The following is a 113,501-nucleotide window of genomic DNA, read 5'->3' on the forward strand; positions in this document are numbered from 1 at the left end:
CATCGACCGGCACAAGAGCACCGGTCATGAAAGCGGCGGCATCGCTGACCAGAAACGCCAAGGCCTCGGCCACTTCCTCTGGCGTGCCATAACGCGCCATGGGGATACCCTGTGCCAGTTGCGGCCGGGCCGCCTCTGGGTTGTCGGGCGAAAGGCGGCGCTCGAGTTGAAACATCATTTCGGTTGCCGTCGGACTGGGGCAGATCGCCAGCACACGCACCCCGTGCGGCGCCAGCGCAATGGCCGCGGACTTGGTCATTCCGTTCACCGCATGCTTGCTGGCAGTGTACCCAAAGATGTTGCCGCTGCCGCCAAAGCTCGACACCGAGGATGTGTTGACGATCACACCGTGGCGATTGGTAAGCATGTGATGGCCGACATACTTTAGCCCCAGGAAGACCCCTTTGACGTTCACCGCCATAATCCGGTCAAATTCTTCTTCTGGATAGTCGAGCGCATTGGCTATCGCACCCGATATCCCTGCGTTGTTGAACAGGATATCAACCCGCTCACCCAGCGTGAGTCCAACGTCGATCGCCCGTTGCCAATCGGCAGCATTCACGACATCACCGGCCAGACTGGCAACGCGACCAGCGGACAAGGCAGTGCTAAAATCGGCCTCTGGCCGATCAAACGCGACCACGCTCGCACCGCCGGCGCACAGGCGATGCACGGCCGCAAGGCCAATTCCACGGGCAGCCCCGGTGACGATGGCAACGCGGCCTGCAAGGGTTTGTTCTGTCATGCGGTAACTTCCTTTGAGATCGGCCGGATTGGGTGTTGAGCGAGGAATTTAGTGATCAATGCTGCGCAACGTTCAGGGGCATCGCGGTGCGGGACATGTCCAGCGGCTGGCAGTCGCGTGAGGATAGCCTCCGGGCAGGCATGGACGATGGCGTCCGCCATGGCGGGCACAAAAACGGTATCCTGATCGCCCCAGATAATCTGGACGGGGCACTCGATGTGGAATTCATTCAGACAGTCGTTGCCAAATTCTGCATCGATATCCGGCACATCAAAAGGCGCTGCACGATACCAAGCCAACATCGCTTGCCACACACCTTTTCGGGTCCAGGCATGCCGATAGGCCGCAATGTCAGCATCATTCAGCAATCCATGGCGATAAGGTTGCGCCAAGAAACGCGCGATCAAAGCATCGACATTGGCTTCGTTGAACAGTGCATCTGCCTCGGCGGAACGCAGCATGGTTATATATTGGGACGCAAGGCGCTGGCTGGGGTCACTCCAGATCATGCTTTGCAGCACTGCAGGCGGCGGCGCGTTAAAGACGGTAAGGCTGGCTGCTTTATGCGGATGTTTTTCCGCAAAGGCGAACGCCAGAACGCCACCCCAATCATGTCCACATAGATGCACCATCGGCAAATCAATCGCATCAATCACGGCCGCGACATCGTCGATCAAATGCTCCAGCCGGTAGCTTTCAATCTCCGGCGGGCGCGAGGTCAAACCATAGCCACGCAGATCCGGCGCAATCAGCCTGAATTCCGGTGCGAGACGTTCTGCAAGGGGGCGCCATGCGGCCGCGTGGTCGGGGAAGCCGTGCAAGAAGAGAATTGGCTCGCCGTGCCCCTGCTCCAAATAATGAAAATCCAGTCCATTGGCTTCGACATAGCGGCTCATCGGGGAAGCGGAGGCGGCAGCAGAGCCCGAGGTGAAGGACATCGAGGTTAGGCCTCTGTAACCGTCGCGGCCAATCCATCGCGATATGCGGTTCGCGCAGCATCGACCTTATGACCATTGGCTTCTTGCAACATTGCAGCGACGGTCAGTTGTTTGTCGGTGCCGGGTTGCAGCACTTCAAAAACATTACCATCAGGATCGCGTCCGAAGAAAAGCCAGGCATTTCCAAACGCATGGGGCGGCCCGTGCAACTCGACGCCATGCGCCATCAGCCGAGCATAGTCGGCTTCGATATTGTCGCTTTCAAAACATATATGGTTCCAACCTGGCGCTGCCAGATTGCGCCTGTCTCGTGGCAAGGTTGGCGGATGCGCATAGCACCAGAACTCGAGCTCGGCATTGGCGAGCCGCGACCAAGCGCCCGTGAAACATATATCCGAAAGTCCGGCCACATGATCGAATTTAGGACTGGGGCCGAAACTGCCTTGGCGATGAATTTCGATTCCGGTCAGCAGCGCATAAAAATCAGTCAGCTTGCGGATATCTGGAGTGACCAGCGCAACGTGCGCAAACCAGGGGCGGTTTACATCCGCCGGTGCCCAAGGTGTTCCCTCAAGTTCCAGAAGATTGCCTTCGGGATCACGGATATAGACATAGCTGTTGCCCGTTCCCAACCCCGCGGGTCGTGCATGCGAAGCTGCGCCTGCGGCAACCAGTCCATCATACAACCGGTCAGAAATCTCGCTTTGCAGGCAAATATGACGGATTCCGGCCGAATAGACCGCCTTATCTTCTGGAATTATTTCAGTTCTGCAGGCATATTCGAACAGTTCCAGGCATCCCAAACTACCCTGCAGAAATGCGCCTCGAGCAGAGGCATTATCGAGTTGCAGAATTGCGCGATTGCTAGCGCTGTCTTCTACGCCAAATCGGTAGGAGAGATTATAGGCGTGTTGGCTGGTATAGAAGTCGATTGCCGCATCCAGATTGAGCACAGAAAGTCCGATATGATGCAGCCCTGTGATCACGCTATTCTCTCTCCAGAAGATGCGTCCGCCATTCGTGCATCGATTTCGGCGCGGATGTCGCGATGGCGGGCCTCTGTCAAAGTATAATGCCAAGCCATGTACGCGGCAATCAGCACCAAGACCGCTGGAATAACGCTATAGCTGATCGTTAAGGCTAGCAGCGGCTCGGCTCTACTCTCACCGGCAGACACATAACCGACACTGCCAAGTAACAACAAAGGCAGACCGGAGCCAGCAGCATATCCCATCTTCTGGACCATAGCCGTCACTGCATAAAACAGCCCCTGTTGGCGATCCAAAGTGTCCGCGGTATCGATATCTGTAGTATCCGCGATCATCGCGTGCGGCAGCATCAGCACGGCACCATAACATGCACCTTTCAGGATGAAGAGGGCGGTAAAGACATACACCCCACCCTTTGGCACAAAGAACATCAACGCATTGGTTGCCGCGACGATGACGAGCGCCAAGGCAAGGGCGCGGTGTTTTTCGATCCGCTTGGCGAGCCACACCCAACCGGGCACAACGAGGAGCGCTGCGAGGAAATAGAGGAAGTATATGACGCCGATATTGGGAACGCCGACAACGTCGCGCGCAAAAAACACGGTGATCGTCTGACGGAAAACTTCGCCCACCGTTGCCACCAGCACCAACAAAGTTACCTGCAAGAAAGCGCGGTTGGAACCAAGCATTTTCATCGCCTTGGTTATGCTGAACGGGGCCTTGCGGATTGGAGCTTCAGGCTCTGGAACAAAAAAGAAGGCAAGCGCGGCGCATAGCGGCAGCAAAGTTATGATAACGACGCTTAATGCCGACATCACATCTGCGCTGGTCATTCCAGGCTGCATTTGTACATAGGCAGGGATGAGTGTCGATGTGATCAGGCCGGCGATGCTGAATGCCTGTGAAACCGAACTTATTCGGGTTCGAACATGATAATCTTCTGAAAGTTCCGCCGCCCATGCATGATAGGGTAGCAATAGCATCGTGTAGCCCAGATAAACCAGCGCCACCGCGGCAAGGAAATAGGTGATATCAATACCCGGCGAGGGCCTGAATAGCAGATAGACCCCTGCCATCATCGTCACTGATCCAAAAATCAGCCAAACCCGTCTGCGCCCGATTTTGGGGCGCCAGCGATCGGAAATGATTCCGATAATCGGATCGGTTATGAAATCGGATAGTCGTGCCAGGATTAATGAAATCCCGATGAGCTGCAGAGCCAATTGCATCTGCCCAGAATAGAGCGGAGCCAGATAGATTGCGATCGGTAGCCCGATCATCCCAAGGGGCAATTGCACAGACCCGAAGGCAAGAATTCGCCACAAGCCTATCTGTTGCTCTTCACGGCCCGATGCTGATGCCACTTATGCCCTCTCCCAAATTCGACTGTGCAAACCGTTTCTTGAACGATTTGCGCGATCATCTCCCTTGAAATCCGATGGTGTACCGGGTCCAATCATAAAGGAAAAATCGAATGGCCGCCGTCAAGCACCAGCGCTTGACCGGTCATGAAATTGCTTTGCTTGGATGCAAGGTAAACCGCGATACCTTCCATGTCCGACAATTGTCCAATATTGCCGGACGCTGCCCGGCGGCGACACCCGTCTTGAAAGGCTTTGGGCGTGTTCAGCGACATTTCGGTCTCGATGAACCCGGGCAGGATTGCGTTAACCTGGATATTGCTGCGTCCCAGTTCGATTGCAAGTGATCGGACCAGTCCTGTCACGGCCGATTTGGTCAGGCAGTAACCAGCGGAATTGGGTAGCCCAAGTAGCGCCGCCACCGAAGATGTGACTATCAACTTACCCCCCGCTTTGCGCTCTTGCCAGTGACGCGTTGCAAGCTGAAACGTGTCGATCACGCTAAGGATATTGAGCTCGTTCGTGTCGAGCCAGGCTTGCCGATCCATATCGACGAACGCACCTCTGGCGCCCGCGCCACCTGCGTTGGCAAAACAGCTGTCGATTTTTCCGAAAGCATTAATAGTGCGATCAAATGCCGCAGCGGTAGACGCCGGGTCAGTCACGTCAGCTTCGAAGCTCTGGGCGCGGCCACCCATCGCAACCAGTTCAGAAACCGCCTTAGCATTCTTGGCCTCGTTCCGTCCCCACACCGCGATTTGCGCCCCCGCCTTGACTAGACCTTGTGCCATGGCAAGGCCAAGTCCGCCATTGCCGCCTGTTACCAGGGCGACGTGGCCGTTAAGATCGAAAAAATTGTGTATGTTATTCATTTACCTGCCGATTTGTGATGAAGTTCTAACCCACGCGCCCAACGACGCTGAAATCCGCGCCAGTAACCTGGCTGGTCATCGCCTGCCGTGATGCCGCCCCATGTCTGACCAAATCTGCTGGACCACTGACCTTGGTTGGCGAATGGTGTTGGCACTTCGAGATACATACGTTTCTTTTCTTCGGCCTTCAACTCAAGGTCAAGGAATGCACCGATGAAATGCGCGTTTATCATTTCGATCCGTTCCTTGCGCCACACAGGATCGGTAAGGAACTCGATCGTTGGAAAGTCAGCATCTGATGGGATTGTCACAGGATTTCCTGCAATGTTATGCGCGGCCTCGCGATAGACGAGAAGGTAACGGTCTGTGCCTTGCGCGGCATGGAAAAGCCGTTTTACCCCGCGCTCGTAATCGACAACATCGTCTTGATCGCCCGCCACAAGGAGCAGCGGCATACGCAGGCTGGCAAGCGCAGTATCCTGCCAGACCGCTGCGCCGGGTTGGCCACCCCAAGGGGCAAGCGCGACCACAGCCTTAATTTTCGATGCTAGGGCCGGATCCGGAATAGGAAGCTGGGCGCGCATAGCTGGCGATAACTGGGCAAAGGCAGGGGCTGCTGGATCAAGTGCCGCGCCGGCTGTGGTCAAGCTGCCATAGCCGCCCATGGAGAAACCGAGGAGGCCGATGGCATTCGGATTAACCTGTTCAGCGACCTGTGGCGCCAATTTGGCGCCGAGAATAGCATTCAGAACCGCTCGTTGGTCCCGTGTCCTGTTGATGAGAACCCCACCGAAAGAAGCTGCAAATGAACCCATATCCGTGAAAGGTTGGTCACGGTGATCGATTGAGGCAACCACATAGCCCCGCGATGCAAGCGTCTCTCCAAGGCGGCTCATATGTTCTGCCCAGCCGCCATAGCCATGAGACATGACGACAAGCGGGAAGGTTTGCCCAGCGATCGGCTTGGCGTCGGAGACGGCTATGCCAGTTTCCGCAATATTCAGCGGTTGCTGGCCGGGCAATGCACGACGGTGCTTGTAAAGCGCTCTGGTGGAAGAGTCATTAGTAACGGCAGGATACCAGAAGCGAACGCTTATGGTACGATCGCCGACAGCCAGATCATGCATGCGCGTACCGATGCCAAAAGCACCGACTATTGCCAGTTCAGGCATTTCGGCTGAGTGAACTGCGGTCGGCTTTGTAGACTGGACTTGTCCTTGCGCCGTTCCAGCAGACATCGCTGCGATTAAGGTTACAAGGGCTATGATCGGTCGCGGCATGATTGAGATGGTCCCGTTACTGCTTCGTCGGAGCGGCAGGCGAAGGGGTTAGCTTCGCCTGCCCTGGCAGGAGGGGCTGCCAGTAGATCAATTTGGTCTGCTTACTGAAAGCCAACGCGAAGGCTTAGGCCGAAGGTCCGCGGATCCAATAGGAAAGCACTACGGAAACTGCCTACCAATTCGGAGTTCACTTCCAGCCAAGTGATGCTGTCCTCATTTGCCAGATTCTTGACAAAAGCAGTTACGCTCCAATCCTTCTTGCTGTTAGCAATCTGGACCGAAGCATCGAGTTGGCTCCAACTACCCACGCGGTCTGCCGGTACGTTGAATTCGCGTGAGTGAAAGCCGGACTGCGAATAGAAATCGACGCGCGGGCGAACGGCCCAGTCGTTTCCTGCCTCAATCGTGTATTCCGCAGCCAACTTTAGCGTACGGCGCGGCGCATTCGGAAGCTGATTACCCTGGAGCTGGAACAGTGCCTTGCCACGAGACGGGTCAGATGAACGGAAATCGCTGCGGACCGTTGCGTTCAGTAGACCAAGATTGGCCTCAAGGCGTAGGGGCTCTATCGGCGTAAAGACCAACTCAGCTTCTAAACCCCTCACCCGCGACTTTGGAATGTTGGTGTTCGCCACAGCGGTTCCGACAAGGTTGCCAACGATCAGGTTGGAGTATTCGTAATTGAACAAGGCCAGGTTCAATCGGCCCTTTCCGTCCATGAACGTATTCTTGGCGCCAAGTTCGTAGGCATCGATGACCTCGGATTCGAAAACCGGAATAGTGTTGTTGCCTGGGTTGAATCCACCGGATTTAAACCCGCGCGAGAACGACAAATATATATTGGTATCCTGCGTAAATGAAACCGCCGGCTTCCAGTTTAGGATCGCGCGTCCAGTGACCTTGTCAAAGTCCGCATCCCCTATGAAATAGGGGCTTAATGCAAAAAGGCCGGAAGCGGTTTCGATATGCTTTTTATCATGAGTGTAGCGCAGTCCACCGGTAAGCTTGAGATTCTCTGCAAGATCGGCATAGGCTTCACCGAAAACGGCATAAGATTCAACCTGCCCTAAACGCGTGCTGAACTTTGATACAGCGCCGGACAATCGGTTGGCCGGCATCCAGGTGTCGACGTAACCGGAGCCACGCGAGTTCAGATAAAAGCCACCCAAGATAAAATTAAAGCGCCCATCCAAGCGTGAAGCAAGGCGTAGCTCCTGGCTGAACTGCTTTTGCGTGCCGCCGCCAGTCTGCGACGTGCGGTATTCCGTTGTGGTTACCGGACGACCTGACAGCAAGTAGGTCATCACGCCGTTGCCATTACCGGCATCAGGGATCACGTGGCTCCCGAAAGTACCGGGAATAAAGGCATTGGGCCGATATCCCTGATCGAAATCACGCTCGCTTGAGTTGTTGCCGTCACGCAGACCGCTCACTGCAGTGAGCGTAAGATTCCCTAGCTCTTGATTAATCTCCAGAGTCGCCAGGAAGTCCTCGGCTTTCTGGAACGGTTTTACGTCGATCACAACTTCGCGCAGATTGGTCGGATTTGTCGCAAAGCTATTAGGTCGAACACGCCCCGCGAGAAAGATGTTGTCGATGGTGAAGTTGGTTGTCGGGAACGCTGCTGAAACTGAATTTGGAGAACAGCCAAAGGCCGGATCGGGCGTGCAGAGCGACTTGGCAGCGTTCTGCCGATCTGAATCCTCCTTGAAATATGTCAACGTAAGGTCGACCGTTGTGGAACTCGAGGGTTCAAAGCGCGTACTAGAGCGCAAGGTGAACTGGTTGCGACCATCAACCATGGAACCATCGAGCAGGTTCTTTGTATAGCCATCCCGATTGATGTAATTGGCCGCGAAGCGTTGAGAGAGGCCGTTAGCCAGAGGGATGTTGATAGCCGCATTGGTTCGAATGCCGCGCGGGCTTTCGCCTTGGAGTTCTAAATAACCTTCGAAGCTGTCCGTCGGTCGGCGCGTAACGAAGTTGATGGCGCCGCCAGTTGTATTCCGACCGAACAAGGTGCCCTGCGGGCCACGCAGAACTTCTATCCGCTCCATGTCGAAGAATTCGCCGAAACTGCTACCGGACTGCAAGAACACGCCATTCACGAGAACGCCGATATTGGTGTCGCCCGTTCCGCCGTATGAGGCGGACCCGACGCCGCGGATGGTAATGTTACGGTTGGCCGAAAGCGTGACATTAGGTGCGTTGAACTGAAGATCTTTGCTGTCCTCTACGCGCGCCGCTTCGAGTGCCGCGGCATTCAGCGCCGTTATCGCGATCGGAACATCCTGGACATTTTCGGCTTTCTTCTGTGCCGTTACTACGATCATATCACGATCGTCGGCGGAGTCATTATTTTCGGCCTGCGCGAATGCAGGTGCCGCGAAGGCAACCCACGCGATGGCCAAGGCAGATGCGCCGATTGACGGAAACTGGATTTTTGACATTTTTTCCTCCCTTTGCTGTTGGCCATAGGTTTAATATAACTGGAAGGTTAGTCAATAGAGATGATTTAATCGCATATTTCTAAGCCAAACAAACGAATTTTTCACATATTATGGTCATTTATTGACTGATATAACAATAATCGCATGCCGGTCTGAAATCTGCTGATGGACTGGGCTATACCAAGTCTCATTGATTAGGTCCTAGAACTTATGGGCCCATTGACGCAGACCAATGGACATGATTTTCTGGGGTTCCGGTGACAGGTGCGTCATCCCCAAAATAGATCTGGCTTGCAATGTAGGATTTGGTTTGAGATTCTGTACGCTACGCCCGCAATTGTTGGGCGACCGGCTCTTTGAACGTGTTGATCCTCACCCCGGCTTTCGGACTCGGTAAGCCAACCTCGCAAAGTCGAGGTAAGTTTACAGAAATACCGCGTTTTGCATATATGTTTGTAAACTTAGAATGCCGACCGATGATGTGGTACGCGCGATTGCGGCGTCTGCTGAACCGGGGCTGACGGGCAATGCGGGCGGACGTTTTTTGCATGGGTGAAAGGCGGCGCGCAAAACAGCGCTTGGCGATAATTTTGCACCGTGGCCCAAGCCTATGGACTTTCGGCAAATTTGTGCGAATAATCCGCCATGAGCTTTACTGAACATCCGCTGCGCCGCTGGGCCGTTGACGAAATGCGGTTGCGTCGTTTCGCCCCCGTTACCGCCCATAGCGAAGTGTATCAGGTTGTCCGCCTCATCGAAGCTGATGAACGCAATGCGGAGGACCGTTGGCTGATAAACGCGCGGCCCGATTTTGATGACTGGGCCCTCGCGCCGCGACATGGTTCGGGGCATACGCTCGGCGGCATTCATTTCCTGTGGGAACGCCACACCGAAGCCAGCACGTTAACGCTGATTTTCCCGCCAGAAACGCCTGAACCCGTTCGTCATAATTATATTCAATGGTTGGAAAATTGGCCGGGGGGCGTGGTGCGCGCGACGCAAATACGCATCGTGCCCAGCGCAGAAAATATTGCGGCTGAATTGTCCGCAATCGGCATTTCGACCGAAGAAATGGTCTGTTGCGATATCAATGCCGGCATTCGGCTTTGGTCCGATTTCAGCATTCATGGCGACGGCTATGGCCGATTGCTTATCACCGCAGGTGATGTGGGAGAGGGCGAGCGGGGCCGGATCATTCAGCGGGTTCAGGAACTGGGCAATTACCGGAATCTTGCCTTGCTTGGCTTCCCGGTGGTGCAGCAATATGGCCCCCAGCTTGACCAGTTGGAGCATCGCTTGTCGGACCATGCCCGGCGCGTTGCCTCTGCGGATGAAGATGATGAAATCTTGCTCAATGATCTCGCTGCCATTTCGTCCGAACTTGAACTCATTCGTTCGGCAACGGGTTTCCGGCTCAGTGCGACGGCAGCTTATGCCGAAGTCGCGGCGGATAGGCTTTCCGCGCTGGATGTCCAGCCGATATTGAATTTCCAAAGCCTGACCGATTTTACGGAACGACGGCTGGTCCCGGCATCGCGGACCTGTTCGGTATTCCGGAAACGCCTTAGCGATATTGCCGAGCGCATCTCTGGCGTCATGCACACGCTCGATGTGCGCATTGACAGCCGGATAAAAGCACAGAATCTTGTTCTGATGCGGTCGATGGAGCGCTCAACGCAGCTTCAGTTTCGCCTGCAAACCTTGGTGGAGGGGTTGTCGGTTATTGCGGCGGCTTATTATCTCGTTGGGCTCATTGCTTATATGACAAAGGGCGTGGCCGCGACCAAAGGCGGGTCAAACAGCGAGATGTTTGTCGGCGCTGTGACCTTACCCATAGTGTTGCTGATTTACCTCTTCGTAAACCGCCTCCGGCACAAGGTGCTGATGGAAAGCGGCGCGGAAAATGCACATATAGAAAAGCACTGATATGACTGCATCATCGCCTTTCCATGGGGATCGTTGTTGACTATATTTACCACGAAATTGCGTATGTAAGAAATTGGCTATGTTGCCAATAAAGACGCGACAGGAGAATCTATGGTCAACACAAAAGCACTAGCTTGCCTCGCTTTATCTGCAATGCTTGCCGCATGCTCGGGTGGTTCGGAAGGCGAAACGGATACATCAACGCAGGCAGATGCATCGGTCCCGGCCGCACCTGCGGGTCCCCCTGCTGCAACCGACATGAACACGCTTGATGGCACCAGTTTTGCCAACGTCACCGGCAATGCCGCCAACGGCAAGCTGGTATTCGCACAATGCCGCACCTGCCATGTGACCGACGCTGGCGTGAACAAAATTGGCCCATCCTTGCATAATATTATCGGACGCACGGCTGGAACAGTTCCAGGATATACTTATTCTGCGGCAAATGCGGGCGCTGGCTTTGTTTGGACCAAGGAAAAATTGTTCCAATATTTGGAAAAGCCACAGCGCGTCATTCCGAAGACGAAGATGATCTACGCGGGTCTACCAGATGCGCAAAAGCGGGCAGACCTGATCGCGTATCTTGAAACGCCAAGCTAGGGTCAGGACTACTTAAATCCACTTTCGCGGTTTGAGGCCATTTTGTTCGGTGCAGTCTGCAATTTTTGGTGCCGCGCCGGTTGAACCAAGCAGCGCTTCGGGCGTTACCTTTGTCCGGTGCCACGTTGCACTGAGCAAAATGGCCGCAAACCGCGAAAGTGGATTTAAGTGGCCCTGACCCTAGGAGTAATATGGTGATGAATATGCAAAATGGCGTCGATCCCGATCCAAAGCCTTACAGCCCGCCGAACGAAGTACCCGGCACCACACCAGACGAAGTTTCGCCGGGCGATTTGGGCGATACCGATTATCCCGGGAGCATTCCCAGTGAGACCCCGGTGGAATCACCCCAGCCGGAATCAACATTGCTGAATTAGGTCCTGACCCCAAGCCGCGCAGGTTCTTTTTGTGTATTTACGGCCTAAAAAAGGGCTGTCGGCAGTGAAGCGGACAGCCCTTTTTTGCGTCAGATTTTAACGACGGTGCCACCATCGGGGCGCAACATCGCGCTGACCTTCGTTCATGACGCGGTCGCTGGCGTGAAAGACGGCGGATCGCTTGCGGGGAAGGACGCATCGGACATATCATCAACCTCGTTCCAATCATTGCCCGAGGGGTCGCGCATCGAATCCTTGCCGGCGTGGCGGGTTTGGTCGAAATTCTCATGATCGGTTTCATCATCGGCAAAGGCGGCCGAAAAATCATCTTTCCATTTGTCGGCCTTTGGCATCCATTGATCGCGTGTCGCGTATAGTCCTGCGCCTATGGCAACGCCGACGCCAATGACAGAGGCCAATGCGCCGAGCCATGATGGCACGGCATATGCAGATGGGCGGCTGCGTTGTGCTTTGCGCGCTTGAGTAGGCTTTGGGCCGGGCTTTCCGGCGGGCTTTGCATTGGCGCGTGCAGACCCGTTTGAATTCTTTAGGCTGCCATTAGCCATATTTTTTTTGGGGCTTACTGACTGCGTCATGTCATTCTCACTTTCGTCATTTTTCGAAGTTTAACTCTGCATAGGTAACGACAAAAGGTACGGGCTGGTTCCTCTGCACAGCCGCCAAATTGACCGGTTGAACGCGGATTAGGCCGTGAACGCATAAATACCACCCTCACGGCCTAGGCAAAATCGGAACCAAATGGCCTGAGCGATGTTTTCCTTCGCACTCTGAAAGGGAGAAATGACATGAATATTATCATCATTCTGATCGTCGGCGGCATTTTGGGCTGGCTGGCCAGCATCGTCATGCGCACCGATGGCCAACAAGGCATTTTCTTGAACGTCGTTATTGGCATTGTGGGTGCTTTTTTGGCTGGCTTTGTCATCACCCCCCTGATTGGTGGCGCACCAATCACCAGCGGCAATTTCGATATCCGCTCGTTGGTCGCGTCATTTTTGGGTGCAGTCGTTCTGTTGGCGATCGTCAATCTGTTCCGCCGCGGCAGTGTCCGCTAATCAAAAAAAGGGAAAAATTTATGAAAAAGTCCATTATGATTCTCGCCGCTTCTGTGTCTTTGGCGACGCTTGGGGCCTGCGATTCGGGTGCGGAAAATGCACAAGAGCAACGGGCTGATACCGTCCGCGACGATGCCGAAGTGCAAGCTGACGTCATGGAAGTTCAGGCCGAAGCCCTGGATAGCAAGACAGATGGCATGGATACGGCGGCTGAAAACGCCATGGAAGATAAAGCCGAAGCTGTCCGTGAAAAAGGCGATGCTAAGGCCGATGCCATAGAAGATAATGCAGACGCACAGGACAAAAAATAGTCCTATCTTCGTTTAGTAATCAGGGCTCGTCGGGCAACCGGCGGGCCCTTTTTCATGCTGGGCTTACCAGCTCAAGTGTCGAAGCTGCGGGCGTATTTGGCAGCGGGAATCTCAAGGCGACTTTTGTCCCGCTCCCCTCGCTGCTTGATGTCGACAGCTTGCCGTCTACTTGGGTGGCAAATCCGCGCATCAATTCCGTGCCCATTTGTGCGGCTTCGTCGCTGACAACATACCCTTGTCCATTGTCCGAAATGTCCAAAATGGCATTCTCGCCATCCAGATCGAAGCGAAGGATGATTGCTCCACGCATGCCCTTGGGGAATGCATGACGAAAGGCATTGGTGACCGCTTCAACCACGAACAGAGTCAATGGTACGGCATATTCGATGGGGACCGGGACATTGCTTGCGTGACAGATCAACTGGACTTGAGTCATGGACCGGCTCGCACCGCGCAACTGCGCGCATAGCTCAGCCATGAGGTTATTGATCGGCACTTCGCCGCGTTCATAGCCATTATCTCGTTCGTACAAAAGCCGGTGGATTAGCGCCAAAGCATTTATCCGCGCACGGGTTTGTGCCAACACCTCCTTCGCGGGGCCTTCACGCACACGGCCCGACTGCAATGTTAACAGGCTGTTGATGATCTGCAGGTTGTTTTTGACCCGATGGTGCACTTCACGCGTTAGCAGCGTTTTGGCCTCCAACGCGTGCGTCAGATCGCTATTACGGCGGTCGATGACGTCGGCCATGCTGTGCAAATCTGCGCTAAATGCGGCTATTTCTTGGGGCGCACTATCAAATTTGCGGCGGTCACCTGTGAAATCACCTTGGGCGAAGCGCCTCGAAACAATCCGCAATTCGCGCAACCATATCAAGGCCAAACGATTGGTTCCGACCCAGATGGCAATCGATGCAAGCAATATGGAAATCAAAGGTAACAAGATACTGGCGCGCACTTGCGACACCGCCGCTGCCATTAATGTATCTCGCGGTTCTGCATAGACGACAAACAGGTCAGAACTGTAGAGCTTATGCAGCGTGTAAATCCACAATCTACCCTTGCTATCGCGGATCTCGACGGGTTGGTTCTGGCGCGCTGTGACGTCGGGCGAAAAGGGCAGCAGCCGGTCGCCACTGGCCACATGCGTGCCGTCGCGGGTCACAATCGCTAACGCCCCCGCGCCGCCGCGCTCGGCCTGGCGCAACCCGTCGCGCAGATATTTTACGTCAATGGCCGCAGTGATTGCGCCGTTCGATTGACCATCGGCGGTGCGCAACGGCAGGATAAGGAACAAGACATTCCTTTGGGCTATGGGCGAGAAAATGGGTGCCTTTGTAATGGTCATACCATTTGCACTGACCCCGCGTTGCCACCAACCTTCGTTCGCAATATTAACTGGCTTGGAAAGAGGAATGGCAGAGCAGCGCACCGCGCCATCTGCTGCTGTTCGGGCTATATTGGTAACGGGCGGATAATTGCTTAAAGATATGCGCAACGCAGCATCGCAATCGGCGGTCATACGGATGACATCACTGTTGGTTGTGTGCGCGAGCAACAGATGCTGTGCAATTACAAACGGGTCGCGTTGCCGTTCGGCAACCGCACTTGCCGTTCCTTTCAACCGATCAAAGGCCAATTTTCGCGTATTTTCCAAAGTCGACATGCCTTGGATAAAGCTTGCAACAGCCACAGGCAGCAATGCGGCGAACACGACCAGAATAAGCCCGCGTCGCATGGTCATTGGTCGCAAAAATGCCATTTTGGTGCCTCGAAGGTGGTATTCTTGTGTCTACGGCCTAATCCCGGGCGGATGGTAACTTCACCGTCAAATGCTCGGCATGGGGTCAGGGTGCTTGGGCAATGTGCTCCGAACCGGCTTTGATCTGACGGGCTTCTTCAAGACGGCTTCATCGGGACCGTTAATCAACGCCGCTAAGGCCACGCGGCCGCGCGCTAGCCTGCTCTTGACCGTACCGATGGCGCAGCCCGTTATAACCGCTGCCTCTTCGTAGCTGGCACCACCCGCGCCTACCAGCATCAGTATCTCGCGTTGTTCAGCGGGCAGCTTTTGTAACGCTTTTTCAACATCGCTCATGTGGATGTGGTGTTGCTGCGGCGGTGCCTCCACCAGCAGCCGTTCGGCGGCCTCGGGGTCCCAACTCGTCATCCGCGAATTTTTCCGCATCGTTGTATAAAACTGGTTGCGCAATATCATGAACATCCACGCCCGGAAATTGGTTCCCGGGGTAAAGCTTGCATGCGCGGCCCATGCCCGCATCATAGCCTCTTGCGCAAGATCGTCCGCAAGTTCCCGATTGCCGCATAGTCCGCGTGCAAAAGCACGCAAAGACGGGATGAGCGCCACCATCTGCGCTCGAAAATCATCGGATGCATCGCGCTTTTCAGATATAGGACGCGATTCCACCGGCAAGGCGCTCACGAAAATTTCTTGGAGGCCGATATTTTGGCATCGATTTGGTCCAGAAGGTCAAGAAAGTCGTCAGGGACAGGTTCATTGGCAATGCTGTCATGCATCTGGCGTAACGCCGCAGTGAGTGAATCAAATTCCGGGTCCATTGCCTCCCCCGCTTGCCGCTTGCCTTTATTGATAGCCAATTGACCCCCTCCGTCATTCCAAGCGCCCGGCAACGTGTCGGACCCAGGCTGACCATATTCTGTAGTTATACCCATGGTTCAATACCACAATCCGGGCAGGCGAAGATTTTTATCATAGGCAATTAAGCAATTAAAGATGATATTGTTCCATCAAGCGGGAACAAAAGTGCAGTTCGAACGTATTAGTTTGGCTAGCAAAGGGAGCAATTATGTCATTCAGACAGCAACTGGCATCACAATTGCCGTATCTTAGGCGTTATGCACGGGCATTGACCGGGTCACAATCACTGGGTGACGCGGCCGTACGCGAAACATTGGAAGCGTTATTGGAAGCTCCTGAAGAATGGGATGAAGCCGCTCCGGCCAAAACCGAGCTGTTCAAAACATTTCATCGGATCTGGAACAGCGAAATGATTGCGCCACTCGAATCGCGCGGGCGCAGCGGTGTGATCGCGCAATTCCCGGTAAAGCGCCGACAAAGCTTGCTGCTGGCCACGGTTGAAGGTTTTACTTTCGCCGATGTGGGCGTGATTTTGGGCATGAGCCAAGACGATGTGCGCCAACATGTTCAGGCGGCACGCAGCGCGATCGAAGACGCGCTGTCTGCGCGCGTGCTCATCATTGAAGATGAATCGATCATCGCGCTACACATTAAGCAGATTGTAGAAAGCCTCGGCCATGAAACAATCGCCATTGTGCGCACCCGGGCAGAAGCTGTGGCCAAGGCGCGTGACGAACGACCAGAGCTTATACTGGCCGACATCAGCCTTGCCGATGGTTCAAGTGGCATTGATGCCGTTAAAGACATATTGGCTGAACAGACGGTGCCTGTGATCTTCATTACAGCCTTTCCGGAACGCCTGCTTACCGGCGAGCGTCCCGAGCCGACCTATCTGATCACCAAGCCTTTTGAACCGGAAACTGTCATCGCCACCATTGGTCAGGCGTTGCTGATGCACCGGGATATCGACATGAATTCAAAAGCTGCATAATTTTTTGGGAACAATGTCGCGGGACAGTAGTTTGCTTTTCGAAACAATGTTTCCAAGTCAACAAATGGGTAAAAGCAAATGTTGACCAGCTGGCCGCCCCCCCTTCTAGGCCAGCGACCTAACACCCCGGCCTAAACGCCGGGGTGTTTCCTTTTATTTCCCGATCCATCGATCAAGCCGCGTCAATTGGATGGCAACAATAGCTTCGGATCAATCCGGGCGCTATTCCATTTCATGCCCCAGTGTACATGCGGCCCGCTGGCTCTGCCCGTGGCACCTACGCGGCCAATGACCTGGCCTTGCCGCACAAGGTCGCCTTCTTTGACCAGCAATTCAGATGCGTGCAAAAATGCACTGTTCAAACCCATGCCATGGTCGATCATCAGCAAATGACCCTCCAAAGTGAAGACATCATTGGCGGCAAGGGTTATTACGCCGTCGGCTGGCGCGACGAAATCCTGGCCTTGGGGGGCGGCGATGTCCATGCCATTATGATAGCTGCCCGGCGTGCCGTTATAGATGCGCTGCGCGCCAAATAAGCCCGATATGCGACCCGATACGGGGCGGATGAATGTTTGCCGCCAGCCTGCACTATCGCTGCGGACGGCGCGCGCTGCCGCAATCCGTGCGAGCTCTGCGCTGCGCCGAGCCTGAAATTCGGCGGAACTTTTCGCGCCGCCGGTGATGTTCGCGGCAACATGTTCGATGCGCCAATTGCCCGGAGCGACGGCGATATGGCGCTCCATTTTGCTGCCATCGGCCAGCATCGCGACCAGCCTTGCCTCCGTCGGTGCGTCACGGTCAAAACCGATCAGGAAGAACCCGTCCGGACTAAGCTCTAACGCCGCGTCGTCTAAAAATACGCTGCGTGTCCCCGTGGGCGCGCGGCCGATGACAAGGCCGCCTTGCACAGCAGCGCCGGACATCCAGAACTCGGCCGGGTTTGTTTGGGAAGGAACCTGCGGCTGCGCGGAAACCGGTGCCGCTGCAAAGGCTAGACCGATCAAAGCCGCGATGGTTGCGCGCAAAACCCGGCTTATGCCCGCCAACCGTTCAGCCTTTGGCCAATGCCGCACGGGTGGATGCCTCTGCGCTCACATACGGCTCCTGCTTAACGACGCTCCAGTAACGCAGCTCTTCAAGCGCAATGGCCTGCCCGGTCACCGCGCACACGACATGGTCGCCTGCGGTCAGTAGACGGAAGCTATTGGCCATATAATGCAGGCGGGCGACTTTGTTTTTGGAAGACATCAGCATGGGCACAGTATGGCGCATCGACGCGCAATGGGCAATGCGTCGCTTCAGCCGTCGAACAGATTGCCCTGATTAACCGTCGGTATGTTGGGTTTGGGCGTCGAGGATCGCGGCGGAGCAGAGCCGTTGACGACGCTGCGGACTTCGCCATCGACGAACCGCAGGGTCACGTCGCCCGCCTTCACCGCTGCGGCCCGCGACATAATGGTTTTGCCGTCTGCATCCGTCACGCGGGCAAAACCGCGCTTCAGCGGGGCTTCGGGATGCAGGCTACCGGCAAGCCGGGTCAGCGCATCCAGCCGTTGCTGCCCTTGTTCGACACGGCGGGTCAAAAGGCGCGGATGCAGCATCATCGCTGGCCCGGAATAGGCGATCTCCGCCTTGCCGACGCGCGTGCGCAGCGAGCGGCGCAGGCGTTCGGCAAGATCATCGGTGCGTAACTGGTGCGGCGCGGCAAGGTCGGACAAACGCGGCATCAGTCGGCGCTGCGCCTCAAGCCGTTCCGCCGCTAGGTCCACCCGCTTGCGCACTATGTTCGCGATGCGCAGGCCCAATTGGCCGACGCGTTGCAACAGATCACTGCGCACCGGAACCGCAATTTCGGCGGCAGCCGTCGGCGTTGGCGCACGCAGATCAGCCGCGAAGTCGCACAAGGTGGTATCGGTTTCATGCCCTACCGCCGAGATAATCGGAATCGTACAATTGGCGACTGCGCGGACCACGGCTTCATCGTTGAACGCCCATAGGTCCTCAATCGACCCGCCACCGCGCGCGACAATCAAAAGGTCGGGGCGCGTGGCCGGGCCATCTTGCGGCATCGCGGAAAATCCGTTCACTGCCCGCGCTATTTGTGCCGCCGATCCTTCGCCTTGCACCAATACGGGCCAGATGATGACATGTGTTGGGAAGCGGTCGGCCAGCCGGTGTAAGATGTCGCGGATGACTGCGCCCGTGGGCGATGTAACCACGCCGATAACGCGGGGCAGTGCCGGTAGTTTCTTCTTACGTTCGGGCGCGAACAGCCCTTCTGCTGCGAGGCGCGCTTTCAGCTTTTCAAACAAAAGCATCATCGCGCCTTCGCCCGCCACCTCTAGGCTATCGACGACGATCTGATAATTGGAGCGGCCCGCATAAGTGGTGAGCTTGCCTGTGGCGACAACCTCAAGCCCATCCTCCGGCGCGAAGGGCAGCCGCGCCGCGCCGCCTTTCCACATCACGGCGTCGAGCCGTGCGTTATCATCTTTCAGGCAAAAATAGATATGCCCCGACGCCGCGCGCTTGAACCCCGAAATCTCCCCGCGCACGCGGACATGGCCGAATCGGTCCTCAACGGTGCGTTTCAGGGCAAGCGACAGTTCCGACACGCTCATCGCCTGGGCATTGTCGCCGGGCCGCTCCTCGGCTAACAGGCGGGCGACCTGTGGGTCGGCAGTTTCAAAGGGGTCATTTGCGGACATGAATATCTTGCTCATCGGTTCGGGCGGTCGCGAACATGCGCTGGCGTGGAAGCTCGCGCAATCGCCAAAATGCGATACACTCTTTGCCGCGCCGGGCAATCCCGGGATCGCGCAAGAGGCAGAACTGGTGGATCTCCTTATCGCTGATCACGCCGCGGTCATCGCCTTTTGCGCGGGCCATGATATCGGCCTAGTGGTGGTCGGACCCGAAGCACCATTGGTCAGCGGCTTGGGCGACAGCTTGCGCGATGCAGGCATTCCGGTCTTTGGCCCCAATCAAAAAGCCGCGCAATTGGAAGGGTCAAAGGGCTTTACCAAGGATATGTGCGCCGCCGCCGGCATTCCGACCGCTGGCTATGCCCGATATGACAATAAGGCGTCGGCAATGGCTGGCCTCGATGTGTTCGACGCGCCTTATGTGATCAAAGCGGACGGCCTGGCGGCGGGAAAAGGCGTCATCATTGCCGAAACACGCGCCGAGGCGGAGGCCGCGATCGACGATATGTTCGGCGGCGGTTTTGGGGATGCTGGCGCATCTGTCGTGATCGAAGAATTTATGACGGGCGAAGAAGCGAGCTTTTTCGCGCTGACCGATGGCCGTGATGTTGTCGCCTTTGGCTCCGCGCAAGACCATAAGCGCGTGGGCGATGGCGATACGGGCCCCAATACCGGCGGGATGGGCGCGTATTCGCCCGCCTTTGTGCTGACCGATGCACTGCAAGCGCACGTCATGGACCGTATCATTCGGCCGACGGTCGCCTATATGGCGGCGAACGACATGCCCTATTCGGGTGTCCTGTTTGCAGGGCTGATGCTCACCGACGAGGGGCCAAAGCTTATTGAATATAATGCCCGTTTTGGGGACCCTGAATGCCAGGTGTTGATGACCCGTTTTGAAGGCGATCTGGCCGCTTTGATGCTGGCGGTTGCGACAGGGACGCTTGCGCAAGCTGAGGCTCCGGCATTTTCGCGCCAAACGGCGTTAACAATTGTCATGGCCACAAATGGCTATCCGTCTTTGCCGGAAAAAGGCGGTGTCATTCACCTTGCGGATGTGAAGGATGCAAAGATATTCCATGCGGGCACGGCTGAAGTCGGCGGCCAATTGGTCGCCAGCGGTGGTCGCGTGCTCAACGTTACCGCAACTGGCGATACTGTAACGCACGCGCAAGCCGTCGCCTATGCCGCAGTGGACAGCATCGATTTTCCAGGCGGTTTCTGCCGCAGAGACATTGGCTGGCGCGAAGTGGCACGCGAAGCAGCATCCGGCGCGGATTAACGGTTTCACACGTCCATATTTTGGCGTAATTGAACGTCCTGTTTTTGGGATTCTAGGGAGGAAAGCATTGTCCAACAATCTAATCATTATCATCGGTGCGGTTTTGATCGCTGCTATCTTATTGTGGTGGCTGCTTTCGCTGGGCGGCGTGAAGAAGAAAACGGACAGCGCGCCTAAAGACATATTGCCTTCTCCTGCGGCTGTTCTTGCACCGCCAGTCGCGCCGGTTGTTCAGGCCGCTGTGCCAGCGGCGAAGACTGCCAAAGCTAAGGCTCCGGTGAAGACCGCTGCAACGAGAAAAGCAGCCGCGCCCAAAACCGCTGCGCCAAAAGCCGCGGCCAAGCCTGTTGCTGAAAAGGCAAAAGCGGAAAAAGCACCAAAAGCGAAAGCAGAGAAGGTAGAAAAAGCAAAGGCGGAGAAAGCGCCAAAGGCAAGGGCGGCAAAGCCTGCTCCAACATCGTCAATCCCTGACAATCTTGAACTGATCAAGGGCTTGGGCCCCAAGGTCAACAATCTGCTCAAGGGCCTTGGCGTAACCAGCTTTGCGCAGGTCGCCAACTGGACCGCTGCTGACGTGGCGGACATAGATGCCAAGCTTGGCGCCTTTGCTGGCCGGATCACACGGGACAATTGGATCGACCAAGCCCAATTGCTTGCGGCAGGGAACATTGCCGGTTTTGAACAAAAATATGGCGCGCTGGGAAGTGGTGCCAAGGGTTGAATGTATAAACCGACGGACCGGCGGCGCTGGGTAACCGGCACCGCTTGCGCGTTATCCCTATCTGCCGACGCGCTGCAACCCGGTCCCATGCATTTTGAGCCATTGGTCCGCGGCCTTGCGGTTTCCTTCGTACAGCGTGTCGAGCCACGCATAAAAATCGGCGCTATGGTTCATATGGCGGATGTGCGCAACTTCATGCGCGATGACGGAGCGGCGCACATAGGCAGGGGCCATGATCAACCGCCAGCTAAGAGAAATAGTGCCATGGCTTGAGCAACTGCCCCAACGGCTCCGTGGATCACCAAGCGACAGGCGCGGGACTGGCGCATTTGCCTTGGCGCAATAAAATGCGATTTCCTTAGTAAATATGGCGCGCGCTTCGGCTTTCAACCAACGCAGGATGCGCGCTTCAACCGACGATGCCGGGCCACCAAGACGCAGTCGGCCCTCATCACACTGGACGCTGCGCGGCCATTCCTCCCGCCATTCGATGACATGGCCCTCACCTTCGACCGCAATGTCGCTGCCTGGGGCGATGGGGGTGGCCTCCGCCACGCTGTTCAACCGCGTGGCAATCCACTCCCGCTTCTTATCGACAAAATCGAGCGCGATATTGGTGGGCGTGTAATGCGGCATCGTAATCCGGATTTCGCGTTTGATGGCATCGGCACGCATGGAAATGCGCTTTGCGCGGCTGTTCCGATGGATGCGCACGGGTAGGCGCTCGCCTTCGATTACCACAGTGGGATCAGAGAGGCTTTTCGACAATATGGTTTTCAAGCGGTCCAGCATGCAGTTCCGATATAGCCCTATTTTTCACCGACATGCCAGCATCATGTATCGTCTGGCGATCTCCGCTGACCAAATAATGCCATTTGGGTAAAGGCTTGTCTGCCGCACGGAGCACATAAGCGCATGTTGACGGCAGCCAGACATAATCATCGATTTTGTTGGGCGTGAGCCGGAGACATTCTGGCACGATGGCCCTGCGCCCGCGATAATCCGAACATTGACAGGTTTGCAGGTCAAGCAATTTGCAAGCGACATTAGTGGGATAGATGCGGCCGGTATCTTCGTCCTCCACCTTGTTGAGGCAACATTTGCCGCACCCGTCGCACAAGGCCTCCCACTGCGCGCGATCCAGGCTATCTAACGGCGCCTCCCAAAAGGGAACTTTGGTCACATTAACGGACCCATTTGGCCAGTTCCGCCTCTACGAGGGCCGGCGCGCCTTCATTGGCGGCGGTGTTGGGGACATCGGCTGGCATGATCGCTAATGGTTCACCCTTTGGCCCCATCAAATAGGGCGTCTGGCTGTGGCTTATCAGGTAATTTTCCGGCGAACTTCCGTCGACCTTGCTGAAGTAGATGGCGAATTTCTTGGCGGCTTCGGCAATTTCTGAATCTGTGCCGGTCAGACCGATAGCGCGCGGATGAAAGGCGCTGACAAATTGTTTCAGCACCGCACTCGTATCGCGGGCGGGATCAATGGTAATGAAAATCGGTTGGATCTTGGCCGCCAAATCAGGGTATTTTTTCTCAAAAGATTTCAGGCCAGCCATGAGGTTCTGCATATCGGGCGTGCAGATGTCGGGGCAATAGGTATAGCCGAAATAGACGATGCGATAGGAACCATCGAATTCCTTAAAACTGCGCTTTTGGCCATCCTGATCCGTCAGCAGAAAATCGCCCCCGATCGTGGCCCCCGCCAGCGGCGCTTGGCTCAGCGGCGGTTGCGCGGGGCCAGAGTCACATGCGGATAAGAGCAGAAGGGCGGATGCGGCAAAAAGTGATGTTTTGTTCATAGCGAGGCCAGACATGGTCTGCTAAGGCGGAGTATACAAGGATAATGGATATAAATATGGGACAGATTCTGTTGAAAAAGACATTTTTTCTCGTTGCCGCGGCTGGTCTCATCTTGCCAGTCACCAGCGGTGTCGTTGCGCCTGCCGCCATGGCGCAGTTTTCGGACAGCTATAATTTCCTGAAAGCGGTTAAAGACCGCAAAGGTGAGGATGCCGAAAAGTTTCTGGCAGAACCTGGCTCGGTCATCGTCAATACGCGCGATATTACCTCTGGTGAAACCGCTTTGCATATCGTGATCCAGCGCCGCGACTCGACGTGGCTCGGCTATTTGCTGCAAAAGGGTGCCAATCCGAACTTGGCCGACAAAAAAGGTACGACCCCTTTAATGCTCGCCACGCAACTGGGCTATGTGGAGGGTATAGACGTGCTTACCCGCAGAAAAGCGCAGGTCGACCAAAGCAATCGAGCGGGTGAAACGGCGCTCATTCTGGCCGTCCAACTTCGTAATATAGACGCCGTGCGGGCCTTGTTAAAGGCAGGGGCCAACCCGGATAAATCCGACAGCCGTGCCGGATATTCGGCGCGCGATTATGCCAAGCAGGATGGCCGTGCGTCGGAAATTGCTGCCCTCATCGAAAATCATGGCAAAGCAGATGCCGCATCAAAGCCTGCGGAACTGGACTTTTCGGGCATTGAAGGGCCCAAATGAACCGCATCGCCCGCCCGCCCGACCGGATCAGCCGGGCACAAACGTCATGGCGGCACCGTTCATGCAATAGCGTTTGCCGGTGGGCTTAGGCCCGTCATCAAAGACATGCCCAAGATGCCCGCCACATTGCGCGCAGTGCACTTCTGTCCGTGGCAAACCAATTTTATAGTCGGTTTTTGTACCAATTCCGCCTGCCAATGGCGTGTAAAAGCTTGGCCAGCCCGTGCCGCTTTCGAACTTTGTGGCTGACGAAAACAGACGCTTATTGCAGCCAGCACAGACATAAATGCCCTTGCGCTTTTCGTTGTTCAGCGCGCTGCTATAGGGCCGCTCGGTATCCTCTTGGCGCAATATGCGATACGCCGCTGGCGACAGCCGTTTCTTCCACTCGGCATCGCTGTAGGTAATGGCAAAGCGCGCCTTGGCGGTCGCATCCCGGCCACAGCCAAAGACGAACGTAGCCGCGCCTGCACTCAAAAAGGACAGAATTTGGCGTTTGTTCAGTTGCATGACATTTTCCTTTAAAAGCCCTTGCAGTACATATGCTGCGGTCGCCCAAAAAGTTTCCTATCAATAACGCGACAGCTCCACATCCATCTTGCGATAACCATGCACAAAGCAACCGGCGACGCGTTCTGGTTCTGCAACGACGTTAGGCCGTAGGCGACGCACGGCCATTTCCTCGAGTAGGATGCGGATTTGCAGTTCGGCAAGCCGCGCACCGACGCAACGGTGGATGCCATAACCGAACGCCAAATGCCGCCGGGCATTTTCGCGGTCAACGATCAACTTGTCCGGATTTTCAAACACGCTTTCGTCGCGATTGGCAGACAGATACCACATGCCGATCTTGTCGCCCGCCTTGATGGGCGCTCCGAACAGGTCATGGTCCTGCGTCGCGGTCCGCCGCATATGCGCCAGCGGCGTCTGCCAGCGGATGATTTCGCTGACGGCGTTGGTGATAAAGGCAGGGTTCTTTTCCAGCCTCTCTCGTTCATCTTGGAAGCTATGTAGGCCATAAACATAGCCCGACATGGAATTGCGCGTGGTGTCGTTACCGCCGACGATCAGCAAGATGAGGTTACCCATATATTCCAACGGGGCCATGTCCTTCATCGGCGAATGGATCATCCGGCTGATTAAGTCAGGAGCCTCACCCTTGTTTTTGCGCTCGTTCCAGAGATTCTGGAAATAGGCGCCCATTTCGAACATTTTAGCGAGCCGCGCTTTGCGGGTTTCTTCGGTGCGGAACAATTCGACGTCACCAGCCCAATCGGACCATTCGGTCAGTTTGCGGCGGTCTTCCCAAGGGAAATCGAACAGCAAGGCAAGCATTTGCGTCGTCAGTTCGATCGAAACCAGATCAACCCAGTCGAATGTTTGGCCAACGGGTAACGAATCCAGTAACTCCGCCGTGCGGCGGCGGATGTCGCCGGACATGCGGTCCATTTCGCCCGGCGTAAATGCTGGCGCGATGACGCGGCGTTCCTCGGTATGCTTGGGCCGGTCCATCGCGATGAACATGGGCATGACGACTTTTTCGTCTTCCGGAATGGGTTCGGCCAGCGCGTTGTCGTCGATCAGCGTGATGCCGCCATGTTCGAATGAAGACGAGTAAATATCTGGCAATGCCTCGACATGCTGGATCGCTTTCAGCGTGGTGACATTCCAATAGCTGCCGAAATCGGAGTCTTCGATTTTGTTAATCGGGGCCTTTTCCCGCATTTCCTTGAATATAGGATGCCAACGATCCTCAAGGTAAATATCGGCTTTGGTTACATCCCAGCGGTGCGGTGCCTGATTGATCTCATAGGGTAGCGAATCGCTTTCAAATATCGGGGCAGTGGCCATTTTTCTCGACTCCTCTCACCAAGGAAAGTGCCACTACTTACAAAAATGTCAATCCAGTTTCGAACCGCAACTTAATTGTTATGTAGGGTGCTATCGGGAAATTTTCATCAGCCCCCAAAGCTTGCGCTTGCCGCCATCCTCGACGCGGCCAGCGTTTCCGGACTTCATGACGTTTTTCTTGAATAGATATACGCCAAGGCGCAGCAGCAGCACCGCGAACAACAGTTGGCCGATAATCGCTACACCATGATGCCATAATGTCGGCTCAAGCGCAGCGCGCCCAATCATCGCGAAGGGCGAACTGAACGGAAAGACGGCCGCAAATATTTCTATGGGTTCGCCAGTCTTGGTCAGCGCGTAGGCGGCGAAGAAAAAATTCACCATTTGCGCCATGGTGACTGGCGTCGAAATCGTCTGTACCTCGCGCACCGTTGACGCCATTGCGCCAATACCAAGGAATAAGGCACCAAACATCATATAAGCCATGATGAAATAGGTGAAGCATAGCGCCGCAAATGTCGGCCATCCGACCGCTGGCGTTGGAATGCTAGGCACATTAGGATCAATGGCCACAAAGCCGATCAAGCCAATAATGGACCACATGGTGATGCCAACCAATGCCATGGCGAGCATCGCAACCAGCTTGCCCAGAAACACTGATTCCATCGGGATCGACGCAGCCAAGATTTCGATAATCTTGTTCGATTTTTCCTCGACCAGATTGGACAGCACCATGCCCGCCAGCAATAACGTAAGGAAAAATATCAGCGCCTGACCAATTTGCGCGGTGATGGTTCGGAGTTGCTTGTCATTATTGGCGCTTTCGGCAACGACATCAGGCGTGGCTGTGGGCAGTCGTACACTGCCGCCGCTAGACGCGTAACCGGCAAGAAGCTCAATGTCGGCGCGGTGCCGTTCGATGCTGCTTGCGGTTCCTGTTATGATGGGGTTCGCCAGCGTCCCTGTGACCACCACGCTAAAATTATCCGCTTTTTTGCGCAGATACTCTTGGGGCCGTATCTGCTCTGCGGCTCCGTCGCCGACGATTTTCATATCGGCAAAATAGCCATCGCCAAATGTTTTGGACAACGCAGCGCGCGCGGCCAAAAGCTTGTCAGAATCAGCTGTAGTAAGCGCGACAGCGACAGAGGGCCGCGACACGTCCCGCGCCATCTGCTCACCCAAATTGCTTCCCGCAAAGCCAAGCAACACTGGCAATAGGGGACCCAGCAGAAAGAAGATGAACGCCTTGGAATAGACAATCGCGATAAAATCACGGCGGGCAATGACGAAGGCGGCGCGGAAAGTCTCGCTCATTTTGCGTCTCCCATGGCGGCGCCATCCATTTCGGCGGCCACATCTTCGCCTGCAATCGCGACGAAGGCATCGTGCAGGCCGGGCCGTTCAATGGATAGCGACCGAATGCCCGCTTTGCCCTCGACCAAGGCAGTCAGCAGGGGCTCCACGCCTGTTTCGGGCAAGGTGAAGTGCCAATGATGCCCTTCGGCCTTTGTCTGCGCAGGCAGAGCCGAGCGCCATGGGCCATCAAGTGTTTCGGTTTCCAAATGCACTTGCGGACGCAAACGGTCACGCGCCTCCGACACCAGCCCGTCAAAGCTGATCTTGCCCTTTGCAATAATCGCGATGCGTTCGCATAAGCGTTCGGCATGGGCGATGACATGGGTGGAGAAAATAACGGTAACGCCTTTGTCAGCCTGCGCACGGATCATTTTTTCGAGCTTCGCTTGATTTAGGGCATCAAGCCCGGAAAAAGGTTCATCGAGAACAATCAGCTTCGGGTCATGGACGATGGTGCCCATCAACTGTACCGTCTGCGCCATACCTTTGGACAGCTGCCGGATTTGCCGGTCTGCGGCGTAACCAAGGCCAGCCTCTTCGAGCAAGGCACGGCCTTTTCTCGTGCCTTCCTTGAGCGAAAGGCCGCGCAGCGCCCCCATGAAAGCAATAGTGTCAACGGCGCGCATCGATTGGTAAAGCCCGCGTTCTTCGGGCAAATAGCCCACGTTACGTGACTGTAAGATGGGGCGGTCGGCGCCAAGCAAGGTCCGCGTCCCAGCGTCGGGATCAATGATGCCAAGCAAGGTCCGCAGCATGGTTGTTTTGCCCGCGCCATTTGGCCCCAAAATACCAAAAATGCTACCTTCGGGAATTTTCAAGTCCACACCATCAACCGCGCGAAAGCCGTCGAATTGCTTTACCAGGCCTTTTGCCTCTATTGCATACATTTTGATGTGCCCTGGAGTGTGGGAGGGTGTTGCATAAGGTCGGCGCGTGGAGAGAGAAGATAGAAATTTAGATAACGCCTTGCAAGATAGAGATTTAGTTTACGCCTTGCAAGATCGTGCCAAAAACGAAGGCTTTGTCGCCTTTGGCATCGCGCCTGGCCGTCTTGCGCCGGCGGCAGGCGTGCGACTTCGACAATGGCTGCGCGAAGGCTTGCATGGCGACATGCTTTGGATGGAAAGCCGCGCCGATGAACGCGCCAATCCGGACATCTTATGGCCCGAGGTCAAATCCGTCGTCATGCTGGGGATGAGCTACGCCCCGCCGCAGGACCCCATGGTCCTTGCCGACCAAGACACGCGCGCACGCATTTCGGTCTACGCACAAGGGCGCGATTATCATGATGTTGTGAAGGGCGCGCTCAAGCGGCTGGCGGGCTGGCTGGCCCATGAAGCAGGTGCAGGCGTTAAGGTTTTTGTGGATACCGCGCCCGTGATGGAGAAAGCCTTGGCGCAATCCGCAGGGCTTGGCTGGCAGGGTAAGCATAGCAATGTCGTGAGTAGGGAACATGGCAGTTGGCTGTTTTTGGGCGCGATTTATACCACCGCTGAGCTTGCGCCTGCCTTACCTGCCGAAGACAGTTGTGGATCATGCCGTTTGTGCCAAGACATTTGCCCGACCAATGCCTTTCCCGCGCCCTATCGCCTCGATGCCCGCCGCTGCATCTCTTATTTGACGATCGAGCATAAGGGGCCAATCGATTTGGAACTTCGGCCATTAATGGGTAATCATATCTATGGCTGCGATGACTGTCTTGCCGTTTGTCCGTGGAACAAATTTGCCGAAACGGCCGCCGCGCATAAGGCTTTCTTGCCGCGCGCGGAACTGGTTGCGCCGCAGATTGCGGATTTATTAACATTGGATGATGCCGCATTTCGCCAACTTTTTTCCGGATCGCCCATCAAACGGATCGGACGTGACCGGTTTGTACGCAATGTCCTGATCGCGGCTGGCAATGGCACGGATGCCGGGCTTATTGCGCAGATTGAGGTGTTACTGGCTGATCCTGAGCCAGTGGTGCGCGGTGCGGCGATTTGGGCGTTGGGGCGGCTGTCGCCTGAGGTGTTTGCGCAAAGGCGGCAGGACTTGTTTGCCGCGGAGCAAGATGCGTCGGTTCTTGCCGAATGGGGGGCGTAGGATATGAAAGGTTCAGTTAGGGTCAGGACCACTTAGGGTCAGGACCTATTAAATCCACCTTCGCGGCGTCAAAATGGCAAAGATATCGAAGTGAAATGGCCGCCGCAGGCAGTAATTCTGCCTGCAAGGGCATTTTGTTTCGAGATCGAAGCCATTTTGACGTCCTTCGGATTTGACCCATTTTGTCCATTGCTACGTTGGCAAAGCTAGACTTAGAACCACTAAGCCTGCGCCTTGCCGCCTTGCACTGAACAAAATGGCCTCAAACCGCGAAGGTTGATTTAATAGGTCCTGACCCTAAATCCACCTTAGCGGCGTTGCAGGGCCTCAATGCAGGCGGCGCGGTCTACGGCCGCTCCGTCGCTTCTGCGTGCATCGACATAAGTGGCGACTTCGCGCGCGCCTTTGCGTTCGGGATAGAGAAACACATCAAGGATGCAGGGCTTACCGACGAACTGCAGCTTGCGACCATTTACTTCGACAACGTCCAACCGTGGTTCGCCGAATAAGCGTTTTATAGCATTGGCGTCTTTACCAATCACACCTTCTAGTCCGCGCGCTAAAATAACAGGGCGGGGCGGGAAAGACGCCGCCGTGCGTTCGGCCGGTGCGGGCTGACGCGCTGGCGCACGTGCTTCAGGCGCCGAGACACAGCCCGCCAGCAACAGCGCGATTGCGGTGAGGGGGAGTGCATGCTTCATAAATTCGAATTTCCTGAATGGACCCAATGGACTGCCGTGGCTGTTGCCAAAATGGGCACCAAAAGGTTGACAAGCGGCACCAGCATTCCGGCAGTTCCCATTAGTCCCAGCATCAGACGGGGTAGCTTGTTCATCGCGCCCTTTGCGCCATGACGCGCGATGAGCATGTCCTCCAAGTCCCGGCCCAAAAGCAACGCGTTGATCAACAGGAACGCGATGGCGGTGCCAACGCCGGTAAACAGCAGAAGCACATAAAGCGGTAAAGCGAGGAGATTATAGGCCAGCACGCGCATTATCGACCGCATGGCCAACTGCACACCAGCGCCAAGGCTTGGCCGTTTGCCGAATGCGGCTTGCCGTGGATAATGCCGATCCTCGACGGCATCGATGATGTCATCGGCAAAAACCCATGTTATCGCAACGGCGACAACGCGGAACAGCAAGACGCCGGACAGGACGGTAATGGCACCTGAGAGCAGGCCCGACCAAAGGCTGTCATCATTCACATTGAGCCATCCGAACAACCCTTGCAGGGCGAACCAGAGGCCAATGCCCAGAATGAGGATGCTGACGATGGTGAGAAGGATTACCTTGACCAAGATAGCAAAGATACGCCTGTCGGACAGACTTTGGAACGAAAGCATCAACGCCTGGATCATGCGACCGTTCTAAAGCGCTTGCCGGAAATGTCCAATCCAACTAGGGCCAGGAGCACTTAAATCCACCTTCGCGGCGTCAAAATGGCAAAGATATCGAAGGAAAATGTCCGCCGCAGGCAGTCATTCTGCCTGCAAGGGCATTTTGCTTTGAGATCTAAGCCATTTTGACGTCCTTCGGATTTGACCCATACTGTCCATTGCTGCGTTGGCAAAGCTTGACTTAGAACCACTAAGCCTGAGCTTTGCCGCCTTGCACTGAACAAAATGGCCTCAAACCGCGAAGGTGGATTTAAGTGGTCCTGACCCTAGGACGCGCTTGGCTTAAATAGGAACCTTTATGACCGATACCCGCTTCGACGTCCTCGCAATTGGCAATGCCATTGTTGATATCATCGCCGATACCGATGATGCTTTCATCGCAAGCGAAGGCCTCAATAAGGGCAGCATGCAGCTTATCGACGAGGAACGCGCACAGGCGCTTTACGGGCATATGGGACCTGCCCGGGAAATTAGCGGTGGTTCGGCGGCGAACACCTTGGCTGGCCTGGCACGGCTTGGACACAAGACGGCGTTTATCGGGCAAGTTGCAACCGATCAGCTTGGTGAAGTTTTCGCGCATGACATTCGCGCGGGCGGCATTCATTTCGACATTCCCGCCCGTGACGGTGCGCCATCGACAGCGCGTTGCTACATATTGGTCACGCCCGATGCGCAGCGCACGATGAACACCTTTTTGGGTGCGTCCCAATATCTGCCTGCATCGGTAATCGACAAATCGCTGATCGAAAGCGCGGCGATCTTGTATCTTGAAGGGTATTTGTGGGACCCTGAAGAACCACGTGCTGCCATGCGAACCGCCATTGATGTTGCGCGGGCGGCTGGTCGCAAGGTGGCTTTAACCTTATCAGACGCATTTGTGATTTCGCGTCATGGTCCTGATTTCCTGGCCGAAATGGACGCTGGCCGTATTGACATTTTATTCTCTAACGAAGTTGAAATCTGCGCGCTGAACAACAGCGATGATTTCGAAGCTTCGGTTGCCGCTATCGCCGCCAAGGTTCCATTGCTCGTCTGCACGCGCGGCGCACATGGCGCGATTGCCGTCGAAAATGGTGTACGGACGGAAGTTGGTGCTGAACCAGTGGCGCAGTTGGTCGATACCACAGGCGCAGGCGACCTGTTTGCGTCCGGTGTGTTTGCCGGCCTTGCGCAGGGGCGCCCAATGGCGGAATGCCTGACCATGGGTGCGGTGTGCGCAGCGGAAATCATCTCGCATTATGGCGCGCGGCCGGAAGCAGACATTGCGGATTTGGTTGCCAAGCGTTTACGTTAATCGCGTTTCTTGCGGAATAGGACCCGGTCTTCGGGGCCAAAGCCCCAGCGCCAGACGATCCAGCCATAAAGACCAAGAATTGCGGGAATACCGATTGTGAGTTCGACCCATTCAAATCGGGCGGGCACGCTGACGATAATGAATCCAAGCAGCGCAGCAGCGGCAACGGCAATAAGCAGCGGCCAGCGCCAGACACGGATATTCTGCCCAAGCAAATGCGACAGAAACCGGGATTTGATAAGCGACCCGATCCCAAGCGAGATCGTCAGGCCGCACGCCACCGCTGCCGCCTGATATAGGCCGACATGTTCAGGCTTAATGGGTAAATCGTCGACGAGTATGATCAGGCCAACACTCACCAATGCCTGTACCATGAGCATGCCGAGTGAGATCAAAAGATTTCGGTGGCGTGCCATATACACCAGGGCGGATTCGCTCACGACGGCGGTGGCGGCGGTAACCTCTGCGGCGAGCAAAAAGGCAAGCGCCATAGCGCCGCCAACAAATTGAGGGCCCACCAGCCCCATCACGGCCTCGCCCGGGATACCAAGCGCCAATGCAATCCCCGCCTGCGCCGCTATGATCCAAAAGCCGACTTGGCCCACTTGCCTGGCGATTTCCGCATAGTTTTGCGTCTGCAAATTGCGGGTAATGACTGGCCCCAAAATTGGGTCGAAACTGGTTTTCAACTTCTGCGGCAGGCTCGCGACTTGTTGCGCGACATAATAAATCCCGACGACGGCTGGCGCGGCGAACAAGCCCAATATGGCAAGGTCAAGTCGCCGGCTGCCCCATTCGGCTGCATCAGCAGCAGCGAGCGGCAGGTTGCGCCGCGCAATGCCAAACGAGCGCGTCGGGCTTGGGCGCCAGCCGCGCGGAAGGCCATAGCTGCGCCATAAGGGCCACAGCGCAAAGACCAATGCTGCCGCCAAAGAGGCGATATAAGCCAGGATCAGGCCATCGCGGGCGGAATAGAAATAAAATACACCCGCAGCGATGCTGATCGTCCAAGGCTCGACAACTGCACGTGCGCGTACGGTGGATAGGATGTCAAATTTATAGGCAAGCGCAGACAGCGCAATATCCGTCGCCACAATCGCAAAAATCGCCAGCGGCAAGAACCGATCAAACCCGTTGATGCCGCTATTGGGAAACATGAATTGCGGCAACGCGATCAAAAATGCAGCGCCCAGCGCCGAGGCGACCATCGCGGCGAGTAAGCAATCCGCGATGATATGGGCATGCGGCCGATCATCCCTGGACAGCAGCTCCGCAAGACCCCGGCGCAGGCCAAGCGACCCAAGCTGGGCTGCAAATTCAACGATCAAAATAGCATAAGCAAAGCGGCCAAGTGCCTCGGGACCATACAGCCGTCCTGCGATGAACAAGAATGGGATGCGCGCCGCCAGCCGCAGCACGAATCCAAAGACATTTGTACGACCGCCCTTGGCGAGCGCCTGAATGTCTTCTTCATCGGTTCTGGCTGTGGTCAAATGTAGTCCTTTGTGCGTGAACTAGCGGATTCAGGCCGAAGTTACCAGCTTTCGGACTTGAGTGGACGGGCCAATAACTCGGTCACTACGGCCTCCACGGTGGCTGTGCCAGCGAGTAACGCGCAAACGGCTGAAACGATTGGCATTTCGACAGACAGAGATGTGGCCGACTTCAAAAGCACTGGTGCCGTAAACGCGCCCTCGGCCACGGTCTTACGGTCGGCGAGCAGGTTTTGCGCAGTTCGTCCTTGTCCAAGACCCCGGCCCAAAGAGAAGTTTCGCGAGTTTTCCGAACTGCACGTCAGCACCAGATCGCCCAGCCCCGACAGCCCCGCAAGCGTTTCGGCTTTTGCACCGCGCGCAAGGCCATAACGCTGCATTTCGGCAAAGCCGCGCGCGATTAACGCAGCGCGCGCATTCAGGCCAAGGCCAGCGCCGTCGACTACGCCACAGGCAATGGCGAGCACATTTTTGACGGAGCCGCCAATTTCCGCGCCAACGACGTCATCGGACCAATAGGGACGGAAAGAAGGGGTGGCGATACTGCGCATCAGTGCCGAACCAAGCGCTGGGCTTGCGGTCGCAAGCGTCACGGCGGTTGGCTTTCCAGCCGCGACCTCATGCGCAAATGTAGGGCCGGAAAGCACAGCCAAAGGATTTTGCGGCCGCATATGCGCTGCGACGTCGGACACCAGCATTTGTGTGTCGGCCTCAATACCCTTGGCACATAGGATCATCGGCGCTTGCGTGTCGGGAAGTGCGGATAAAGTCGCGCGCACATGCTGCGCCGGCGTGACGATCAGCAACGCATCGCAATTGGCCATATGGGTAAGATCGGGTGTAGCTGCAATCTTTGGCGACAACGGCATTCCGGGCAGGAACAGGGTGTTTTCATGTTGGACGTTCACGCTGCGCACGACATCTTCTTCGCGGGCCCACAGCAAGACACCATCATGGATTTGTGCCATGACTGCCGCAAGCGCAGTGCCCCATGCGCCGCCACCGATGATGCCGACGGGATATCTGCCCACGCTCATGCTTTGACGCCTGCGCCGCGAGCGGGTGCGGCATGGGGGTCAAGCGGCCAGCGCGGCCGCGCGACAAAGTCCAGCCCGTCCGTTAGGCCCATACCAAACCGCTCTGCACCGGCCCAAGCGATCATAACGCCATTGTCGGTACACAACCACAAGGGCGGGGCGACAAAGCGCATCCCACGTTGCATAGCGAGCTTTTCCAGCATCTCACGGATTGGCACATTGGCCGCAACACCGCCAGCCACCACCAAGGCAGCAGGCGCATCAATGCGATCCAGCGTGTAGGTTATGCGGTCATAGAGGCAGTCGATGACCGCCAATTGGAACGACGCGGCGATATCCTGTATCCTATACCGGCCCGATTCATGCGCGCGAAGGACTGCGCTTTTCAAACCGGCAAAGGAGAAATGCGGTTCATCCGCGCCTTTTAGCGGCCTTGGCAGGGGCACGTTGTTGGCGTTGCCGATGGCGGCGGCGCGTTCGACCGCGGGCCCGCCAGGAAAGCCGAGACCCAAGATTTTCGCGGTCTTGTCAAACGCCTCGCCCACTGCATCATCGATGGTGGTCGCAAGACGGTTATAATCGCCAACGCCGTTGACGCGCAGCAACTGGCAATGGCCGCCCGACACAAGCAACAGCACATAGGGAAATTCCAGATCCGCATCGATAAGGCGGGGCGACAAGGCGTGGCCTTCAAGATGGTTGACGGCAATCAGCGGCTTACCCGATGCCATGGCGAGCGCCTTTGCCGTGACTAAACCTACCATCACGCCGCCAATAAGGCCCGGGCCAGCGGTCGCGGCAATGGCATCAACGTCGTTGAGGGCAAGTCCGGCATCGGCTAATGCCGTTTCGACCAAAGGCGTCATCAACTCGGCATGCGCGCGCGCCGCGATTTCGGGAACAACGCCGCCAAATGCGCGGTGATGATCCTCTTGCCCGGCCAAGGCATGGCTTAGGATTGTGCGATCGGACCGCACGATTGCCGCTGCGGTTTCGTCACAGCTTGATTCAAGACCCAGAATGATTGCCATATTGCTTTCCCATAGTTGGACGCGCCGCTATGAACAAGCCGCATGACATGTCCAATATTCACAGCCGAGCGGCCTTTACGCATCGGAACCCGTCGTTCTCCGCTGGCTTTGGCCCAGGCCGAGATGACCAAGGCGGCTATGAAAGCGGCGCATAATCTGCCCGATGACGCGGTGACGCTTGTTCCAATGCTGGCGACAGGCGACAAGATTCAGGACAGGCCGCTTGCCGATATTGGCGGGAAAGCGCTTTGGACCAAGGAGTTGGAACGCGCGCTGATCGATGATCAGATTGATATCGCCGTCCATTCGATGAAAGACGTCGAAACATGGCGCGCAGACATTTTTGTCATTTCTGCGATGCTGCCGCGCGCTGACGTTCATGACCGGCTGATTGGGGCTGCGTCGCTTGGTGATTTGAAGCAAGGCGCGCGTGTCGGAACGTCGAGCCCCAGGCGCGCGGCGCAGCTGCAACGGGTGCGGCCGGATTTACAGATTGTGCCATTGCGGGGCAATGTCGCGACCCGGCTTGCGCATATTGACGCAGGGGATGCCGATGCCACCCTGCTCGCCGCCGCAGGACTTGACCGTTTGGGTATGGCCGAGGTGGGCGCTGAACTATCGCTCGACGCGTTTTTGCCGGCCGCGTCGCAAGGCGCCGTCGGTATTGATCGATTGGCAAGCCGTGAAGACCTTTTCTTCATCACACAGGCAATTAACGACGCCGATACATTTGTTGCCGTTAATGCCGAGCGCGCGTTTCTCGCCGCTGTCGGGGGCAATTGCCATTCCCCGGTTGCCGCGCTGGCGCGGGTTGAAGGGACGCAGATCCGGCTGCGTGCCGAGATTTTCACGGCAAATGGGAGCGAACTGCAATCGGGCGAATGTCTGTATGCGATTGGTAGCGATGGCCCCGCGCAGCTTGCGCAGCAATTATTGGGCAAAGCGAGCGCGGAGCTGAGAGGCATTTTCGCATCGTGAAGCTATTGATTATCCGGCCGCAACCTGGGGCGGATGCGACTGCGCATCGCCTGCGCGTCGCGGGGCACGAGCCCATTCTCATGCCGTTGTTTTCCATCGAGCATCTGCCCGTGCAGCGCATCTCGGCAGATCGTTATGACGCGATATTGCTGACCAGCGGAAACGCCGTGCGCGCCGCATTAGAATTTCTGACCCATGACCATGCCAAGCCGGTTTATGCCGTGGGCAGCGCCACCGCCAGCGCACTGCACAGTTTGTCCGTGCCAGTTGCTAAAACCGGGTCTGAAGGCGTTGACACGCTGGTGTGGGGTGCCGTCGCCGACGGCCATCAACGCCTGTTATGGCTGGCAGGCGAAGATCATAGCCCCATTCCGCATATCCATGGTGTCAGTATCGACATTGAAATCGTTTACAGAAGTGCCACCGTCAGCACGCCAGATGACTTTGTGCGTCACGTAACCGATAGCGATGCCGTGATCCTACATTCGTCGCGCGCTGCCCGGCATTTTGCAGATCTGTGTGCTATCATGGGCTTGCCGCGCGCCGACGTCACGCTCGCGACATTTTCGAACGCTATTGCAAAGGCGTCCGGGGAGAATTGGGGGGCGATGATCATAGCCGACGCGCCCAATGATGCTGCATTGTTGAAAGCGATCCAAGGACAGTTTAAAGCCACGCATTGCAAAGACGAACGCGGCGCGGCTATTAAGGACTGATATGAGCGATTATCCAACGGCACCGCCCGCTTCGGCTGGCGGGATGAAATTCAAGCATTTCATGTTGCTGCTTCTTGTCGCCTTTACCGGCGGCGGGGCGGCGACATGGTGGCTGGCGGATAGCTTTGGTATTCTCGCGCCGTCGGCACATGAAACGGCGGAAGCAGAAAACATCGCTGATCCTTTGCCTTCGGGCAAAGTCACGCCCGCAATGCTGCCTGCCGACGGCATAACGGCGCAGGTCCAGGGCCAAACGGTTCCGGTTTATGTAACGGACCCCGCGATATCGGGTGACGCGGTGCGTGGTGAAGCGCTGCTGCTGACATTTGCCGTGCGCCGGACGCTCGATAATGGTGCATCCTTGGGATATCTGGCGGAACAGCTTCGGCTTCGCTTTGGCGCAACGCAGCCGCAGGCGGTTGCAACTATTATATCTGCAGCGCAGGCGCCGGTTACCATCGACAAACTGCAGACAGAGCTTAGCGGACTAGCGCCTTTATTGGTCTCTGGTAATCGCGATAATAACGTCTGGGAAACCGTAAAAGGCGAGCTGTCGCAGCTTTTTGTGCTGCGCCGGGATGACGGGTCGACGCGCACCCCCGAACAGCGCCTGATCCGCGCACAAGCGTTTGTTGAGGCGGGCAATCTGTCAGCGGCCATGTTGGAAGTCGCCGCGATGCCGGGTGCCTCTGCGGCTCAGTCGTGGATGATCCGCGCGAAACGCTATGCCGATGCCCGTAAGGCGCTTGATCGTTTGGAACAAATGGCCTTGATCCGCCCTGTGGTCTTGCCAGTAACCGTGCCAGCACCCGCGCCGTCGCCCGCCGTCGGGGCTTCGGCAGTGCCGTGACGCGCATCCGTTCCCTTTGCGCCTTCCTCCAGTACCGAAACATCGCCGGGTTTGATTGCTGACCCGCATATTATCGGGCGCATCGCACAGAATATTTGGGATTAGAGCAATTGGCACGATGATTGCTGCCTTCGGACTATCAAATCCGAGGGAATGTTTATGCTTAGCCTATTGTTGATAATGTCCGCTGCCGCGCCAGTCCAGTTTGAAGACCTAGCGCTTCTCGACAAGAATATTCAGATGCATGCCAATGCAGAGCCAGTGGACAAAAGGCTGAAGCTCGCAAAATGTTCCGATGCACCGATCATCATGCCAGCGGTTGACGGGGTTGTTGTGGTGCGGTGTCCGGCCATTGGCTGGCGGTTGCGTGTGCCCGTGCGCGCGACCAATGCGATGGATGAAGGCGCTGCCATCGTTATCCGCAAAGGCGATGTAATTGAATGTATTACAACTGGGCCGGGCTTTGCCGTATCTGCACAAATGATCGCGTTGGATGATGCCAGAATTGGCCAATCCTTGCGTGTCAAATCGCTGACATCGCCCACGCCGATGACCGCCACGGCCAAAGCGCGCGGGCTGGCCATATTTTAATATTAAAGAGAATGAACAATCTGCCGTTTTTACTCCCGTTGCTGCTGTCAGATTTCCGACAGCAAAGCGGAAAGGGATAAACATGGTTGATTCGGTCACGTCAAAACCGCCCATATTGGCTGGTGTTGGGCAAAAGATGGCTTCGGACATTCCAAAGTTACGCCCAGAGAAAATACAAAATATTCAACCCATCGCGCAAAATATAAGTCTTGCGAGCGCGCTTGCCCAAAAAGGTCCCCCATTTGATGCCGCACGGATCGCGTCGTTGAAAGAAGCGATCGCCAGCGGCAACTACCGTATTGATCTGGGCGCTATTGCAGATGGCGTCATCCGTTTCGGATCGAAAAGCCCGGGCTGATTTCATGATCGACCGCATCATTGCTCGCCAGGCCGATCTTATCGCGGCGCTGGATGCGTTTGATGCCGACGCTGTTCTTGTCGCGTCGCGCGCGTTGGCTGAGGTGCTGGCGGTGTTGCCTCAGGACGAGGAGGCTGTCGATCCCGGAAAATTGGCATATGGCATGAAACAGGCAGAGGCAGCGCGTATCCGGGTCAAATATCTGACGGCATGGAACCGCCAGAAAATTGACCGATTGGCGGAATTACGGGGCCAATCATCGCCGCATACCTACACAGACCGACCGCGATAGCGCGTAAATACATCGTTTTTTTCATTTGGCATGAGCGTTGCTGTAGTCAGGGCATGAACACAAAGACGCCCTCATGACTGGCCCCATTACCGCAACCGCGACGCAGCAGCGCGTGACGTCGGCGATCGCCAATGCTTCGGCGCGTACGGGCGTTGGCTTTGAGTATCTGATGGATCAGGCGCAACTTGAGAGCCGCATGCGGCCAGATGCCCGTGCCCAGACATCCAGCGCCACTGGACTGTATCAGTTTACCAACCAGACCTGGCTTGCCACGCTGAAACAGCATGGCCCTGCGCATGGGCTTGATTGGGCATCGGGCGCAATCACGCAAAACCGCAACGGCGCCTTTACGGTAGCTGACCCCGATATGCGTGCCCAGATCCTGGGCCTGCGCACGCACCCTGAAACGGCGGCGGTCATGGCCGCTGAACTGGCGTCGGATAACAATGATTATCTACAATCGCGTATGCAGGGCGACCCGGAAGCGGTTGACCTTTATCTTGCCCATTTTCTGGGGGCAAAAGGTGCAGGCGACTTTCTGGCGGCGATGCAGACCGACCCAAATCAGGCCGCTGCGCCCCTGTTTCCATCCGCCGCAGCGGCGAACAGGTCGATATTCTATCGTCCGGACGGTGCGCAACGCAGTCTGATCGAAATCCGCGACGGTTTTTCTGCGAAAATGGCCGCAGCCCGGTCAGGTGGCCAAATGCCGCCAAGCATACAGCAGCATTTTGCAACACAGGCGGTTCGCCGCGCGCCCTTGGCCATGGCCGAGATGGAAAAAATGCCCAAGGGCCTTGATCTTGATTTTGCCCGCAGGACGTATCAGCGTCTGTCTGGGGTCACGGCATGATGCGCAACCCTGTGTTCGCCGTGCCGATGGCGGTGCTGAAGGGCAACGCCTTGCCCGTGGCCATATTGTTGCTGGTCATGTTGATGATCGTTCCGGTCCCTGCGGTGTTGCTGGATGTTGGCTTCATCGTGAATATCATGATCAGCCTGTCCGTTCTGATGGTCGCGATGAACGTGGCAAAGCCGCTGGATTTTTCGTCTTTTCCAACCGTGTTGCTGCTGGCGACTATTTTTCGCCTCGCGTTGAACGTCGCCTCCACGCGCGTGGTGCTCGTCGATGGCCATAATGGTCCGGCGGCGGCAGGGCATGTGATTGAGGCGTTTGGTGCCTTCCTGATTGGCGGCGATTATATCGTCGGCCTGTTCGTGTTCGCGGTGCTGATGATTATCAATCTGGTCGTCATCACGAAAGGTGCCGGCCGTGTTTCCGAGGTTTCGGCACGCTTCACGCTCGATGCCTTGCCCGGCAAGCAGATGGCGATTGATGCGGACTTGAATGCAGGCCTGCTCACCCCAGACGAAGCGAAGGCCCGCCGTCAAGAGGTTGCAACCGAGGCCGATTTTTACGGGTCGATGGACGGCGCGTCCAAATTCGTAAAAGGCGACGCTGTTGCTGGGCTGCTCATTTTATTCGTCAACATTTTCGGCGGTCTCATCTTGGGCATGGTCAGCCATGGCCTGAGCTTTAGCGAGGCTGCGCAAACGTACATCATGCTTGCCGTTGGTGATGCGTTGGTGGCGCAGGTGCCTGCGTTATTGTTATCCATTGCAGCAGCAGCCATTGTCACACGGGTATCGTCGCCGCTTGATCTTGCAGGCCAGATATCAAGCCAATTTGGCTTCTCACGCGCTTGGGGGCCTGTTGCAGGCATCTTGATGTTGCTGGGCATGGTTCCGGCCATGCCGCAGCTCGTCGTGCTTCCTGCGGCTGCGGTGGCGGGGGCAATCTATTGGACATTACGCAAGGCGGAAAAGGCACCATTGCGTGTGGTCGAACCGATCACGGATGCGGCACCAAGTCACCTGATCGAATGGCATGAAGTCGCGGACGTCGCTCCCATCACGCTTGACCTTGGCTATGGACTTGTAAGCTTGGTCGACGAACGCAAGGGCGCAGCTTTGATGGGTCGCGTGACTGCTATCCGTCGCCAATTGTCGCGTGAATTCGGCTTTGTCATGCCCATGGTCAAGGTCGCCGATGACTTGTCCTTGCCCGGCAACGCGTATCAAATTCGCATATCGGGCGTGTTGGTAGGCGAAGATCAGGCTTGGGCGAATGAATTATTGGCTCTCGATTCCGGCGACTGTCTCGAGGGCATAACTGGGCGCGCGGTCAAGGACCCGAGCTTTGGCCTGGATGCCCTTTGGATCGCAGAGCGCGACCGCACCGATGCCGTCGCGGCGGGCTACACCGTTGTGGACCCGGCCACCGTCATTGCCACGCATTTGAACCAATTGGTCAGCACGTCGGCGGCGGAGCTGTTCGGCATGGATGATGCGCAAGCGTTGATTAACAATCTCAAGGAAAGCTACCCGCAACTCGCCGCTGGTCTCACGCCTATGCCTTATACGCTGGCGGCGGTTACGACCTTGTGCCGGGCGCTGCTGGCCGAGCGGGTGCCGTTGCGCGATTTCCGACGCATTGCCGAAGCCATGGTCGACCTCGCCCCGCGCAATCTGGAGATGAACGAGTTGGTCGAGGCGGTCCGGCAAAGGCTTGGCGGATTGATTGTCCAAACCATTGTGCCTGTCAAAATGCCGCTGCCCGCGATTACCTTTGACAGCGCGTTGGAATCGCTTCTGGTCCAGTCGGTCCAATCGGCCCCGCAGGCAAGCTGGCCGTTTGAACCAGAGCTCGCACGCCGGATCATTTCGGTGATTGATGAGGCGGTGCAACCCATGCTCGTCGCCGCGCGCAGCTTTGCCATCATCACCTCACCATTGTGCCGCGCGGCCGTCGGACGATTGTTGCGCGCACAATATAGCGACGTTGCGGTTCTGTCCTTCCTCGAAATCCCTGAAACCAAAAAAGTCGAAGTCATCGCCGTGGTTGGCGGCATCGGGCAACTGCCCGAACCTGATGCACCGCAAGAAATTGGAGAACCTTATGCTGATTGAAGCTCGAAATGCTTATGCCACCCCGCAAACGGTGCATCCGGCGCAACTGGTTGAGGCGCATAGCGCGTTGGTGCGCCGGATCGCGTGGCATGTGCACAGCCGCATGTCGTCGGCAATTGAGGTGGAAGATCTGATCCAGATCGGCCTCGTCGCGCTGGTTGAGGCGGCGCAGAATTTTGAAGACCGGGGCATTGCATTTGCGCCTTATGCGGCAACGCGCATTCGCGGCAATATGGTCGATGCGTTGCGCCGTGATGCGCGCATGGGCCGGGCAGGCATGGCCAACCGCCGGTACCTGGCGGGTATCCGTGCGCGGTTTGAACAAGAAAATATGCGCGCCCCAAATGATGCCGAAATGGCGGCGGCGGCGGGGCTTGATCCTGCGGCCTATCACAACATGGTCGCGTCAACGCAGCCGGTGGGGCAGGAATCGATTGAAGACAGCTATTCGGACCATGACATGTGGTTTGCCGATATGTCAGAAGCGGCGGACACAATGCTGGAAAAGGCGCAATTGCGTGCGGCGTTGGTGGAAAACCTCTCCAAACTGTCCGAGCGTGAGGCGCTTATTCTCCAACTATATTTTGTCGAGGAATTGAACCTTGATGAAATCGGTGAGACCTTGGGCGTCGGTGCGGCGCGGGTGTGCCAGATTAAGAAAGCTGCACTCGACAAGATGAAGATGATGATGATGGATTAAGAGGCCTTGCGCCGGATTGGCACCGGAATGTTACAAATATCCGCGCCGCCCGCTGGCACATTAAAAAACGGGTCGCGCCGGTTGGCGCGTGCGTCGGCATAAGCCGCAAAACTTGCGCTATCGGTGTTGAGATATTCGAACGCAGGCACGTCCTTCACGTCATTACCCAGCCGGACTGACAGGATCGGCACGCGCTCCCCTTCCGTCTCGTAAAAACCAAGCGCGCCGGTGCCGCGCGGCAGGCTCGACATATGTTCAATGCCTTTGATCACGCGGCCAACAAGCGCGATATTGCGATCCAAGTGCCGCGGGGCGTGGCCGATGACAGTGTAAAGTTCAGCGCCTGTTCCGGTATCGGGTGATAAGTTGCGGCCAACGCCGACCATGCCGTAGCAGTGGGTTGGCCAAGTCCCACCCAGTTCGTCGCCAGCGATCTGCCAACCCCTTAGGTGTGTTGCCCAATCGGCATAATTGTCTTTCGGACCCTTAACCTTAAGCACAACGGATTGGCCGTCATGATATGGCTGGACCCGATAAGAACGCTGGTCAACTAACGCCAAACCTTCCGGCAAAGTTTTCTTCTCGGTCGCGTCGCCCCATTGCACGACATAATTGTCCTGCACGCGGTTGATGCTCGTGCCGTCCCAAAATTTGGCCGCCGCCAGCTTGCGGATATTGCCGACCCAGCCTTGGCCGAAGGGTTCAGGGATTAACTGGATGACCACGCGGCGCGGTCTGCCTTTCGAATCGGGCGCGAGGTCTATGATCATCAGGTCCGACGATTCAATGGCCACCCATTCGTCCGCCTTGGCCGCAGCGACAATTTCCGACGGCGCAGGGAAGGTTTTGGCCTCCTGCGCCAAAAGCGGGAGTGACGCGCATAAAGCGGCGATGGCGACCAAAGGCAGATATCTTTTCATCAGATGCAGTATGGCAAATCACTGTGCCTTGCGAAAGCGCAAAGGAGCGGCTAGGGGCGTGCGTCCCCAAGGGGAATGCGGAGACGTGGCCGAGTGGTCGAAGGCGCACGCCTGGAAAGTGTGTATAGGGGTGACTCTATCGTGGGTTCGAATCCCACCGTCTCCGCCAGTTTTTCAATACTGACGCATTTGTCACTGAAATTCCCTAAATCACCCCTCCCCTTTAGGGGAGGGGAGCGCAGCAGCTCTGTCCCCCGGACAGAGCCAAAAGCCGCGCTGGGTGGGGCCTGTCGGCGTTGCGCAAACCTATATGCCCCACCCCAACCCCTCCCCTGAAGGGGAGGGGCTTAAATTCGCAATATGCACCGCAGCAAGATTATTTCGGCGATGACGCACCTGCCACCGGAATTCTAAGTTTACAAACATATACGGAAAACGCGGTATTTCTGTAAACTTACCTCGACTTTGCGAGGTTGGCTTACCGGCTACGAAAGCCGGGCTGGGGTTGAACCGTTTCAAAGAGCCGGTCGCCCAACAATTGCGGACGTGGAGCACGGAATCTCAAAACAAATCCTACATTGCAAGCGAAACCTATTTCGGGGTTATCGCAATTGTCACCGGAATTGAAGGCGAAATAACTCCTCCCCGGCACGGGGGAGCCGAAGGCGTTGCGGAGCAACAGCGGGACCATGCGAAGCATGGGGGAGGGGCACCCGCCGGGTGTCGCAATCTCGCGGTCATGCCCGGTCGAAACGCTGCGCCAATATAATCCCACGCAGAGGCGCAGAGGCGCAAAGAAGGTGTGGCCCGATCCGTCATAATGCAAACCTATTTCAGGGATCACGCACCTGTCACCGGAATACCGCTTTATCGATAGACGACATCGGCCCCGGCCTGCGCCGGGGCGACGGGGGGTGTTGCGCGAAACGGCGCGGCTTACCCCGTCGTAAACTTCAGGCCAATCCACAAGATGCGCGGTGTTCCAAGGTCGATGGAACTGTCGACCTTGCGGGTTACGACAGCTTCGTTGAAGATATTCTCGACACGGGCCGTCAAGGCGATCTGACGCGTTATCGGCACTTGTGCAAAGCCGTCAAATGTCAATGCGGAGGGCAAGATGTTGCTTTCCAGATCATCCTCAAACTGCGCGCCGATATAGCGGGCGGTTGCAGAGAATATTGCGCCTGCATTTGGCGTCCAACGCACATTTGCGTTGGCGGCATGACGCGGGCTTTGCGCCGGGGACAGGCCGTTGAGTGCGGACGCGCTGCCAGAGGCGCGCACTTTGCTATCGCTATATGCGTAGGAGCCGGAAAGCGCGACGTCGCCAAAAACGGCTTCACCCGACAGCTCAAGTCCCTTGGCCACGACCGCATCAACATTGCCGCGCTGACGCAGATTGGGACCGATGGTGATATTGGCGATGGCATCGTTCAGGCGGTTGTAGAACAATGTCGCGCCAAAGGAGATGCCATTGGCCGGACGCAGGTCAAAGCCCGCCTCAACACCGCGCAGTTTTTCAACGTCTAATGCAGCATTGGCGCGGGTGGCGACGGGGAACACAGTAAAAGGGCGGTAAAGCTCATTCAGCGTGGGCAAGCGAAAGCCGGTATAGGCCGCCGCGCGCACGGCAAAGTCATCGCGCGCCGCGAAAAGCGCGCCGACACGCGCGCTTGTTTTCCAATTTGCACGGTCGGCAAAATTGTCATCGCGAATGACATTGCCATTTGCGCTGCGCTCGGCAAAAAAGCCGTTGTTTATTGTCCAACGGTCGGCGCGCAGGCCAGCGGTCAACGTCAATGCGCCCAGTTTCCAGTCATTTTCCGCAAACACGCCAAAGGTCGCATTATGGCCGCCCGCGTTACGGCGTGCGGTCACTAGCCCGGTGACTTGGCTATAGGCATCTTCAAACAATTCGCCTTCGGCCAAGCGGATATCCGCGCCGATGCGCAATGGATGGTCGCTGCCAACGGGCGGACGGACTTCGATTTTGCCGCCAAGGCCCGTGGAGGGCGTATTGCGTTGGTCCAGCGTCTTGCGCAAGGACGTGGCGCTGATCACGACGTTGGTGAAATTGCGCCCCTGCACATAAGCCAATGCGTCGATTTGCCAGCGGCCTTGCGACACGATGCGGATGCTGGCGTCTTGCCCTTCGGAGCTGCTGTCCGCGCCGGCAAAGCGCAAGGTCCGATTGTCTTGGAAGAGCAATCCGCGAAATTGCATCTCCACAGCATCGGCCAAGGGTGCAACCGCGCGCAGGCCAGTGGACCAGCTATCATAAGCCGCGCGCACATCGCTTGATTGTCGTGTCGCAGATGGTGCAGTGAAGAAGCCGTCGCCGCGGTCCCAGCGACCCGAAAGGCTTACAAAGCCAGCTTTAAGGTCGGTCGTGAGGCCCGCCGACAATTCGCTGGCATGGTCGCTGCCGTAAAAGGCCGAAAGCGATGCGTCGGACAAGTCGTCAGGCCCGGCGCTGTTCAGCTCAATCGTGCCGGCCACTGCGCCTGCCCCAAAGGCACCATTGCCGCCGCCGCGTGTCACGCGGACAAAGGACAGGCGTTCCGGCGCAATCGCGCTAAACGGAATATAGCCGAAAAACGGGTCGGCTTGCGGCACGCCGTCCAGCAATATCAGCGTCCGGCTGGAGGCATTGCCGCCAAGCGCGCGCAAGGTTGCGCCTTGGGCAGAAGGGTTGGCCGAACGGCTGTCGGAACGGCGGAACTGCTGAAAACCTGCGACATCGGCAAGGATGTTTTCGATGCGTCCCGATGCCTCGCTGGTCAGGCGCGCGCGGTCGATTTCAACCGAGCCATAAGCGGGATCACTTTTGGTCTGATCAAGGCCCTTACCCTTTACGACAATGATGGGTTCGGCGGCGTCTTGCGCATAAGCGGCAGGTGCACCAATGGCGATTGCCACGCATGAGGTCCGGGCCAAAAGGGTAAACATGTGTGTTCCTGATGTGTGAAGAAGACGGATATTAGGGTCAGGACCACTTAAATCCACCTTCGCGGTTTGAGGCCATTTTGTTCAGTGCTAGGCGGCAAGCGCCGGACTTAGTGGTTCTAAGTCCAAGCTTGCCAACGTGGCAATGGACAAAATGGGTCAAATCCGAAGGACGTCAAAATGGCTTCGATCTCAAAGCAAAATGCCCTTGCAGGCAGAATGACTGCCTGCGGCGGCCATTTTCCTTCGATATCTTTGCCATTTTGACGCCGCGAAGGTGGATTTAAGTGGTCCTGACCCTAAGCGTTGCCTTACCCATATATGCGCTGGCCGCTATTTTTGAACTATAATAGGCCATGGTTGCAATAATGTAATGATACGCGCAAGGCACGCGGACGGAATCAGGAGAAGATATATGCGTCACATCGATCATTTCATCGGCGGTGGCACCGGCACAAGCTCGGCGCGTTTTGGCGATATTATGGACCCGAATAATGGCGGCGTTCAAGCGCGCGTGGCCTTGGGTGACGCAAATATACTTGAACGTGCGGTGCAAGCGGCATTGGCGGCACAGCCAGCCTGGGCGATGACCAACCCACAGCGCCGTGCGCGCGTGATGTTCGAATTCAAGCGCTTGGTTGAGGCCAATATGGACGACCTGGCGCATATGTTATCGAGCGAGCACGGCAAGGTCATTGCGGACTCAAAGGGCGACATTCAGCGCGGGTTGGAAGTCATCGAATTTTGCTGCGGCATCCCGCATGTGCTGAAGGGTGAATATAGCCAAGGCGCAGGCCCCGGCATTGATGTGTATTCGATGCGTCAGCCCATTGGCATTGGCGCAGGCATTACCCCGTTCAACTTTCCTGGCATGATCCCTTTGTGGATGTGCGGCCCCGCCATCGCGACGGGCAATGCGTTCATTATCAAACCAAGCGAGCGTGACCCAAGCGTGCCTGTGCGCTTTGCGGAACTGTTTATCGAAGCTGGTTTGCCCGAAGGCATCTGCCAAGTCGTGCATGGTGATAAGGAAATGGTCGATGCCATTCTTGATCACCCAGCCATCGGCGCGGTCAGCTTTGTCGGCTCGTCCGACATTGCGCATTATGTCTACAATCGCGGCGTTGCCAACGGTAAGCGTGTGCAGGCCATGGGCGGCGCGAAGAATCATGGCATTGTCATGCCCGATGCTGACCTTGACCAAGTCGTGAACGATCTTGCAGGCGCGGCTTTTGGTTCGGCTGGTGAACGCTGCATGGCGCTGCCTGTCGTGGTCCCGGTGGGCGACGAAACCGCCGAGCGATTGAAGGCCAAACTCATTCCCGCGATCGAAGCATTGCGCGTGGGCATCTCAACCGATGCCGAGGCGCATTACGGCCCGGTTGTCACCGCGCAGCATAAGGCAAAGGTTGAAGGCTGGATCCAAACCTGCGTTGACGAAGGCGGCGAGCTGATCATCGATGGCCGCGGGTTCAAACTTCAGGGTCATGAAGAAGGTTACTTCATTGGACCAACCTTGTTCGACCATGTCACCACCGACATGGAAAGCTACAAGGAAGAAATCTTCGGCCCCGTGCTTCAAATCGTTCGCGCCGCAAATTTTGAAGAAGCCTTGGCGCTTCCGTCGAAGCACCAATATGGCAATGGCGTTGCGATCTTCACGCGCAATGGCCACGCAGCTCGCGAGTTCGCCGCGCGGGTCAATGTCGGCATGGTCGGGATTAACGTGCCGATCCCCGTGCCGGTTGCCTATCACAGCTTTGGCGGCTGGAAGCGGTCTGCCTTTGGCGACACCAACCAGCACGGCATGGAAGGCGTGAAGTTCTGGACCAAGGTGAAGACAATCACCCAGCGTTGGCCAGATGGATCGCCTGATGGCGGCAATGCCTTCGTCATTCCTACAATGGGGTAAAGCACATGAAAGTGGCGTTTATCGGGCTTGGCAATATGGGTGGCGGCATGGCTGCCAACCTTGTGAAGGCGGGGCATGCGGTGAATGCCTTTGACCTGTCGGGCGAGGCGCTGGCGCGTGCGCGGGATAATGGGTGTGCGACCTTTACGTCAGTACGCGAAGCGGTCGATGGCGTGGACGCTGTCGTATCGATGCTGCCAAACGGCAAAATCGTGGCCAGCGTGTTTGAGACGGACGTCTTGGGCCACGCACCCAAAGGTGCGATATTGCTCGATTGTTCAACGATTGACGTTGGCACTGCGCGCAGCGTGACGGCGGATGCTGTCGCGGCGGGCTATGACATGGTTGATGCACCCGTTTCAGGCGGGATAGCGGCTGCCAATGGGGGCACTTTGACCTTCATGGTGGGCGGCACGGATACCGCCTTTGCGCGTGCGGAACCGATTTTATCAGCGATGGGCAAGGCGGTCATTCATGCTGGTGCGTCCGGCGCGGGGCAGGCGGCGAAAATCTGCAACAATATGCTGCTTGGCGCGTCGATGATTGCGACCTGTGAAACCTTTGCCATGGCCGAAAAGCTGGGGCTGAACCTTCAGACCTTTTTCGACATATCGTCGAAAGCCTCCGGCCAGAATTGGTCGATGACAAATTATTGTCCGGTTCCGGGTGTTGGGCCAACGACGCCTGCCGATAATGATTATCAGGGCGGGTTTGCTACAGCGCTCATGCTCAAGGATCTGAAGCTGGCGATGGAGGCCGCAAGCTTGGTGGGCGCAGATGTGCCGATGGGCGAACGCGCGGCGGAACTATATGCGCAATTTGACAAGGCGGGAAATGGTGGCCTCGATTTTTCAGCAATCATCCAAACCCTGAAAGACCAAGCGTAAAACGCACGTCGCTGGAATGCTTGGAGCAGCAGGATTGCAAAGCCTGCAGAAAACATATTAGGACTGCTGCCAGTTCCTTCATCACTCGACAACCGGCAAACGCGCCGAACCTTAAAAATTAGGAGTTGCCCGTGCAATCAGTGACCACGCAGAAATTTGACGACGTCCTTGTGGTGATTGTCGACAATCCCCCCGTGAACGCATTGTCTTGGCATGTCCGTCAGGGGCTGAACGACAGTTTTGAACAGGGACTTTCGGATGATAATGTAAAGGCCCTTGTGCTGCGCTGTGCAGGATCGACCTTTATCGCAGGCGCCGACATCACAGAATTTGGCAAAGCCCCGCAAGGTCCGGATTTCAACGCCGTGTTGAACATGATTGAAGCTGCCGGCAAACCTGTTGTGGCTGCCATTCATGGCACGGCGCTTGGCGGGGGTCTGGAAACCGCCTTGGTGTGCCATTACCGCATCGCTGTGCCCTCCGCGCGGCTTGGGGTGCCAGAGGTCAAGCTTGGCCTGCTACCGGGGGCTGGAGGGACGCAAAGGCTGCCGCGCGTCGTGGGCGTCGAAGCTGCCGCCACCATGTGTTCGCTTGGCGAACCTCTGTCTGCGACGAAGGCGGCTTCGATTGGCTTGGTCGACCGCTTGGCTGGTGAAGACAGCCTAACCGACGACGCGATTGCCTATGCGCGCGAATTGATCGCTATCGGCCCACGACCAACGCGTGATCGTCCGCTGGGTGGTGATATTGGGATCATTGAACAATTGAAGGCGGCCAATGCCAAGAAGTGGAAAGGCTTTGATGCGCCTTATGCCAATCTTGCCTGTGTCGAGGCGGCAACGCGGTTGCCCTTTGACGAAGGCATGCAGTTCGAACGCGCAGAGTTTGTGAAGCTGATGGGTGGATCGCAATCTGCGGCCCAGCGCCACATGTTCTTTGCCGAACGCCAGGCCGCAAAGATTGACGGGTTGGCCAAAGACATTGCTTTGCGTGATATCAAGAAAGTCGGCGTGATTGGCGCAGGGACCATGGGCGGCGGGATTTCGATGAATTTCCTGTCTAAGGGCATCGCCGTGACCATCGTCGAAATGGTGCAGGAAAATCTGGACCGCGGCGTTGGCGTCATCCGCAAAAATTATGAAAACAGCGCCGCCAAGGGACGCTTCTCGCCCGAGCATGTTGAAGAAATGATGGCCTTGCTGACGCCGTCATTGACACTCGATGATCTGGCCGACTGCGATCTTGTCATCGAAGCCGTGTACGAAAGCATGGACGTTAAAAAAGAGGTGTTTGGAAAGCTGGACACTATTTGCAAGCCCGGCGCGATTCTTGCGTCGAATACATCCTATCTCGACATTGACGAAATTGCCGCCAGCACATCGCGTCCGCAAGATGTCGTCGGCATGCATTTCTTCTCGCCTGCCAATGTCATGAAATTGCTGGAGGTCGTGCGCGGCGACAAAACCGAGCCGGACGTGCTTGCCACCGCCATGGCGATTGGCAAGAAAATCGGTAAGGTCGCGGTGGTTGCAGGCGTCTGCCATGGCTTTATCGGGAACCGGATGCTGTCCACGCGTCAGCAGCCAGCGATGCAATTGCTGTTGGAGGGGGCAACGCCCGCACAGATCGACAAGGTGCATACCGATTTCGGCATGCCCATGGGACCGTTTCAGATGAGCGATCTGGCTGGACTGGATATTGGTTGGCACCGTGACCCGTCAAGGGTCGAAACCATCCGCGATGCGCTGTGTGCGGCCGGCCGTTTTGGTCAGAAGAACAGCAAGGGCTTTTACGATTATGATGAAAAACGTGTGGGCACGCCAAGTGCCGAGGCGTTGGCGATCATTGAGGAATTTCGCGCTACTTCAAACCTGCCGAAGCGCGAAATCAGTGACCAGGAAATCGTCGAACGCACGCTCTACCCGATGGTCAATGAAGGCTATAAAATCCTCGAAGAAGGCAAAGCCCAGCGCGCGTCCGACATCGATGTGGTCTGGATCTATGGCTATGGCTGGCCAATCTATCGCGGCGGCCCCATGTTCTGGGGCGATTTGGAAGGCGCAGGCAAAATCGTGGAAGCGCTTGAGCGGCATGGCGTCAAGGTGGCAGAGAGCTTGAAAGCCAAAGCCTGATAACTGCGGTAACACGCCCGGCGTCAACGACGCGCCGGGTGGCGTTTCGGGGTTGCGAGGGGGTCAGGCCCTGGACGACACCAAAGCTGCGTCGGAGGCCCACACAGCCCAGTTTCTGGGTACGCGAATCGGTGCCGTTAGGAGCAGTCGAGGAAGCAAGGCCAAATCATTGGAAATGAATTTTCATCGCGATTTGCGCGGGTAATGGCCGTTACACCATTGAAAAATATGGTGGGCGCTAACGGGCTCGAACCGCTGACCCTCTCGGTGTAAACGAGATGCTCTACCAACTGAGCTAAGCGCCCCTCTCGGGAGACGGGCATTTGCCAAAGTGAATCACATTTGGCAAGGCCATTTAAATGATTGGCGAAGAGCGCGCGCTGATCGCTGCAAAATAATCATCCATTTTTGCCGATGTTTCGGCGGAAAGCTCAATGAATACACGCCGAGCGTCGGCCGGGTCCTGACGCCGCAACACCATACCGCTTTCGGTCATGGCGGATATCCATCGCAATGCGGTGGTTGGCGGAACTGCGGCGGCGATACAAAGGCTAGATACCGATACGCGCTGTCCCTCTTGTGCGGCTGCTTTGAGATCAAGCAGGATATCCCATGCAGGATCCGCGAATAGGTCAGGCGGAAAAAACCGTTCGCGCAACCGGCGCAGCTTTATGATTTCACGCAGGCTTGGCTTCGCTGCGGCATCATTGGCGACCGGAATCTCGCTCGGAAATCCTTGAAAGCCACCAAATGGCGCGGCTCTAAAGGAGATCGATTTATCTTTTATTGTGTCCTTCAGTTCGGAATCGGCCATGCGCGCCAGCGTTCGGGCGAATTCGGCCAACTCGTCGCTGATCCGGTGTAGCGATCTAAATTCTACTTCCTGGTCCCTGTCATACAGTCGATCCATGCTATTCCGTCCAAATGCCCCCGCCAAAACTGGCATTGCTTCGACGTCATCTGCATCGACCAGAAAGTGACATTGGCCGTGCGGAAGCGCCGCATAAATTACTTCCAGCGACTCCATCTTGGACCAGATCAATGCAGTGCTGCGATGTGTTTGGAGATAAAGCGTTATCCGCGATACGGTATCGCTGAGCCTGTCCGTTTCGGAGGAAAGGTCGATCAGCAGAAAATCTGCGGGTTGCGTATCGTCCATTAGCAAGGGCGTATAACCGGCCAATGTTGCCAGCCGCGCAAGCTTGGTATCCCGCTCCAATGACCCGCCGGAGATCATCGCAATGCGTCCATTTTGGCCCGTGGCGGGGTGAGGTGAGATGTCTGGCATAATCTTTTGAACAAATGCCTGATAAGATTATACTTTTGCGAACGCACGAAAAAACGACGCCGAATATGTAAAACTTACCTCCATATTGGAGGAGACAGTTTTGGCGAACAGGAGGTTTGCTTGCGCGGCGCGATGCGCTATCCCCGTTTTCATGAAGCGCCAGAATGGCAGCAGCATGACCCAGAGGAGCAAAATTAGGTGAGAAGACAGCACATCATAATGAGCGCAGCGGCGCTTTTATTGTCAGGAGTATCAATGACAGCGGTTGCACAAGCAAAGGAAATGAATGCTGGCCAGGCTGCGAATGAACCCGCCTTGCTGCAGGAATGGACTGGCCCTTATGACGGTGTGCCGCCATGGGATCAGGTTAAAGTGTCGCAATTTCCGGCTGCATTCCAAGCCGCGATGGATGCATCAAAGGCCGAATTTGAAGCCATGCTTGCAAAGCCCGAGGCCATTAGCTTTGACAATACGATCACTGCCAGCGAGCTGTCGGGTGACGAAATTGGCCGGTTATTCTCCATATGGGGCGTCCATTCGTCTAACTTGTCCAGCCCTGAAGTGCGCAAAATTCAGGCCGAGTGGGAGCCGAAGTTGAGTGCGTTCTTCTCCGAATTGTCGCTGGATGCGCGTTATTTCCAGCGCGTAAAATATTTATATGATCAGCGCGCCAATCTGGGTCTCAATGCACAGCAGATGCGGTTGTTGGAGCGGACCTATGACGGCTTGGTCCGGAATGGCGCGATGCTTGATGCAGCACAGAAAGCGCAAGTCATCCGCATTGAGACCGACCTGTCGAGCAAGTTTTCCGCTTTTTCTGACAAGGTGCTTGCTGATGAGGAAACCTTCATTCTGATAACGCAAAAGGCCGATTTGGCTGGCCTACCGGAAAGTTTTGTCGCGTCGTTGCAAGCCGCGGCGAAGGCGAAAGGCCAGAGCGGATGGGCCGTCGTCAACACCCGTTCAGCGGTACAGCCATTCCTCGAAAACGCGACTCGTCGTGATTTGCGCGAAAAAGTCTGGCGTGCTTTCACCAAGCGTGGCGATAATAAGAATGCCAATGACACGAACGCGACCATCGCCGAAATCCTGAAACTGCGTCAACAGCGCGCCGAAATTTTGGGTTTTGCCACCCATGCGCATTACCGGATGGCCGATACCATGGCGCAGGACCCGAATCAGGCGATGGACCTGATGATGAAGGTTTGGCCCGCCGCAGTGGCGCGCGTGCGCGAAGAAGTCGCGGATATGCAGGCAATCGCCAATGCGGACAACATTACCATCGCGCCATGGGATTATCGCTTCTACGCCGAAAAAGTGCGCAAGGCGAAATATGACCTCGATCAAGAAGCGGTAAAGCCGTATTTCCAATTGGATAATATGGTCGCCGCGATGTTTGATGCCGCAGGCAAATTATACGGCATGAGCTTCACCGAAAATACCGGCACGATTCCGGTGTTTGAACCCAAAGTGCGGACATTTGAGGTCAGGCGCGATGGCAAGATTATTGGCCTATTCTATCTCGACAACTTCGCACGCGCAGGAAAGCGTTCGGGCGCGTGGATGACCACCTATCGCAGCCAGCATAAACTGGGCGGTAAGAACAATATCGTGCTGGCGTCGAACAACAATAATTTCGTGCCTGGCGCCGATGGCATGCCCACGTTGATCAGCATCGATGATGCATCAACCTTGTTCCACGAATTTGGCCATGCCATTCATTATCTCAATTACGACATCACCTGGCCTGGCCTTGGCGGGACCCCGCGCGATTTTGTCGAATATCCCAGCCAAGTGAACGAAAATTGGTTGCTGACGCCCTATATTCTCAACACATATGCCAAGCATTATAAGACCGGCGAGCCGATTCCAGCCGCCTTGGTCGAGAAAATCCGGGCAAGTGAGACGTTCAACCAAGGATTCTCCACGGTTGAATATCTGTCGAGCGCAATATTGGATATGAAATTGCATAACCGAAGCGCGCCTGTGACTGATCCCGCCGCCTTTGAACGCGATAACCTTGCAGAAATCGGCATGCCAAAGGAAATGGTCATGCGGCACCGCCTGCCGCAGTTTAACCACCTGTTTTCCAGCGACAGCTATTCGGCGGGCTATTACAGCTATCTTTGGTCCGAAACCATGGATGCCGACACTTGGGCCGCCTTCACCGAAAAGGGTGATGTCTGGGACAAGGAAACGGCAGAGCGTTTCCGCTCCATGCTGATGGCGACTGGTAATGAAACCGACCGGATCGAGGCCTATCGCGCGTTCCGTGGTCGTGACCCCGACGTCAAATACATCATGAAAAAGCGCGGATTTCCAACCGGCGAATAAGGCGCTGTGATGGCATCAAAAAAGGGGGCGGCGCAGGCGACAATCTGCGCAGCCCCTTTTTTGTTGCAACCCGCCTTTGGGCATTTGCGATGCTTCGACACATGAAGGCACGCAGCGAGATCGTCGATGTCGATAGTCTTTTACAACTAAAGCGAGAGCAAGATGCAAAGAAACAGCGAAGCGGCCAGATTTAAGGCCTAGCGTAAAGCCTCATCCAACAACCGCGCCAAACGGATGCCGCCGCGTTCGACCTGTTGACGTAACGCCGCGCGCGATGCAGCGACGTCGGCTTCGTCAAAGATGACGGGTGCGGTTGGTTTCGCGCCACAAGGGTCACCATCCATCGCGCGTGGATAGGCAATGTTTTTTGACACGGCCCAATTCTCCTCACTCCAGCTGCGCACGTCGCCTTGCACGACCGCTGCTTTTTCGGTTGGTGAAAATACGCGGACAATAAAGGGTGCGGCTGACAGCGCGCGGTCGGCCAAAAGCCCGTCCCACACCGCATGGAGATTATATCCAGGCATCACACCATAAGTGGTTTTCAGGTCATTGCCGCCGCGATCGGCTCGGTCGCCAGCATGTAATGGCTGATGCATGTCGCCGACAAAATGGATCAAGAAAGCAAGCGCCTCCAACCGGACATGCGCCGGCAGGGCCTTGTTCGATAGCAGCGCGAAGTTGCGGTCAATCTGCGCTGAAACGCAATTGCCATCGGCGCAGGCGCTTTTCAAATCGAATGGCTTGCAGATGTCGATATTCTGGTAATGCCAACTGTTGGTGTAGCCCCAGCGCAGCCGGTCGCCCTTGATGCAGTCCGCCCAAACGCTGACGTCCGCGATATTGCGCATCGCACATTTTGGTGTGCCAAGCATCGGTGCCGCGCGCAACAGCCGCTGCATATGCGCGCGCGCCTTCGGTGACATATTGGCTTGGGCAATGTGCGCCACCGTCTCATGACCATATTCCCAATAAGCCTGGGCAGGTGCCAATGGTGCGAACAAGAGGACGAGCGAAATAAGGAAGCGTTTCATAAATGCGCCTTAGTTTGTATCCATGCGTAAATCAAAGCAGTAGGCGCATGCATTGCGATTTGGTGCCACTAGCGAAAACATTGGAGGGCGGGTGATGGATATTGATAGACGCGGGCTCATGGCAGGTGCTGCGGCGTTGACGATCGCCGGCTGCGCTGGGCCGCGGCAAGTGCGCCCCTCCGTTTCCGCCAATGCCGCGTTGGCGGCGCTAGAGGTGCGCGCTGGCGGACGGCTAGGGGCGTTGGTGCTCGACACGGCATCGGGGCGTATGATGGGGCATCATTATGATGACGCCTTTGCCATGTGCTCTACCTTCAAGCTCGCGCTCGCCGCAGCGGTTTTGCAACAGGCGGATCAAGGCAGGCTGAAACTGGATACGGTGCTGCCTTATTCGCAAGCGGATATGGTCCCACACGCCCCCGTCACAGGGCCGAATTTGGCAAAAGGTGCGATGCGCATCATCGATTTGGCTGAAGCTGCGCAAAAGACCAGCGATAATGTGGCGGCCAATCTGCTGATGAAACATCTGGGCGGGCCGGCCGCCATTACCGGCATTTTCCGTAGTTGGGGCGATGACGTCACGCGGCTTGACCGGTACGAGCCGGACGTGAACAACGTCCCGCCCGGCGAGGTCCGCGATACGACTTCGCCGCGCGCATTTGCGTGGATGATGGCGCGACTTTTGACAGACGACCGAATATTGCAGCCGAGTTCGCGTGATATGTTGATCCAATGGATGGTCGATACCGCTACGGGTATGAAGCGGATCCGAGGCGGCCTCCCCGCTTCTTGGAAAAGTGGCGATAAAACCGGAACCGCCAACAGCGCATATTTCAATAACAAGACCAATGATGTCGCCATTTTCTGGCCGCCCGCACGGCCTCCGGTCATTGTGACGGCCTTTTATGAAGCGGACGGGAAATATGAACAGACCCGCGATTCTGATCAGGCCGTGCTTGCCGAAATAGGCAAAATTGCTGCAGCGCAAGCAGTGGCGTGGCACGGTGTTCTAGACTGATGAGCGTATCGCACTGTCCTGAAAACAGTTCAGGATGATGATTGCGGGAAAATGCCAAGCCGCCTATATCACGTCCATGTCTTCTATTCGTCCTTGGCGCGACATTGCGCGCCGTCCGTCCCGCCAGATCATGGTCGGTAAAGTCCCTGTCGGCGGCAATGCCCCGATCTCGGTGCAAACCATGACCAATACGCTAACCAGTGATGCTGCGGCCACGATCGACCAGATCCGCCGGTGTGAGGATGCAGGCGTCGATATCATTCGCGTATCCTGCCCCGATGTGGAGAGCACGGCGGCGCTGAAACAGATTGTCCGTGCGGCCAATGTACCCATCGTCGCCGATATTCATTTTCATTACAAACGCGCGCTGGAGGCAGCGGACGCTGGCGCGGCATGCTTGCGGATCAACCCCGGCAATATCGGTTCGTCCGAACGCGTGAAGGAGGTGGTCAACGCCGCCAAAGCCAATGGTTGCGCGATCCGGATCGGCGTGAACGCAGGCAGCTTGGAAAAAGACCTGCTCGAAAAATATGGCGAGCCGTGCCCGGAGGCGCTGATTGAAAGCGCGCTTGACCATATCAAGCTGCTGCAGGACCATGACTTCCACGAATTTAAAGTCGCGGTGAAGGCATCGGACGTTTTCCTGGCGGTTGCCGCCTATATGGGCCTTGCCGACGCCGTCGACTGCCCCTTGCATCTTGGCATTACCGAAGCGGGCGGGTTGATTGGCGGCACGGTCAAATCATCCATCGGCATGGGCAATTTGTTGTGGGCAGGGATTGGCGATACGATCCGCGTCAGCCTGTCTGCCGAACCCGAAGAAGAAGTGCGCGTTGGCTATGAAATTCTGAAGGCCTTGGGCCTGCGCACACGCGGCGTGCGCGTCGTCAGCTGCCCAAGCTGCGCCCGCCAAGGCTTTGACGTCATCCGCACGGTGCAAAAGCTGGAGGATGCGCTTGGCCATATCAAAACACCCATGTCGCTCTCGGTCCTCGGCTGCGTCGTCAATGGCCCCGGCGAAGCGCGCGAGACCGACATCGGCATCACCGGCGGCGGCAATGGCAAGCATATGGTCTATCTGTCAGGCGTCACCGACCATCATGTTGAGGATGACGACATGATCAGCCACATCGTGCGTCTGGTCGAAGCCAAAGCTGCAGAGATCGATGCGGGCACCAGCGTCAGCATGGATACATTGCACGGGAAAGCGGCTTGAGTGTTTTCTAGAAATATTGTATAAAATTCTAGAAAGGGGATATCATGGGCCTCAGCATAAAAAATGACGTAACCGAACAATTGGTGCGCGAGCTTGCCCGCCGCAAGGGCGTGGGTGTAACGTCCGCAGTCGATCTTGCTGTCCGCAACGAATTGGCGATTACGCCGCCGCTGAAGAAAGACCCGGCCGCGATTATGGAAGCGGTCCGGAAGATTCAGGAAAATGTGGCCAAGCTTCCAATGCTCGATGACCGTTCGGCGGATGAAATACTGGGTTATGATGAAAACGGACTGCCTAATTGATCGTAGTCGATAGTTCGGCCCTAGTTGCGATCTTGCTTCGCGAAAGTGACCATATTCAGTTTGCGACAGCCATTGCCGATGCGAAGGAATTGCTCATCGCAGCGCCCAATGCTCTCGAATTTTCGATGGTGGCAATCGGCAAATTTGGAGATGAAGGCGGGCTTATGGCCGAAGCTTTGATTGCTCAGACCGAAATATCGATCGTTCCATTTGACGCCCAGCAAGTTTCGTTTGCCGTTGCGGCATTCTTGCGCTTTGGTCGGGGCCGCAACCATCCCGCGCGACTGAACTTTGGCGATTGCATGGCTTATGCGTTGGCAAAATCCTTGGATGCGCCGCTTCTGTTCAAAGGCAATGACTTTTCGTGCACGGACGTTAAGTGCGCCATATGACCCTATCCACTCGTCCCGCCACCGCCGAAGACATCTCGCTCATCGGGCAATTTATTCGCGACCTTGCGGAATATGAAAAGCTGGCGCATGCCGTGCGCTTTGACGAGGCGGTGATGGCGCAAAAGCTGTTTGGACCACGGCCTTATGCCGAGGTGTTGATTGGCGAGATTGACGGCGTGGCGCAGGGTTTTGCTTTATTCTTCCACAATTTTTCGACCTTCGAAGGACGGCCCGGAATCTATCTGGAGGATTTGTTTGTCCGGCCGGATGCACGTGGTTCGGGGCTGGGTAAGGCGTTGCTGGGCAGGCTTGCCGCGCTTGCGGTCGAACGGGATTGTGCGCGGCTTGAATGGTCGGTGCTCGATTGGAACACGCCCGCGATTGATTTTTACAAGGCGCTGGGGGCCATGCCCATGGACGAATGGACCGTCTACCGCGTCGATGGTGCAGCGCTCCAAACCCTTGCCATACATAGCCTGTAAACATGGCTGAACTGCATCCGCGTCCGTTCATCCCGTTCATGGCGGCGGCGGCGGGCATTGCTACATTCTCATTGATGGATGCGGTGATGAAAGACATCGCTTTGTCGCTTGGTGCCTACAACGCGGTGATGTGGCGCCATTGCCTTGGCACGTTATTCATGGGGCTATTGTTTGTCGGAACGCGGCAGAAATGGCCGCCTGTACACATTCTGAAAATGCATCTTTGGCGCAGCATCATCGTGTCGGTCATGGCGGTCAGCTTTTTCTGGTCACTGACGCAATTGCCGCTGGCCGAGGCCATCGGACTTAGCTTCATCGCGCCTGTCATCGCGCTCTATCTCGCCGCTGTTATGCTGGGGGAGACGATAGGCCGTTCCGCCAAATGGGCGTCGCTGGCGGGGCTTGGCGGGGTGGTGATTATCATGGCTGGCCGGTTGAGCGGACACTATACCAGCGGGCATCTCTGGGGCGCTGCGGCGGTGTTGTTTTCGGCGGTGGTGTTTGCGTATAATCTTATCCTCGCCCGGCGGCAGGCGCAGGTCGCGGGGCCCATTGAAATCGCCTTTTTCCAGAATCTGTTTGTCGCGGCAACGCTTGGCCTTGTTGCGCCATGGTTTTTGCAGCCGATAGGCATGTTCGATGCGCCCATGATCGGCGGTGCCGCGGCGCTTGCGATTATCTCGTTGTTACTGCTGAGCTGGGCCTATGCCCGGGCGGAGGCGCAGATTTTGATTCCGGTCGAATATACCGCCTTTGTCTGGGCGGCGTTTTTCGGCTGGCTGTTCTTTGCCGAGCCGGTGACATGGTCTTTGCTTTTGGGCACGGCCTTGATCGTGGCCGGAAGCCTGATCGCGGCAAGGGCAAAGCCGGAGCCCGTAAGCCAAGTGGAGGTTGCTACGGTTTAAGGAGGGGGTTGTGCCTAAACCTTTTTTTGCTCACCCACGGCTGTGTCACCCTGAACTTGTTTTGGCGGTGCCAGCCTTCGGCTCCAGGGTCCATTCCGCCTCTAGGCCCTTCGGCCCGCGTGGCACGATGGATGCTGAACCAAGTTGTGCCCTGCACGCCATCGGCTCCAGCATGACGTGGTGTATGTGCAGAACCGTTCGCCTACGCCGCCAGCGCGGAATAAATCATCGTCTTGATCTCGCGGCGCACGGGGTAGGTGGTCGATGGCAGCAATTGCGTCATGAAAATCATGATGATGTCCTCAACCGGATCGACGAAAAACGCGGTGGAATACATGCCGCCCCAATAAAAATCTCCGTTGGAACAAGGCGCAAGTGTCGCGGCACTGTCGATGGTCGTGGCAAAGCCAAGGCCAAAGCCAATGCCGGCCATTTCGGCCTCACTGAACAAAGATTTCGACATTTGCGTCAGGTCTTGACCGCCGGGGATATGATTGGCGGTCATCAATTCTATCGTCTTGGGGCTGAGTATTTGTGCGCCGTCAAACGCGCCGCCGTTCAGCAGCATCCGGCAGAACCGATGATAATCCGCAACGCTCGACGCTAGGCCGCCGCCGCCGGAATTGAATGACCAGCCCTTGGCCCACATGCTGTCGGCGCCAGCCTTGTCAATCAGCTTCATTTTGGCTTCGGGGTCAAAGCCAAAGCCTTCGGGGATTCGCGCTGCCTTGTCGGCGGGCACTTGGAAGAATGTATCGGTCATGCCCAAGGGCGCGAAAATATGCATTTGGAAATATTCAGGCAATGACAGCCCGCTGATCCGTTCCAACAATATGCCGACTATGTCGGTGGCAACCGAATAATTCCACTGCGTGCCTGGGTCGAATTCCAGCGGGATGTGCGCGAGTGTGTCAATCACGCTTTGCGATGTATTTTTGGACCAGCTTTCCAGTTCGGTCTTGCGATAGGCCGCATCGACATTGCCTTGTTCCTGAAAGCTATAGGTGAATCCGGCTGTATGCCGCAGCAAGTCAACCACCCGCATTTGGGTGGACGGCGCGCGCGTCATAAATGGCACATTGCCGCCGCCGCCCACAAACACGCCCAATTTCGCAAATTCGGGGATATATTTGGTGACCGGATCCGTCAGCGCGATTTTGCCCTGTTCTACCAACTGCATGAACGCGACCGAGGTGATCGGCTTGGTCATTGATGCGATACGGAAGATAGCATCTTCGGCAACGCCCGAGCTCCATCGCAACGCGATATCGTCGCCACGGCCAACCAACACCGACGCAAATGGCAATTTACCGGTGTCGAGATAATTGGCCTGAATAAATGCGGGAATCCGCGCGAGGCGGTCGGGCAGGAAACCTAAATCTTTGGCGCTCATACTGCGGTTTGTCCTGTTAATTGGCGCGTTACGGGGTGCGAGCTGGAGAGCCCGCCGTCAACAGCAATGGCTTGGCCATTGACATAAGAGGCCTGGTCGCTGGCGAGGAACAACGCGACATTGGCCAGTTCCTCTGGCTGCGCACCTCTGCGCAAGGGGTTCAGGCGACCGATTTTTTCGGTCACGCCCTTTTCACGGGCATAATCAAATGTCGGCTTGGTCATGCCGGTTTCGGTAAGGCCAGGGCAAATCGCGTTGCAGCGGACATTGGTGCCCGACAATTGCTGCGCACTGACCTGCGCCAGATTGATGACGCCAGCCTTTGACGCCGAATAAGGCGGCCCGCCTGCACCCGAACGAATGCCCGCAACGCTTGCGGTCAGGATGATCGAACCGCCATTGCCTGCATCGGCCATGACCTTGCCCGCATGCTTAACCATCAACCACGGTCCAATGAGGTTGACGCGCAGGACGCTGGTGAAATTTTCCACGGTGTTGTCGAAAATCCCCTCCATGCCGCCGGAGATACCCGCGTTTGCAAAGGCGACATCAAGATGGCCGTGGAGCGTGATGGCCTTGGCGACCAAAGCCGCGACATCACTTTCGTCGCCTGCGTCCATTTGGACGGCGGTCGCGGCATCGCCAATCATCGCGGCGGTGTCATGTACCGATGCCGCCATGTCGCCCAAAATGACCTTCGCACCCTCTGCCGCAAAACGGATGGCGGATGCACGGCCAATGCCTGATCCCGCGCCCGTGATAATGGCGACTTTGCCCTCTAATGCACCCTGAGCCTGCCGAAGGGTCATACGACTACGCCCCCATCAACCACGATTGTTTGACCCGTCATAAAGGTGGACGCGTCGGATGCCAGATATACCGCTGCCCCTGCAATCTCACGCGGCTCGCCAATACGGCCCAATGCCGCGCCCGCGGTGGAGGCTTTCAGATTTTCGGGGTTCTCCCAAAGTGCCTTGGCAAAATCGGTCTTCACCAGTCCCGGCGCAATCGAATTGATACGCACATTATGCGGCCCATATTCGCGCGCGAGATTCTTGGTCATCTGGATATCCGCCGCCTTGGTAATCGCATAAGCGCCCAAGATCGGCGACCCGCGCAGGCCGCCAATGGACGACACGATCACGATGGAGCCCGATTTACGTTCGATCATTTCGGGCACGACCATCTGGATCAGCCAATGTTGCGAGACGATGTTGTGATCAAGCGTCTTGCGCAGTTGTTCGTCGGTGATGGTCGCCATCGGGCCATAATGCGGGTTCGACGCCGCATTGCAGACCAAAACATCGACCTTACCAAATGCCTTGTGCGCTTCATCAACCAGGTTTTGCAGGCTTTCCTTGGACGACAGGCTTGATGCCACCGCAATTGCCGCGCCTGTATGCTTGGCATTGATGCCGGCGGCCACCGCTTCGCAATCATCGATATTGCGGCTGGAGATCACAACCTTTGCGCCATGATCGGCCATTTCTTCGGCGATTGCCTGGCCGATGCCGCGCGACGACCCTGTGATGATGGCGACCTTGCCGGTCATATCGAATAAAGACATTTGCATTCCTCTCACTCATTCCTCCCTATCGACTTGCGATGGGGAGATGAAAGCCAAAGCGGCAGCTTTGGATGACGGAGGGGCGGCGACGTTTCATTCCCCTCCACCATCCTGCGGATGGTCCCCCTCCCCATCGCAAGTCGATGGGGAGGAACTTATTTCTACGCCCCGGCCTGTTCCGCAAACTTCCAAGCGGACTCGGCCAGCGGGAACACGCGTTCGGCCATAGCTTGCGCATGTGACGAACTTGCGGTGCCGTCGATGACACGCTTTTTGATACCTTGAATAATCCCGGCGAGCCGGAAGAAATTATAGGCAAAATACCAGTTCATGTCCGGCACGCCGTCACGGTTCGTGGCAGCGCAATAACGCTCCACCATCGCGTCGAGTTCGGGAATACCTAAGCCCGCGCGGTCCAGATCCATGACGCCCGACCGGCCTTCATTCTGCGTCACCCATGCCATTGCGACATAAGTGAAATCAGCCAGCGGGTCGCCCAAGGTCGACAATTCCCAATCCAACACCGCGACGACCTTTGCCTCTTTGGCATCGAAGATCATGTTATCAATGCGATAATCGCCATGGACGACGCTGGTGCGCGTCTGCTCGGGCAGCGTCTTTGGCAGCCATTCAATCAGCCGTTCCATTTCGGGCATATTGTCGGTTTCGGCGAGCCGATATTGCTTCGTCCAACGTTCTACCTGCCGCCCGAAATAATTGCCCGGTTTGCCAAAATCGGAGAGGCCGGCGCCTTCCACATCTACATTGTGCAACGCCGCCAAGGTGTCGATCATCGCCTCATAAGTGGCGCGACGTTCAGGCGGGTTTGACCCCGGCATGGAACCGTCCCAGATAGTGCGCCCTTCGACCATATCCATGATGTAGAACATCGAGCCCGCGACAGTGTCGTCGGTGCACAGGCCAAAGGGTTTGGCGACTGGAAAGCCCGTGGGATAGAGGCCAGCAATGACCTTATACTCCCGGTCAACGGCATGTGCGCTGGGCAGTAGAGCGCCGAAAGGCTTGCGACGCAACACATAAGACCCGCTTTTCGCGTTCAACCGGTAGGTCGGGTTTGACTGCCCACCTGCGAATTTCAGAACCTCGACCGGACCTTCAAATCCTTCTACATTATCCGACATCCATGCCGCCAATTTATCGGCATTGAGGATGTCCACTCCGCTTGGCGCAACGGTGCCGGTAAAGGCCGTCTGCGCGTCAATCGGGGTTGGAGCCGAACTCATTGGTCAAAAACGATGACCGAACGCGCCGAATCGCCGCGCTTCATCTGGTCAAAGCCCTCGTTGATCCGCTCCAGCGGAATGGTCTCCGAAATGATGGTGTCGAGGTCCAAAAGGCCGCGCATGTAGAAATCCACCAGACGCGGAATATCAACAGGGAAGCGGTTGCCGCCCATGATCGCGCCTTGGAGCTTCTTGCCGGACAACAGGTCCATCGCCGACAGGCCAACCGAATGCTGCAATGGCATCATACCAAGTATGGTTGCTGTCCCGCCGCGCTTGAGCGACTTGACGGCAAGCTCACCCGATGCGGGACGACCTACAGCCTCAATTGCATGATCGACGCCGCCCTTGGTCAACTCCTGAATCTGCTTGGCTGCATCAGCATCCATTGGGTCGATAACATCCGTCGCACCCAGCTTCATTGCAAGCGCCCGCTTTTCCGGAATTGGATCAGCAGCAATGATGCGGCCAGCGCCAGCAATTTTCGCAGCATTGATAGTCGCAAGTCCAACGCCGCCACAGCCGATAACGGCCACGGTTTCGCCGGGTGTGACTTTGCATGCGTTGAAAATGGTGCCAGCACCCGTGGTCACGGCGCAGCCGATAACGGACGCTTGCGGCAAAGGCATGTCTGGATGGATTGCGACGCAAGCATGTTCATGCACGAGCATCATTTCGGCATAAGCCGACAGGTTCAGCATCTGGTTCATGATGCTGCCATCGGGGCGTGTCAGGCGAGGTGCTTCGCCTGCTTTACGCCGTGTGTCGCCGCCAAGGCACAAAGACATTCGGCCAGTAACGCAATATTCGCAATGGCCGCAGAACGCGCTCAGGCAAGTCACAACGGCATCGCCGACCTTAACCGTGCGCACTTCGCTGCCCACTGCCTCAACTATGCCCGCGGCCTCATGCCCGGGAATTGCGGGCAAAGGATGCGGATAGGTGCCTTCGATGAAGTGCAGGTCGCTATGGCACAGCCCGCAGGCCGCAGTGCGGATCAGCACCTCATGCGGCCCGGGATTGGCGATGTTGATCTGCTCGATCTGAAGCGGCTTACCCGCTTCGATCAGGACTGCTGCTTTCACCGGGTTGCTCCCATGTCACCGCTCGATAGGCCGTCTTTGCCGCGGCCGCCATGCTTGCCAAGCTCCATACGGGCAATCGCGCGGGCATGCACTTCGTCGGGACCATCGGCCAGACGCAGTGTCCGCTGATGCGCCCAAGCCGATGCCAGACCGAAATCGTCGGACACACCGCCGCCGCCATGCGCTTGGATGGCATTGTCGATGATGCTCAGCGCCATATTCGGAGCCTGCACCTTGATCATCGCGATTTCAGCCGCTGCCGCCTTGTTACCGACCTTGTCCATCATATCCGCTGCCTTGAGGCACAGCAGACGAGTCATTTCGATGTCGATCCGGGCACGGGCAATACGTTCTTCCCACACGCTATGCTCGGCAACGGTTTTGCCAAAGGCGACACGCGATTGCAGACGCTTGCACATTTTCTCCAGCGCCTCTTCTGCAGTTCCAATGGTGCGCATGCAATGGTGAATGCGGCCTGGTCCAAGGCGTCCTTGCGCGATCTCGAACCCGCGACCTTCACCCAGCAACATGTTCGATGCCGGAATGCGGACATCCTTCAATTCGATTTCCATATGACCATGCGGCGCGTCGTCATACCCAAAGACAGGCAGATGGCGCAGAATGTTCACACCGGGGGAATCGAGTTCCATCAACACCATCGATTGTTGCGCATGGCGCTTGGCTTCGAAATCGGTCTTGCCCATGACAATCGCGATCTTGCAACGCGGGTCGCCTGCGCCTGATGACCACCATTTCACGCCGTTAAGGACATATTCGTCGCCTTCGCGGCGGATTGATGTTTCGATGTTTGTAGCATCCGAAGACGCAACGGCTGGCTCCGTCATCAAAAACGCCGAACGGATTTCGCCGTTCATCAACGGGATCATCCATTTTTCTTTTTGTGCGGCCGTGCCGTAGCGCAGGAACACTTCCATATTGCCGGTGTCTGGTGCCGAACAGTTATAGACTTCAGATGCAAAACCGATGCGGCCCATTTCTTCGGCGCATAATGCATATTCCATGTTGGTGAGGCCGGGGCCATCAAAATGCACGCTGTCGTCGACATGCACGCGGCCCGACGTTGGCGGCATGAACAAGTTCCAAAGGCCAGCGGCCTTCGCGCGCGCCTTTTCCTCCTCAACGACTTGAAGCACTTTCCAACGGTCGCCCACTGCCTGCTCGGCATAATAATCGGCGACGCGTGGACGCAAGAAGCGCTCATTATGGTCGCGGATCCGGTCCCGCCAGTAAGTTTGCTTGTCGTTGAGATCGAAATCCATGGCTCATTCCTCTTTTCAATTTTAATTGATCGGTTAACTGGCAGACTCTGCCGATGTGTTCAAGGCGCGCAAGCGTTCATTGTGACTTTCGCGCGAAATCGGGAAATGCCGCAAGATCAGGATGCCGATAATGCCGAGGACCAAGACCGTGCCCATATAATATAGCGCCAGCCCATCGAGGACGGCGACATCGACTTCGCCGGGTGCGGCATTTTGCGGGAAATTGGCAAAGCTCAGAATCATCCCGGCGGCAAAGGTGCCAATGCCAACGGCGCATTTTTGCATGAAGAAATAGCCCGCGAAAAACAGCCCTTCAGAACGCCTGCCCGTTTCTTGCTGCGATGCCTCCACCACATCGGCCATCATCGAGGACGTCAGCATCATCATACTCACCGCCGCGCTATTGGCTAAAGTCATTAAAGCAAACATAAACAGGATCGACGGGTTCGACGGCGCCCCGGGCACAAGGTCGAGCAGCCAGCTACCATATAATGCTGTCGTGAAGGTCAGCGAGATAATTGCAAACAGAATCGCAGCGTGCTTCTTGCCCAACCGCGCGGAGACGGGGGGAACAATGATGAAGGCTATGATGACCGTCGCAAACAGGATCAGCGCATAATAAAGCATTTCCATCTGCTGAAGCTGCCACAAAAAGGCGAGCTGATAATTGGTGAGCGCAAAGGTCATCCCTTGGTTGATCAGCCCGAACAGAGCCGCGAAGACGAGCCAGAGAAACGCACGGTTGGATAATGTCGCCTTCACTTCGGCAAAAGCATGGCTAAGGCCAGATCCGCGTGGGACAGGGGGGGATTGCTTGGCCACATGCCGATGCTGACCAAACGCGGAGATGAGCACCGCACCGCTCATCATCAGCGCGCCCCACACCGAATAGGCGTCATACCCCGCAGGGTCGCTCACGCCCTTTTCGCCTGTGAAGAAAATGCCATAAGCGAAAATGAGCATCAGCAAGCCGCCCGCCCAACCAAACAGGAAGCGATAGCGCATCAATCGCGTCCGCTCGTCATAATCGCCCGTTAGTTCAGGGACGAGGGCAATGGACGGCACTTCGCACATCGCCACCAAGGTGCGCGCCAATACGGCCGTGCAGAACAGCCAAATGATCGCGCCCGTCTGCCCCATTTCGGGCGGGTGCCACAGCAATAGCCATATGATGCCAAGCGGAATGGCGGCGGCGTATAGCCAGGGCAGGCGCCTGCCCCATTTGCTTTGCGTGCGGTCGGACATCTCGCCAATAATCGGGTCGGCAAAGGCATCGAATATCAGTGCGGCCATGATGACGGTACCAACGATGCCAGCATCAATTCCCAACACCTGATTGTAGAAAATTAGTAGGAAAACGGAAAAGCCATTGTCCTTGACGCCATAGGCAACCGAGCCGAGGCCGTGCATGACTTTTAACGATCGGGGAAGCGCGACGACTGGTGCCATATCAGGTTAAATCACAAAATGTGAAAAGGCGTGTTTTCCGACGAATCGCACGATGTTTATCTCCTATATTCCACCCTTATGCTAGGGCCGCGACCCAGCCTGTCAATCGTGATACAAATGACGTTACGGCATGCATAACTCACCGATAAAGGCTTGCGTTTCCATGCGTGACCGCCCAAAAATTCATCAAGCAATTAAGCAGGAGAGTGTAATGTCCGACCTTGATACATTCCGTGCCGAGGCGCGCGCCTGGCTGGAGGAAAACTGCCCCGCCGAAATGCGCACACCGGCCAAAGGTGACGAAGACGTCTGCTGGGGCGGACGCAATTTCGTGTTCCAATCCGAAGCACAAAAATTGTGGCTCGAAGCTTGCGTCGCCAAAGGCTATACCGTGCCTGATTGGCCCAAGGCCTATGGCGGCGCTGGCCTTAGCCCGCAGGAAACAAAAATCCTGCGTCAGGAAATGGCAAAGCTGGGCTGCCGCTCACCGCTCAACAGCTTCGGCATCTGGATGCTTGGCCCGGCCTTGCTGAAATTCGGCACTGAGGAACAAAAAACACATTATATGGGCCAAATCGCCCGCGGCGAAATCCGTTGGTGTCAGGGCTATTCCGAACCGGGCTCAGGCAGCGACCTTGTGTCGATGCAGACCTTTGGCGAGGATAAGGGAGACCATTGGGTCGTCAATGGCCAGAAAATCTGGACCTCTTATGCGGATAAGGCCGACTGGATTTTCTGTTTGGTCCGCACCGACAAGGCGAACAAATATCAAGGAATTAGCTTCCTGTTGTTCGACATGGAAACACCGGGTGTTTCGACCAAACCGATCAAGCTGATCTCTGGCAACTCGCCTTTCTGCGAGACATTTTTCGACAATGTTGTTGTGCCCAAGCACCAGATTGTTGGCGAAATCAATCGCGGCTGGGATGTGGCGAAATATCTGCTTGGCCATGAACGCGAAATGATTTCGGGCATGGGCGGCGATGGCGGCGTGACCTCGATCGGTGCGGCGATGAAGGCGACCTTGTCGCAAGAACCAGTGCTGCGCGCGCAAATGGCATTGTTCGATGTCGATAACCTGACCTTCCGTGCCCATGGCGAACGTTTCATGGACGAATGGAAAACGGGTAAGGCGCACCCGGCTTATTCCAACCTGATGAAATATGTCGGCACCGAATTGAACAAAAAACGCAATGAATTGGTCATGTCGATTGGCGGTTCTCAAGCGCTTGAGTGGGAAAGCGAACGCGCCAATGGCGGGTCAAAGGCGCGCAATTGGTTGCGGACCAAGGCGAACTCAATTGAGGGCGGCACCAGCGAAGTGATGTTGAACGTCGTGTCGAAGCGCATCCTTGAGATGCCGGGCGGTTAACAGCAACCGTCACCCCCGCATAGGCGGGGGTCCAACTCCTGACAGCTAAATTTACGGCGCAGGGGTTGGATTCCCGCCTGCGCGGGGGTGACGAGATAAATCGTCGGAATGACGAGATAGATTTAGAGAGGCTTTAACATGGCAATGACCTTAAACGATGACCAGAATATGCTGCGCGACACCGCGCGGGATTTCATGGCGCGCGAAGCGCCCGTCACCCATTTCCGCAAGTTCCGCGATATGGGGTGCAAAGACGGTTTCAGCCACAGCTTGTGGAAGCAATTTGCCGAAATGGGCTTTACTGGCATCCTCATTCCCGAAGCCGATGGCGGCATGGGCATGGGCCAGATTGAGGCTGGCATACTGCTGGAAGAAATCGGCCGTAACCTGTCACCCTCGCCTTTCCTGACCACGTCAGTTGCGGCGGTTGAGGCGTTGAAGCTGGCGGATAAGGCGATGCGTGATCGCTGGTTCCCCGGCATATTGGCTGGCGAAACAGTCATCGGCATTGCGATTGAAGAAGGCGTCAAGCACCGGCCGGAGAAAATCGCCTGCGTTGCGGAACGCAGCGGCAATGGCTTTAAGCTGACGGGGCAAAAGCAATTTGTGGTGCAAGGCGCGTCATCGGACATGCTGATCGTCGCTGCGCGTACCGCTGGTGCGGCTGGCGAAACCGATGGTCTGACCTTGTTCGCGGTGGACAAGGACGCCGCTGGCCTGTCGATGGAGGCGGCGCGGCTTGTCGATTCCGCAGTCGCTGCGCATGTGAAACTTGACGGTGTTCAGGTGGATGCCGACGCTGTGATCGGCGATGTCGATGGCGGTTGGGCTGTGTTGTCCAAGATGCTCGATGCCGGACGGGTGGGTGCCGCTGCCGAAATGGTCGGCGTTGGCACAGGCGCGATGGATATGACTTTTGAATATCTCAAGACACGCAAGCAATTCGACCGCGTGATTGGCGAATTTCAGGCGCTCCAACACCGCGCCGCGCATCTTTATGGCGAAATGGAAGGCGCACGTTCAATTGTGCTGAAGGCGCAATCCTTAATGGATGAAGGCCATGCCAAGGCCGAACTTTATGTCGCGGCGGCCAAGGCGAAAGCCGGGATTGCCTGCAATCTTTCGGTGCGGGAAGGCGTGCAAATGCATGGCGGTATCGGCATGACGGACGAATATGACATCGGCCTATATATGAAGCGTGACCGCAGCTTGAACGAGTTTTTCGGCGACGCTTATTACCACGCAGACCGCGTGGCGACGATGAACGGTTATTGAAACGGATTAGAAAAGAAACCGTAGCCCTGAGCCGTCAAGGCGAAGCCTTGGCGAAAGTCGAAGGGCGCCGCGAGGGTAGCGCAACAGCTAGTTGACGCCCTTCGACGGACGCAGCCGCGATGCGGCTGCTGCTCAGGGCTACGGTGAATTATTACTTCTTTTGGGTAAAGGATTGGACATGGACATCAACACATTATTCAACCTCAATGGCCGCGTGGCGTTGGTCACCGGTGGATCGCGCGGCATCGGCAAGATGATCGTCGAAGGCTATCTCAAGGCCGGCGCAGCACGCGTGTATATCAGCGCGCGTAAGGTCGATCAGATTGAGGAAACCGTTGCCGAATTCGGTCATCAGGTCATTGGCCTGCCTTGCGACCTGTCGACCGTAGACGGCTGCCTGTCGCTTGCCGAACAAATCGCGGCGCGTGAGGAAAAGGTCGATATTCTCGTGAACAATGCGGGCGCAGCATGGGGCGCGGATTTTGGCCAGTTCCCTGAAGCTGGCTGGGACCGTGTGATGGACCTGAACGTCAAATCCTTGTTCTTTTTGACGCAAGCCTTGCATCCGCAGTTGAAGGCAGCCGCGACATTTGATCGCCCCGGCAAGGTCATTAACATTGCATCAATTGATGGCCTGCGCATCAACCCGTGGCAAACCTATAGCTATCAGGCATCGAAAGCCGCCGTCATCCACTTGACGCGCCGTCTGGCGGCGGAGCTTGTGAAGGACAATATTCTTGTGTCGGGCATTGCGCCGGGTGCATTCCAGTCGGACATGAACAAGGTTGCGCGCGACCATGCTGATGCCGTGGGCAAGAATATTCCGTTTCCACGAATCGGAACGCCTGAAGATATGGCCGGCCTTGCGATCTTCCTCGCCGCGCGGGCGGGCGATTATATCGTGGGCGAAACCATCGCCTGCGACGGCGGCATCGTTAACGCGTCGCTGCCGGGCAATGGAATCGCCCCTTAACTGCTAATTTCGTGATAATTTGGGAACGAAATTAACGCGTTTCCTGCGGAAATGGGGCTGGTTGCAAAACACGCAACTGGCCACATTCTTTTCGCAATTGCAGCAAATGCATCGGGGCCTTATCTAATCATGAACGGCAAGCGATTGTCGAAACGCATATTGACCGGGCGGCATCCTCCTCCTCTCCCCCTCGCCCCCGGACAATTTTTACGGCCTCCATGCACTGCGTGGGGGCCGTATCGTTTTGTGCTCCAAACTTGTCCTCCATTTTGTCCACCACGAAGTGCGCGACCTGTGGATAACTCGGCAAAAAATGCTTTGAGCGACTCGAAAGTTATGAGAACTTCAACTCATCAGGCAGGAACGCTACGAAGCAAAGCCAGACCGGAAACGGAGAAGCGGAGCGGCGAAGAAAGAATGTCGGATCACCAAATTGGATGGCAACCTGTCGCAAGGCAGGAAATGCAGTCAGGATGGTGGGTACGAAGAAAACGAATATCGAGTGCGGCATTACGCAAGTGATGCAACGCCGGATAGGATACCCAAGGTACCAAGGCGAACCAAGGAAGCCTCCGGGTGACATTGGGGAACCGGACGTCAGACAGAGGAAAAAATGGCCCTTGTGGTCACGAACTTCCAAACTCAGACGCAGTGGGCGCTGGTAGCGATGCCAGCGCCCATTTTATTTTGTGCCTGCCCCTTCCCAGCCTCTCGGCTGCGCGCGTGGCGCATCGGATTGGCCAATTCGCGCGTAATCAAAACCAAACAGGCTGGATAAATACAGATCGCCTCGCTAAGGCCGTTTCATGTCTGAAATCACGCCCCAAATCGTCGCCGACCATGGTCTAAATGAAGATGAATATGCGCGTATCTTGCACGCCATGGGGCGCGAACCCAACATCATCGAGCTTGGCATATTCTCGGTGATGTGGTCGGAGCATTGCTCTTATAAATCTTCGCGTATCCATTTGAAGAAATTGCCGACGCAGGCCCCTTGGGTCATTTGCGGTCCCGGCGAAAATGCGGGCGTTATCGACATTGGTGAAGGTCCAAATGGCACCAAGCTCGCCGCAATCTTCAAAATGGAATCGCATAATCACCCGTCTTACATCGAACCTTATCAAGGTGCGGCGACGGGCGTAGGCGGCATCTTGCGCGATGTGTTCACCATGGGCGCGCGGCCCGTGGCCAATATGAACGCGCTGCGTTTCGGGCGGCCCGACCATCCGAAGATGAAGCATCTGGTGCAGGGCGTCGTTGCGGGCATTGGTGGCTATGGCAATTGTGTTGGCGTGCCGACCGTTGGCGGTGAGACCAATTTCCATCGGGCTTATGATGGCAATATCCTTGTGAACGCGATGACCGTTGGCGTCGCGGACCAGGACAAGATTTTTTATTCCGCCGCGACCGGCCTTGGTAATCCCATCGTCTATGTCGGGTCAAAGACTGGTCGTGATGGTATTCATGGCGCGACGATGGCTTCGGCCGATTTCGGTGCGGATATTGAGGAGAAGCGCCCCACGGTTCAAGTGGGCGACCCGTTCACGGAAAAGCTGCTGATTGAGGCGTGCCTTGAACTGATGGCGTCGGATGCAATTGTCGCGATTCAGGATATGGGCGCGGCGGGTTTGACCAGCTCCAGCGTCGAAATGGCGACCAATGGCAAGGCAGGTATCATCCTCGACATGGACAAGGTGCCGTGCCGCGAGGAAGGCATGACGCCCTATGAAATGATGCTGTCCGAAAGCCAGGAGCGCATGCTCATGGTCTTGAAGCCCGGCCGTGAGGAATTTGCCAAGGCGATTTTCGACAAATGGGAACTGGATTTTGCGGTGATCGGCGAAGTCACCGACACAGGCCATATGGTGCTGACGTGGAAGGGTGAAATTGTCTGCGACATCCCGCTCGGCCCGCTCGCCGAAGACGCGCCTTTGTATGACCGCCCCGCCGCGTCGAAGGATGAATATAAGGCATGGGCCAAGGTTCAGCCCTTGGGCGACGTGCCCGCCAGCCATGACCTTGGCGCGGATTTGCTGAAGCTGATGGCCTGCCCTGATCTCGCCAGCCGCGCCTGGATATGGCAGCAATATGATAGCCAAGTTGGCGGCGACACGGCGCAGCTTTCGGGCGGCGACGCAGCATTAGTCCGCATCCACGGCACCAACCGGGCGCTGGCGATGAGCACCGATTGCACCCCGCGTTATTGTTACGCCGACCCGTATGAAGGCGGCAAGCAGGCGGTGGCCGAAACCTATCGCAACATCAGCGCCGTTGGCGCAACGCCATTGGCGATCACCAACTGCCTGAACTTCGCTAACCCGCAGCGCCCCGAAATCATGGCGCAGATTGTCGGCTGTCTGGAGGGCATGGGCGACGCTTGCCGCGCGCTGGATTACCCGATCGTGTCAGGCAATGTGTCGCTGTATAATGAAAGCAAGGCAACTGGCGGCGGCAGCGCGATCTTGCCAACACCCGCCATTGGCGGCGTTGGTGTGCTTGAAGATATTAGTAAGATGGCGACGATTGCGTTCAAGGAAGACGGCGACGGCATTTTTGTCATTGGCGACAATGATGGACATCTGGGTCAGTCCCTGTGGCTGCGCGAATTACATGGCCGCGAAGACGGCGCGCCGCCGCCCGTCGACCTCGCCAAGGAACGCGCGCATGCCGAATGTGTCCGCCAACTTATTCAGGATAGCAAGGTCAATGCAGTGCATGATGTTGCCGACGGCGGCTTGCTTGTTGCGCTAACCGAAATGGCGTTGGCCAGTAATAAGGGATGTGCGCTCGAAGAAATCGGCGACGCCTTCACGGCGTTTGGCGAAGATCAGGCGCGCTATGTTGTGACCAGCGCCGCTGCTGACCACATTCAGGCCGCAGGCATTCCGATGACGCGGATAGGCACTGTTGGCGGGACATCGGTCGCAGGGCCGGGGTTTGACGTGCCCATTGCGACACTGCGCGCCGCGCATGACAGCTTCTTCAAGGACTGGATGGAAGGCTAAAGCTTAACGTCGATCGGTGCGACGCACTCCAATATTTGTCACCCTGAACTTGTTTTGGCGGTGCCAGCCTTCGGCTCCAGGGTCCATCGTGCATCAAACCCAGAGCCAGAAAGAATAAATGGACCCTGAACCAAGTTCAGGGTGACGTTGGGGGGTCAGCGTAACGAAGCGTATACTCCACCCGTCCCTGCCGAACGAAGTCGAAATTCGTGTCGGCTGCTCCCGCCCTCAACCACGGTCGAGGCACAGCGAAAGAGCGCCTCGCGTTGTTAAACAGCCTGTGCCAGCAAATTATACGGGTCAATACCTTCCGACCGCATCGCGGCATGGGCCGCTTTGTAGCTTACTGGTTCGGCAATCCCCAAGCGCTTACGGGCATCGACCAGCGGCTCGCGTAACAAGGCTGCTATATCTTCCTGCGCGATGTTCTTCGCCGCTTTGCCGATACGATAGCCTTCGTGGACCGCTTTCATAATCGGTGCCGATTTCGCGACGCGGTATTTCAACTCTAATCCGCCAGCGTACGCAATGAAGCCAACACCAAGATTATGGTTTTGCGCATAGGTAAAGCCCAGCACGCATTGTTCACCCAGCGCGTCGCGGCCATAGCCGGTGAGGATGTGCAGCATGTCATGGGTATCGCGCAAGCGGTCGCCATAGCGTTCAACCACATCGCCGAACATGGGATATGCCGTCTGGAACTGGTCATATTCGGCCTCAAGACCCGCAGCGGTGAGACCTTCGCGTTCCATGAACTCGACATAAAAGCGGCCAACAGTGCCCGCTGGAAGCTTCTTGATGCTGTCATGATCATCGAGCATGTCAATCAGGCGCTCATTGCTCTCAAGCAACGTCCTGCCCTTTGGTGTTTCCCAAAATTTTTGCGCCATCTTACCGAACTTGCTACCGCTTAAGGCCGCAATGATGTGAAAGACCTGCTCGGTGTCTTCTTTATTGGCTATTAGCTTGCGAAAATGATGCCACGCCTTCAGCGGCCGGATTTTAGCGGGCGGTCGGTCAGGGTGCGAAAAATAAAGTTCAGTCATGGCGAATCCCAAACATTGGATATGCAACAGTTAAAAACTACCTACATGAGTGTCAATAACAAATGTTAAACGCGCTGGACGCGCATGTAAGAGAACTGTATTAATATCACAATACAGAGGGTGAAGCATGCAGAATACCGAACAACGGCATATCAGCTTGGACGCGATGCGCGGCTTTGCGGTGATGGGCATATTGGCGATGAACATCATTGGCTTTGCCATGCCCGAATGGGCCTATGTCACGCCCGCGGCTTATGGCACCGACACGCTGGCTGACCAAATTGCATGGGCATTTTCCTTCATTTTCGTTGATGGCAAAATGCGCGGTCTGTTCTCGTTGCTATTCGGCGCGAGCATGATGTTGATTATCGACCGCGCCACGGCAAAGGGGGAAAGCGCCGCGCAGGTCCATTACCGCCGTATGGCGTGGCTCGCTTTGTTTGGCCTCGCGCATTATTTCTTCATCTGGTTCGGCGATATCCTGTTTCTCTATGCGATTATCGGCATGATCGCTTTTCGCTTCCGTAATTGGCCGCCAGCGCGTTTAATCAAGGTCGCTATAATCATTTTCGCGGTTGGGCTGGCGATCTGGGGCGTGCAATTTGGCGGGCTTCAGGTCCTTCAATATTTCGCAACCCAGCCTGACGCCAGCGCTGGCACGGCGCGCCAGTTTCGCGAGCTGATGGCTACCGACCTTGCTTTTAACATTGCGCCGGACCTCGCGCTGCACAGGGGCAGCTATGCCTCGATTGTGATGGACAAAATCGACGCATGGAGCACGCCACTTATCTGGGTGGTTGAAGCGTCGGGTGAAACTTTGCCGCTGATGATGGTTGGCATGGCGATGCAAAAAAGCGGGTTCCTGACGGGGGCTTGGGGCGCGGCTGATTACCGGCGATGGGTGAAGCGGATGGTACCAGCCGGGTTGCTGCTGACACTGGCCTTGGCGGTTTGGATAGTCGCCGTTGATTTCGACCGGATCACCGCGCTTGCGGTTCTATACTTCTGGGGCGGAATTCCGCGCATGATGCTGACGATTGGCTATGCGGCGCTCTTGATCATGCTCATTGACCGTTATCGTCACCACTCGATGCTAACCCGGGTCGCCGCGGCTGGACGGGCCGCGTTCAGCAACTATCTCGGCACGAGCATTGTCATGACGACGATTTTTTATGGCTATGGCTTTGGCCTGTTCGGGCATGTCGGCCGCGCGGGATTGTGGCTGTTTGTGCTGGGGGCGTGGGCGGCGATGCTGCTGTGGTCAAAGCCATGGCTTATGAAATTTCATTACGGGCCGCTGGAATGGCTGTGGCGCAGCTTGGCGCGCGGAAAAATGCAAGCCATGCATCGCTAATGCTATTGCAATCAGTTCGCATTAACGGTAAGGCGATTCCATAGGAGTTGATCCATGGTCGTTTGCATCTGTAATGCCATCAAGGAAAAAGACCTGCGCGCTGCGGTGCGTTGCGCCTCGGAACGTCCGAATGACGTGTATGCGCGCCTTGGGCGTAAGCCAAAATGCGGCCAGTGCTTGTCGTTCGCGCGAAACATTATCAGCACAACAACTGCAACCGCTTAGCAATAGCGCCCTGAAAAAAGGTAGCTTTTCTGCCATTTTCCGGCTTCACGGCCATCTATTAACGCGTTAATAGATGTGCGAACATCGGAAAGGAAACGGCAATGAAAGGCGATGCAAAAGTCATCGAATTTTTGAACGAGGCGCTCAAGAATGAGCTGACTGCGGTCAATCAATATTGGCTGCATTACCGCATGCTCGACAATTGGGGCGTATCGCGTCTGGCACATTTTGAGCGGCATGAATCGATTGACGAAATGAAGCATGCCGACAAATTGTCGGAGCGCATCTTGTTTCTGGACGGCCTCCCCAATTTCCAAATGCTTGGCCGTTTGCGCATTGGCGAGACCGTTGAGGAAATCCTGAAAGCCGATCTTGAGCTCGAATATGAAGCGCTGCCGTTGCTGAAAGACGCTATCGCGCACAGCGAAAGTGTCCGCGACTATGTCAGCCGCGACCTGTTTGCGTCGATCCTCGAAAGCGAAGAAGAGCATGTCGATATGCTCGAAAAGCAGTTCGACCTGATCGCGCGTATGGGCATGGAAAATTACGTCCAGTTGCAGTCAAAACCAATCGAGGACTGATATTGCGTCGGGGGCAACCCTTAGCCATTGTCCGCGAATGGGTTTTTCGATGAACGAAAGTTGATCCGCACGGGCACGGCGCCGAAATCCAGATCGCGGCGAATACCGTTGAGCAAATAGCGCGCATAGCTGGCGGGCAACTCGTCGGTCCGGTTGCCAAAGATGACAAAGGTCGGCGGACGGTTGCGCGCTTGCGTCATGTACCGCAGCTTAATCCGCTTGCCGCCTGGGGCAGGTGGCGGGTTCGCCGAAATCGCGGCTTCAAACCAGCGGTTGAGTATGCCCGTTGGCACGCGCTTGTTCCACGCTTCGCGCGCATCGAACGCGGCGGAAATCATCTGGTCAAGGCCCTTGCCGGTAAGCCCGGATACAGCGATCATCGGAACGCCCTTTAACTGCGACAGGCCCTCTTCCAACGCGGCACGTATGCCTCTGAACAGGCCAGCGCCGTCCACGGCCACATCCCATTTGTTGATTCCGATGATCAGTGCCCGGCCTTCTTGAATGACATGGTCAGCGATCTTCAAATCCTGCACCTCAAGCCCCTTGGTCGCATCCAACAACAGCACGACAACTTCGGCAAAGTCGATCGCGTGCCGCGCGTCAGCGACCGAAAGCTTTTCCAGCTTGTCCTGCACCTTGGCGCGCTTGCGCATTCCGGCGGTATCGATCAAGCGCACGCGGCGCTCGGAAAGTAACGGCGGGATGTTGCCTTCTTCATCGGCCTCACCTTGTTTCGGGCTTGGGTCTGTCCAGATCCAGTCCACCGAAATACTGTCGCGGGTAATCCCGGCTTCAGGGCCCGTAATCAGGCGGTTTTCACCCAATAACTTGTTGATCAGCGTCGATTTACCGGCATTTGGACGCCCCACAATCGCAAGCTTCAATATCGCGTCTGGCGCTTCGGGGTCAGGCACTTCAAACGCGCCGCCGTCAATATGGGGCAGCAAAGATTGAAACAGGTCGGCCATGCCTTCGCCATGTTCGCCGCTGATTGCGATGGGGTCACCAAAGCCAAGCGCATAGCTTTCCAATATGCCATTATCGCCCTGCTTGCCCTCGGCCTTGTTGACCGCAAGCACGACCGGCGTCGCACTGCTGCGCAGCCATCGGGCAATTTCTTCGTCAAGTGGGGTCACGCCAACGCGGCCATCGATCAGGAACAGGGCAACTTGCGCACCTGCAATCGCTGCCTCTGTTTGCATCCGCATTCTGCCGGGCAGGGTGTCGGGATCTTCATCCTCATAACCCGCCGTATCGACAATAGTGAATTCCAGGTCAAACAAGCGGCCTTCGCCTTCACGGCGGTCACGCGTGACGCCCGGCGTGTCATCGACCAAAGCGAGTTTCTTGCCAACCAGCCGGTTGAACAAAGTGGACTTGCCGACATTGGGCCGACCGATAATGGCTACCGTCGGCAACATGCCGGTACGTCTCCTTTTTAGGCCTAACCGCGAAAAGCGGAAATGCGGCCGGAATCATCCAGAATATATAAAGTGTTGTTGGCGACAATCGGCGGAAGCGACAGTTCGGCTTTCAGGTCGGCAACCTCAGTCGCGGTGCCGTCTTCCGGCGCAACCGCCCAGATTGCACCGCGCGAATTGGCAATGATCAAGCGGCCACCGGCGAGTATCGGGCCATACCAGCTAATCGGGCCCTTTTTCTTCTTTTCATTATCGTAACGCTGTAGCTTTGAAATCCAGCGGATTTTGCCGCTGGAACGCGCAACACTCAGTAACCGTGCTTCGTCGGTCATCACGAACACCCATTCGCCCGCCGTCACGGGTGTCGAAATACCCGCAATGTTGATTTCCCAAATACGTTGGCCGGTCACGAGTTCATAGGACGCCATGCGCCCGCCTTTGCCCAATGCAAAGACGCGGCCACGGTCGATGACCGGGTCGGCATCAATATCGGTCAGCGTCGAAACCGACGTCGACATCGCGGTGCGCGACAAGGTGTCGTTCCAAAGGCTGCGGCCATTTTCATAACGATAGGCGGCAAGCTCACCACTGGAATAGCCAGCGATGACGGTGCCTTGCGCCGCAGCAGGCGCGCCAACGCCGAATATGCCCGACGCGGCAACTGGGCCAGCTTCTTTCCATTGCGGCTCCCCATCGCTTTGGCGCAGCGCATAAATCTGGTTGTCCTGCGTCATCACATATAGGTTGCCGTTGGACAATGTCGGGGCACCGCGCAATGGGCCGGCTGGACGCTTTTTCCAAACAAGCGCGCCAGTGTCCGCCGCAAGCGCGGCGACATCGCCAACGCCATTGGTGGCAAAAACATTGCTGTTGGTGGCGCTCACGCCGCCGCCATAACGGGATGGCTTGCCATCGCTCTCAACCTCAAGCGCGTTCGACCAGATTTGTGCGCCCGTGTTCGCATCAAATGCCGAAACGCGCGCCGTGGTGTCGACGACATAGAGGCGGCCATCGCTCATCACTGGGCTGGCGGCAAGGCGGGCGCGCGGATTGGCACCAGTTACATCTGCGGTCCAAATGCGTTTCAGGTTTTGACCAAGCGCGGCATGACCGGGCGATTTCGACGCATTGCCGCCGGGTTGTGCCCATGCTTCGTTAACCATCGCTGGCGGCAGGGTGACGGCTACGTCCGCCAAGGACGCATCGACCTCGGTGTCACGCTCTGTGCCCAAGATGCTGACGCGTGCGCCGACAGTCGGCGTGTTGTTCTTCTTACCAGCATCACCGCGCACGCCATCAAGGACGGCGCAACCACCAAGCGTCGTTGTCGCGGCGAGCGCCAAAAGCAATTTGGATATGGTCTTCAATGTCACTCTCCTTTGGCGGCGGATTCGCCAGCCTTCGATGCCGCATTGCGGTTTGCCTCAAGCTGAACTGTATCAATACCAAGCGCACCTGCCATTTGCTGCGCACGGCTGCGCAAGGTCTGCGGCGCGTCATCCTGTTTCGCAATCTGCGCAAAAATGGGGCCAGCCAAATTGTCCTTACCCATTTTCATATAGGCTAAGGCTGTTAATTCGCCCGCGCTGCCGAAATAGGGGTGGCCAGCGGTGGCCAGTGGTTTCAACCGGTCAATCACTTGCTGCGGCGGGATGGAGTCAAACTCTGCGCTTATTTGGCGGATCAGGGCCAGATCGCGGAAGGTCTGCGGCAGGCTGTCGTCGCCTGCAACCTTTGCATAAATGGCAATCGCCTTTTTGGTCTCCCCATCTTCGCCGAGCAGATTTGCCTCCACTAATTGCGCCATGGCGCGATATCCGGGTTGATCGGCCTTGGCGAGCGTTGCCAATTTGGCGCGCGCCTCTTTTTCCTGCCCAGCGCGCAACTTGTCCATCGCATCGACAAATTCTTCGCTTTGCAGGTCTGCGGCGGCTTGCACCTGGTTGTTATAGACTATCCAGCCCGCAAAGGCCAAAAGCCCAGCCACGACAGCCGCCAAAAGCCAGCGGCCATAACGCGTCCAGTAACTGCTGAGATCGCTCGCGCGGACGGCATCGTCAACCTCACGCAAAAATGCCTCGTCGCTGCCGCTCCGGTCTTTGCCTGCGGGCTTTTCAGTCGGTGTCAAAGCCAAAAAGGGCCTCCGAATTTGTTTAGTCAAAATTGGTCAGTGCCGTCCTTAGCCCGACTCGGCCCGATAGGCCAGCCTGCTTTATACAGGCTGATATAGCTGGTCGGGCCCGGGGAAGCTTCGGTCACGGACGCCCGCGGCATAAGCGCGCACGGCGTCTTCGACGCTGACACCCATATCGCCGAATTTCTTGACGAATTTCGGTACGCGGTCAAACAGGCCGAGCATGTCTTCGGCGACCAACACCTGGCCGTCGCATTGCGCAGACGCACCAATGCCGATGGTTGGACAGGCGATTTTCTGCGTGATTTCGATGGCGATATGTTCAAGCACGCCCTCAATCACCATGGCAAAAGCGCCCGCGTCCGACATCGCAACCGCATCATCGACGATCGACTTCGCTTCTTCCGGGCTTTTGCCGCGCACGCCATAGCCGCCAAGGATGTTCACCGCCTGCGGCGTCAATCCCACATGCGCCATGACCGGAATGCCGCGTGAGGTCAGGAATTCCACCGTGGGCGCAAGCACCTTGCCGCCTTCCAGCTTCACCGCCGCCGCGCCGGTTTCTTTCAACAGCCGCGATGCGTTGACAAATGCCTGTTCTGGCGAGGCCTCATAGGAGCCAAAGGGCATATCGACGATGACGGCGGCGTGATAGCTGCCGCGCACAACCGCCGCGCCATGCGCCGCCATCATTTCCATTGTCACGGCAACGGTGTGCGGCAGGCCGTAAATCACTTGCCCCAGCGAATCACCGACCAGCAGCATGTCGCAATGCGGGTCCATCAACTGCGCCATGCGGACGGTATATGCCGTCAACATCACCAGCGGTTCCTTACCCTTTTGCTGCCGGATGCGCGGCACGGTCAGGCGTTTCATCGGCGAAGGCGTCGGGTTCGCACGGCTGGTGGATGTATCGAAAGTGAGCGTTTTTGAATGTGTAGACATAAGGCGAGGACCTAGCCGCTAAACGCCGCGGGCAAAAGTAAATAGAGTCCCCGCGTCACTTGTTCGCCGCAACCGCTTCGGTCACATTGTCGCTGAAAATGCCGTCAATGCCCGTGGCGAGGAATGCTTTTATCTCTGCGTTCAAGTCACCATGCCCGCGCGGATCAATGCCGGATTTTTGCGCGAGCGGCAGGAAATAATTTTCGCGGCGGAATGTCCAAGGGTGGACCGCAAGGCCGACCTTATGTGCGTCCGCGACAAGGGTCGTCGGATCGCCCAGATTGCCCAGCAAAGTGCGCGGGATGATGAGCGCCTTATTGGGGCCAATACCATCGGCATAAGTTGCAACGATTTTCAGGCCTTGCGCGCTTGCCATTTGGGGATAGGTCAGGTCGCTGCGGTCGGGCGGGCTTCCCTTTTCATCCATCAACTGGATCAGGCGCAATTTCGTCTTGGGCCGCAAAGCCTTTAGGTTTTCGACCTCGAACGATTGAATGAACACAGGCGCGCTTTTTTCGACATGGCCAAATTTGGTCAACGCCGCCAGCAACGGCCCCGCATGCGGCAGGCCAATCGCGGTGAAATAGCTTGGGTGCTTGGTTTCGGGATAGACGCCAATCGTCCGCCCCGTTGCCGCGCTTTGTGCCTTGGCCAAAGCGAGTATCTCGTCAAAGGTCGGGATTTCAAACTGCCCGTCATAGGCCATATTGGCCTTGCGCAATTGCGGCAGGCGTTCTTTCGCGCGCAGGGTTTTAAGTTGGGCGAGCGTGAAATCCTCGGTAAACCAGCCCGTCATTTTCTGGCCATCGATGGTCTTGGTGGTTTTGCGGTCGGCAAATTCGGCCTTGTCCGCAACATCGGTGGTTTCCGAAATCTCATTCTCATGCCGCGCGACCAAAACGCCATCCTTGGTCAGCACAAGGTCCGGCTCAATATAATCGGCACCTTGTTCAATCGCGAGGCGGTAGCTTGCCAACGTATGCTCGGGCCGCTCGCCCGATGCGCCGCGATGGGCGATGACGATGACGTTGCCTTCAAGCGGTTGTTCCATGGCTTGGCTTTCCGAAATGGAGAAGGGCGACAATAAGAGGGTGGCGATCAAGAGGGTGTGCAGGTGTTTCATAATGCCTCTTTGCCCCCGCGACATTTCAATTCTGCGACAAAAGCGCGTCCCATTCGGTTGGATTAAAGCCGACGAGCAAAGCCCCGCCGCCTTCAACCAGTGGCCGTTTAATCATCGACGGGTTGGCAACCATCAACGCAATCGCCTTGGCCGCGTCTATATCGACCTTGTCGGCATCGGGCAGTTTCTTAAACGTAGTGCCCGCCTTGTTGAGCAGCCTTTCCCAACCAACAACGTCGCTCCACCGCCCCAAATCCGCCGCCGTTACACCCGCCTTTTTATAATCATGGAAATGATAGCCAAGGCCGCGCGCCTCAAGATAATTGCGCGCTTTCTTGACCGTATCGCAATTTGGGATGCCGTAGAGGGTGAGGTTTGACATTGATGTCCTTGTAGTTTGCCAATTGGCTATGGATAATGAGCAACAAATCATGTTGCTATTTTGTTCTTGAAATTGATTCATACTTTCGATACGTCGCCATAGCTGAGAGGTCAATGATGGCGGGAATAGGTTTCACCTTTTACGAGTTTTTTGCCGGCGGCGGCATGGTGCGTGCGGGGCTAGACAATGGCAATTGGGACTGCCTATTTGCCAATGATTTTGATCGAAAAAAATGTGAGTCATATACGCGCAACTGGGGCAGTGACACGTTGGTCTGCGACGATGTCGCGGCATTACAGACTTTCGACTTACCGAGTAGGGCAAATTTGGTTTGGGCTTCGTTCCCTTGTCAGGATCTGTCCTTGGCTGGGGGTGGCGCAGGCCTCGGGGGTGATCGTTCAGGGACGTTCTGGCCATTCTGGCGATTGATGGATGCTTTGATTGCCGACGGTCGTGCACCGGACATATTAGCTCTTGAAAATGTTAGCGGGACGCTGACCTCGCACGGCGGCAAAGATTTTGAAGCAATCTGCCAATCCTTCGTGAAGTCGGGGTATCGTGTCGGCGCGGTTGTGGTGGACGCAGCTCTTTTTGTGCCGCATTCACGCCCGCGATTGTTTGTTGTCGGTGTCCGGGAAGGCGTTGCAATTCCACGCGGAATCATTGGCGATGGTGCCTCGGCGCAATGGCACCCCAAGGCACTCCGCACCGCATATGATAGGCTGCCCAGTGCCTGCAAGGATTTTTGGCTGTGGTGGCGAATTGCACCTCCTGCTCTTTCGGACATACGCTTTGCTGATCTGATTGAAGAAACCCCAGTTAGCGTTAAGTGGCATTCTGAAATTGAGACGCAAAAGTTGCTTTCAATGATGAGTACCATCAATTTGGCGAAGGTGCACTATGCCCAACGCGCTGGCCTAAAAATGGTAGGCACTATCTACAAACGAACACGGCATGATGCGCTCGGCCAGAAAGTGCAACGCGCCGAGGTGCGATTTGATGACATTGCCGGATGCCTCCGCACTCCTGGCGGCGGCTCTAGCAGGCAAACTATTCTTGTCGTTGACGGCAATACAGTGAAGTCGCGCTTGATTTCAACGCGCGAAACGGCTCGTCTGATGGGCCTGCCCGAAGACTATTGCTTGCCTGAAAATTATAATGAGGCATATCACTTAACGGGAGATGGGGTCGTCGCGCCAGTTGTGCGCCATCTTGCAGAACAATTATTTGAACCACTTCTTCAGGCGACAAAGTGGCGACGGGCAGTGGCATGACGATAATCCCTTGCGAACAGAACGCGAAACTTCGCGAGCAAATCGAATCTTTTGCTGAAACCCTAAAGACTGAGGCGCACAGGCTAGGCGATCACGGTTTGGACGAAGCGGAGTTTTACAACAGCGGTCTTTTCCGTGGTGCGGTTGAGCGTATTCGAGGACAGTTTTCAGCTACTATGCGCGAAAAGCGGCAATTTGTTTCGCATATTCTTAATTTTATGACGGACGGCGGATATATTTCCGACTGGGCATCGGCTGGTGAAAATAATAGGCATGACTATTCGGTCCGTCTGAACTCCGGCAAGATTGCGGCCATTGAGCTCAAAGGCTGTCTTGATGGCAACAACACCAACATTTTCGAACGTCCTCCACACGCAAATGAGTTTGTGCTTTGGAGCGTTTGCACGAACCCGGGTGCCGATCCACGCCACAATGCATGGTCAGGAATTCACACCCGACTAAGCGCGGAAATCATTTCACGGTCACAACGTGTCGACGGGCTTATCATCTGGGACATGGTCTGCGGCACAATTGGGCGACCTTGCCCTAAAGTGCTAGCGAATGAAGGGCGTTTGAACGAAGTCGGCCCCTATCGTCTTCCACCTCCTTGCATCTACCTGTTCCCGGCTACTATCCCTGCACCGCGCAATAACCCGAACCCAAAAGCCCAGAGTTTGGATGCAGTTGAACTGCTATCCGCTTTTCATGCCTGTTTCGGCGGACAGGCAGACGAAATCAATTTGGTCGATTTTGATGTTGAAAATCGTGGCGTAGACATGCTGCGGACCACAAGGGTTTCACGCGGAGGCTTGGTTGTTCAGGAGTCAGGTGCAACTGCTATCAGACGAACATGATATAGAAGCATTGAAATTTAGATAGCGCAGTGAGGTTTTGATTGAAGCTCGCTAAGTACCATTTGGACGGCCAGTGTGGAAATTCCGGCAATTTGTAAAACATATCACTATTTCCGGATTTGGGTCGCCCACCGTCAAAGCCGCCCCATCTCACCCTAACCGTCATTTATAATGCGCCCGCCGGTCGCCGAAATCTCGCACACGCTTGCGCCAGGCGCGATAGCTTCCGGTTTTTAACTCGGTCCGCATGATGACTTTAATCTCGTCGGGCGTGACCCCATGCTGCGCCGAAATCTGGGTGAAGCTGATATGGTCGGACAGCGCCATTTCGACGATCTCGCTGATTTGCGCAGGCGATAGCGTTTTTGTCATGTCACACCGCCGACATGATATCGGTATGCGCAAAATCATGCCCTTTGAACAGCAAAGGTATGTCGCGTGATCTGGCCAGCGCATAGGCGAAGAGATCGCCAAAATTGAGCTGCGCCGGATGCCCGCTGCCTTTGCCGTAACGCACATTGGCGGCATGCGCATAATCTGTTTCGGGCAACCCCGGCGACGCGATTTCAATGCCATAAGCCAGAACCAGCGCATTGACCTGGTCAACAAGCAATTCTTGTCCCCGCGCCCAGGCAACCAATCGTGTTTCGACCAATGAAGGCGCGCTCATGACGATAGCAGGGGCGTTATCAAGGATATCCAAAAACGAAGCGCGCTCTGCCTCGTTCAACATGATCGCGATCAATGCCGACGAATCGACTGCGATCATATGGGCAGGCCGTTTTCATCCCATAACAGCGGATCGGCCATATCCCTGTTGATTGGCATGGCGTCGACCCGTGCCAAAATGGCATCGACGCGCTTGCGACGCTCTGCCCGGTCGACGTCCATGGCCAATTGCAGCGGGACGAGTTTCAGTTTCGGTACGCCGGCATTTTGCACGATCACCTCTTCCCCGCGCAGCGCAGCGGCGCACAGTTCGGAAAAACGTGTTTTGGCTTCGCCAATGTTGACGTGAATGGTCATAATAAAGGAAAGTTTAGCTTGACCAAGCGGGTTGGTCAAGGTTGCTGCCGCGCCCGACGGGTCGTCTTGTCACTCCCACTCAATCGTCCCCGGCGGTTTTGACGTATAGTCATAGACCACGCGGTTAATGCCCTTCACCTCGTTGATGATGCGGGTTGAGACGCGGCTGAGAAACGCGCTTTCGAAGGGATAAATGTCCGCCGTCATGCCGTCGGTGGAGGTTACCGCGCGCAAGGCGCAGACATTGTCATAGGTGCGGCCATCGCCCATCACGCCCACGGTGCGGACGGGCAGGAGGACGGCGAACGCCTGCCAGATCGCGTCATACAATCCGGCATTGCGGATCTCTTCGAGATAGACCGCGTCCGCCTTGCGCAGCACGTCGCAACGTTCCTTGGTCACTTCGCCCGGAATGCGGATCGCAAGGCCGGGGCCGGGGAAGGGGTGGCGACCCACAAATTGGTCGTTAAGGCCCAATTCGCGGCCCAAGACGCGGACCTCATCCTTGAACAATTCGCGTAAAGGCTCAACCAATTGCATATTCATCCGCGCGGGCAGGCCGCCGACATTATGGTGGCTTTTGATCGTGACCGATGGCCCGCCGGTGAAGCTGACGCTTTCGATCACATCGGGGTAAAGCGTTCCTTGGGCCAGGAAATCCGCGCCGCCAACTTTCTTGGCCTCTTCGTCGAATACGTTGATGAATTCCGCGCCGATAAACTTACGCTTCGCCTCCGGGTCGGTGACGCCCGCCAAGCCCGCAATGAACCGTTCCTCGGCATCGACGACGACCAACGGGATGTTATAATGGTCGCGGAACAGGGTTTCGACCTGTGCGCGTTCGTTCATGCGCAGCAAGCCATGGTCGACAAAGACGCAGGTCAACTGATCGCCAATGGCTTCGTGAATCAAGATCGCGGCGACCGAGCTGTCCACGCCGCCCGAAAGTCCACAAATGACGCGGCCGGAGCCGACCTGCGCGCGGATTTCGGCGATTTTCGTCGCACGAAACTCCGCCATGGTCCAATCACCCGATAGGCCGCAGACCTTATGGACGAAGCTGGAGATCAGCTTTGCGCCATCGGGGGTGTGCACAACTTCGGGGTGAAACTGAATGCCATAATATTGCCGCGCTTCGTCGGCGATGAAAGCATAAGGCGCGCCATCGCTGGTGGCGACAACGTCAAAGCCCGGGGCAAGGCTGGTGACCTTGTCGCCATGGCTCATCCACACCTGATGCTTTTCACCCGTCTGCCAAAGGCCATCGAAAAGCGCGCAAGGCTTCTCCACCTCGATAAAGGCACGGCCAAATTCGCCGCCTTCGCCTTCGCTGACATGGCCGCCCAACTGCATCATCATCGTTTGCTGGCCATAGCAAATGCCAAGGATGGGTAAGCCGCTGTCGAACACACATTGTGGCGCGCGCGGGGAATCGGCGTGCGTGGTGGAGGCTGGGCCGCCCGACAAGATGATGCCCTTTGGCTGCATCCGCGCAAACGCCGCCTCGGCATTGTTGAACGGAGCGATTTCGGAATAGACCCCCGCCTCACGCACGCGGCGCGCAATAAGCTGCGTGACTTGGCTCCCGAAATCTATGATCAGGATGGTGTCGGACGGTTCGCTATGTATTTTGGATTCTGGCATGGTCCGCCGATAGTGATTGCGGCGTGCGCTGTCCAGTTGCCACCGCTGTCTTTGACGCGCTATGCTGGGCGCGTGAGCAAGAACGACACCCGCCGCGCGGAGATTATCCAGCGATTGACCGATTATGTTCTGGCGGAGGGGCTTTCGGCGGCGAGCTTGCGTCCATTGGCCAAGGCGGCGGGGACGAGTGACCGGATGCTGCTATATTATTTCACCGATAAGCGCGCCATCATCACGGCGGTGTTGGAACAGATTTCGGCGCGGTTGGTGGGGCTGATTTCCGACCGGACCGCGCCTGAGCCACTGCCCTTGGAGGATCTACGCCGCCTGTTGGCAGAGCTTTTGTTTGAGGATGCGTTATGGCCTTATATGCGCATCTGGCTTCAGGTTGCGGCGCGCGCGGCGATGGGTGACGAACATTATCGTGGCGTCGGCGAACAGATTGGCCGGGGCTTTCTGTTATGGGGCAAGGCACAACTCAAGTCCGACAATGACGCGCAGCGCGATATCGATGCCGCCAGATTGCTAGTCAGCATGGAAGGCATGCTGTTCCTCAAAAGCATTGGCCTTGATGACGTCAACGCCAAGGCGCTTTAACGCCGGTTTGCCGCCCTTGCTTTGCCCAACAATATGGCGGCGCTGTCACCGTTATTTCGGTAGCTCTCGACCAGCAGGTACGCAGCCAAGAAAGGCGCACCAAGGTTGAACGCCGCAAATCCCAGAACAAGCCCGGTCGCTGAAAATGCGTGTCGCCACGCGACCCAGACGCCAGACATTATAAGGAAGCACAAAAAGTCGAGATTAAACTGCCCGCGCCATGTCATATCCCCCATGTCACCGAAAAATATCGGATACAGCCCCATGCCATGGTTCGCGATCACAATGGCGGTGTAGACGCCGACAACGGCAATGATTGTGACGAGAAATATGCGGAAAAAGGTCATGGTTCGGCTCCTGAAACGGGAGCATCATCATACCAAAATGTAGCGAGTGCTACAATGATTGATTTAGTCCGTCAGCTCTACCCAGGTCGGCGCATGGTCGCTGGCCTTTTCCCGCCCGCGATGCGCCTTGTCGACGCCGCAACTATTGAGGCGGTCGGCGACGGCCGGACTTAACAACAAATGGTCGATGCGAAAGCCATGGTCGCGTTGCCAAGCGCCGGCTTGAAAATCCCAAAAGGTCCATACCCCGCCTTGCGGATAATGCGTGGCGAGCGCGTCGGTCCAGCCTTGGCCAAGCAATGCGCGATAGGCAGCGATGCTTTCGGGTTGACGCAGCGCGTCATCCAACATCGCCGTCGGGGCCCAGATATCATGGGCATGCGGAATGACATTATAGTCGCCTGCTAATATCGCAGGAATTTCCGCCGTCAGCAGCTCTGCCGCACGGGCATATAGCCGCTGCATCCACGCCAGCTTATAGTCGAATTTGGGCCCCGGTTGCGGGTTGCCATTGGGCAAATAAATGCTCGCGACGCGGATGCCGAAAACATCGGCCTCCAAATAACGCGCATGTTCGTCCAACGGATCGCCGGGTAAAGTGCGCTGCGCCTCAATCGGCTGCGCGCCCTTGGCGAGGATGGCGACGCCATTGAATGACTTTTGCCCATGCCAGATCGCGCCATAGCCAGCGCGTTCAAAGTCCGCGACGGGGAAGCCCTCATCCTGCGACTTCACCTCTTGCAAGCATGCGACATCAGGCTGCGTTTCCTCCAGCCATTCCAGCAGACGGGGCAGGCGCGCCTTGACGCCGTTAATATTGTAAGTCGCGATACGCATGATCGGGCTTTAGCCGGAAAATCGGGATTACGAACCTGTTTTTCGGACTGCGGACGTTTCTAACTGGTTCTTTATGTCTTTGTGCGAACCCAACAACTTTGAAGGTTCGCACGAAGATACGAAGAAATGAAGACTCGCTCAAACCGAAAAGCTGGATCCACAGCCGCAACCGGCTTGGGCTTGGGGGTTTGTTACCTTGAAGCTTTTGCCGCCAAGCGATTCTACGAAGTCCACCGCAGAGCCGCGCACGAGATCAAGGCTCATGGGGTCAATGACCAGCGCCGCGCCGTCGCCCTGCGCCTGAATATCGTCGGCCTCAATCGAGTCGGCTAAGCCGAAGCGATATTGAAAGCCCGAACAACCGCCGCCTTCCACCGACAGACGCAGCACAGGGTCTTTGCCCAATTTGGTCGCGATTTCGGCAACGCGGCGCGCGGCGTTGGGGGTCATGAAGATGACTTCGGTTTCGGTCATGGCTTTTATGTAGGCCATGCTCGGCCCAAAGGAAAGTATTAGTAAAGAAAAGGGGCGGCAAAGTTTCCGATGCCAGCCCCCAAGATTACACCCTCTCCCAAAGGTGATGCGCTAGCCTGTCCGCTTACTCGCCTTCAGCAGGACCGCCAATGGCTTTGCTATCAGCAGTTTTCGAGGCAAGCAAGAATTTTGCGCCGCTTGGGTCTGATTTCTGCGGGGCCAAGAAAGCAATCGGGTTGATCGCTTCACCGGCGATGCGCACTTCATAATGCAGATGGCTTCCGGTGGAGCGGCCAGTTGAGCCCATATAGCCCAAAATGTCGCCCTTGCGGATGCGTTGGCCGGGGGTCACGTTCATCGCCGACAAATGGCCATAACGTGTCTGCACCGCGTTGCCGTGGTTGATTTCTACAAATTTGCCATAGCCGCCAACCCATTCGGCGCGGCCAATCGTGCCGTCTGCAGTTGCGAAAATGGGTGTGCCCACTGGACCGGGAATGTCCAATCCCTTGTGGTTACGGCTGGCGCCACGTGTGGGGGCATTGCGATATCCAAAACCGCTGGAGAATTTCATGATCTCGACAGGGTTGATGGAAGGAACGGCAACTTCGACCTTATGAACGGCACCGTTGATGCGGCCCCAGCTATCGTTCAAGGCGCGGAATTCAGGGTCGGAAACGCCAAGAGCGGTTTGGTTGGCCTTCAAATCTTCGGGTGAAATGCGAAAAGTGTCAGATGAAGCGGCGGCTGAATTTGCGATAGCAGGTGTGGCGGCTGATACCGCGACCAAAACGCCAATCGCGGAGGCAGCTTTAAGGATCAGTGATTGGCACGAAGCCAAAGCGCTGGATAACATGTGTGTCATTACCTTGTTGTTGCGACCCGCACCGTTTCTGGCGCAGTACCGAAGATTGACCAAGGCAGATGATCTGCCCACCCCTTATGAAAAGCGTGGTGTCCGATGGCTCAAACGAATGCAACAACTGTGTAATAATCGCGGGACAAGCCGCCGCTCAAACGCGTTGAGTCGTTGAATCGAGGCTATAGCGAGCGGCAAAATGACGGTTTACCGATGTTCTTAACGCAGTCGGCACCGATTTGTTCCGGTGGAAAGCCGCAGGTGATGAAAAGGATTCGACGCGCGTGCAGCGCATGACGCAGGGGCCTTTATAGGGTCACGACCCTATAAAGCCTTCGCTGCTGCCAAAACCTCGGCTGCATGCGCCTTGACCTTCACCTTGCGCCAGACCTGGGCCACTTTGCCGTCCTTGCCGATTAGATAGGTCGACCGGTCAATGCCCATATAGAGTTTGCCGTACATTGATTTTTCGACCCATGCGCCCATTTGCTCGGTGGCATCGCTCGCTTCGTCGGATAGCAAATTGACGGTAAGCGCATATTTTGCGGCAAATTTTGCGAGCTTGGCGGGCTTGTCCTTTGACATGCCGTAAACCGGGCAATTCAGCGCCGCAAATTCGGCTGCCAATTCGGTAAAATCCTTCGCCTCATTGGTGCAACCGGGCGTGTCGGCTTTGGGGTAAAAATACAGCACAAACGGGCCGGAAAGCGCCGCCAGATTGACCGCATTACCTGCGCTATCGACAACGGTCACGTCGGGCAGGGTGTCCTGGATATCGGTCATATTCTCGTTCCTTTTCAAAAATCGCGTGGGCCCAATAAGCTGTGCCATTGGTTCATGACAACCCCGCGATAATCCCTAAGCGCGTGCGTTAAACCATCCCAATCATCAAAGCCTAAGCTGTGTGCAATCAGATATTGTGCCGCCTCGGGCGGGGCTGCGCAATCGGGCGCGATCAGGCGCACCATCACCAACAACCGCGCCATCAAGGCAAAGGCCTGGGCAAAATCAGCTTGCAGGTGCCCCGCCGCCACCAACGCGTCAATCGCCGGGCCAAGCTGCGGCCGCATGCCGTCATGCGTTTCCAACTGAAGCGCGTGAATGATGAACTCCATATCCACCAATCCGCCGGGCAGCAGCTTTACATCCAACGCGCCCTTTGGCGGCTTATGCGCGGCCATGTCCTTGCGCATCGTCGCAATATCGTGGCGCAGCTTTGGGATGTCGCGCTTTGTATGCAAAACATCGCGGATGATTTCGGCGACTTGGCCGCGCGCGCCTGCTGATCCAAAAAGCACCCGCGCCCGCGTGAGCGCCATATGTTCCCAAGTCCATGCATTCTGCCGCTGATATTGGTCGAAGCTTTTGACAGACGCGCACAATAGCCCGTCCGCACCCGATGGCCGAAGCCGTGTGTCAATCTCATATAATGCGCCCGAGGCCGTTGCCACGGACATTGCCGCAATTACCCGCTGCGCCAGTCGGTTAAAATATTGCGTTGCGCCAAGGCTGCGGGGGCCATCGGACTCCGCCAGGTGGTCGCCAGAGAATAGCAGGATGATGTCCAAGTCCGACGCATGCGTCAACGCCTCACCGCCAAGCCTGCCCAAAGCCAAAATGATCAGCTCGCCGCCTGGAATCTTGCCATGCGCCTTTTCAAATTCGGCCAATGTTGCCGTCGTCAGCGTCTCCAGTGACGCCTCCGCCAAATGCGCATAAGCCTGCGAGATGGCGAGCGCGTCGCTGCGCCCCTCAATCAACTGCACGCCTAAAGCAAAGCGTTTTTCGCCAACATAATCGCGCACAATGTCGAGGGTGGATTGATAATCGGCGTTGCCAATCCGGCGCTGCATCGCGTCCTGCAATGCCGACACGTCGCCGGGCAAATGCATGGCGCTGGTATCGATCAACGCATCAAGATAGCGGCTTTGGCGGCCCAGATCGTCGGCCAAAGTCGGCGCGTAGCTTAAAATATCGGCGACCAGTTGCAACAGGCCGGGACGCGCCTCCAGCAAGCGGAAGACGTTAATCGCGCTGGGCATCGCCTCAATCATATTGTCGAAACGGGCGATGGCACGATCCGAATCGGGTGCTTGCGCCAGCGCCGCCATGATCGCGGGCAACACGGCCTCAAATGCATCGCGCGCCGATGGGCTGCGGATCGCGCGAATTTTGCCGCTACGCCAGCGGGCCAAGCGCTGCATCACAGCAACGGGGTCGGCATAGCCAAGATCGGTGAGCTGCTCCTTCAGCGGCAGACCTTCGTCCGCCAATCGCGGCCCTTCGCTGCCCCCTGCATCGACCATGCGGTCATAGACGGCCGCGACCACAGCGGTGATCGGCGCAATCGCCGCAATCAACGCGTCGGCATCGGTTAAGCCATGCAATCGCGCGACAGCATCGGCAGTGTCGCGGTTGGCGGGTATCTCATGCGTTTGCCGGTCACTGTGCATTTGCAAGCGATGTTCGAATATCCGCAACTGCGTATAAGCCGAGGACAAGGTCTCCGCCTCTTGCGCGCTGATCGGTCCAGCCGCCGCCAGCGCCTGTAATGCTGCACGCGTGTCTGGCACGCGCAATGCCGGGTCGCGGCCGCCGTGGATAAGTTGATGCGCTTGGGCAAAAAATTCACATTCTCTTATGCCGCCATGGCCACGCTTCAGATCAAACCCAAGGCCCATTTTCTGCCCCTTGGCATAATGGTCACGGATTTGCGCGGTCATCGCACTGATATTCTTCAACTGCCCGAAATCGAGCGACTTGCGCCAGATGAACGGTACAATGGCATTCAGGAAATATTTGCCCAGCGCGCGGTCGCCTGAACTTACCCGCGACCGGATGAATGCGGCTTGCTCCCACGCCAGTGCGCTCGATTCATAATAGCCGATAGCCGCCTCGACTGGCAGGACGATGGGGCTGACCTCTGGCGACGGACGCAACCGCATGTCGACGCGAAAGACATAGCCGTCCCCGTCGAGCGCGGACAAAAGCTCAATGACGCGCCTACCATAACGCACCGCCGCCTCCGCCACATCATCACGTTCGCGGTGGGGTAGGGTTTTGGGATCGAACAGGAATATCGGGTCAATGTCGGACGAATAATTCAACTCCCGCCCGCCATGTTTGCCCAGCGCGATGACGGCAAAGCCCTGATTAGGCGCACCGGGCACGCGTTCTTCGATGGCGGCGGCGATAGCTTGATCCAGCGCATGGTCGGCAAAGTCGGAGAGGATGTGCGTGACGCGCGTCAGGTCCCAGACATCGGATAGGTCCGCAATGGCGGTCACCAAAGCAACCCCTTGGCGCTGTTTACGTAATGCGGTGCCGACGGAATCTGCACTGCGGGCAAGGGCAGCGGCAAGCGCATCGTCAAAATCGCCTGCGCGGATCAGCGGCATCAGGTCGGCATTGCGGTCGATCAGGCCAGTCAGGAACGGGCTATACGCCTGCGCTCGGGCGATGGCTTCTTCGACGTTGCTCACAACCTAACCTCCACTAAACACTCTTCGTCATTCCCGCGCAGGCGGGAATCCCACTCCCGAGTTGGCGGTTTCTGCGGACGGAGCTTTAGAATTGAAAGGCTAGGAGTTGGATTCCCGCCTACGCGGGAATGACGATGGTGTGAGAGACGAAGCCACAGAATGGTTTTTGGCTGTCCGCTGCCCCCACCTGCGCGGGAATGATGATATGGAAGAAAAAACCCGCTCACCGGCCCAGATAATCCCGCCGGAAATCTTGCGCAAAGCCTGCAAAGCGCCCTTGCTTTATCGCCGCGCGCATGCCGGCCATCAGCATCTGGTAATAATGCAAATTGTGCTGCGTCATCAGCATCGCGCCCAATATTTCGCCAGAACGGATCAAATGATGGACATAAGCCCGCGTCCATGTCGCGCATACGGGGCACGTGCAGCGGTCATCAATCGGCCCTTGGTCTTCGGCAAATTTGGCATTGCGGATGTTGATCGGGCCATGATGGGTAAAGGCTTGGCCGTTGCGGCCTGACCGGGTGGGCAGAACGCAATCGAACATATCAATCCCGCGCTCCACCGCGCCGACAAGGTCATCGGGTTTGCCAACGCCCATTAAATAGCGCGGCCGGCCGGCGGGTAATTGGTCAGGCGCATAATCGAGGCAACCGAACATCGCCTCTTGCCCTTCACCCACCGCAAGGCCACCCACGGCATAGCCGTCAAAGCCAATGTCGATCAACGCATCGGCGGATCGCTTGCGCAATTCTTCGTCCAATGACCCTTGCTGGATACCGAACAAAGCCGCGCGCGCCGCATGGTCGCCGCCGCTGTCAAATCCGTCGCGTGAACGCTTTGCCCAGCGCATCGACAGCTCCATAGATTTGATTGCCGCGTCCCGCGACACGCCATTGGCAGGGCATTCGTCAAACGCCATGACAATGTCGGAACCCAATAGACGCTGGATTTCCATCGAGCGTTCGGGCGACAGCATATGTTTCGACCCGTCCAAATGGCTTTGGAACGACACACCTTCTTCGGTGATTTTACGTAAAGCCGATAGGCTCATCACCTGATAGCCGCCACTATCGGTCAGGATTGGCCGGTCCCAGCCCGAAAATTGATGCAAGCCGCCCAACCGCGCCACCCGCTCCGCGCCGGGACGCAGCATCAGATGATAGGTATTGCCCAATATGATGTCCGCACCCGTCGCCCGCACTTCGGCAGGGCGCATAGCCTTGACGGTCGCAGCAGTGCCCACGGGCATGAAGGCGGGCGTACGAATTTCGCCGCGCAGCATGTGAATGCTGCCGGTGCGGGCCTTGCCATCGGTGGCGGAAATGGAAAACTGGAATCGCGTGGTCATGTGGAGGCTTTAGGGCGGTAATGCGTTTGAGAAAACCAACTTTGCGTTTGACAGCGCGGGCGACGTAAAATCCTCCCCATCGACTTGCGATGGGGAGGGGGACCGTTCGCGCAGCGAAGGGTGGAGGGGCGTCGACTGCCGAGTCCCCTCCGTCATTCGAAGCTAAACGCTTCGACTGCCACCTCCCCATCGCAAGTCGCTGCGGGAGGAATATACAAATTATCCTTTCAACCGCCGCCGCACCGCCCCATATACGCAACATGACTTACACTGATCCGCGCTCCTATCTCTATCAACCCGGCCTTCTTGACCCTGACGCTGCAGTACGCATCACGCGGGATGCGCTGAAGGCGTGCGATGACGGGGAACTATATCTCCAATATAGCGCGACCGAGAGCTTCGGTTTCGACGATGGCCGCTTGAAAATGGCGGATTATTCGACGGGATCGGGCTTTGGCCTGCGCGGTGTTTCGGGCGAGATGACTGGGTTTAGCCACGCCAATGACATGAGCGAGGCCGCGATTCGCCGGGCGGGGGAGACGCTGAAGCTGCTTGATCCTGCCAAGGATCAACCCGCGCCGCCACCGCGCCAGAACAACCGGCATTTATACACCGATGGCAACCCGTTGGAGCTGGTGCCCTTCGCGCAAAAGGTCGCTTTGTGTCAGCAAATCGACGCCGCCGCCCGCGCCCGTGATCCGCGCGTTGCCCAAGTCAGCGTCAGCCTGTCGGGTAGTTGGAGCGTGGTTGAAATCGTCCGCGCCGATGGCTTTGTCGCCACCGACGTCCGGCCCTTGGTCCGGCTCAATGTCGCTATCGTCGCGCAAGATGGCGAACGCCGCGAAACTGGAAGCTATGGTTTTGGCGGGCGCTATCTCTACGACAAATTATTTGCAGAACAGGAATGGGAACATGCGATTGACGTCGCACTGGCGCAGGCGCTGACCAACCTGCGTTCGGTCGCTGCGCCCGCTGGCGAAATGACCGTGTTGCTTGGCCCCGGCTGGCCCGGCGTGTTGTTGCATGAGGCAGTTGGCCATGGCTTGGAAGGCGATTTCAACCGCAAGGGCAGCAGCGCCTTTTCCGGCAAAATCGGGCAGCGCGTTGCCGCGCCCGGCGTTACCGTGGTCGATGATGGCACGATGCAGAACCGGCGCGGGTCGCTCTCGATTGATGATGAAGGCACGCCGACTCAGGAAAATGTCTTGATCGAAGACGGTATCTTGCGCGCTTATATGCAGGACCGCATGAATGCGCGCCTGATGGGTGTGGAGCCCACCGGCAATGGCCGCCGCGAAAGCTTTGCTTATGCACCGATGCCGCGCATGACCAACACCTTCATGCGCAGCGGCAATGACGACCCTGCCGAACTTTTAAGCCGCGTCAAAAACGGCATTTTCGCCAAAAGCTTTGGCGGCGGCCAAGTTGACATTGTGTCAGGCAAATTCGTGTTTAGCTGCACCGAGGCCTATTTGGTCAAGAACGGCAAGCTTGGCGACCCGATCAAGGGTGCGACGCTGATCGGCGATGGTCCAACCGCGTTGAACAAGATCATTGGCCTTGGCAATGACATGGCGCTCGATGAAGGCGTTGGCGTTTGCGGCAAGGCGGGGCAAAGTGTTCCTGCGGGCGTCGGGCAACCCACCACTTTAGTGAGCGCGCTGACCGTGGGCGGGACGGCGGGTTGATCGGCGCATATTTCGGCCAGAATTGCGCTATGACCGAACTAACCGCATGATCCTGATATGAGCCTCGCGATCAAGGTTGCGACCTATAATATCCGCAAGGCGGTGGGGCTTGATCAACGCCGCGATCCGGCGCGCATCCTGTCGGTGCTGAATGAAATTGGTGCCGATATTGTGACGTTGCAAGAGGTGGACCGCCGCTTTGGCGCGCGGGTCAGCGCGATTCCTTTGGCGATGTTGGCGGCAGAGACGCCTTATGTGCCGGTACCGTTAAACGCGCATCCGGCGGCGATTGGTTGGCACGGCAATGCGATTTTGGTGCGCAAGGGCATTGAGGTGCGCCATGCCCAGCCGATCGACATGCCAACACTGGAACCGCGCGGGGCGGTGATGGCGGAGCTGTCGGTGAACGGGCATAGCTTGCGCGTGATTGGCGTGCATCTCGATCTGTCGGGCCTGTGGCGGCGCAAGCAAATCCGCGCCTTGCTCGCCGCGATTGATGCCAGCCCGCTTCATATGCCCACGGTGATGATGGGAGATTTCAATCAATGGTCGGACAAAGGCGCGCTGAGCGAGCTTGCCTTTCACCATCACCGGTTGGTGCAAACGCCCAAAAGCTTCCATACCGCACGCCCCGTTGCCCGGCTTGACCGCATCATCGTCAGCCATGAGGTGAAGGTGCGCGCTGCCGATTGCCATATTTCGCCTTTGTCGAAACAGGCGTCGGATCATCTGCCCTTATGGGCAAATATGCAGATTGGCTAGATGCCTAAATATTAGGCATCCACAGATGACTGATTAAATAATAGGCAAATACTGCCTTAATGTCGCACGGCGTCATGCGCCAAATACCCGAATACTGGCCCTTTTGCGTGCTTTGCGCTTTCTGGCACGGCGTGTGCATATTGCACTGCACAACTATTGCATTGCACTGCACAACCATCGCACTGCACAACCATCGGGGGGTCTGCATGAAATATATTATTGCCGTGATTAAACCGCACAAGCTGGATCCGGTGCGCAAGGCGCTGACCGCGCTAGGCGCTGCGGGGGCGATAGTGTTCGCCGCCTTGCCCGCCTTCGCGCAGGAGGCTGTGGAGAAAGCAGCCGACGGCGCAGCGGCGGCTGGCGCTGCTGCAGCCGAAGTTGCGGCCACTATTGCTGTTGCCGACGGCCCGATCAAGGCCCCAACGGTCGAACAAATGGCCGGCATGGTCGACAAGGGTGATACAGGCTGGATGCTGATTAGCTCGGCCTTGGTATTGCTGATGTCGATCCCGGCATTGGCATTATTCTATGGCGGGCTTGTCCGCACAAAGAATATGCTGAGCCTGTTGATGCAGGTGTTCATGATCGTATCGGTCGCAGCTTTGGTCTGGGTCACTTATGGCTACAGCCTGGCCTTCACCAGCGGCAACGCCTTCATCGGCGGCTTTTCCAAGATGTTCTTGGCCGGCGTTTCGACAACGACTTATGCTGCGACCTTCAGCAACAATGTCTATATCCCCGAATATGCTTTTGTGGTGTTTCAGATGACCTTTGCCTGCATCACGCCGGCACTGATCGTCGGCGCATTTGCAGAGCGGATCAAGTTTACGCCGTTGATGATCTTTACGGTATTGTGGCTGACCTTCGCTTATTTCCCTATCGCGCATATGGTTTGGTATTGGGCAGGACCAGATTTCCTAGTCGATGCACCAAATGATGTCGGCTTCTTGTGGGGCAAGGCAGCGCTTGATTTTGCGGGCGGCACCGTTGTGCACATCAATGCGGGCATCGCAGGCCTTGTCGGCTGTCTTATCATCGGCAAGCGCGTTGGCCATGGCAAGGAAGCCACCCCGCCACATTCGATGACCATGACGATGATCGGCGCGTCGCTTTTGTGGGTGGGCTGGTTCGGCTTTAACGCTGGCTCCAATTTGGAAGCCAATGGCCTTGCGGCGCTGGCGTTCATCAACACCTTTGTTGCGACGGCTGCTGCTGCGGTTGCATGGTGCCTGATTGAACAATTCCACCATGGCAAGCCTTCCTTGCTTGGTGCCGTCACTGGCGCGGTTGCTGGCCTTGTCGCCATTACACCCGCCAGCGGATTTGCCGCGCCGATGACCTCGATCCTGCTTGGCTTTGCGGCATCGGGCCTGTGCTATGTCTTCGTTGCTTATGTGAAGAACAAGCTTAAATATGACGACACGCTTGACGTCTTTGGCGTCCACGGCGTTGGCGGCATCGTCGGCGCACTGGGCACCGCAATTGTCGCCGACCCTGCGCTTGGTGGCCAGGGATGGATTGATTACACCGTTTTCCCTGCCATTCCGGGCGAATATGTTATGGCTGATCAGTTCGTCTCGCAGCTTTGGGCCGTGGGTACGACGGTATTGTGGACGGGCGTTGTTTCGGCCGTTTTGTTCTACGCGCTGAAATTCACCACCGGCCTTCGTCCAACCGAAGACGCCGAGCGTGAAGGCCTTGACCTTACCGAACATGGCGAGCGTGCTTACAATTATTGAGTTTTACGACTTGGCGGCGGGGCGATCTCTCCTCTCCCTTTTGCGCCCCGCCACCTCCCGATGTTCCTCCCGCGAACATCCAACTCATGGCCCGGCCCTGCGATGGTCCGGGCCTTTTTATGCGGTGCGAACAGGTGCGGGCCGTCATCCTCATCCCCCCGTTGCCCTAATCCCCCACGTCACCCTGAACTCGTTTCAGGGTCTATCGTGCAGTAAGCCAAGAGCTAGAATGGATAAATGGACCCTGGAACGACAGTCACCGAAGGTGAAACAAGTTCAGGGTGACGGGGGTTGGAGGGGTCGCGCATGCTATGCGCTTGTCACTCGCAACAACACCATTCCTCCGTCGCACAAAAAACGGGAACTATATATTTAACTAGCCATAAAGTCGCTTGACTAGCCGATAATATTTGGCTAGCTAGGTTTTATGACTGACAAGCCAGAAACCGTTTCGCTCTATCAATTCTTCCAGCGCTTCCCAAATGAGGAAGCAGCGCGGCAGTATTTCGAGAACAACCGTTGGGTTGGTGAAGTCTCTTGCCCTCATTGCGGCAGTCTTTCGGTCGCTCCCGTCAAGAACATGAAGCCTATGCCATACCGCTGCCGCGATTGCCGCCAGCATTTTAGTGTCCGCACTGGCACTGTGTTGGCAGAGAGCCGCTTGCCGCTCCATAAGTGGCTTATGGCGATCTATATGATGACAACAGCGCGTAAGGGCATCCCTTCAACCCAGATGGCGCGTGAACTCGGTATCACGCAAAAGTCGGCTTGGTTTCTTGCACAGCGTATCCGCGAAACTTGGATGGTCATTTCAGAGGATGACATGGGGCCAGACGTTCACGTTGATGAAACATTCATCGGCGGCAAAGAGCGCAACAAACACGCCAGCAAGCGCACTCGCCACGGCGTTGACACAAAAACTGCCGTTGTAGGCATCATCGAAAACAATGGCCGCGTTCGTGCCGAACCCATTAGCAACCTTAGCAAAGCCTATTTGCAGCGTTTCGTTCGTGCCAATGCGCGTGAAGGCGCAACAGTCGTTACCGATGCATTTCGTTCTTATGCTGGCCTTAGCGATGCCTACACGCACAAGACCGTCAATCACTCTGTTGGCGAGTATGTCCGCGATCAAGCCCACACAAACGGCATTGAAAGCTTCTGGGCGCTTTTGAAGCGCGGCCACTACGGCATTTTCCACAGCATGAGCGGCAAGCATTTGCACCGCTACGTCAATGAATTTGCTTTCCGTCACAACACAAAGCAAGCTGGCACAATGGGCTTTATTGAAGCTACTGTGGGCCGCATGGTTGGAAAGCGCCTCACCTACAAGGAATTGATCAATGCCTGAAGATAAAAAGATGATTGAGCCAATCGACGCTCCTTTTGATGACGTTGCTCGCTCATTGTTGGGGAAAGCTCCTAATAGTAAGAAACCGAGAGAAGTGTATGCTACTCATACTGGAGAGCTTACTCTTGGCTCCGTTGTCATTCCATGTCATGTTTTAGACGATGGAACCCGGGTTCTTTCTGGGCGCGGAATGCAAAATTCCCTAGGTTTTTCAAAGTCTGCGTCCGGGTTGGCTTTGGGCAATTTTATTGAATCTAAGCTATCTGACTTCATTGATGAAGAAACGATGGAAAAAGTAAAATCGCCAATCCCATTTATCCGAGTTGGTAGTGGCGGATCAGCACCAGATACCAACGGGTTTGATGCAACTGTGTTCGTTGACATATGTGACGCTGTAATTCAGGCTAACAAGGCGGACAGGCTGACACAACATCAGGCCGCTTACGCTGAGCAAGCTGAAGCAATAATACGATCATTGGCCAAGACAGGCATTGTTGCTCTTGTCGATGAGGCCACTGGCTATCAATATCAGCGTGAAAGTGACGCTCTACAGCGCATTCTTGATAAATTCCTGAATGAAGAAAGGAGGAAATGGTCAAAAACTTTTCCCGACGAATTTTGGCAAAAGCTGGTAAAAATTAAGGGTTATGACAGTTATCTCGCGATTAAACGCCCATCTTTTGTTGGCCATTGGGTTAATGACATTGTTTATTCTCGTTTAGCACCGGGCATCAAAGACAAGCTGTCCGAATTGAACCCCCGAAGTCCTTCAGGTAATCGGCAAGGCAAGCACCATCAACATCTAACCGATGATTACGGTCTGCCTGAATTAAAGGATCATCTTAAAAAAGTCATGGTTCTGATGGATGCTTCATCAAGCAAAAAGGAATTTGAAAAACTTCTCAACAAATCCATGCCTAAATATGGTGGTAATTTCGAACTACCCTATGATGAAGAATAGCAGACTATGCGCCCAAACGTATCCGCATGGCCTCTTGCGATACTTCAAAAAGCCTTGCCAACACAGACACGTCGCGCGGTCCCTGTATCGCCGCGATAACATGGCGTGGCATAAGCACGTTAGCTGCAAAGCTATTTGCCTGTCTTTCGTGCATCGGGCGAATGTTAGCGTTCGGCCTATCAGTTCCATCGGTCCGATATGCGCGATTATCTCCAACACCGTCTCCCAAAAGGTCACGGTGATATATATAATGGCCTAATTCATGCGCTGCGGTAAACCGTTGCCTAGTTGATGGGTGGCCGGAATTGACAGCGATCTTATATGAGTCGTTTGGCAAGCGCTCAATCCAGCCAGATACATTATCAGGCATATCCTGAAATTCAAACTCCAGTCCAAATTCTTGGATCATGTCATAAATACGCACAGGGGTTTCATTCCAGAAGTCCTGAATAACTTTAATGGGGTCTATACTAGTCATCCTGCCGCCGCTCCCATTTCATCTGCCGCCTTATCATCATCACCATGTCCAACTGCGGTATTTTGTAAAAACTCAACGTGCTGCCTGACAATTTTTGGAGCTTCAGTCGAGAGCCATTTAGCGATCAAATCTTCAGCACAAGTCTTTGCTTCGGCCCTTGCTTCCTTTTCAGCCCAGCCCTTAACCAAATAACCCCAAGCCACCGCTCCAATTAAGGCGACAATAGCTAGAACAATCGATCCCCACGCAAAGGCTGCTGAAAGTGAGCCAAAAGAAGTGGCCATAGCATCCCAGTTGGGGGTTGGAACAGATTGCGCTGGTGCACAGGACTTAGCTGTTACTTCAACCATCTTTGAACACGCCTCGATAGTCATAGATGGTGCATTTTGCGCTGTGGTCAAGAGATCGGGCGTTGGCATAATGTTCTCATGCCACATTTTGCGAGAAAATCAAGCTTGGCTAGCTATCTATATAGTTCCCACAAAAAACACTTTCCTACAAATAACCATATGGGTTATCTGATTCGCGTCAGCCAGGCCGCGGTCTAGAACGTGGGTCGGGATGATGGGAACGCTGGCGGGGGAACTCGCTGGCACGGCCGGCGCGATAGGGTGCTTGCTTCAGCCTTTAAAAGGGCCTGTTGCATCAAGCTCTGAACAGCGCACAAGCGGCTGGGTGTGGCGGCGCGATCCGTCCCGTTCGTCATGGACGGCCTTGGGGGCTTTAGGAACCTTCATCCCAAGGAAAGCAGCCCAGCCAAGATAAGGCGGCTCCTAGAATAAGACTGATGGAACAAACGAGCCTTAATCAACTAACGCCATCAGCCGGAAGCAGCACCAGCGCTTCCGCGTCGGTCGTCCCTTTTTTCTGTGCGTGCACACGCGCGCTGAATTTGTAGGAAATAATGTTGCGCGTGTTGGAAATTATGGTGTTCGCCCCAACACCGTCACCGTGAAGGACTCACTCCATCCCCCTGAACCACTCACAACGTCCCCCCTCATCCCCTACGTCACCCTGAAACAAGTTCAGGGTGACGTTGTGGGTGGTTCAGGATGACGAGGGTGGGGAATGTTTACCTGCCCTCTCTCTGCGTCCTCTGCGCCTCTGCGTGAGTCCATTTTGCACGCAGAGGACGCAGAGATGTGCACAAAGATAAAAGCCGTTCGCGTCGTGCGCAGACGAGAGACCTCTAGTGCCTCCGCTCCCGCCTTGAACCTCAGGGCAATCGCCCGTTTACGCGACCTTCGAATCGGTTGTTAGGATAAAGGGATCGCCACCGGCGCCGACATGCACCGATGCGGCTGAAATGCTTGGCTTTGCCGTGGACTTATGGCTGAACTTGCCTTCAATTTGCCCGCCGGGTGCGATGGTCAGGTTGCTGTAGACAACGTCGCCTTTGATACGCGCGGACGATTCGATGACGAGGTCATTGGCTTCAATCAAACCTTCGACATGGCCCGAAAGCTTGGCCGATTCGGCGGTGACTTTGCCCGCGATAAAGCTACCTTCGCCCTGCACCAAATTGCCGCAGGTCACGTCGCCCTGCACCTTGCCGTCGATATGAAGGTCGACTCGCGCCGATAAATTGCCGACGATTTCGACGTCGGATGCAATGATCGAGAATGTGTGACCTGAATTGCTGCGCACGCTTATGTTATTCCTTTGCGGCAGAGTCGGCACGGTATTCGGCGACGGTTTGGACCTTGAGAACATCTGGATTTGCCTCCAAAAACTTACGCGGGTTAATCGCCTTACCGTTTAGGCGCACCTCGAAATGCAGATGGCTGCCGGTCGACCGACCCGTGCTGCCCATCCGTCCGATTTGAACGCCGCGTTCAACCATCTGACCCAGTCTGACATGTATGCCCGATAAATGCGCATAGCGCGTGACCAAGCCATTGGCATGTCTAATTTCGACGCTGTTGCCATAACCGCCATTATAACCGGCCCACACGACCTTGCCTTCGGCTGCGGCAAGGATGGGGGTTCCAACGGGGCCTTTAAAATCGAGACCGGCATGCATTGCGGCAGCGCCGGTGAATGGGTCGGCGCGATAGCCAAAGCCGCTCGACATCATCATCGATGCAGCAGGCATGGCGGTGGGGATTGCGGCCAGAGCGCGCTCCATCGCGTCCATGCGGCCAAGCGCGGCGGCGAGATTCAAGAAACGCGGGTCGCGCGCGTTCTTTTTCCCTTTGCCGAAAAAGGGTTCGAACAGGCCACCTTGCGCGTTGCGCGCTTGGCGGGCCAAGACTTCGGGGTTCAGCCCGAATTGGCGGATTGCGGCTTCTGCCTGTAATGTTCGCGCTTGCGCCACTTTCGTCATTTTTTCGGCGAAGCGAATTTGGCGCACCTCGATACGGGCAAGGCCAGCGGCTTCGGGCACCATCGCGCTAATCGTCTTCAAGGCCTTTTCTTCCTCGCGCGAGTCGGCGGAGGCGGAGGGTGCTTGCGCTTCAGCCTCCGGCAAATCACCGAAATATTGGTCGCCCAGGCTTTCCAGCATTTCCTGTCGGCGTTCCAAATCCTGCGTCACTTCGTCGATAGATCCACGATAGCTGGCCACGCGTTCTTCGGCGGATTCAACCTTTGCCTCTTGCTCGATCAACGCAAGGCGCTGCGCGGTGACGGTGATTTGATTGATGGCCATGCCAAAAGTGACCAACAACCAAACACCGATAACGGATGCCAGGGTAGCCGCGGCACGGCGTTGCAATTGCGCCGATATTTTTAAAAACCGGATTTGGCCATTGGCCCGCATGAAAAATTCGCGGTCAATAAACCATCCAGCTATCCGGTTTTTCCAACCGGACATTCTGATTTTTAGCGACACGACCCACCCCGTTATTTTGTACCAGGCCGCCTAGCAGAGGTGATGGGCCTCGGCGAATCACGGAAAGCCTAACCGTGACGAGTCGGTTGAGTCGTGCGATGAACTGTGGAAAACCCCCTCAAACGCGCCTCCTTTTATGTCCGAATCGATATTCATTATTCACAATAAGGGCATAAAAATACCTAAATTCAAACATATATAGTCGATTCGCATGTGTTCCATATGCGATGAACGCGAAATGGGGACGATCACTTTCCCTTTTGGCACCATTTCTCTAATAGTATCAGGCAATGACAGGCAGCAATATTTTGATAGCCGATCTCACGGCCAAGGCGCGCACTGCGGCGCGGCATTTGGCTGGCATCGATGATGCGGCGAAGACGGCTGCGTTAACGCGCGCGGCGCAGGCATTGCGTGATGGCATGGCGGATATCCTCGCGGCCAATGCCAAAGATGTCGATGCTGCGGTGGCGGCTGGTATTTCGCCCGCGATGCTGGACCGGCTGAAGCTGGATGAAGCCCGCGTCGCGTCGATGGCGTCTGCGGTCGAAGTGGTCGCAACGCTGGCAGACCCGGTGGGGCAAATCATCGATACCCGCGCTCGTCCCAATGGCCTATTGATGGAGCGCGTCCGCGTGCCGGTCGGCGTGTTGGGCATCATTTATGAAAGTCGGCCCAATGTGACCGCCGATGCGGGTGCTTTGGGGCTGCGGTCGGGTAATGCCGTTATCCTGCGCGGCGGTAGCGAGGCGGTATACAGCAACCGCGCCATTCATGCAGCGATGGTGCAGGGCATTACGCAAGCTGGCTTGCCCGCAGATGTTATTCAGCTTGTTCCAACGCAGGATCGTGCGGTGGTCGGTGACATGCTGCGCGCACAAGGGGCGATTGACATGATCATCCCGCGTGGCGGAAAATCGCTTGTGGCGCGCGTTCAGGACGAAGCCCGCGTACCCGTGCTCGCGCATCTCGACGGTATCTGCCATAGCTATGTGCATAAGGACGCCGATCCCGACATGGCGCAAGCGATTGTGGTCAACGCCAAAATGCGGCGGACGGGCATTTGCGGTGCGACCGAGACGGTGCTGATTGATCAGGATTATCCCGCGCCTGCCGCGTTGATTACCGCGCTCATTGACGCAGGTTGCGAAGTGCGGGCGGACGATGTGCTGATGGAGCTGGATGCACGGACCGTCTCTGCCGATGCGCAGGATTGGGATACCGAATATCTCGACTCGGTCATTTCGGCCTGCGTCGTTTCCGGCCTTGATGCAGCCATGGACCATATTGCCCGCCATGGGTCGCACCATACCGACGCGATCATTACGCAAAATGCCGTCGCCGCTGCCCGTTTCTTGGCAGAGGTCGACAGCGCGATTGTCATGCACAACGCCTCCACCCAATTTGCCGATGGCGGCGAATTTGGCTTGGGCGCAGAGATCGGCATCGCTACGGGCCGCCTGCATGCCCGTGGCCCGGTCGCGCTGGAGGGGCTGACAACGTATAAATGGATCGTGCGCGGGCAGGGCCAGACCCGCCCTTGAAAAGAGTCCCGCCATTAAAAACTGTTGGCCTCATGGGTGGATCGTTCAATCCCGCGCATAAAGGGCATCGCGCGATCAGCCTGTTCGCGATGGATTCGCTTGGCCTTGATGAATATTATTGGATGGTGTCCCCGGGCAACCCGTTAAAGCCAAAATCGGACATGGCCCCATTGCCCGCGCGCATGGCATCGGCAAAGGCGCAAGCCCGCCGCACCCCGATTAAGGTCACCGCCATCGAACGCGACCTTGGCACCGTCTACACCGCAGAAACCCTTACAAAACTGGTCGCACGTTATCCGAAAACCCGGTTCATCTGGATCATGGGGGCGGACAATTTGATGCAATTTCAACATTGGCGGCGGTGGCGCGATATAGCGCGGTTGATGCCGATTGCAGTTATCGCCAGACCCGGCTATAAGGAGCGCGTCGTTGCGGGTCCCGTAATGGCCTGGTTCAGACGGTTTGTCCGGCGTCCGGAACAGCGTCATCACTGGACGAAATGGAGTACGCCAGCGCTTGTCTTTTTGCGCTTTCGTCCAGATCCGCGTTCGGCCACCGCTCTTCGGCGTGCCGACCCATATTGGTTTCACCGATATAAGGAACTTGGAACGCGTGACGGCGTTACCCGAAATATTGTGCTTTAAGGAGCCATCTTGATCGACACTGCTTCCGTTCCTGCGCCGACCGCAAAGTCCAAGGAACCCACATTGACCCCCGACGCGCTGCACGCGCTGATTCTCCAATCGCTCGACGATGATCAGGCGCAAGAGGTGGTCACCATCCCGCTTGAAGGGAAAAGCAACATTGCCGACCATATGGTCGTCGCATCTGGCCGTTCGTCGCGCCAAGTCGCGTCGATGGCGCAGAAACTTGCCGAGCGTATCAAAAAGGCCGGTCGTCATGCCCGCATTGAAGGTCTGCCATCGGCGGACTGGGTGCTGATTGATGCCGAAGATGTCATTGTGCATCTGTTCCGCCCCGAAGTCCGCAGTTTCTATAATCTGGAACGCATGTGGGCCTTTGGCGACGCGCCCGAAGTCGCGTCGCAATAAGACCGATTGCCCGCGCCGATGGCGATGCGCCTGCACATCATCGCGCGCGGCAAGATTGGCCGTTCCCCCGAATCGGAACTGGTCGACCGGTATCTGAAACGGATTAGCTGGCCCACCAAGCATAGCGAACTGCCTGACACTCCTGATAAGGGACGCGGCGGGGAGCTTCCGGCGTCCGATGCCCCCTACAAAACCATCATTTTGGATGAAAAGGGCGCGCAGCTAAGCTCGGTTGAACTGGCGGGATTGTTGGAACGCTGGCGCGACGATGGCGTGCGCGAAGTGCGCTTTCTCATTGGTGCAGCCGACGGCTTTGATGATGCGGCGCGTGCCAGCGCAGACAGACTCATCGCTTTTGGCAAGGCAACCTGGCCGCATTTAATGGCGCGCGCGATGCTCGCCGAACAATTGTTTCGCGCAACATCGATTATTGCCAACCACCCTTATCATCGTGAGGGGTAAGGGGCATAGCTGTTGTAAAGCTGCTTTCACACAAGGTTAAGGCAGGATATACGAAGACGACATGATGAAATGGAAATTGTCTATGAAGCACCGTTTGCTGCCCTCCACCCTTGCCATTGTCGTGGCAATCGCCGTGCCCGGCACGATGCTCGTTGCGCAAAATATGCAGCAACAACAATATCAGGCGCAGCAGATTGAGGATCTCGACGAATTCCTTGCTGTCTATCGCAAGGTCAAATCCAGCTATGTCGACAAGGTCGACGACAAAAAATTGATGGAAGGCGCAATTCAGGGGATGTTGTCCAGCCTTGATCCGCATAGCGGCTTTCTGGATCGCTCCGACTTCAATTCGCTGCGGACGCAAATTGATGGCGAATATGGCGGCCTTGGGCTTTCCGTAACGCTTGAGGATGAAGCGGTAAAAGTGATTGCGCCGACCAAGGACACGCCCGCCGACAAGGCAGGCATTAAGTCCGGCGATTTCATCACCCATCTGGACGGCAGGTTGATTGTGGGTGGCACCTTGGATGAAGCGGTGGAGGCCATGCGCGGCGCGCCGGGTACAATGATCAAGCTCACAATCTTCCGTCCTGGCCGCGATGGGCCATTTGACGTCACACTGACGCGCGCGATTATCGACCTGAAACCCGTGCAATGGGAAGTGAAAGACCGCATTGGCGTTATCTCCGTCACGGGCTTTTCCGAAAAGACCGGAGATGACGTTGTTGCAGCGGTCGCTGGCATAAAGAAGACGCTCGGCGGCAATCCGCTGGGTTATATCATTGACATGCGGTCCAACCCCGGCGGTATCTTGGATGAGGCGGTGGCCGTGTCCGATGCGTTTTTGACCAAGGGTGAGATTGTGTCCGAACGGGGCCGCGACCCGCGCAATGTGGACCGCTGGTGGGCGGAACGCGCCGTTCCCGGTGACGTAACCGGCGGCGCACCGATCATTGTGTTGGTCGATGCCGGGTCGGCTTCGGCCTCCGAAATCGTTGCGGGTGCGTTGCAAGACCATCACCGCGCCTTGGTGATGGGGGAACGCAGCTTTGGCAAGGGATCGGTGCAGAACGTCCTTCCCCTGACGCGCGACACGGGCTTGCGCCTGACGGTTGCGCGTTACCATCTGCCATCGGGCCGTTCGGTGCAGGAAGGCGGTATCAAGCCTGACATTCGCGTGCCGCAGTTGACTGACCCGGATTATAAAAGCCGTGTGTCAATCCGCGAATCCGACCTGCGCCGTCATTTGGTTAATGAATTGAAAGACAACAATAAGGATTTGGAACAAGACGTCACTGACGATCCCCGCTTCGCCATGACTGCCGAGCAGTTGAAGGCAAAGGGGATTGAGGATTTCCAACTCTATTACGCCATGGAAACGCTTCAGCGGCTTGGGTCCCGGACGATGAAACTGGCGGCAAAGCCGGTGAAGAGCAAAGCCAAGAATTGAGGGTGGCGGTGTAGGTGGTTTTTGGTCATCCCGCCATCCCCGCGAAGGCGGGGATGACGACCAAGGGGCATTGAGAATCCGTTATGCTGGAGCCAAAGAGAATTTAAACCCGCGTTGTCCTGAACTTGTTTGTGCGCCGTGGCACGGTTGAGTCATCTTGGAGCCAAAGGCGTGCAGAGCACATCTTGCTTCTCCATTTTACTTTTGCTGCGACGCTGTAGTAAGATGCTCAAATACATTCATCATGACAGTTTTCTAGGTATCACCGCATATGACACCAAAATTCAACAAGGCCCATATGCTCGCATTTTTGCTTCCCACGGCATTGTTGGCTGGCGCTTATGGGTCGCAATATATTGGCGGTCTTTTCCCGTGCGAAATGTGCTGGTGGCAGCGTTATCCGCATTTTGCGGCGGTTGCGATTGCGCTGGTCGCCTTTTGCGTCAGCAACGCTGCCTATCGCAACGTCTTGGTCGCTTTGGCGGCATTGGCGATTGCCACCAGCGGCCTTATTGGCGGGTTTCATGCGGGCGTGGAATATGGCTATTGGGAAGGGCTGACCGCTTGCACCGCGACAATTTCGGGTAGCGGCGATGATCTGCTCAAGTCGATCATGAACGCCCCCTTATTGCGTTGTGACGTTGCCCCTTGGACCTTATTTGGCATTTCTCTTGCGGGGTATAATTTTCTCTTGTCGTTTGGCGGCGCAATGCTCATCTTGGCAATGATATGGCGCCGCAAGAAAATCTGAAAACCTCCGCACAGCGGACACGGGCAATGGAGCGCATGATCCGCGTGAACCAAGCGGGCGAGTTTGGCGCGAAACGGATTTATGCGGGGCAGCTTGCGGTGATGGGCGACCGAACCCCTGCGGCGCGCAGCATCGCGCATATGGCCGAACAAGAGGAACGCCATCTGAACGCCTTTGATAAGATGATGGCGGAACGCGGCGTTCGCCCCACGGCCTTACACCCTATCTGGAATGTCGCGGGCTTTGCGCTTGGCGCGGTGTCTGCGGCAATCGGGCCGGAGGCGGCCATGGCGTGCACTGTCGCCGTCGAAACCGAAATCGACCGCCATTATGGCGAACAACTCGCCGAAATTGGCGACAGTGACCCCGAACTATCGGCGATGATATTGGATTTCCAAGCCGATGAGTTGGAACATAAGGCCACTGCTTTGGCGCAAGGCGCGGAACGCGCGCCTGCCTATCCGTTGATGAGCGCGTTGGTCCGCATAAGTTGCCGCACCGCCATTGCCGTGTCGAAACATATATAAGCTTCATCGCGCATTCAGCCTGCGCCGTTCAAAACAGGCCGACACATTCTTGGAGATGATCCCGTGAAAGCAATGGCTAAAATATCGCTCGTGAGCATCGCCTTGATGCTATCGGTTCAGGCGTCGGCGCAAGATGCACCGGCTGCGAAGCCTGGCGATGAAAAAATTAACCAGCTTATCATCTATGGCGACGACAAATGCCCCGAAAGCGTCGGCGATGAAATCGTCGTCTGCGCCCGCATGGGCGAGGCGGACCGTTATCGCATTCCTTCATCCTTGCGCGGTAACCCCAATGACCCGCGCAACGAAGCGATGTCAGAGCGGATTAAATCCTACGAATATGTCGCGGCAAGCGGCACGATGAGCTGCTCACCATCTGGCGCTGGCGGTTTTACCGGCTGCGGCTTGGCGGAGATTAACAAGGCTTATGCCGAAAAAGCACAAGACCCCGGCATCACTTTTGGCCGCTTGATTGCTGCCGAACGCGCCAAGCGCATGGCGGGCATTGATGCCGAAGCCGCCGAAGTTGAGGCGCGCGTTGTCGAATTTGAAAAAGGCCGCGCCGAGCGGGAAGCCAAGCTACAAGCCGAGCTAGACGCAAAAGAAGCGGCCAATGCAGAGGCCGAACCGCTTCCGCAACCGAAAAGCTAAAATTAGCTTTTCGCTTTTTCCACCGCAACCCAGTCCTTAATCTGCTGCTCCAGCACGTCCAGCGGCACAGACCCTTGTCCAAGCACCGCATCATGGAACGCGGCCAGATCAAATTTCGG

Annotated in this window: 114 protein-coding genes and 2 tRNA genes (2 of these 116 running past the window's edge); 55 read left to right on the plus strand and 61 right to left on the minus strand. The window is 56.4% G+C overall.

Annotated elements, in window-relative coordinates; genetic code table 11:
- The 7 genes from HEQ18_RS10725 to HEQ18_RS10755 form a co-directional block, all read right to left on the minus strand.
- Positions 1-745, minus strand: partial view of an SDR family NAD(P)-dependent oxidoreductase gene (locus HEQ18_RS10725; protein WP_397605752.1) — the 5' portion only. Its footprint begins 20 nt before the window's first position; the window shows 745 of its 765 coding nt (coding positions 1-745); its start codon is at positions 743-745; its stop codon lies beyond the left edge, outside the window.
- Positions 742-1,683, minus strand: coding sequence for an alpha/beta fold hydrolase (locus tag HEQ18_RS10730; RefSeq protein WP_432814709.1), 942 nt, complete (start codon positions 1,681-1,683; stop codon positions 742-744). Before HEQ18_RS10730 ends, HEQ18_RS10725 begins: the two co-directional genes overlap by 4 nt.
- 5 nt (positions 1,684-1,688) lie before the next feature.
- Positions 1,689-2,669: a VOC family protein gene (locus HEQ18_RS10735; RefSeq protein ID WP_432814710.1), complete on the minus strand. Its 981-nt coding sequence runs from the start codon at positions 2,667-2,669 to the stop codon at positions 1,689-1,691.
- Positions 2,666-4,036, minus strand: coding sequence for an MFS transporter (locus HEQ18_RS10740; RefSeq protein ID WP_432814711.1), 1,371 nt, complete (start codon positions 4,034-4,036; stop codon positions 2,666-2,668). The genes HEQ18_RS10735 and HEQ18_RS10740 overlap by 4 nt, the downstream gene beginning before the upstream one ends.
- Positions 4,037-4,128: 92 nt before the next feature.
- Positions 4,129-4,905: an SDR family NAD(P)-dependent oxidoreductase gene (locus tag HEQ18_RS10745; RefSeq protein ID WP_397605748.1), complete on the minus strand. Its 777-nt coding sequence runs from the start codon at positions 4,903-4,905 to the stop codon at positions 4,129-4,131.
- Complete coding sequence (locus HEQ18_RS10750) at positions 4,902-6,185, minus strand: alpha/beta hydrolase family protein (RefSeq protein WP_432814712.1); 1,284 nt, start codon at positions 6,183-6,185, stop codon at positions 4,902-4,904. Before HEQ18_RS10750 ends, HEQ18_RS10745 begins: the two co-directional genes overlap by 4 nt.
- A gap of 101 nt (positions 6,186-6,286) precedes the next feature.
- The gene (locus HEQ18_RS10755; protein WP_432814713.1) at positions 6,287-8,635 is read right to left on the minus strand and encodes a TonB-dependent receptor; all 2,349 of its coding nucleotides are present in this window, start codon (positions 8,633-8,635) and stop codon (positions 6,287-6,289) included.
- Positions 8,636-9,280: 645 nt separating this feature from the next.
- On the opposite strand from HEQ18_RS10755, the gene HEQ18_RS10760 reads away from it, so the two are divergent.
- From HEQ18_RS10760 to HEQ18_RS10770, 3 genes are all read left to right on the plus strand, one after another.
- On the plus strand, positions 9,281-10,561 hold the full coding sequence (locus HEQ18_RS10760; RefSeq protein WP_432814714.1) for a DUF3422 family protein: 1,281 nt from the start codon (positions 9,281-9,283) through the stop codon (positions 10,559-10,561).
- Positions 10,562-10,672: 111 nt separating this feature from the next.
- Complete coding sequence (locus HEQ18_RS10765) at positions 10,673-11,161, plus strand: c-type cytochrome (protein WP_397605744.1); 489 nt, start codon at positions 10,673-10,675, stop codon at positions 11,159-11,161.
- Between the two features lie 197 nt (positions 11,162-11,358).
- Entirely contained in the window at positions 11,359-11,538 is a 180-nt protein-coding gene (locus HEQ18_RS10770; RefSeq protein WP_397605743.1) for a hypothetical protein, read from the plus strand.
- Positions 11,539-11,681: 143 nt separating this feature from the next.
- Here HEQ18_RS10770 and HEQ18_RS10775 read toward each other — a convergent pair whose 3' ends face one another.
- Entirely contained in the window at positions 11,682-12,134 is a 453-nt protein-coding gene (locus HEQ18_RS10775) for a hypothetical protein (RefSeq protein WP_432814715.1), read from the minus strand.
- 210 nt (positions 12,135-12,344) lie between these two features.
- Between HEQ18_RS10775 and HEQ18_RS10780 the strand changes: the two genes are divergently transcribed.
- Both HEQ18_RS10780 and HEQ18_RS10785 read left to right on the plus strand, forming a co-directional pair.
- Complete coding sequence (locus HEQ18_RS10780; RefSeq protein WP_296196160.1) at positions 12,345-12,614, plus strand: GlsB/YeaQ/YmgE family stress response membrane protein; 270 nt, start codon at positions 12,345-12,347, stop codon at positions 12,612-12,614.
- A gap of 20 nt (positions 12,615-12,634) precedes the next feature.
- Entirely contained in the window at positions 12,635-12,925 is a 291-nt protein-coding gene (locus HEQ18_RS10785; RefSeq protein WP_432814716.1) for a hypothetical protein, read from the plus strand.
- Between the two features lie 52 nt (positions 12,926-12,977).
- On the opposite strand, the gene HEQ18_RS10790 is transcribed toward HEQ18_RS10785, so the two are convergent.
- The 3 genes from HEQ18_RS10790 to HEQ18_RS10800 all read right to left on the minus strand — a co-directional run bounded on the left by HEQ18_RS10790 (position 12,978) and on the right by HEQ18_RS10800 (position 15,619).
- Positions 12,978-14,687 (minus strand): sensor histidine kinase, encoded by a 1,710-nt coding sequence (locus HEQ18_RS10790; protein WP_432814717.1) that lies wholly within the window; start codon positions 14,685-14,687, stop codon positions 12,978-12,980.
- A 66-nt stretch (positions 14,688-14,753) separates the two neighbouring features.
- Positions 14,754-15,368, minus strand: a complete 615-nt coding sequence (locus HEQ18_RS10795) for a sigma-70 family RNA polymerase sigma factor (protein WP_432814718.1) — start codon at positions 15,366-15,368, stop codon at positions 14,754-14,756.
- Positions 15,365-15,619, minus strand: coding sequence for a NepR family anti-sigma factor (locus tag HEQ18_RS10800; RefSeq protein ID WP_397605738.1), 255 nt, complete (start codon positions 15,617-15,619; stop codon positions 15,365-15,367). Before HEQ18_RS10800 ends, HEQ18_RS10795 begins: the two co-directional genes overlap by 4 nt.
- Before the next feature lie 134 nt (positions 15,620-15,753).
- Here HEQ18_RS10800 and HEQ18_RS10805 point away from each other — a divergent pair, with 134 nt between their 5' ends.
- Positions 15,754-16,536: a response regulator gene (locus HEQ18_RS10805; RefSeq protein ID WP_432814719.1), complete on the plus strand. Its 783-nt coding sequence runs from the start codon at positions 15,754-15,756 to the stop codon at positions 16,534-16,536.
- 182 nt (positions 16,537-16,718) lie between these two features.
- Here the strand turns inward: HEQ18_RS10805 and HEQ18_RS10810 are convergent, their stop codons facing one another.
- From HEQ18_RS10810 to xseA, 3 genes are read right to left on the minus strand one after another with little or no spacing between them, the layout of a single operon-like run.
- A complete protein-coding gene (locus HEQ18_RS10810; RefSeq protein ID WP_432814720.1) occupies positions 16,719-17,612 on the minus strand; it encodes a M23 family metallopeptidase in 894 nt (297 codons plus the stop codon).
- A complete protein-coding gene (locus tag HEQ18_RS10815; protein WP_397605735.1) occupies positions 17,590-17,793 on the minus strand; it encodes a DUF2093 domain-containing protein in 204 nt (67 codons plus the stop codon). Before HEQ18_RS10815 ends, HEQ18_RS10810 begins: the two co-directional genes overlap by 23 nt.
- A gap of 44 nt (positions 17,794-17,837) precedes the next feature.
- On the minus strand, positions 17,838-19,247 hold the full coding sequence (gene xseA, locus HEQ18_RS10820) for an exodeoxyribonuclease VII large subunit (RefSeq protein ID WP_432814721.1): 1,410 nt from the start codon (positions 19,245-19,247) through the stop codon (positions 17,838-17,840).
- On the opposite strand from xseA, the gene purD reads away from it, so the two are divergent.
- Together purD and HEQ18_RS10830 are read left to right on the plus strand one after the other, a co-directional pair.
- Entirely contained in the window at positions 19,246-20,526 is a 1,281-nt protein-coding gene (gene purD, locus HEQ18_RS10825; RefSeq protein WP_432814722.1) for a phosphoribosylamine--glycine ligase, read from the plus strand. The two genes, xseA and purD, sit on opposite strands and share 2 nt — an antisense overlap.
- Before the next feature lie 67 nt (positions 20,527-20,593).
- A complete protein-coding gene (locus HEQ18_RS10830; protein ID WP_432814723.1) occupies positions 20,594-21,247 on the plus strand; it encodes a hypothetical protein in 654 nt (217 codons plus the stop codon).
- A 57-nt stretch (positions 21,248-21,304) separates the two neighbouring features.
- Here HEQ18_RS10830 and HEQ18_RS10835 read toward each other — a convergent pair whose 3' ends face one another.
- From HEQ18_RS10835 to HEQ18_RS10845, 3 genes are read right to left on the minus strand one after another with little or no spacing between them, the layout of a single operon-like run.
- Positions 21,305-22,039, minus strand: a complete 735-nt coding sequence (locus HEQ18_RS10835; protein WP_432814724.1) for a M48 family metallopeptidase — start codon at positions 22,037-22,039, stop codon at positions 21,305-21,307.
- Complete coding sequence (locus tag HEQ18_RS10840) at positions 21,996-22,430, minus strand: YcgN family cysteine cluster protein (protein ID WP_397605730.1); 435 nt, start codon at positions 22,428-22,430, stop codon at positions 21,996-21,998. Before HEQ18_RS10840 ends, HEQ18_RS10835 begins: the two co-directional genes overlap by 44 nt.
- A 1-nt stretch (position 22,431) precedes the next feature.
- Positions 22,432-23,052, minus strand: coding sequence for an SCO family protein (locus HEQ18_RS10845; protein WP_432814725.1), 621 nt, complete (start codon positions 23,050-23,052; stop codon positions 22,432-22,434).
- Positions 23,053-23,096: 44 nt separating this feature from the next.
- Between HEQ18_RS10845 and HEQ18_RS10850 the strand changes: the two genes are divergently transcribed.
- Complete coding sequence (locus HEQ18_RS10850; RefSeq protein WP_432814726.1) at positions 23,097-23,762, plus strand: ankyrin repeat domain-containing protein; 666 nt, start codon at positions 23,097-23,099, stop codon at positions 23,760-23,762.
- A 27-nt stretch (positions 23,763-23,789) separates the two neighbouring features.
- On the opposite strand, the gene msrB is transcribed toward HEQ18_RS10850, so the two are convergent.
- The 4 genes from msrB to HEQ18_RS10870 form a co-directional block, all read right to left on the minus strand.
- Complete coding sequence (msrB, locus tag HEQ18_RS10855; RefSeq protein ID WP_397605727.1) at positions 23,790-24,272, minus strand: peptide-methionine (R)-S-oxide reductase MsrB; 483 nt, start codon at positions 24,270-24,272, stop codon at positions 23,790-23,792.
- Positions 24,273-24,332: 60 nt separating this feature from the next.
- Positions 24,333-25,613 (minus strand): cytochrome P450, encoded by a 1,281-nt coding sequence (locus HEQ18_RS10860; protein WP_397605726.1) that lies wholly within the window; start codon positions 25,611-25,613, stop codon positions 24,333-24,335.
- A gap of 90 nt (positions 25,614-25,703) precedes the next feature.
- On the minus strand, positions 25,704-26,930 hold the full coding sequence (locus tag HEQ18_RS10865) for an ABC transporter permease (protein ID WP_432814727.1): 1,227 nt from the start codon (positions 26,928-26,930) through the stop codon (positions 25,704-25,706).
- Positions 26,927-27,859 (minus strand): ABC transporter ATP-binding protein, encoded by a 933-nt coding sequence (locus tag HEQ18_RS10870; RefSeq protein WP_397580808.1) that lies wholly within the window; start codon positions 27,857-27,859, stop codon positions 26,927-26,929. The genes HEQ18_RS10865 and HEQ18_RS10870 overlap by 4 nt, the downstream gene beginning before the upstream one ends.
- Positions 27,860-27,938: 79 nt before the next feature.
- On the opposite strand from HEQ18_RS10870, the gene queG reads away from it, so the two are divergent.
- A complete protein-coding gene (queG, locus tag HEQ18_RS10875) occupies positions 27,939-29,054 on the plus strand; it encodes a tRNA epoxyqueuosine(34) reductase QueG (RefSeq protein ID WP_432814728.1) in 1,116 nt (371 codons plus the stop codon).
- A gap of 308 nt (positions 29,055-29,362) precedes the next feature.
- On the opposite strand, the gene HEQ18_RS10880 is transcribed toward queG, so the two are convergent.
- Together HEQ18_RS10880 and HEQ18_RS10885 are read right to left on the minus strand one after the other, a co-directional pair.
- Entirely contained in the window at positions 29,363-29,755 is a 393-nt protein-coding gene (locus HEQ18_RS10880) for a hypothetical protein (protein ID WP_397605722.1), read from the minus strand.
- Positions 29,752-30,414: an EI24 domain-containing protein gene (locus HEQ18_RS10885; RefSeq protein ID WP_432814729.1), complete on the minus strand. Its 663-nt coding sequence runs from the start codon at positions 30,412-30,414 to the stop codon at positions 29,752-29,754. The genes HEQ18_RS10880 and HEQ18_RS10885 overlap by 4 nt, the downstream gene beginning before the upstream one ends.
- 337 nt (positions 30,415-30,751) lie before the next feature.
- Between HEQ18_RS10885 and HEQ18_RS10890 the strand changes: the two genes are divergently transcribed.
- Entirely contained in the window at positions 30,752-31,747 is a 996-nt protein-coding gene (locus HEQ18_RS10890; protein WP_432814730.1) for an adenosine kinase, read from the plus strand.
- Here HEQ18_RS10890 and HEQ18_RS10895 read toward each other — a convergent pair.
- Genes HEQ18_RS10895 through tsaD form a run of 3 tightly spaced genes read right to left on the minus strand, consistent with a single transcriptional unit; the run spans position 31,744 to position 35,308 of the window.
- Positions 31,744-33,240: a lipopolysaccharide biosynthesis protein gene (locus tag HEQ18_RS10895; protein WP_432814731.1), complete on the minus strand. Its 1,497-nt coding sequence runs from the start codon at positions 33,238-33,240 to the stop codon at positions 31,744-31,746. The genes HEQ18_RS10890 and HEQ18_RS10895 overlap by 4 nt on opposite strands.
- Before the next feature lie 41 nt (positions 33,241-33,281).
- Entirely contained in the window at positions 33,282-34,277 is a 996-nt protein-coding gene (locus tag HEQ18_RS10900) for an NAD(P)H-dependent glycerol-3-phosphate dehydrogenase (RefSeq protein WP_432814732.1), read from the minus strand.
- Positions 34,274-35,308 (minus strand): tRNA (adenosine(37)-N6)-threonylcarbamoyltransferase complex transferase subunit TsaD, encoded by a 1,035-nt coding sequence (gene tsaD / locus HEQ18_RS10905; RefSeq protein ID WP_432814733.1) that lies wholly within the window; start codon positions 35,306-35,308, stop codon positions 34,274-34,276. The genes HEQ18_RS10900 and tsaD overlap by 4 nt, the downstream gene beginning before the upstream one ends.
- 29 nt (positions 35,309-35,337) lie before the next feature.
- Here tsaD and HEQ18_RS10910 point away from each other — a divergent pair, with 29 nt between their 5' ends.
- The 10 genes from HEQ18_RS10910 (at position 35,338) to HEQ18_RS10955 (ending at position 42,763) form a co-directional block, all read left to right on the plus strand.
- Positions 35,338-35,463, plus strand: a complete 126-nt coding sequence (locus tag HEQ18_RS10910; protein ID WP_432814734.1) for a hypothetical protein — start codon at positions 35,338-35,340, stop codon at positions 35,461-35,463.
- Complete coding sequence (gene hemC / locus HEQ18_RS10915; RefSeq protein ID WP_397605715.1) at positions 35,432-36,286, plus strand: hydroxymethylbilane synthase; 855 nt, start codon at positions 35,432-35,434, stop codon at positions 36,284-36,286. Before HEQ18_RS10910 ends, hemC begins: the two co-directional genes overlap by 32 nt.
- Entirely contained in the window at positions 36,283-37,002 is a 720-nt protein-coding gene (locus tag HEQ18_RS10920) for a uroporphyrinogen-III synthase (RefSeq protein WP_432814735.1), read from the plus strand. The genes hemC and HEQ18_RS10920 overlap by 4 nt, the downstream gene beginning before the upstream one ends.
- A 1-nt stretch (position 37,003) precedes the next feature.
- Positions 37,004-37,852: a hypothetical protein gene (locus HEQ18_RS10925; RefSeq protein ID WP_432814736.1), complete on the plus strand. Its 849-nt coding sequence runs from the start codon at positions 37,004-37,006 to the stop codon at positions 37,850-37,852.
- 159 nt (positions 37,853-38,011) lie between these two features.
- Positions 38,012-38,443 carry a flagella basal body P-ring formation protein FlgA gene (locus tag HEQ18_RS10930; protein WP_432814737.1) on the plus strand — a complete coding sequence of 144 codons (432 nt, stop codon included), beginning with the start codon at positions 38,012-38,014 and terminating at the stop codon, positions 38,441-38,443.
- 82 nt (positions 38,444-38,525) lie between these two features.
- The gene (gene flgM / locus HEQ18_RS10935) at positions 38,526-38,801 is read left to right on the plus strand and encodes a flagellar biosynthesis anti-sigma factor FlgM (RefSeq protein ID WP_296196083.1); all 276 of its coding nucleotides are present in this window, start codon (positions 38,526-38,528) and stop codon (positions 38,799-38,801) included.
- Positions 38,802-38,805: 4 nt separating this feature from the next.
- Positions 38,806-39,093: a hypothetical protein gene (locus HEQ18_RS10940; RefSeq protein ID WP_397606475.1), complete on the plus strand. Its 288-nt coding sequence runs from the start codon at positions 38,806-38,808 to the stop codon at positions 39,091-39,093.
- A 73-nt stretch (positions 39,094-39,166) separates the two neighbouring features.
- On the plus strand, positions 39,167-39,946 hold the full coding sequence (locus tag HEQ18_RS10945) for a transglycosylase SLT domain-containing protein (protein WP_432814738.1): 780 nt from the start codon (positions 39,167-39,169) through the stop codon (positions 39,944-39,946).
- Positions 39,943-42,063 (plus strand): flagellar biosynthesis protein FlhA, encoded by a 2,121-nt coding sequence (gene flhA / locus HEQ18_RS10950; protein ID WP_432814739.1) that lies wholly within the window; start codon positions 39,943-39,945, stop codon positions 42,061-42,063. The genes HEQ18_RS10945 and flhA overlap by 4 nt, the downstream gene beginning before the upstream one ends.
- Complete coding sequence (locus tag HEQ18_RS10955) at positions 42,053-42,763, plus strand: FliA/WhiG family RNA polymerase sigma factor (RefSeq protein WP_397606472.1); 711 nt, start codon at positions 42,053-42,055, stop codon at positions 42,761-42,763. The genes flhA and HEQ18_RS10955 overlap by 11 nt, the downstream gene beginning before the upstream one ends.
- On the opposite strand, the gene HEQ18_RS10960 is transcribed toward HEQ18_RS10955, so the two are convergent.
- Complete coding sequence (locus HEQ18_RS10960) at positions 42,760-43,683, minus strand: peptidylprolyl isomerase (RefSeq protein ID WP_432814740.1); 924 nt, start codon at positions 43,681-43,683, stop codon at positions 42,760-42,762. The genes HEQ18_RS10955 and HEQ18_RS10960 overlap by 4 nt on opposite strands.
- A 79-nt stretch (positions 43,684-43,762) precedes the next feature.
- Here HEQ18_RS10960 and HEQ18_RS10965 point away from each other — a divergent pair.
- Positions 43,763-43,852 (plus strand) — tRNA-Ser (locus HEQ18_RS10965).
- A gap of 767 nt (positions 43,853-44,619) precedes the next feature.
- Here the strand turns inward: HEQ18_RS10965 and HEQ18_RS10970 are convergent.
- Positions 44,620-46,632, minus strand: coding sequence for a TonB-dependent receptor (locus tag HEQ18_RS10970; protein WP_432814741.1), 2,013 nt, complete (start codon positions 46,630-46,632; stop codon positions 44,620-44,622).
- A 412-nt stretch (positions 46,633-47,044) separates the two neighbouring features.
- Between HEQ18_RS10970 and HEQ18_RS10975 the strand changes: the two genes are divergently transcribed.
- The 3 genes from HEQ18_RS10975 (at position 47,045) to HEQ18_RS10985 (ending at position 51,560) form a co-directional block, all read left to right on the plus strand.
- Entirely contained in the window at positions 47,045-48,541 is a 1,497-nt protein-coding gene (locus HEQ18_RS10975) for a CoA-acylating methylmalonate-semialdehyde dehydrogenase (RefSeq protein WP_432814742.1), read from the plus strand.
- Positions 48,542-48,546: 5 nt separating this feature from the next.
- Entirely contained in the window at positions 48,547-49,428 is an 882-nt protein-coding gene (mmsB, locus tag HEQ18_RS10980; RefSeq protein ID WP_432814743.1) for a 3-hydroxyisobutyrate dehydrogenase, read from the plus strand.
- Between the two features lie 131 nt (positions 49,429-49,559).
- The gene (locus HEQ18_RS10985) at positions 49,560-51,560 is read left to right on the plus strand and encodes a 3-hydroxyacyl-CoA dehydrogenase NAD-binding domain-containing protein (protein WP_432814744.1); all 2,001 of its coding nucleotides are present in this window, start codon (positions 49,560-49,562) and stop codon (positions 51,558-51,560) included.
- 229 nt (positions 51,561-51,789) lie between these two features.
- Here the strand turns inward: HEQ18_RS10985 and HEQ18_RS10990 are convergent.
- Positions 51,790-51,865, minus strand: a tRNA-Val gene (locus HEQ18_RS10990).
- 50 nt (positions 51,866-51,915) lie between these two features.
- The gene (locus tag HEQ18_RS10995) at positions 51,916-52,848 is read right to left on the minus strand and encodes a hypothetical protein (protein WP_432814745.1); all 933 of its coding nucleotides are present in this window, start codon (positions 52,846-52,848) and stop codon (positions 51,916-51,918) included.
- Between the two features lie 255 nt (positions 52,849-53,103).
- On the opposite strand from HEQ18_RS10995, the gene HEQ18_RS11000 reads away from it, so the two are divergent.
- Complete coding sequence (locus tag HEQ18_RS11000; RefSeq protein WP_432814746.1) at positions 53,104-55,182, plus strand: M3 family metallopeptidase; 2,079 nt, start codon at positions 53,104-53,106, stop codon at positions 55,180-55,182.
- Between the two features lie 197 nt (positions 55,183-55,379).
- Here the strand turns inward: HEQ18_RS11000 and HEQ18_RS11005 are convergent, their stop codons facing one another.
- A complete protein-coding gene (locus tag HEQ18_RS11005) occupies positions 55,380-56,216 on the minus strand; it encodes a S1/P1 nuclease (RefSeq protein WP_432814747.1) in 837 nt (278 codons plus the stop codon).
- Positions 56,217-56,310: 94 nt separating this feature from the next.
- Here HEQ18_RS11005 and bla point away from each other — a divergent pair, with 94 nt between their 5' ends.
- From bla to HEQ18_RS11035, 6 genes are all read left to right on the plus strand, one after another.
- Positions 56,311-57,234 (plus strand): class A beta-lactamase, encoded by a 924-nt coding sequence (gene bla, locus HEQ18_RS11010; protein WP_296196185.1) that lies wholly within the window; start codon positions 56,311-56,313, stop codon positions 57,232-57,234.
- Between the two features lie 76 nt (positions 57,235-57,310).
- On the plus strand, positions 57,311-58,450 hold the full coding sequence (gene ispG / locus HEQ18_RS11015) for a flavodoxin-dependent (E)-4-hydroxy-3-methylbut-2-enyl-diphosphate synthase (protein ID WP_432815999.1): 1,140 nt from the start codon (positions 57,311-57,313) through the stop codon (positions 58,448-58,450).
- Positions 58,451-58,494: 44 nt separating this feature from the next.
- Positions 58,495-58,752: a type II toxin-antitoxin system VapB family antitoxin gene (locus HEQ18_RS11020; protein ID WP_397581005.1), complete on the plus strand. Its 258-nt coding sequence runs from the start codon at positions 58,495-58,497 to the stop codon at positions 58,750-58,752.
- Positions 58,749-59,144 (plus strand): type II toxin-antitoxin system VapC family toxin, encoded by a 396-nt coding sequence (locus HEQ18_RS11025; protein ID WP_432814748.1) that lies wholly within the window; start codon positions 58,749-58,751, stop codon positions 59,142-59,144. Before HEQ18_RS11020 ends, HEQ18_RS11025 begins: the two co-directional genes overlap by 4 nt.
- Positions 59,141-59,626: an N-acetyltransferase family protein gene (locus HEQ18_RS11030; protein ID WP_432814749.1), complete on the plus strand. Its 486-nt coding sequence runs from the start codon at positions 59,141-59,143 to the stop codon at positions 59,624-59,626. The genes HEQ18_RS11025 and HEQ18_RS11030 overlap by 4 nt, the downstream gene beginning before the upstream one ends.
- A gap of 2 nt (positions 59,627-59,628) precedes the next feature.
- On the plus strand, positions 59,629-60,531 hold the full coding sequence (locus HEQ18_RS11035; protein WP_432814750.1) for a DMT family transporter: 903 nt from the start codon (positions 59,629-59,631) through the stop codon (positions 60,529-60,531).
- A gap of 202 nt (positions 60,532-60,733) precedes the next feature.
- Here the strand turns inward: HEQ18_RS11035 and HEQ18_RS11040 are convergent, their stop codons facing one another.
- The 7 genes from HEQ18_RS11040 to HEQ18_RS11070 form a co-directional block, all read right to left on the minus strand.
- Positions 60,734-61,924, minus strand: a complete 1,191-nt coding sequence (locus tag HEQ18_RS11040) for a serine hydrolase domain-containing protein (protein WP_432814751.1) — start codon at positions 61,922-61,924, stop codon at positions 60,734-60,736.
- The gene (locus tag HEQ18_RS11045; RefSeq protein ID WP_432814752.1) at positions 61,921-62,733 is read right to left on the minus strand and encodes an SDR family NAD(P)-dependent oxidoreductase; all 813 of its coding nucleotides are present in this window, start codon (positions 62,731-62,733) and stop codon (positions 61,921-61,923) included. Before HEQ18_RS11045 ends, HEQ18_RS11040 begins: the two co-directional genes overlap by 4 nt.
- The gene (locus HEQ18_RS11050) at positions 62,730-63,491 is read right to left on the minus strand and encodes an SDR family NAD(P)-dependent oxidoreductase (RefSeq protein WP_397581034.1); all 762 of its coding nucleotides are present in this window, start codon (positions 63,489-63,491) and stop codon (positions 62,730-62,732) included. The genes HEQ18_RS11045 and HEQ18_RS11050 overlap by 4 nt, the downstream gene beginning before the upstream one ends.
- Before the next feature lie 161 nt (positions 63,492-63,652).
- Entirely contained in the window at positions 63,653-64,735 is a 1,083-nt protein-coding gene (locus HEQ18_RS11055; RefSeq protein ID WP_432814753.1) for a phosphotransferase family protein, read from the minus strand.
- On the minus strand, positions 64,732-65,820 hold the full coding sequence (locus HEQ18_RS11060; RefSeq protein ID WP_432814754.1) for a Zn-dependent alcohol dehydrogenase: 1,089 nt from the start codon (positions 65,818-65,820) through the stop codon (positions 64,732-64,734). The genes HEQ18_RS11055 and HEQ18_RS11060 overlap by 4 nt, the downstream gene beginning before the upstream one ends.
- Entirely contained in the window at positions 65,817-67,100 is a 1,284-nt protein-coding gene (locus HEQ18_RS11065; protein ID WP_432814755.1) for an acyl-CoA dehydrogenase family protein, read from the minus strand. Before HEQ18_RS11065 ends, HEQ18_RS11060 begins: the two co-directional genes overlap by 4 nt.
- Before the next feature lie 33 nt (positions 67,101-67,133).
- On the minus strand, positions 67,134-68,549 hold the full coding sequence (locus HEQ18_RS11070; RefSeq protein WP_432814756.1) for an MFS transporter: 1,416 nt from the start codon (positions 68,547-68,549) through the stop codon (positions 67,134-67,136).
- Between the two features lie 211 nt (positions 68,550-68,760).
- Here HEQ18_RS11070 and HEQ18_RS11075 point away from each other — a divergent pair, with 211 nt between their 5' ends.
- The 4 genes from HEQ18_RS11075 (at position 68,761) to purL (ending at position 75,174) form a co-directional block, all read left to right on the plus strand.
- A complete protein-coding gene (locus HEQ18_RS11075) occupies positions 68,761-69,921 on the plus strand; it encodes an acyl-CoA dehydrogenase family protein (protein ID WP_432814757.1) in 1,161 nt (386 codons plus the stop codon).
- A gap of 138 nt (positions 69,922-70,059) precedes the next feature.
- Positions 70,060-71,196, plus strand: a complete 1,137-nt coding sequence (locus HEQ18_RS11080; RefSeq protein ID WP_432814758.1) for an acyl-CoA dehydrogenase family protein — start codon at positions 70,060-70,062, stop codon at positions 71,194-71,196.
- A gap of 178 nt (positions 71,197-71,374) precedes the next feature.
- Positions 71,375-72,169 carry an SDR family NAD(P)-dependent oxidoreductase gene (locus HEQ18_RS11085; protein ID WP_432814759.1) on the plus strand — a complete coding sequence of 265 codons (795 nt, stop codon included), beginning with the start codon at positions 71,375-71,377 and terminating at the stop codon, positions 72,167-72,169.
- A gap of 806 nt (positions 72,170-72,975) precedes the next feature.
- Positions 72,976-75,174 (plus strand): phosphoribosylformylglycinamidine synthase subunit PurL, encoded by a 2,199-nt coding sequence (gene purL, locus HEQ18_RS11090; protein WP_432814760.1) that lies wholly within the window; start codon positions 72,976-72,978, stop codon positions 75,172-75,174.
- A gap of 269 nt (positions 75,175-75,443) precedes the next feature.
- On the opposite strand, the gene HEQ18_RS11095 is transcribed toward purL, so the two are convergent.
- Positions 75,444-76,220 carry a Coq4 family protein gene (locus tag HEQ18_RS11095; RefSeq protein ID WP_432814761.1) on the minus strand — a complete coding sequence of 259 codons (777 nt, stop codon included), beginning with the start codon at positions 76,218-76,220 and terminating at the stop codon, positions 75,444-75,446.
- 127 nt (positions 76,221-76,347) lie between these two features.
- Here HEQ18_RS11095 and HEQ18_RS11100 point away from each other — a divergent pair, with 127 nt between their 5' ends.
- The 3 genes from HEQ18_RS11100 to bfr all read left to right on the plus strand — a co-directional run bounded on the left by HEQ18_RS11100 (position 76,348) and on the right by bfr (position 78,380).
- A complete protein-coding gene (locus tag HEQ18_RS11100; protein ID WP_432814762.1) occupies positions 76,348-77,574 on the plus strand; it encodes a DUF418 domain-containing protein in 1,227 nt (408 codons plus the stop codon).
- A gap of 54 nt (positions 77,575-77,628) precedes the next feature.
- Entirely contained in the window at positions 77,629-77,799 is a 171-nt protein-coding gene (locus HEQ18_RS11105) for a (2Fe-2S)-binding protein (protein ID WP_296196231.1), read from the plus strand.
- A 101-nt stretch (positions 77,800-77,900) separates the two neighbouring features.
- Positions 77,901-78,380 carry a bacterioferritin gene (gene bfr, locus HEQ18_RS11110; RefSeq protein ID WP_296196234.1) on the plus strand — a complete coding sequence of 160 codons (480 nt, stop codon included), beginning with the start codon at positions 77,901-77,903 and terminating at the stop codon, positions 78,378-78,380.
- Between the two features lie 20 nt (positions 78,381-78,400).
- Here bfr and der read toward each other — a convergent pair whose 3' ends face one another.
- The 6 genes from der to HEQ18_RS11140 all read right to left on the minus strand — a co-directional run bounded on the left by der (position 78,401) and on the right by HEQ18_RS11140 (position 84,388).
- Positions 78,401-79,804, minus strand: coding sequence for a ribosome biogenesis GTPase Der (gene der / locus HEQ18_RS11115; protein WP_432814763.1), 1,404 nt, complete (start codon positions 79,802-79,804; stop codon positions 78,401-78,403).
- Positions 79,805-79,827: 23 nt separating this feature from the next.
- Positions 79,828-81,171: a PQQ-binding-like beta-propeller repeat protein gene (locus HEQ18_RS11120; RefSeq protein ID WP_432814764.1), complete on the minus strand. Its 1,344-nt coding sequence runs from the start codon at positions 81,169-81,171 to the stop codon at positions 79,828-79,830.
- Positions 81,172-81,173: 2 nt separating this feature from the next.
- Positions 81,174-81,938: a tetratricopeptide repeat protein gene (locus HEQ18_RS11125; RefSeq protein ID WP_432814765.1), complete on the minus strand. Its 765-nt coding sequence runs from the start codon at positions 81,936-81,938 to the stop codon at positions 81,174-81,176.
- A gap of 78 nt (positions 81,939-82,016) precedes the next feature.
- On the minus strand, positions 82,017-82,883 hold the full coding sequence (panB, locus tag HEQ18_RS11130) for a 3-methyl-2-oxobutanoate hydroxymethyltransferase (RefSeq protein WP_397580552.1): 867 nt from the start codon (positions 82,881-82,883) through the stop codon (positions 82,017-82,019).
- A 55-nt stretch (positions 82,884-82,938) separates the two neighbouring features.
- Positions 82,939-84,006 carry a glycerophosphodiester phosphodiesterase gene (locus tag HEQ18_RS11135; protein WP_432814766.1) on the minus strand — a complete coding sequence of 356 codons (1,068 nt, stop codon included), beginning with the start codon at positions 84,004-84,006 and terminating at the stop codon, positions 82,939-82,941.
- A 25-nt stretch (positions 84,007-84,031) separates the two neighbouring features.
- Positions 84,032-84,388: an arsenate reductase gene (locus HEQ18_RS11140; protein ID WP_432814767.1), complete on the minus strand. Its 357-nt coding sequence runs from the start codon at positions 84,386-84,388 to the stop codon at positions 84,032-84,034.
- A gap of 113 nt (positions 84,389-84,501) precedes the next feature.
- Between HEQ18_RS11140 and HEQ18_RS11145 the strand changes: the two genes are divergently transcribed.
- Together HEQ18_RS11145 and HEQ18_RS11150 are read left to right on the plus strand one after the other, a co-directional pair.
- Positions 84,502-85,662, plus strand: coding sequence for a DNA cytosine methyltransferase (locus HEQ18_RS11145; protein ID WP_432814768.1), 1,161 nt, complete (start codon positions 84,502-84,504; stop codon positions 85,660-85,662).
- Positions 85,659-86,516: a hypothetical protein gene (locus tag HEQ18_RS11150; RefSeq protein ID WP_432814769.1), complete on the plus strand. Its 858-nt coding sequence runs from the start codon at positions 85,659-85,661 to the stop codon at positions 86,514-86,516. Before HEQ18_RS11145 ends, HEQ18_RS11150 begins: the two co-directional genes overlap by 4 nt.
- Before the next feature lie 162 nt (positions 86,517-86,678).
- On the opposite strand, the gene HEQ18_RS11155 is transcribed toward HEQ18_RS11150, so the two are convergent.
- The 4 genes from HEQ18_RS11155 to guaA form a co-directional block, all read right to left on the minus strand.
- Positions 86,679-86,888 (minus strand): DUF2805 domain-containing protein, encoded by a 210-nt coding sequence (locus HEQ18_RS11155; protein WP_432814770.1) that lies wholly within the window; start codon positions 86,886-86,888, stop codon positions 86,679-86,681.
- Position 86,889: 1 nt separating this feature from the next.
- The gene (locus tag HEQ18_RS11160; protein WP_432814771.1) at positions 86,890-87,285 is read right to left on the minus strand and encodes a type II toxin-antitoxin system VapC family toxin; all 396 of its coding nucleotides are present in this window, start codon (positions 87,283-87,285) and stop codon (positions 86,890-86,892) included.
- Positions 87,282-87,542 (minus strand): type II toxin-antitoxin system Phd/YefM family antitoxin, encoded by a 261-nt coding sequence (locus HEQ18_RS11165; protein WP_432814772.1) that lies wholly within the window; start codon positions 87,540-87,542, stop codon positions 87,282-87,284. The genes HEQ18_RS11160 and HEQ18_RS11165 overlap by 4 nt, the downstream gene beginning before the upstream one ends.
- 69 nt (positions 87,543-87,611) lie before the next feature.
- Positions 87,612-89,186: a glutamine-hydrolyzing GMP synthase gene (gene guaA, locus HEQ18_RS11170; protein WP_432814773.1), complete on the minus strand. Its 1,575-nt coding sequence runs from the start codon at positions 89,184-89,186 to the stop codon at positions 87,612-87,614.
- 72 nt (positions 89,187-89,258) lie between these two features.
- On the opposite strand from guaA, the gene HEQ18_RS11175 reads away from it, so the two are divergent.
- A complete protein-coding gene (locus tag HEQ18_RS11175; RefSeq protein ID WP_397605558.1) occupies positions 89,259-89,783 on the plus strand; it encodes a TetR/AcrR family transcriptional regulator in 525 nt (174 codons plus the stop codon).
- On the opposite strand, the gene HEQ18_RS11180 is transcribed toward HEQ18_RS11175, so the two are convergent.
- The 7 genes from HEQ18_RS11180 to tgt all read right to left on the minus strand — a co-directional run bounded on the left by HEQ18_RS11180 (position 89,780) and on the right by tgt (position 97,133).
- Complete coding sequence (locus HEQ18_RS11180; RefSeq protein ID WP_432814774.1) at positions 89,780-90,130, minus strand: hypothetical protein; 351 nt, start codon at positions 90,128-90,130, stop codon at positions 89,780-89,782. The genes HEQ18_RS11175 and HEQ18_RS11180 overlap by 4 nt on opposite strands.
- 63 nt (positions 90,131-90,193) lie before the next feature.
- On the minus strand, positions 90,194-90,967 hold the full coding sequence (gene xth, locus HEQ18_RS11185; protein WP_432814775.1) for an exodeoxyribonuclease III: 774 nt from the start codon (positions 90,965-90,967) through the stop codon (positions 90,194-90,196).
- A 138-nt stretch (positions 90,968-91,105) separates the two neighbouring features.
- Positions 91,106-91,459 carry a HesB/IscA family protein gene (locus HEQ18_RS11190; RefSeq protein ID WP_432814776.1) on the minus strand — a complete coding sequence of 118 codons (354 nt, stop codon included), beginning with the start codon at positions 91,457-91,459 and terminating at the stop codon, positions 91,106-91,108.
- A gap of 106 nt (positions 91,460-91,565) precedes the next feature.
- Positions 91,566-92,306, minus strand: coding sequence for a M23 family metallopeptidase (locus HEQ18_RS11195; RefSeq protein ID WP_432814777.1), 741 nt, complete (start codon positions 92,304-92,306; stop codon positions 91,566-91,568).
- A 318-nt stretch (positions 92,307-92,624) separates the two neighbouring features.
- Complete coding sequence (locus HEQ18_RS11200) at positions 92,625-93,083, minus strand: peroxiredoxin (protein ID WP_432814778.1); 459 nt, start codon at positions 93,081-93,083, stop codon at positions 92,625-92,627.
- Between the two features lie 14 nt (positions 93,084-93,097).
- Positions 93,098-95,782, minus strand: coding sequence for a bifunctional [glutamate--ammonia ligase]-adenylyl-L-tyrosine phosphorylase/[glutamate--ammonia-ligase] adenylyltransferase (glnE, locus tag HEQ18_RS11205; RefSeq protein ID WP_432814779.1), 2,685 nt, complete (start codon positions 95,780-95,782; stop codon positions 93,098-93,100).
- Positions 95,783-96,005: 223 nt separating this feature from the next.
- On the minus strand, positions 96,006-97,133 hold the full coding sequence (tgt, locus tag HEQ18_RS11210; protein WP_432814780.1) for a tRNA guanosine(34) transglycosylase Tgt: 1,128 nt from the start codon (positions 97,131-97,133) through the stop codon (positions 96,006-96,008).
- A 260-nt stretch (positions 97,134-97,393) separates the two neighbouring features.
- Between tgt and tldD the strand changes: the two genes are divergently transcribed.
- The 5 genes from tldD to HEQ18_RS11235 all read left to right on the plus strand — a co-directional run bounded on the left by tldD (position 97,394) and on the right by HEQ18_RS11235 (position 103,634).
- The gene (gene tldD, locus HEQ18_RS11215) at positions 97,394-98,821 is read left to right on the plus strand and encodes a metalloprotease TldD (protein WP_432814781.1); all 1,428 of its coding nucleotides are present in this window, start codon (positions 97,394-97,396) and stop codon (positions 98,819-98,821) included.
- A 57-nt stretch (positions 98,822-98,878) separates the two neighbouring features.
- Entirely contained in the window at positions 98,879-99,583 is a 705-nt protein-coding gene (locus tag HEQ18_RS11220; RefSeq protein WP_432814782.1) for an endonuclease/exonuclease/phosphatase family protein, read from the plus strand.
- A 206-nt stretch (positions 99,584-99,789) separates the two neighbouring features.
- On the plus strand, positions 99,790-101,325 hold the full coding sequence (amt, locus tag HEQ18_RS11225) for an ammonium transporter (protein ID WP_432814783.1): 1,536 nt from the start codon (positions 99,790-99,792) through the stop codon (positions 101,323-101,325).
- 427 nt (positions 101,326-101,752) lie between these two features.
- Complete coding sequence (locus HEQ18_RS11230) at positions 101,753-102,673, plus strand: IS1595 family transposase (protein WP_432814784.1); 921 nt, start codon at positions 101,753-101,755, stop codon at positions 102,671-102,673.
- Entirely contained in the window at positions 102,666-103,634 is a 969-nt protein-coding gene (locus HEQ18_RS11235; RefSeq protein ID WP_432814785.1) for a P63C domain-containing protein, read from the plus strand. Before HEQ18_RS11230 ends, HEQ18_RS11235 begins: the two co-directional genes overlap by 8 nt.
- A 4-nt stretch (positions 103,635-103,638) precedes the next feature.
- Here the strand turns inward: HEQ18_RS11235 and HEQ18_RS11240 are convergent, their stop codons facing one another.
- The 4 genes from HEQ18_RS11240 to HEQ18_RS11255 all read right to left on the minus strand — a co-directional run bounded on the left by HEQ18_RS11240 (position 103,639) and on the right by HEQ18_RS11255 (position 106,927).
- Positions 103,639-104,112, minus strand: coding sequence for an ImmA/IrrE family metallo-endopeptidase (locus tag HEQ18_RS11240; protein ID WP_432814786.1), 474 nt, complete (start codon positions 104,110-104,112; stop codon positions 103,639-103,641).
- Complete coding sequence (locus HEQ18_RS11245; protein WP_432814787.1) at positions 104,109-104,531, minus strand: hypothetical protein; 423 nt, start codon at positions 104,529-104,531, stop codon at positions 104,109-104,111. Before HEQ18_RS11245 ends, HEQ18_RS11240 begins: the two co-directional genes overlap by 4 nt.
- Before the next feature lie 814 nt (positions 104,532-105,345).
- Entirely contained in the window at positions 105,346-105,759 is a 414-nt protein-coding gene (locus tag HEQ18_RS11250) for a polymer-forming cytoskeletal protein (RefSeq protein ID WP_397605546.1), read from the minus strand.
- 7 nt (positions 105,760-105,766) lie between these two features.
- A complete protein-coding gene (locus tag HEQ18_RS11255; RefSeq protein ID WP_432814788.1) occupies positions 105,767-106,927 on the minus strand; it encodes a M23 family metallopeptidase in 1,161 nt (386 codons plus the stop codon).
- Positions 106,928-107,235: 308 nt separating this feature from the next.
- On the opposite strand from HEQ18_RS11255, the gene HEQ18_RS11260 reads away from it, so the two are divergent.
- The 8 genes from HEQ18_RS11260 (at position 107,236) to HEQ18_RS11295 (ending at position 113,382) form a co-directional block, all read left to right on the plus strand.
- Positions 107,236-108,489, plus strand: a complete 1,254-nt coding sequence (locus HEQ18_RS11260; RefSeq protein ID WP_432814789.1) for a glutamate-5-semialdehyde dehydrogenase — start codon at positions 107,236-107,238, stop codon at positions 108,487-108,489.
- Positions 108,453-109,133, plus strand: coding sequence for a nicotinate-nucleotide adenylyltransferase (locus tag HEQ18_RS11265; RefSeq protein WP_397605543.1), 681 nt, complete (start codon positions 108,453-108,455; stop codon positions 109,131-109,133). The genes HEQ18_RS11260 and HEQ18_RS11265 overlap by 37 nt, the downstream gene beginning before the upstream one ends.
- A gap of 63 nt (positions 109,134-109,196) precedes the next feature.
- Entirely contained in the window at positions 109,197-109,541 is a 345-nt protein-coding gene (gene rsfS, locus HEQ18_RS11270) for a ribosome silencing factor (RefSeq protein ID WP_295491618.1), read from the plus strand.
- A 24-nt stretch (positions 109,542-109,565) separates the two neighbouring features.
- A complete protein-coding gene (locus HEQ18_RS11275) occupies positions 109,566-110,003 on the plus strand; it encodes a 23S rRNA (pseudouridine(1915)-N(3))-methyltransferase RlmH (RefSeq protein ID WP_432816000.1) in 438 nt (145 codons plus the stop codon).
- Between the two features lie 82 nt (positions 110,004-110,085).
- Positions 110,086-111,453, plus strand: a complete 1,368-nt coding sequence (locus HEQ18_RS11280; protein ID WP_432814790.1) for a S41 family peptidase — start codon at positions 110,086-110,088, stop codon at positions 111,451-111,453.
- 271 nt (positions 111,454-111,724) lie between these two features.
- Positions 111,725-112,204: a disulfide bond formation protein B gene (locus HEQ18_RS11285; protein ID WP_432814791.1), complete on the plus strand. Its 480-nt coding sequence runs from the start codon at positions 111,725-111,727 to the stop codon at positions 112,202-112,204.
- The gene (locus HEQ18_RS11290; protein ID WP_432814792.1) at positions 112,183-112,731 is read left to right on the plus strand and encodes a demethoxyubiquinone hydroxylase family protein; all 549 of its coding nucleotides are present in this window, start codon (positions 112,183-112,185) and stop codon (positions 112,729-112,731) included. Before HEQ18_RS11285 ends, HEQ18_RS11290 begins: the two co-directional genes overlap by 22 nt.
- 72 nt (positions 112,732-112,803) lie before the next feature.
- Positions 112,804-113,382, plus strand: coding sequence for a hypothetical protein (locus HEQ18_RS11295; protein WP_432816001.1), 579 nt, complete (start codon positions 112,804-112,806; stop codon positions 113,380-113,382).
- A 2-nt stretch (positions 113,383-113,384) separates the two neighbouring features.
- On the opposite strand, the gene HEQ18_RS11300 is transcribed toward HEQ18_RS11295, so the two are convergent.
- Positions 113,385-113,501, minus strand: the 3' end of a protein-coding gene (locus HEQ18_RS11300; protein WP_432814793.1) for a DUF885 domain-containing protein. Its footprint extends 1,635 nt past the window's final position; the window shows 117 of its 1,752 coding nt (coding positions 1,636-1,752); its start codon lies off the right edge, out of view; the stop codon is at positions 113,385-113,387.

It is taken from the genome of Sphingorhabdus sp. (assembly GCF_050921905.1).
In the GTDB taxonomy this organism is placed as follows: Bacteria; Pseudomonadota; Alphaproteobacteria; order Sphingomonadales; family Sphingomonadaceae; genus Sphingorhabdus_B.

Coding starts and splice junctions, on each gene's coding strand:
- HEQ18_RS10730 (WP_432814709.1), bottom strand. CDS start 1,683: ATGTCCTTCACCTCGGGCTCTGCTGCCGCCTCCGCTTCCCCGATGAGC.
- HEQ18_RS10745 (WP_397605748.1), bottom strand. CDS start 4,905: ATGAATAACATACACAATTTTTTCGATCTTAACGGCCACGTCGCCCTG.
- HEQ18_RS10750 (WP_432814712.1), bottom strand. CDS start 6,185: ATGCCGCGACCGATCATAGCCCTTGTAACCTTAATCGCAGCGATGTCT.
- HEQ18_RS10755 (WP_432814713.1), bottom strand. CDS start 8,635: ATGTCAAAAATCCAGTTTCCGTCAATCGGCGCATCTGCCTTGGCCATC.
- HEQ18_RS10760 (WP_432814714.1), top strand. CDS start 9,281: ATGAGCTTTACTGAACATCCGCTGCGCCGCTGGGCCGTTGACGAAATG.
- HEQ18_RS10765 (WP_397605744.1), top strand. CDS start 10,673: ATGGTCAACACAAAAGCACTAGCTTGCCTCGCTTTATCTGCAATGCTT.
- HEQ18_RS10770 (WP_397605743.1), top strand. CDS start 11,359: ATGAATATGCAAAATGGCGTCGATCCCGATCCAAAGCCTTACAGCCCG.
- HEQ18_RS10775 (WP_432814715.1), bottom strand. CDS start 12,134: ATGACGCAGTCAGTAAGCCCCAAAAAAAATATGGCTAATGGCAGCCTA.
- HEQ18_RS10780 (WP_296196160.1), top strand. CDS start 12,345: ATGAATATTATCATCATTCTGATCGTCGGCGGCATTTTGGGCTGGCTG.
- HEQ18_RS10785 (WP_432814716.1), top strand. CDS start 12,635: ATGAAAAAGTCCATTATGATTCTCGCCGCTTCTGTGTCTTTGGCGACG.
- HEQ18_RS10790 (WP_432814717.1), bottom strand. CDS start 14,687: ATGGCATTTTTGCGACCAATGACCATGCGACGCGGGCTTATTCTGGTC.
- HEQ18_RS10800 (WP_397605738.1), bottom strand. CDS start 15,619: ATGGGTATAACTACAGAATATGGTCAGCCTGGGTCCGACACGTTGCCG.
- HEQ18_RS10805 (WP_432814719.1), top strand. CDS start 15,754: ATGTCATTCAGACAGCAACTGGCATCACAATTGCCGTATCTTAGGCGT.
- HEQ18_RS10815 (WP_397605735.1), bottom strand. CDS start 17,793: ATGCTGATGTCTTCCAAAAACAAAGTCGCCCGCCTGCATTATATGGCC.
- purD (WP_432814722.1), top strand. CDS start 19,246: ATGAATATCTTGCTCATCGGTTCGGGCGGTCGCGAACATGCGCTGGCG.
- xseA (WP_432814721.1), bottom strand. CDS start 19,247: ATGTCCGCAAATGACCCCTTTGAAACTGCCGACCCACAGGTCGCCCGC.
- HEQ18_RS10835 (WP_432814724.1), bottom strand. CDS start 22,039: ATGCTGGACCGCTTGAAAACCATATTGTCGAAAAGCCTCTCTGATCCC.
- HEQ18_RS10845 (WP_432814725.1), bottom strand. CDS start 23,052: ATGAACAAAACATCACTTTTTGCCGCATCCGCCCTTCTGCTCTTATCC.
- HEQ18_RS10850 (WP_432814726.1), top strand. CDS start 23,097: ATGGATATAAATATGGGACAGATTCTGTTGAAAAAGACATTTTTTCTC.
- msrB (WP_397605727.1), bottom strand. CDS start 24,272: ATGCAACTGAACAAACGCCAAATTCTGTCCTTTTTGAGTGCAGGCGCG.
- HEQ18_RS10860 (WP_397605726.1), bottom strand. CDS start 25,613: ATGGCCACTGCCCCGATATTTGAAAGCGATTCGCTACCCTATGAGATC.
- HEQ18_RS10865 (WP_432814727.1), bottom strand. CDS start 26,930: ATGAGCGAGACTTTCCGCGCCGCCTTCGTCATTGCCCGCCGTGATTTT.
- HEQ18_RS10870 (WP_397580808.1), bottom strand. CDS start 27,859: ATGTATGCAATAGAGGCAAAAGGCCTGGTAAAGCAATTCGACGGCTTT.
- HEQ18_RS10880 (WP_397605722.1), bottom strand. CDS start 29,755: ATGAAGCATGCACTCCCCCTCACCGCAATCGCGCTGTTGCTGGCGGGC.
- HEQ18_RS10885 (WP_432814729.1), bottom strand. CDS start 30,414: ATGATCCAGGCGTTGATGCTTTCGTTCCAAAGTCTGTCCGACAGGCGT.
- HEQ18_RS10890 (WP_432814730.1), top strand. CDS start 30,752: ATGACCGATACCCGCTTCGACGTCCTCGCAATTGGCAATGCCATTGTT.
- HEQ18_RS10900 (WP_432814732.1), bottom strand. CDS start 34,277: ATGAGCGTGGGCAGATATCCCGTCGGCATCATCGGTGGCGGCGCATGG.
- tsaD (WP_432814733.1), bottom strand. CDS start 35,308: ATGGCAATCATTCTGGGTCTTGAATCAAGCTGTGACGAAACCGCAGCG.
- HEQ18_RS10910 (WP_432814734.1), top strand. CDS start 35,338: ATGAACAAGCCGCATGACATGTCCAATATTCACAGCCGAGCGGCCTTT.
- hemC (WP_397605715.1), top strand. CDS start 35,432: ATGACCAAGGCGGCTATGAAAGCGGCGCATAATCTGCCCGATGACGCG.
- HEQ18_RS10925 (WP_432814736.1), top strand. CDS start 37,004: ATGAGCGATTATCCAACGGCACCGCCCGCTTCGGCTGGCGGGATGAAA.
- HEQ18_RS10930 (WP_432814737.1), top strand. CDS start 38,012: ATGCTTAGCCTATTGTTGATAATGTCCGCTGCCGCGCCAGTCCAGTTT.
- flgM (WP_296196083.1), top strand. CDS start 38,526: ATGGTTGATTCGGTCACGTCAAAACCGCCCATATTGGCTGGTGTTGGG.
- HEQ18_RS10940 (WP_397606475.1), top strand. CDS start 38,806: ATGATCGACCGCATCATTGCTCGCCAGGCCGATCTTATCGCGGCGCTG.
- HEQ18_RS10945 (WP_432814738.1), top strand. CDS start 39,167: ATGACTGGCCCCATTACCGCAACCGCGACGCAGCAGCGCGTGACGTCG.
- flhA (WP_432814739.1), top strand. CDS start 39,943: ATGATGCGCAACCCTGTGTTCGCCGTGCCGATGGCGGTGCTGAAGGGC.
- HEQ18_RS10955 (WP_397606472.1), top strand. CDS start 42,053: ATGCTGATTGAAGCTCGAAATGCTTATGCCACCCCGCAAACGGTGCAT.
- HEQ18_RS10960 (WP_432814740.1), bottom strand. CDS start 43,683: ATGAAAAGATATCTGCCTTTGGTCGCCATCGCCGCTTTATGCGCGTCA.
- HEQ18_RS10970 (WP_432814741.1), bottom strand. CDS start 46,632: ATGTTTACCCTTTTGGCCCGGACCTCATGCGTGGCAATCGCCATTGGT.
- HEQ18_RS10975 (WP_432814742.1), top strand. CDS start 47,045: ATGCGTCACATCGATCATTTCATCGGCGGTGGCACCGGCACAAGCTCG.
- mmsB (WP_432814743.1), top strand. CDS start 48,547: ATGAAAGTGGCGTTTATCGGGCTTGGCAATATGGGTGGCGGCATGGCT.
- HEQ18_RS10995 (WP_432814745.1), bottom strand. CDS start 52,848: ATGCCAGACATCTCACCTCACCCCGCCACGGGCCAAAATGGACGCATT.
- HEQ18_RS11000 (WP_432814746.1), top strand. CDS start 53,104: ATGACAGCGGTTGCACAAGCAAAGGAAATGAATGCTGGCCAGGCTGCG.
- HEQ18_RS11005 (WP_432814747.1), bottom strand. CDS start 56,216: ATGAAACGCTTCCTTATTTCGCTCGTCCTCTTGTTCGCACCATTGGCA.
- bla (WP_296196185.1), top strand. CDS start 56,311: ATGGATATTGATAGACGCGGGCTCATGGCAGGTGCTGCGGCGTTGACG.
- ispG (WP_432815999.1), top strand. CDS start 57,311: ATGTCTTCTATTCGTCCTTGGCGCGACATTGCGCGCCGTCCGTCCCGC.
- HEQ18_RS11020 (WP_397581005.1), top strand. CDS start 58,495: ATGGGCCTCAGCATAAAAAATGACGTAACCGAACAATTGGTGCGCGAG.
- HEQ18_RS11030 (WP_432814749.1), top strand. CDS start 59,141: ATGACCCTATCCACTCGTCCCGCCACCGCCGAAGACATCTCGCTCATC.
- HEQ18_RS11035 (WP_432814750.1), top strand. CDS start 59,629: ATGGCTGAACTGCATCCGCGTCCGTTCATCCCGTTCATGGCGGCGGCG.
- HEQ18_RS11040 (WP_432814751.1), bottom strand. CDS start 61,924: ATGAGCGCCAAAGATTTAGGTTTCCTGCCCGACCGCCTCGCGCGGATT.
- HEQ18_RS11045 (WP_432814752.1), bottom strand. CDS start 62,733: ATGACCCTTCGGCAGGCTCAGGGTGCATTAGAGGGCAAAGTCGCCATT.
- HEQ18_RS11050 (WP_397581034.1), bottom strand. CDS start 63,491: ATGTCTTTATTCGATATGACCGGCAAGGTCGCCATCATCACAGGGTCG.
- HEQ18_RS11055 (WP_432814753.1), bottom strand. CDS start 64,735: ATGAGTTCGGCTCCAACCCCGATTGACGCGCAGACGGCCTTTACCGGC.
- HEQ18_RS11065 (WP_432814755.1), bottom strand. CDS start 67,100: ATGGATTTCGATCTCAACGACAAGCAAACTTACTGGCGGGACCGGATC.
- HEQ18_RS11070 (WP_432814756.1), bottom strand. CDS start 68,549: ATGGCACCAGTCGTCGCGCTTCCCCGATCGTTAAAAGTCATGCACGGC.
- HEQ18_RS11075 (WP_432814757.1), top strand. CDS start 68,761: ATGTCCGACCTTGATACATTCCGTGCCGAGGCGCGCGCCTGGCTGGAG.
- HEQ18_RS11080 (WP_432814758.1), top strand. CDS start 70,060: ATGGCAATGACCTTAAACGATGACCAGAATATGCTGCGCGACACCGCG.
- HEQ18_RS11085 (WP_432814759.1), top strand. CDS start 71,375: ATGGACATCAACACATTATTCAACCTCAATGGCCGCGTGGCGTTGGTC.
- purL (WP_432814760.1), top strand. CDS start 72,976: ATGTCTGAAATCACGCCCCAAATCGTCGCCGACCATGGTCTAAATGAA.
- HEQ18_RS11095 (WP_432814761.1), bottom strand. CDS start 76,220: ATGACTGAACTTTATTTTTCGCACCCTGACCGACCGCCCGCTAAAATC.
- HEQ18_RS11100 (WP_432814762.1), top strand. CDS start 76,348: ATGCAGAATACCGAACAACGGCATATCAGCTTGGACGCGATGCGCGGC.
- HEQ18_RS11105 (WP_296196231.1), top strand. CDS start 77,629: ATGGTCGTTTGCATCTGTAATGCCATCAAGGAAAAAGACCTGCGCGCT.
- bfr (WP_296196234.1), top strand. CDS start 77,901: ATGAAAGGCGATGCAAAAGTCATCGAATTTTTGAACGAGGCGCTCAAG.
- der (WP_432814763.1), bottom strand. CDS start 79,804: ATGTTGCCGACGGTAGCCATTATCGGTCGGCCCAATGTCGGCAAGTCC.
- panB (WP_397580552.1), bottom strand. CDS start 82,883: ATGTCTACACATTCAAAAACGCTCACTTTCGATACATCCACCAGCCGT.
- HEQ18_RS11135 (WP_432814766.1), bottom strand. CDS start 84,006: ATGAAACACCTGCACACCCTCTTGATCGCCACCCTCTTATTGTCGCCC.
- HEQ18_RS11140 (WP_432814767.1), bottom strand. CDS start 84,388: ATGTCAAACCTCACCCTCTACGGCATCCCAAATTGCGATACGGTCAAG.
- HEQ18_RS11145 (WP_432814768.1), top strand. CDS start 84,502: ATGATGGCGGGAATAGGTTTCACCTTTTACGAGTTTTTTGCCGGCGGC.
- HEQ18_RS11150 (WP_432814769.1), top strand. CDS start 85,659: ATGACGATAATCCCTTGCGAACAGAACGCGAAACTTCGCGAGCAAATC.
- HEQ18_RS11155 (WP_432814770.1), bottom strand. CDS start 86,888: ATGACAAAAACGCTATCGCCTGCGCAAATCAGCGAGATCGTCGAAATG.
- HEQ18_RS11160 (WP_432814771.1), bottom strand. CDS start 87,285: ATGATCGCAGTCGATTCGTCGGCATTGATCGCGATCATGTTGAACGAG.
- HEQ18_RS11165 (WP_432814772.1), bottom strand. CDS start 87,542: ATGACCATTCACGTCAACATTGGCGAAGCCAAAACACGTTTTTCCGAA.
- guaA (WP_432814773.1), bottom strand. CDS start 89,186: ATGCCAGAATCCAAAATACATAGCGAACCGTCCGACACCATCCTGATC.
- HEQ18_RS11180 (WP_432814774.1), bottom strand. CDS start 90,130: ATGACCTTTTTCCGCATATTTCTCGTCACAATCATTGCCGTTGTCGGC.
- xth (WP_432814775.1), bottom strand. CDS start 90,967: ATGCGTATCGCGACTTACAATATTAACGGCGTCAAGGCGCGCCTGCCC.
- HEQ18_RS11190 (WP_432814776.1), bottom strand. CDS start 91,459: ATGGCCTACATAAAAGCCATGACCGAAACCGAAGTCATCTTCATGACC.
- HEQ18_RS11195 (WP_432814777.1), bottom strand. CDS start 92,306: ATGACACACATGTTATCCAGCGCTTTGGCTTCGTGCCAATCACTGATC.
- HEQ18_RS11200 (WP_432814778.1), bottom strand. CDS start 93,083: ATGACCGATATCCAGGACACCCTGCCCGACGTGACCGTTGTCGATAGC.
- tgt (WP_432814780.1), bottom strand. CDS start 97,133: ATGACCACGCGATTCCAGTTTTCCATTTCCGCCACCGATGGCAAGGCC.
- tldD (WP_432814781.1), top strand. CDS start 97,394: ATGACTTACACTGATCCGCGCTCCTATCTCTATCAACCCGGCCTTCTT.
- HEQ18_RS11220 (WP_432814782.1), top strand. CDS start 98,879: ATGAGCCTCGCGATCAAGGTTGCGACCTATAATATCCGCAAGGCGGTG.
- amt (WP_432814783.1), top strand. CDS start 99,790: ATGAAATATATTATTGCCGTGATTAAACCGCACAAGCTGGATCCGGTG.
- HEQ18_RS11230 (WP_432814784.1), top strand. CDS start 101,753: ATGACTGACAAGCCAGAAACCGTTTCGCTCTATCAATTCTTCCAGCGC.
- HEQ18_RS11235 (WP_432814785.1), top strand. CDS start 102,666: ATGCCTGAAGATAAAAAGATGATTGAGCCAATCGACGCTCCTTTTGAT.
- HEQ18_RS11240 (WP_432814786.1), bottom strand. CDS start 104,112: ATGACTAGTATAGACCCCATTAAAGTTATTCAGGACTTCTGGAATGAA.
- HEQ18_RS11245 (WP_432814787.1), bottom strand. CDS start 104,531: ATGCCAACGCCCGATCTCTTGACCACAGCGCAAAATGCACCATCTATG.
- HEQ18_RS11255 (WP_432814788.1), bottom strand. CDS start 106,927: ATGTCCGGTTGGAAAAACCGGATAGCTGGATGGTTTATTGACCGCGAA.
- HEQ18_RS11260 (WP_432814789.1), top strand. CDS start 107,236: ATGACAGGCAGCAATATTTTGATAGCCGATCTCACGGCCAAGGCGCGC.
- HEQ18_RS11265 (WP_397605543.1), top strand. CDS start 108,453: ATGGATCGTGCGCGGGCAGGGCCAGACCCGCCCTTGAAAAGAGTCCCG.
- HEQ18_RS11275 (WP_432816000.1), top strand. CDS start 109,566: ATGCGCCTGCACATCATCGCGCGCGGCAAGATTGGCCGTTCCCCCGAA.
- HEQ18_RS11280 (WP_432814790.1), top strand. CDS start 110,086: ATGAAGCACCGTTTGCTGCCCTCCACCCTTGCCATTGTCGTGGCAATC.
- HEQ18_RS11285 (WP_432814791.1), top strand. CDS start 111,725: ATGACACCAAAATTCAACAAGGCCCATATGCTCGCATTTTTGCTTCCC.
- HEQ18_RS11290 (WP_432814792.1), top strand. CDS start 112,183: ATGGCGCCGCAAGAAAATCTGAAAACCTCCGCACAGCGGACACGGGCA.
- HEQ18_RS11295 (WP_432816001.1), top strand. CDS start 112,804: ATGGCTAAAATATCGCTCGTGAGCATCGCCTTGATGCTATCGGTTCAG.